The 115,343-nt window shown below is 66.5% G+C and carries 62 protein-coding genes, 2 tRNA genes and 16 pseudogenes (1 of these 80 running past the window's edge); 50 read left to right on the top strand and 30 right to left on the bottom strand.

Annotated elements, in window-relative coordinates; translation table 11 throughout:
- The 5 genes in view from G6N15_RS00365 to mbtG are tightly spaced (at most 19 nt apart) and all read left to right on the top strand, a layout consistent with a single transcriptional unit that may run on beyond the window.
- Positions 1 to 863, top strand: partial view of a beta-ketoacyl [acyl carrier protein] synthase domain-containing protein gene (locus G6N15_RS00365; protein ID WP_083084493.1) — the 3' portion only. The gene continues 454 nt to the left of window position 1, outside the view; the window shows 863 of its 1,317 coding nt (coding positions 455-1,317); the start codon falls outside the window, past its left edge; it ends in the stop codon at positions 861 to 863.
- On the top strand, positions 863 to 3,859 hold the full coding sequence (gene mbtD / locus G6N15_RS00360) for a mycobactin polyketide synthase MbtD (protein WP_083084496.1): 2,997 nt from the start codon (positions 863 to 865) through the stop codon (positions 3,857 to 3,859). Before G6N15_RS00365 ends, mbtD begins: the two co-directional genes overlap by 1 nt.
- On the top strand, positions 3,852 to 10,325 hold the full coding sequence (locus G6N15_RS00355) for a non-ribosomal peptide synthetase (protein ID WP_083084499.1): 6,474 nt from the start codon (positions 3,852 to 3,854) through the stop codon (positions 10,323 to 10,325). Before mbtD ends, G6N15_RS00355 begins: the two co-directional genes overlap by 8 nt.
- Positions 10,322 to 14,914, top strand: coding sequence for a non-ribosomal peptide synthetase (locus G6N15_RS00350; protein ID WP_232070316.1), 4,593 nt, complete (start codon positions 10,322 to 10,324; stop codon positions 14,912 to 14,914). The genes G6N15_RS00355 and G6N15_RS00350 overlap by 4 nt, the downstream gene beginning before the upstream one ends.
- Positions 14,915 to 14,933: 19 nt before the next feature.
- On the top strand, positions 14,934 to 16,235 hold the full coding sequence (mbtG, locus tag G6N15_RS00345) for an NADPH-dependent L-lysine N(6)-monooxygenase MbtG (RefSeq protein WP_083084504.1): 1,302 nt from the start codon (positions 14,934 to 14,936) through the stop codon (positions 16,233 to 16,235).
- Between the two features lie 41 nt (positions 16,236 to 16,276).
- On the opposite strand, the gene G6N15_RS00340 is transcribed toward mbtG, so the two are convergent.
- Positions 16,277 to 16,771, bottom strand: coding sequence for a hypothetical protein (locus tag G6N15_RS00340; protein WP_083084506.1), 495 nt, complete (start codon positions 16,769 to 16,771; stop codon positions 16,277 to 16,279).
- Positions 16,772 to 16,987: 216 nt separating this feature from the next.
- Between G6N15_RS00340 and G6N15_RS00335 the strand changes: the two genes are divergently transcribed.
- The gene (locus G6N15_RS00335) at positions 16,988 to 17,512 is read left to right on the top strand and encodes a hypothetical protein (protein ID WP_083084509.1); all 525 of its coding nucleotides are present in this window, start codon (positions 16,988 to 16,990) and stop codon (positions 17,510 to 17,512) included.
- Here G6N15_RS00335 and G6N15_RS00330 read toward each other — a convergent pair.
- The 3 genes from G6N15_RS00330 to G6N15_RS00320 all read right to left on the bottom strand — a co-directional run bounded on the left by G6N15_RS00330 (position 17,509) and on the right by G6N15_RS00320 (position 19,357).
- A complete protein-coding gene (locus G6N15_RS00330) occupies positions 17,509 to 18,384 on the bottom strand; it encodes a sigma-70 family RNA polymerase sigma factor (RefSeq protein WP_083084628.1) in 876 nt (291 codons plus the stop codon). The genes G6N15_RS00335 and G6N15_RS00330 overlap by 4 nt on opposite strands.
- Positions 18,381 to 18,977, bottom strand: a complete 597-nt coding sequence (locus G6N15_RS00325; protein WP_083084511.1) for a carboxymuconolactone decarboxylase family protein — start codon at positions 18,975 to 18,977, stop codon at positions 18,381 to 18,383. The genes G6N15_RS00330 and G6N15_RS00325 overlap by 4 nt, the downstream gene beginning before the upstream one ends.
- Before the next feature lie 65 nt (positions 18,978 to 19,042).
- Complete coding sequence (locus tag G6N15_RS00320; RefSeq protein WP_083084514.1) at positions 19,043 to 19,357, bottom strand: type II toxin-antitoxin system VapB family antitoxin; 315 nt, start codon at positions 19,355 to 19,357, stop codon at positions 19,043 to 19,045.
- Between the two features lie 158 nt (positions 19,358 to 19,515).
- Between G6N15_RS00320 and hrcA the strand changes: the two genes are divergently transcribed.
- From hrcA to era, 9 genes are all read left to right on the top strand, one after another.
- The gene (gene hrcA, locus G6N15_RS00315; protein ID WP_083084516.1) at positions 19,516 to 20,547 is read left to right on the top strand and encodes a heat-inducible transcriptional repressor HrcA; all 1,032 of its coding nucleotides are present in this window, start codon (positions 19,516 to 19,518) and stop codon (positions 20,545 to 20,547) included.
- A gap of 72 nt (positions 20,548 to 20,619) precedes the next feature.
- Positions 20,620 to 21,783: a molecular chaperone DnaJ gene (gene dnaJ, locus G6N15_RS00310; protein ID WP_083084519.1), complete on the top strand. Its 1,164-nt coding sequence runs from the start codon at positions 20,620 to 20,622 to the stop codon at positions 21,781 to 21,783.
- Positions 21,784 to 21,799: 16 nt separating this feature from the next.
- Positions 21,800 to 22,591, top strand: a complete 792-nt coding sequence (locus tag G6N15_RS00305) for a 16S rRNA (uracil(1498)-N(3))-methyltransferase (protein WP_083084521.1) — start codon at positions 21,800 to 21,802, stop codon at positions 22,589 to 22,591.
- Between the two features lie 105 nt (positions 22,592 to 22,696).
- Positions 22,697 to 23,221 carry a nuclear transport factor 2 family protein gene (locus G6N15_RS00300; RefSeq protein WP_083084523.1) on the top strand — a complete coding sequence of 175 codons (525 nt, stop codon included), beginning with the start codon at positions 22,697 to 22,699 and terminating at the stop codon, positions 23,219 to 23,221.
- Positions 23,222 to 23,324: 103 nt separating this feature from the next.
- Positions 23,325 to 24,365, top strand: a complete 1,041-nt coding sequence (locus tag G6N15_RS00295; RefSeq protein WP_083084525.1) for a PhoH family protein — start codon at positions 23,325 to 23,327, stop codon at positions 24,363 to 24,365.
- 11 nt (positions 24,366 to 24,376) lie between these two features.
- Positions 24,377 to 24,913 carry an rRNA maturation RNase YbeY gene (gene ybeY / locus G6N15_RS00290; protein ID WP_083084527.1) on the top strand — a complete coding sequence of 179 codons (537 nt, stop codon included), beginning with the start codon at positions 24,377 to 24,379 and terminating at the stop codon, positions 24,911 to 24,913.
- Complete coding sequence (locus tag G6N15_RS00285) at positions 24,910 to 26,217, top strand: hemolysin family protein (RefSeq protein ID WP_083084529.1); 1,308 nt, start codon at positions 24,910 to 24,912, stop codon at positions 26,215 to 26,217. The genes ybeY and G6N15_RS00285 overlap by 4 nt, the downstream gene beginning before the upstream one ends.
- A 39-nt stretch (positions 26,218 to 26,256) precedes the next feature.
- On the top strand, positions 26,257 to 26,583 hold the full coding sequence (locus G6N15_RS00280; protein WP_083084531.1) for a cytidine deaminase: 327 nt from the start codon (positions 26,257 to 26,259) through the stop codon (positions 26,581 to 26,583).
- Positions 26,584 to 26,597: 14 nt separating this feature from the next.
- A complete protein-coding gene (gene era / locus G6N15_RS00275) occupies positions 26,598 to 27,509 on the top strand; it encodes a GTPase Era (protein WP_083084631.1) in 912 nt (303 codons plus the stop codon).
- Between the two features lie 19 nt (positions 27,510 to 27,528).
- Here the strand turns inward: era and G6N15_RS00270 are convergent, their stop codons facing one another.
- Positions 27,529 to 28,980 carry an amidase gene (locus tag G6N15_RS00270; protein WP_083084533.1) on the bottom strand — a complete coding sequence of 484 codons (1,452 nt, stop codon included), beginning with the start codon at positions 28,978 to 28,980 and terminating at the stop codon, positions 27,529 to 27,531.
- Positions 28,981 to 29,053: 73 nt separating this feature from the next.
- Between G6N15_RS00270 and recO the strand changes: the two genes are divergently transcribed.
- The 3 genes from recO to G6N15_RS00255 are packed head-to-tail and all read left to right on the top strand — an operon-like array spanning position 29,054 to position 31,162.
- Positions 29,054 to 29,884: a DNA repair protein RecO gene (gene recO / locus G6N15_RS00265; RefSeq protein ID WP_083084636.1), complete on the top strand. Its 831-nt coding sequence runs from the start codon at positions 29,054 to 29,056 to the stop codon at positions 29,882 to 29,884.
- Positions 29,844 to 30,746, top strand: a complete 903-nt coding sequence (locus G6N15_RS00260) for a decaprenyl diphosphate synthase (RefSeq protein ID WP_083084633.1) — start codon at positions 29,844 to 29,846, stop codon at positions 30,744 to 30,746. Before recO ends, G6N15_RS00260 begins: the two co-directional genes overlap by 41 nt.
- Positions 30,746 to 31,162: a hypothetical protein gene (locus G6N15_RS00255; protein WP_163747876.1), complete on the top strand. Its 417-nt coding sequence runs from the start codon at positions 30,746 to 30,748 to the stop codon at positions 31,160 to 31,162. The genes G6N15_RS00260 and G6N15_RS00255 overlap by 1 nt, the downstream gene beginning before the upstream one ends.
- 137 nt (positions 31,163 to 31,299) lie before the next feature.
- On the opposite strand, the gene G6N15_RS00250 is transcribed toward G6N15_RS00255, so the two are convergent.
- Positions 31,300 to 31,689 (bottom strand): Fur family transcriptional regulator, encoded by a 390-nt coding sequence (locus G6N15_RS00250; protein ID WP_083084537.1) that lies wholly within the window; start codon positions 31,687 to 31,689, stop codon positions 31,300 to 31,302.
- A complete protein-coding gene (locus G6N15_RS00245; protein WP_232070514.1) occupies positions 31,686 to 32,042 on the bottom strand; it encodes an ArsR/SmtB family transcription factor in 357 nt (118 codons plus the stop codon). Before G6N15_RS00245 ends, G6N15_RS00250 begins: the two co-directional genes overlap by 4 nt.
- Positions 32,043 to 32,239: 197 nt before the next feature.
- On the opposite strand from G6N15_RS00245, the gene G6N15_RS00240 reads away from it, so the two are divergent.
- Positions 32,240 to 33,631, top strand: coding sequence for a glycine--tRNA ligase (locus G6N15_RS00240; RefSeq protein WP_083084543.1), 1,392 nt, complete (start codon positions 32,240 to 32,242; stop codon positions 33,629 to 33,631).
- A gap of 6 nt (positions 33,632 to 33,637) precedes the next feature.
- Here G6N15_RS00240 and G6N15_RS00235 read toward each other — a convergent pair whose 3' ends face one another.
- Positions 33,638 to 35,632: a TPM domain-containing protein gene (locus G6N15_RS00235; RefSeq protein WP_163747874.1), complete on the bottom strand. Its 1,995-nt coding sequence runs from the start codon at positions 35,630 to 35,632 to the stop codon at positions 33,638 to 33,640.
- Positions 35,633 to 35,686: 54 nt separating this feature from the next.
- Between G6N15_RS00235 and G6N15_RS00230 the strand changes: the two genes are divergently transcribed.
- Positions 35,687 to 36,934 carry a deoxyguanosinetriphosphate triphosphohydrolase gene (locus tag G6N15_RS00230; protein WP_139798072.1) on the top strand — a complete coding sequence of 416 codons (1,248 nt, stop codon included), beginning with the start codon at positions 35,687 to 35,689 and terminating at the stop codon, positions 36,932 to 36,934.
- Between the two features lie 20 nt (positions 36,935 to 36,954).
- Here G6N15_RS00230 and G6N15_RS00225 read toward each other — a convergent pair whose 3' ends face one another.
- Entirely contained in the window at positions 36,955 to 37,236 is a 282-nt protein-coding gene (locus tag G6N15_RS00225; protein WP_083090112.1) for an ANTAR domain-containing protein, read from the bottom strand.
- Positions 37,237 to 37,373: 137 nt separating this feature from the next.
- On the bottom strand, positions 37,374 to 37,976 hold the full coding sequence (gene sodC / locus G6N15_RS00220) for a superoxide dismutase[Cu-Zn] (RefSeq protein WP_083090113.1): 603 nt from the start codon (positions 37,974 to 37,976) through the stop codon (positions 37,374 to 37,376).
- Positions 37,977 to 38,048: 72 nt separating this feature from the next.
- Here sodC and dnaG point away from each other — a divergent pair, with 72 nt between their 5' ends.
- Positions 38,049 to 39,953 carry a DNA primase gene (gene dnaG, locus G6N15_RS00215; protein WP_083090114.1) on the top strand — a complete coding sequence of 635 codons (1,905 nt, stop codon included), beginning with the start codon at positions 38,049 to 38,051 and terminating at the stop codon, positions 39,951 to 39,953.
- 5 nt (positions 39,954 to 39,958) lie between these two features.
- Here dnaG and G6N15_RS00210 read toward each other — a convergent pair whose 3' ends face one another.
- Complete coding sequence (locus G6N15_RS00210; protein ID WP_083090115.1) at positions 39,959 to 40,207, bottom strand: hypothetical protein; 249 nt, start codon at positions 40,205 to 40,207, stop codon at positions 39,959 to 39,961.
- A 144-nt stretch (positions 40,208 to 40,351) separates the two neighbouring features.
- Between G6N15_RS00210 and G6N15_RS00205 the strand changes: the two genes are divergently transcribed.
- Positions 40,352 to 40,424: transfer RNA gene (locus G6N15_RS00205), tRNA-Asn, on the top strand.
- Positions 40,425 to 40,745: 321 nt separating this feature from the next.
- A pseudogene (locus G6N15_RS00200) lies at positions 40,746 to 42,031 on the top strand (IS110 family RNA-guided transposase).
- Positions 42,032 to 42,139: 108 nt separating this feature from the next.
- Here G6N15_RS00200 and G6N15_RS00195 read toward each other — a convergent pair.
- Positions 42,140 to 44,080, bottom strand: a complete 1,941-nt coding sequence (locus tag G6N15_RS00195; protein WP_083090116.1) for an acyl-CoA dehydrogenase family protein — start codon at positions 44,078 to 44,080, stop codon at positions 42,140 to 42,142.
- An 82-nt stretch (positions 44,081 to 44,162) separates the two neighbouring features.
- Between G6N15_RS00195 and G6N15_RS00190 the strand changes: the two genes are divergently transcribed.
- The gene (locus G6N15_RS00190; RefSeq protein WP_083090120.1) at positions 44,163 to 44,882 is read left to right on the top strand and encodes a VIT1/CCC1 transporter family protein; all 720 of its coding nucleotides are present in this window, start codon (positions 44,163 to 44,165) and stop codon (positions 44,880 to 44,882) included.
- A complete protein-coding gene (locus G6N15_RS00185; protein WP_083090117.1) occupies positions 44,882 to 45,994 on the top strand; it encodes an esterase-like activity of phytase family protein in 1,113 nt (370 codons plus the stop codon). Before G6N15_RS00190 ends, G6N15_RS00185 begins: the two co-directional genes overlap by 1 nt.
- 18 nt (positions 45,995 to 46,012) lie before the next feature.
- Here G6N15_RS00185 and G6N15_RS00180 read toward each other — a convergent pair whose 3' ends face one another.
- Both G6N15_RS00180 and G6N15_RS22995 read right to left on the bottom strand, forming a co-directional pair.
- Entirely contained in the window at positions 46,013 to 46,261 is a 249-nt protein-coding gene (locus G6N15_RS00180; protein WP_083090118.1) for a hypothetical protein, read from the bottom strand.
- 94 nt (positions 46,262 to 46,355) lie between these two features.
- The gene (locus G6N15_RS22995; protein ID WP_169922543.1) at positions 46,356 to 48,035 is read right to left on the bottom strand and encodes an ATP-binding cassette domain-containing protein; all 1,680 of its coding nucleotides are present in this window, start codon (positions 48,033 to 48,035) and stop codon (positions 46,356 to 46,358) included.
- Between the two features lie 269 nt (positions 48,036 to 48,304).
- Between G6N15_RS22995 and G6N15_RS22990 the strand changes: the two genes are divergently transcribed.
- Positions 48,305 to 48,949 (top strand): hypothetical protein, encoded by a 645-nt coding sequence (locus G6N15_RS22990; protein WP_232070315.1) that lies wholly within the window; start codon positions 48,305 to 48,307, stop codon positions 48,947 to 48,949.
- Between the two features lie 49 nt (positions 48,950 to 48,998).
- Here G6N15_RS22990 and G6N15_RS23675 read toward each other — a convergent pair.
- Both G6N15_RS23675 and G6N15_RS00170 read right to left on the bottom strand, forming a co-directional pair.
- Positions 48,999 to 49,214, bottom strand: a pseudogene (locus tag G6N15_RS23675) (hypothetical protein); the annotation flags it as partial.
- A 112-nt stretch (positions 49,215 to 49,326) separates the two neighbouring features.
- Positions 49,327 to 49,824: a MarR family winged helix-turn-helix transcriptional regulator gene (locus G6N15_RS00170; protein ID WP_083088985.1), complete on the bottom strand. Its 498-nt coding sequence runs from the start codon at positions 49,822 to 49,824 to the stop codon at positions 49,327 to 49,329.
- Between the two features lie 382 nt (positions 49,825 to 50,206).
- Here G6N15_RS00170 and G6N15_RS00165 point away from each other — a divergent pair, with 382 nt between their 5' ends.
- Positions 50,207 to 52,246 carry a DUF2232 domain-containing protein gene (locus G6N15_RS00165; RefSeq protein ID WP_083088984.1) on the top strand — a complete coding sequence of 680 codons (2,040 nt, stop codon included), beginning with the start codon at positions 50,207 to 50,209 and terminating at the stop codon, positions 52,244 to 52,246.
- Positions 52,243 to 53,085: an energy-coupling factor transporter transmembrane component T family protein gene (locus G6N15_RS00160; protein ID WP_083088983.1), complete on the top strand. Its 843-nt coding sequence runs from the start codon at positions 52,243 to 52,245 to the stop codon at positions 53,083 to 53,085. The genes G6N15_RS00165 and G6N15_RS00160 overlap by 4 nt, the downstream gene beginning before the upstream one ends.
- A 13-nt stretch (positions 53,086 to 53,098) precedes the next feature.
- Here the strand turns inward: G6N15_RS00160 and G6N15_RS00155 are convergent, their stop codons facing one another.
- From G6N15_RS00155 to G6N15_RS00145, 3 genes are read right to left on the bottom strand one after another with little or no spacing between them, the layout of a single operon-like run.
- Positions 53,099 to 54,424 (bottom strand): ABC transporter substrate-binding protein, encoded by a 1,326-nt coding sequence (locus G6N15_RS00155; protein ID WP_083088982.1) that lies wholly within the window; start codon positions 54,422 to 54,424, stop codon positions 53,099 to 53,101.
- On the bottom strand, positions 54,421 to 55,248 hold the full coding sequence (locus G6N15_RS00150; RefSeq protein ID WP_083088981.1) for a carbohydrate ABC transporter permease: 828 nt from the start codon (positions 55,246 to 55,248) through the stop codon (positions 54,421 to 54,423). The genes G6N15_RS00155 and G6N15_RS00150 overlap by 4 nt, the downstream gene beginning before the upstream one ends.
- Positions 55,235 to 56,107, bottom strand: coding sequence for a carbohydrate ABC transporter permease (locus G6N15_RS00145; RefSeq protein ID WP_139797936.1), 873 nt, complete (start codon positions 56,105 to 56,107; stop codon positions 55,235 to 55,237). Before G6N15_RS00145 ends, G6N15_RS00150 begins: the two co-directional genes overlap by 14 nt.
- Before the next feature lie 63 nt (positions 56,108 to 56,170).
- Between G6N15_RS00145 and G6N15_RS00140 the strand changes: the two genes are divergently transcribed.
- From G6N15_RS00140 to G6N15_RS22675, 3 genes are all read left to right on the top strand, one after another.
- On the top strand, positions 56,171 to 57,688 hold the full coding sequence (locus G6N15_RS00140) for a TldD/PmbA family protein (protein WP_083088979.1): 1,518 nt from the start codon (positions 56,171 to 56,173) through the stop codon (positions 57,686 to 57,688).
- The gene (locus G6N15_RS00135; RefSeq protein ID WP_083088978.1) at positions 57,685 to 59,046 is read left to right on the top strand and encodes a TldD/PmbA family protein; all 1,362 of its coding nucleotides are present in this window, start codon (positions 57,685 to 57,687) and stop codon (positions 59,044 to 59,046) included. Before G6N15_RS00140 ends, G6N15_RS00135 begins: the two co-directional genes overlap by 4 nt.
- A gap of 313 nt (positions 59,047 to 59,359) precedes the next feature.
- Positions 59,360 to 59,536 carry a hypothetical protein gene (locus G6N15_RS22675; protein WP_169922533.1) on the top strand — a complete coding sequence of 59 codons (177 nt, stop codon included), beginning with the start codon at positions 59,360 to 59,362 and terminating at the stop codon, positions 59,534 to 59,536.
- A 382-nt stretch (positions 59,537 to 59,918) separates the two neighbouring features.
- Here the strand turns inward: G6N15_RS22675 and G6N15_RS00130 are convergent, their stop codons facing one another.
- Positions 59,919 to 62,984, bottom strand: coding sequence for an MMPL family transporter (locus G6N15_RS00130; RefSeq protein ID WP_083088977.1), 3,066 nt, complete (start codon positions 62,982 to 62,984; stop codon positions 59,919 to 59,921).
- 125 nt (positions 62,985 to 63,109) lie between these two features.
- Here G6N15_RS00130 and G6N15_RS22985 point away from each other — a divergent pair.
- Positions 63,110 to 63,583: pseudogene (locus tag G6N15_RS22985) on the top strand (serine aminopeptidase domain-containing protein); the annotation flags it as partial.
- A 118-nt stretch (positions 63,584 to 63,701) separates the two neighbouring features.
- Here G6N15_RS22985 and G6N15_RS00125 read toward each other — a convergent pair.
- The 3 genes and pseudogenes from G6N15_RS00125 to G6N15_RS00115 form a co-directional block, all read right to left on the bottom strand.
- Positions 63,702 to 63,988, bottom strand: a pseudogene (locus tag G6N15_RS00125) (MFS transporter); the annotation flags it as partial.
- Between the two features lie 157 nt (positions 63,989 to 64,145).
- Positions 64,146 to 64,805 carry a TetR/AcrR family transcriptional regulator gene (locus G6N15_RS00120; protein ID WP_083088976.1) on the bottom strand — a complete coding sequence of 220 codons (660 nt, stop codon included), beginning with the start codon at positions 64,803 to 64,805 and terminating at the stop codon, positions 64,146 to 64,148.
- Between the two features lie 105 nt (positions 64,806 to 64,910).
- Positions 64,911 to 65,171 (bottom strand): annotated as a pseudogene (locus G6N15_RS00115) (DUF6188 family protein); the annotation flags it as partial.
- A gap of 91 nt (positions 65,172 to 65,262) precedes the next feature.
- Between G6N15_RS00115 and G6N15_RS00110 the strand changes: the two are divergent.
- Positions 65,263 to 65,568 carry a PadR family transcriptional regulator gene (locus tag G6N15_RS00110; RefSeq protein ID WP_083088974.1) on the top strand — a complete coding sequence of 102 codons (306 nt, stop codon included), beginning with the start codon at positions 65,263 to 65,265 and terminating at the stop codon, positions 65,566 to 65,568.
- A gap of 31 nt (positions 65,569 to 65,599) precedes the next feature.
- Here G6N15_RS00110 and G6N15_RS00105 read toward each other — a convergent pair whose 3' ends face one another.
- On the bottom strand, positions 65,600 to 66,082 hold the full coding sequence (locus tag G6N15_RS00105; protein WP_083088973.1) for a DoxX family protein: 483 nt from the start codon (positions 66,080 to 66,082) through the stop codon (positions 65,600 to 65,602).
- Positions 66,083 to 66,101: 19 nt separating this feature from the next.
- A complete protein-coding gene (locus G6N15_RS00100) occupies positions 66,102 to 67,454 on the bottom strand; it encodes an APC family permease (RefSeq protein WP_264019279.1) in 1,353 nt (450 codons plus the stop codon).
- Between the two features lie 394 nt (positions 67,455 to 67,848).
- On the opposite strand from G6N15_RS00100, the gene G6N15_RS00095 reads away from it, so the two are divergent.
- Positions 67,849 to 68,067 (top strand): hypothetical protein, encoded by a 219-nt coding sequence (locus G6N15_RS00095; RefSeq protein ID WP_083088972.1) that lies wholly within the window; start codon positions 67,849 to 67,851, stop codon positions 68,065 to 68,067.
- A 139-nt stretch (positions 68,068 to 68,206) separates the two neighbouring features.
- Here the strand turns inward: G6N15_RS00095 and G6N15_RS00090 are convergent, their stop codons facing one another.
- Complete coding sequence (locus G6N15_RS00090) at positions 68,207 to 68,359, bottom strand: hypothetical protein (protein WP_163747868.1); 153 nt, start codon at positions 68,357 to 68,359, stop codon at positions 68,207 to 68,209.
- A gap of 242 nt (positions 68,360 to 68,601) precedes the next feature.
- Here G6N15_RS00090 and G6N15_RS00085 point away from each other — a divergent pair, with 242 nt between their 5' ends.
- From G6N15_RS00085 to G6N15_RS00075, 3 genes are all read left to right on the top strand, one after another.
- A complete protein-coding gene (locus G6N15_RS00085) occupies positions 68,602 to 69,270 on the top strand; it encodes a hemerythrin domain-containing protein (protein ID WP_197910677.1) in 669 nt (222 codons plus the stop codon).
- Positions 69,271 to 69,512: 242 nt separating this feature from the next.
- A complete protein-coding gene (locus G6N15_RS00080; RefSeq protein ID WP_083088970.1) occupies positions 69,513 to 69,917 on the top strand; it encodes an ArsR/SmtB family transcription factor in 405 nt (134 codons plus the stop codon).
- On the top strand, positions 69,914 to 71,056 hold the full coding sequence (locus tag G6N15_RS00075) for a cation diffusion facilitator family transporter (RefSeq protein WP_083088969.1): 1,143 nt from the start codon (positions 69,914 to 69,916) through the stop codon (positions 71,054 to 71,056). The genes G6N15_RS00080 and G6N15_RS00075 overlap by 4 nt, the downstream gene beginning before the upstream one ends.
- Before the next feature lie 35 nt (positions 71,057 to 71,091).
- Here G6N15_RS00075 and G6N15_RS00070 read toward each other — a convergent pair.
- Positions 71,092 to 71,298: pseudogene (locus G6N15_RS00070) on the bottom strand (transposase); the annotation flags it as partial.
- Between the two features lies 1 nt (position 71,299).
- Here G6N15_RS00070 and G6N15_RS00065 point away from each other — a divergent pair.
- Positions 71,300 to 71,630, top strand: a pseudogene (locus G6N15_RS00065) (tyrosine-type recombinase/integrase); the annotation flags it as partial.
- A 5-nt stretch (positions 71,631 to 71,635) separates the two neighbouring features.
- Positions 71,636 to 71,709 (top strand) — tRNA-Ile (locus G6N15_RS00060).
- A gap of 153 nt (positions 71,710 to 71,862) precedes the next feature.
- Here the strand turns inward: G6N15_RS00060 and G6N15_RS00055 are convergent.
- Entirely contained in the window at positions 71,863 to 72,564 is a 702-nt protein-coding gene (locus G6N15_RS00055) for a Type 1 glutamine amidotransferase-like domain-containing protein (protein ID WP_232070314.1), read from the bottom strand.
- A 764-nt stretch (positions 72,565 to 73,328) separates the two neighbouring features.
- Here G6N15_RS00055 and G6N15_RS00050 point away from each other — a divergent pair.
- The 7 genes and pseudogenes from G6N15_RS00050 to G6N15_RS00030 all read left to right on the top strand — a co-directional run bounded on the left by G6N15_RS00050 (position 73,329) and on the right by G6N15_RS00030 (position 110,735).
- Positions 73,329 to 95,957 carry a non-ribosomal peptide synthetase gene (locus G6N15_RS00050; protein WP_163747867.1) on the top strand — a complete coding sequence of 7,543 codons (22,629 nt, stop codon included), beginning with the start codon at positions 73,329 to 73,331 and terminating at the stop codon, positions 95,955 to 95,957.
- A gap of 103 nt (positions 95,958 to 96,060) precedes the next feature.
- Positions 96,061 to 96,585: pseudogene (locus tag G6N15_RS23670) on the top strand (AMP-binding enzyme); the annotation flags it as partial.
- Positions 96,586 to 96,711: 126 nt separating this feature from the next.
- Positions 96,712 to 99,324, top strand: a pseudogene (locus G6N15_RS23665) (condensation domain-containing protein); the annotation flags it as partial.
- A pseudogene (locus G6N15_RS23660) lies at positions 99,304 to 102,471 on the top strand (amino acid adenylation domain-containing protein); the annotation flags it as partial. The pseudogenes G6N15_RS23665 and G6N15_RS23660, both read left to right, overlap by 21 nt.
- Positions 102,472 to 108,721: pseudogene (locus tag G6N15_RS23655) on the top strand (amino acid adenylation domain-containing protein); the annotation flags it as partial.
- Positions 108,713 to 109,417, top strand: a pseudogene (locus tag G6N15_RS23905) (thioesterase domain-containing protein); the annotation flags it as partial. The pseudogenes G6N15_RS23655 and G6N15_RS23905, both read left to right, overlap by 9 nt.
- A 189-nt stretch (positions 109,418 to 109,606) precedes the next feature.
- Positions 109,607 to 110,735, top strand: a pseudogene (locus G6N15_RS00030) (pyridoxal phosphate-dependent aminotransferase).
- On the opposite strand, the gene G6N15_RS00025 reads toward G6N15_RS00030, so the two are convergent.
- Positions 110,736 to 111,998 (bottom strand): cytochrome P450, encoded by a 1,263-nt coding sequence (locus G6N15_RS00025; RefSeq protein WP_163747866.1) that lies wholly within the window; start codon positions 111,996 to 111,998, stop codon positions 110,736 to 110,738. It lies immediately after the preceding pseudogene.
- A gap of 28 nt (positions 111,999 to 112,026) precedes the next feature.
- Positions 112,027 to 112,994, bottom strand: a pseudogene (locus G6N15_RS00020) (aldo/keto reductase).
- A gap of 18 nt (positions 112,995 to 113,012) precedes the next feature.
- Here G6N15_RS00020 and G6N15_RS00015 point away from each other — a divergent pair.
- From G6N15_RS00015 to G6N15_RS00005, 4 genes and pseudogenes are all read left to right on the top strand, one after another.
- Positions 113,013 to 113,660, top strand: a complete 648-nt coding sequence (locus G6N15_RS00015) for an SDR family oxidoreductase (RefSeq protein WP_232070313.1) — start codon at positions 113,013 to 113,015, stop codon at positions 113,658 to 113,660.
- Positions 113,657 to 113,869: a hypothetical protein gene (locus G6N15_RS22965; RefSeq protein WP_232070312.1), complete on the top strand. Its 213-nt coding sequence runs from the start codon at positions 113,657 to 113,659 to the stop codon at positions 113,867 to 113,869. Before G6N15_RS00015 ends, G6N15_RS22965 begins: the two co-directional genes overlap by 4 nt.
- Before the next feature lie 63 nt (positions 113,870 to 113,932).
- Positions 113,933 to 114,658, top strand: a pseudogene (locus tag G6N15_RS00010) (DUF2652 domain-containing protein).
- A gap of 87 nt (positions 114,659 to 114,745) precedes the next feature.
- A pseudogene (locus G6N15_RS00005) lies at positions 114,746 to 115,195 on the top strand (SRPBCC family protein).
- The last annotated feature ends 148 nt before the right edge of the window (positions 115,196 to 115,343 follow it).

The following is a 115,343-nucleotide window of genomic DNA, read 5'->3' as shown; positions in this document are numbered from 1 at the left end:
TGATCACCGGGACCGCGCTGAGCGTGGTGTCCGGTCGGATCGCGTACACGCTGGGCTTGGCTGGGCCGGCGATGACTGTCGACTGTTCCTGTTCTTCGGCGTTGGCTGCGTTGCACACCGCGGTGCAGTCGCTGCGGATCGGTGACTGCGACATGGCACTGACGGGCGGGGTGTGTGTGATGGGCTCGCCCGGATACTTCGTCGAGTTCTCCAAGCAGCACGCCTTGTCCGACGACGGGCACTGCCGCCCGTACAGCGCACACCCCAGCGGGACCGTTTGGGCCGAAGGCGCAGCGATGTTCGTGCTGCAACGCAAGTCGGCAGCGTTACGGGACGGTCGGCGCATTGTGGCCGAGATCCGGGCCAGCGCGGTGAACCAAGATGGTCGAAGCACGGGGCTCAGCGCTCCCAGCGCCGTGGCGCAGACCCAACTGTTTCGGCGTGCGATTGCGCAGGCCGGACTTCGGGCTGAGAACGTCGCGATGGTCGAGGGACACGGCACCGGCACTCAGATCGGCGATCGCGTCGAGTTGCAGTCGCTGTCACGGACTTACGGCGACACCGAACCGGGTAAGGGCGCGTTGCTGGGATCCGTGAAGTCGAACGTAGGACACTCGCAGGCCGCCGCAGGCGGCCTGGGCCTGGCCAAAGTTCTGGTATCCGCCGAACACGGAGCTGTCCCGGCCACCCTGCACGCGGACGAACCTAGTCGCGAAATCGACTGGGACAGGCAAGGATTGCGTCTGGCACGGAAGCTGACGCCGTGGCCCGCGGTGGACGGGCAGCGGCTTGCCGGCGTGTCGGCATTCGGGATCAGCGGCACCAATGCGCACGTGATCGTGTCGGTACCGGCGGTGACGTGATGTCAGTCCATTCACTTCCCGACGGCCGCATCCCGGTGCTGCTCAGTGCGCACGACGAAGAGTTGGTTGCACGCGATGCGGCGGCGGTCCTCGAGTACCTGGATCGCGAACCCAGCGTGGCGGCGGTCGCCGCCACCTTGCTCCGGATTCGGCGAGTACGCCGGCACCGCGCGGTGATTCGCGCGGCCGACCGCGCCGAGTTGGCGGCTGGGCTCAGGGCCTTGGCTGACGGCCACGAGCACCCGCTGGTGGCCACGTCGTCGTTGACCGACCGTCCGCGGGTCGCGTTCGTCTGTCCGGGCCAGGGCAACCAGTGGCCGTCGATGGGCGCCGAGGCCTATCGCCAGTTGCCGGCCTACCGCGCCGAGGCCGACAATTGCGCGGCGGCGTTCGTGGCGGCCGGGCACCCGTCGCCGCTGCCGTATCTGGTCGACGGCACTGCACGCCATTGGTCGCAAACCGAAATCCAGGGAGCGCAGTTCACCCACTGCGTCAGCTTGGCGCAGGTGTGGCGGTCCTACGGAATTCTGCCCGCTATCACGGTGGGACACAGTTTGGGTGAGGTTGCCGCGGCCTACGGGGCCGGTGCCATGACGTTGGCTGACGCCGTTGCGGTTGTCGCCGCCCGCGCTACGGTCGTGGATCGCCTGGCCGGGCCGTACGGCATGGCAGTGGTAGGTGTGGCGGTCGACGAGGCGAAGCGGCTGATCAGCGAAACGGCGGGGTGGCTGGAAATCTCCGCCGTCAACGCACCGTCGTCGACCGTGGTTTCCGGAGACCGTGGCGCCGTCGAGGGTCTCGTTCGGTTGGCTGAGCAGACGGGGATCTTTGCGCGCGCAATCGATGTCGACTATCCGGGGCACACCAGTGCGCTGGAACCGCTGCGAGGCGTGTTCGAGGAGCTGCTGCCCAGGTCGGCGTTTCTGGATGCGCCGGTGCAGTTCGTCAGCTCAGCGTGCGGCAAGGTGGTCGGCACCGACATCGAGTTCGGCGACTACTGGTGTGCAAACCTATGTCGCACCGTCCGATTCGACCAGTCCGTGGCCGTAGCCGCGGAACACGGGGCTAATGCGTTCGTCGAATTGTCTGCGCACCCGTCGCTGCTGTCCTCGCTCGCCGATCTGGTCAAGGACGAGTCGGCCGTGATCGTCGGCTCGGGACGCCGCGACCAGCCTGTTGCCGAGCAGCTGTCTGCGAATCTCGCGGCAATGGCGGTAGCCGACCGCGGCTACCGGTGGGTCGACGTGGCCGGCGTCGACGGCCATTCGCCGTTGCCGGGATTCCCGAACGCCCCGATGAAGGCGGTACACCTGTGGGCCAGGCGGGAACCGCTGCCGTCGGCCCCGGGCTCGGTGGTCACCGTTGCCGACGAGGAATGGCACCCATATGCGCTGTCTCGTGCGAGCCACGACGGTCCGCGCAGGATTGCGATTGTCGAGCCCGCGTTCGCCGAGACTCCGTTGCCGCAGCGGCTCGTCGAAGCGATTGCCGCACATCCTGATTGTGAGCTGACGGATCCCGACGAGGCGGAGATCGCTGTGGTGATTGCTCCCGCTCTGATGGATCCCGACGCGACGGTTGCCGTGACCCACATGGTTTGCCAGCCTCATCCGACGTTGCCGCGCTATGCGGGCCTCGTCGGGCCGCGGTGTCGCAGCGTCTGGTTGGTCACGGCCGGTGCCGAGCAGGTCGCAGCCGGGGATCCGGCCGGGCTGCCGGCGCAAGCGGCATTGGCCGCCATGCACCGCAGCGTCGGGTTCGAGTTTCCGGATCAACGCTTCGCCCATGTTGACCTGCCGTGCTGGGAAATCAGCCCCGACATCGCGCCGGCATCCGTCGATGTGCTACTCGGCGATGCCCTCGAGGTGGCTGTGCGAGACAGTGGCTGCTATGTCCGGACGCTGCGCGAACGTGACGCATCCGAGCGACCTCTGGATGCAGCCGCGCTGGACAACGTAGTGATCACCGGCGGCAACGGAGTCATCGGCCGCCACTATGCGCGGTATTGCATCGAACACGGCGCCCGCAGTGTAACCCTGTTGAGCCGCAAGGGCGTAAGCTCCGACGAGCTTGACCGCCTGGCCGGCGAGCACGCCGTCGCACTCCACACCCCGATCTGCGACGTCACCAACCCGAAGGTGCTGTCCGCTGTCGCCGCGGAATACGCCGGGGACGGCGCGTCGTTGCTGGTCCACGCCGCCGGGACGGCCACGTTCGCTCCGCACGATCGTCTCACCGGCGCAGACCTGGAAACGGTGTTCGGCGCGAAAGTCATTGGGCTGGCTCGGATGGTGCAGCAGTGGCCGCTGCGCGAAAACGCCCGAATTCTGCTGTGCTCGTCGGTGTCTGGGCTATGGGGCGGCTACGGGCATGCCGCATATGCGGCGGCCAACCGGATGCTGGACGTGCTCGCCGGCCAGTTGCGGGCCAAGGGCCTGGACTGCACGGCCATCCGGTGGGGACTGTGGCAGGGCACGACGATCGGCGGTCCCGGCGAGATCGCCCGCATCGAGCGATCGGGCTTGGTCGCAATAAATCCCGACGCGGCGATCGTTGCAAGCCTGCGCGACGACCGGGGAGATCCGCTGATCCTGGCCGCGGACTTCGACCGGTTGCAGGTGTTCTTCGAAACTAACAGCATGCCAACCTCATTCACTGCCGCGAGCAGCAAAGCACAGCCGGTACCCGAGAGCAACGCTACCGCGGGCCGACCGGTCGACGAGGTGGTGCGCACCGAACTGGCTGCGGCGCTGAGCGTCTCGGATGCTGGATCGGTCGACCTGGGTGTGGCATTGGTCGACCTCGGTATCGACTCGCTGCTCGCGCTCGATCTGCGCAAGCGGCTGCGTCGTCTCACCGGTTGCTCGGTTCCATTGGCCAGACTGCTGGGCGGCATCACCGGCAGCGAGTTGGTCGAAGCTCTGCGGCAACCCGCACCGCCGCCACCGAGAGCCGAAGTGACGAGAGCGGAAAGGGTTGACTCGACGCGTGACTGACACCGATACCCGGCTCGGCGAGCAGCGCCTGGAGTTGCTGCGCCGCAAGCTTGCCGCACAAGGCCTGCTCTCCACTGGGGACTCATCCGACGGACAGCTTGACATGTCCGACGGCCAGCGCCGGATGTGGTTCGTGCAGTCGATCGACCCAACCGGCGCGCTGCTCAGCGTGTGCCTGTCCTACCGCGTCACCGGGGCCGTGGACGTGGCGAGGTTGCATCAAGCGCTGGACGCGGTGGCCGAGCGCCACCCGCTGCTGCGCACCACCTACCACACTGGTGACGACGGCGAGCCGTATCTAGTCCTCAACGACGACTTGCGGCCCGGCTGGGCGCTGCACGATCTGTCCGGGCTTGCCGAACAAGCGCAACGGTTGCGGCTGGAAGTGCTGGCGCAGCGGGAGTTTCGCCGTCCGTTCGACTTGACCACGGAGGCCCCACTGCGCATCACCGTGGTGCGGCTGGGTCCCGATGAGCTGATGCTGCTGCTGACCGCTCACCACATCGCGTGGGACGACGGATCGTGGGCGCCGTTCTTCGCCGACCTGACACGCGCCTACACCGACCCCCACGCGCTGGCCGGTCCGCTGCCGGCACCCCGCGACAGCGGCGGGTATCTCGACGAGGATCTCGCGTACTGGCGCTCGCTGATCTCGGATTTGCCTGAGCCGCTCGAACTTCCCGGGCCGAACGGGTCAGCTGTGCCGACTAACTGGCGTTCGCAGCGCGCCACGGCCCGCCTGTCGCCGGCAACCATCGGCCGTGCGACGGAGCTGGCCCGTGAAAGCGGTGCTACTCCCTACATGGTGCTGCTCGCCGCCTTCGCCGGGCTGGTGCACCGCTACACGCATGCCACCGATTTCTTGATTGCGGCCCCGGTGCTGAACCGCGGCGCCGGAACCGAGGATGTCATCGGGTATTTCGGCAACACGGTGGTGTTGCGGGCGCAGCCGCAGGCGCAGCAGACATTTCGTGAGCTGTTGGAGCAGACGCGCGAGACGGCGGTGGGCGCGTTCGCGCACCAGCGGGTCAACCTCGACTGGCTGGTGCGCGAATCCAACCCCGACCGCCGCCACGGCGCCGACCGAATGACCCGGGTCGGCTTCGGCATGCGGGAAGCCGACAACCCCGGCTTCTGCCCACCCGGGGTGCGATGCGAGCGCGGCGAGCTTCGCAGCCAGCTGACCCAGCTTCCACTGAATTTCATGATCGAAGTCGCCGACGACGGCGCCCTGGTCGAGGCCGAGTACCTGGTCGAGGTGCTTGACACCGCCCTGGCGCACCAAATGCTCGAGCACTACATCGTTCTGCTCGACAGCGCGCTGGCCAACCCCGACGCTCCGCTGTGGCGGCTACCGATGCTCGGCGACGCCGACGCCGACTGGCTGCGCCGCCTCTCGACTGGGGAAGCGTTCACCACAGCTCCGACAACGTTGCCCGCGTTGGTTTCCGAGCGAGCCGCGATGACCCCCGATGCCGTCGCCGTGGTGTACGAAGGCCGCCACTACAGCTACCGCGAGATCAACGAAGAAGCAAACCGGGTGGCGCATTGGCTGATCGACCAGGGCATCGGCACCGAGGACCGCGTCGCGGTGCTGCTCGACAAGTCACCGGAGCTGGTCACCACCGCGCTCGGTGTCCTCAAAGCCGGTGCGGTGTACCTGCCAATAGACCCGACGTATCCCGACGACCGGCTCTCGTTCATCCTCGGCGACGCCGACGCAAAACTCGTTCTGCGCGAACCGGTCACGGATTTGCTGCGCTACTCGCCGGGCAATCCCACCGAGCTGGTGCGACCGCTTGGCCCCGACAACACTGCCTACCTGATCTATACCTCCGGTTCCACGGGATTGCCCAAGGGCGTTCCGGTGCCGCACGCGCCGATCGCCGAGTATTTCGTCTGGTTCGGCGAGGAGTACCAGGTCGACGAGAGCGAGCGCCTGCTGCAGGTGGCTTCGCCCAGCTTCGACGTGTCGATCGGTGAAATCTTCGGCACGCTGATTTGCGGTGCCCGCCTGGTGATCCCGCGGCCAGACGGCCTGCGCGACATTGGCTACCTGACCGACCTGCTGCACCGCGAAGGCATCACCTCGATGCACTTCGTGCCCTCGTTGCTGGGGCTGTTCCTGTCACTGCCCGGCGTCAACCAATGGCGCACACTGCGCCGGGTGCCGATCGGCGGCGAGGCGCTGCCCGGCGAGATCGCCGACAAGTTCCACGCCACCTTCGACGCGTCGCTGTACAACTTCTACGGACCCACCGAGACCGTCGTCAACGCCACCAGCTATCCGGTCGAGGGCGCGCAAGGTACGCGGATCGTGCCGATCGGCCGACCCAAGATCAACACCCAGGTGCACCTGCTCGACGGTGCGCTGCAACCGGTGCCGCCTGGGGTTATCGGCGAAATCTACATCGGCGGAAGCCATGTCGCACACGGCTATCACCGCCGACCGACGCTCACGGCGGAACGCTTCGTCGCCGACCCATTCAATCCGGGGGGCCGGCTGTACCGCTCCGGGGACCTGGCCCGGCGCAACGCCGACGGCGATATCGAGTTCGTCGGCCGCGCCGACGAACAGGTCAAGATCCGCGGTTTCCGCATCGAGCTCGGTGAGGTGGCCGCGGCGATCTCAGTCGACCCCAGCGTCGGGCAGGCCGTCGTCGTCGCCGCGGATCTGCCGCAGCTGGGCAAGAGCTTGGTCGGCTACCTCACCCCGGCCGACGGCGCCGGCCCGGACACCGTCGACGTCGAGCGCGTCCGCACCCGGGTGGCCGCCGCGCTGCCCGATTACATGACGCCGGCCGCCTATGTGGTGCTCGACGCAATCCCGATCACCACCCACGGCAAGATCGATCGAGATGCTTTGCCTCAACCGCAGATCACCGCGTCAGTCGAATACCGTGAGCCGACCACCGCGACCGAACGCCGCGTCGCCCAGCAGTTCAGCCGGCTCCTGGGCCGCGACCGTATCGGCGTCGATGACTCGTTCTTCGACCTCGGCGGGCATTCACTGCTGGCGACCAAACTCGTTGCGGCGATCCGGTCCGAATGCGGCGTGGAGTTGGGCATCCGCGACGTCTTCGAACTCGCGACGGTCGCCCGGCTGGCCGAACGTGTCGAGGAAGTGCAGTCCGGTGGCGCCAACCTCGAGCGGCCGAAGTTGGTTGCCACCAGCCACGACGGGCCGCTGCCGCTGTCGGCCTCCCAGCTGCGAACATGGTTCGCCTACCAGATCGAAGGCCCCACCGAGGTCAACAACGTTCCCTACGCCGTGCGGATGAGCGGTCCATGTGACGTCGACGCCCTGGTCGCGGCGGTCAGCGACCTCGTGGCACGCCACGAAATACTTCGCACCACCTACACCGAAATCGACGGTGTGCCATATCAGGTGGCCAACGCCGCGGCCGAGGTGCCGGTGCGACAGGCGACGGGCGTAGGGGAGCAGTGGCTGCAGGCCGAGCTCGACGCCGAGCGTCGGTACCGCTTCGAACTTGACCGCGAGTGGCCGATTCGGGTTGCGCTGTTGCACACCGACTCACAGACCAATCCGGAGCATGTGCTGTCGTTGGTGGTGCACCATATCGCCATCGACCACTGGTCGGGCGGAGTACTGTTCGCCGACTTGCTCACCGCCTACCGGGCGCGCCGCGCCGGCCAAAAGCCGTCGTGGGCACCGCTACCGGTGCAGTACGGCGACTACGCGGCGTGGCAAGGCGCGCTGCTGGACGACGACCAGCCCACTGCCCGCGCACAACGCGAGTACTGGACGCGGCAACTGGAAGCGCTACCCGAGGACACCGGGCTGCGGTCGGACTTTCCGCGCCCTCCGGTACCAAGCGGCGTCGGGGACTGCGTCGAATTCGGCATCGACAAGCACACCCGCGCCAAGCTCGCCGAGCTGAGCCGCGAGCTGGGCATCACCGAGTTCATGCTGTTGCAGTCAGCCGTCGCGGTGGTGCTGCACAAAACCGGCGGCGGCGTCGCTATTCCATTGGGTACACCGATCGCTAACCGCGCCGAACCCGAACTTGACCAATTAGTCGGCTTTTTCGTCAACATCTTGGTGCTGCGCAATGACTTGGCCGGAAACCCGAGCCTGGGTGAGGTGCTCCGACGGGCGCGGGAAACGGCGCTGGGTGCCTACGCTCATCAGGACTTGCCGTTCGATCGGGTGGTGGATGCCGTCAGCCCGGTGCGTTCGCTGTCGCGCAATCCGCTGTTCCAGGTGGTGGTGCATGTCCGAGACCAGCTGCCCGCCGAGCGGGTCATCGACACCGGCCCCGCCGGCAACGCGGTATTCACCTTGCTGGAGCCGACATTCGACATCGCGCACGCCGATTTGAGCGTCAACTTCTTCGGCACGGATGCGGGATACAACGGAAACATCATTTACCGAACCGAGCTGTATCGTCGGGCCACCATTGAACGGTTCGCCGACTGGCTCACGAAGGTCGTCCAGGCGTTCGCCGATGACGTCGATGCGACGTTACGCGACGTGCAGTTGATCGACGCCGCCGAATGCGAGCGCATACTGACCGACTGGAGCCGCGGCGGCCAGCCGCCGGTCGACCGACCACTGACCATTCCCGAATTGCTCGAGCCGACCCGGGCATTCGACGCCGAGCGCATCGCGTTGCGCTGCGGAGACGACCAGATCGATTTCCCTGCGTTGCATCGCCGGTCGGACAACTTCGCCTATCTGCTTGCCGATCACGGGGTCGGGCCAGGATCGTTGGTCGGCCTGTCCACCAGGCGCGGCATCGACATGGTGGTTGCGCTGGTGGGCATCATGAAGGCTGGCGCCGGATTCTTTCCGCTTGATCCCGCCTACCCGTTGGCACGCAAGCAATTCATGCTCGACGACGTCGACCCCCAGCTGGTTGTCGTGACCACCGAAGCGGTCGACAGCATGCCGGATGCTCCCGGGGTGTCAATGATTTCGCTCGACGATCCCGCCGTGCAGGCCGCAATGGATGCGGGAACGCCGCGGCGCCGGCTGCCGCTGCCGCACCCTGAAGATCCGATGTACCTGGTGTTCACCTCCGGATCGACCGGCAAGCCCAAGGGCGTCGTGGGCACCCACCGGGCGATGACAACCCGGCTGAACTGGCAGTTGTGGCACTACCCGGTACACGGCAACGACGTTCGGCTGGCACAGGCGTCCATGACGTTCCTCGAAGGCTGCATGGAGACCCTGGCCGGGCTGGCCGCGGGCGCCACCACGATCCTGGCCAACGATGACGCGCACCGCGACTCCGAAGCGCTGGCCACTCTGATCCGCCGGCACGCGATAGCACAGGTGACCGCCGTGCCCAGCCTGGTCTCCACCCTGGTCGACGAATGGCCTGACACACTGCGGTCGCTGACCCGGCTGGTGTGCGGCGGCGAGCCGATGACGGTGTCACTGCAGGAGCGCTTGCTCGCTACGTGCGGCGGGCCCGACGGCCCCGAACTGCTGAACAACTTCGGCGCCACCGAAACCTCGGGTGCGTTGGTACGCGGGCCGCTGAGCCCGCCGGTGCCGATTCTCGGTAAGCCACAACCGGATTCGCAGGTCTATGTGCTGGACGACGGCCTCAAGCCGGTGCCGGTCGGCGTGGTCGGTGAGCTGTACTACGCCGGCGGCCAGCTGGTCCGCGGGTATTGGAAGCGGCCGGGCCTGACCGCATCCCGGTTTGTGGCCAACCCATATGCCGGCGAACCGGGCGCACGGTTCTACCGCAGCGGTGACCGGGCCCGATGGACCCAAGACGGCCGCTTGGAGTTCGTCGGGCGCACCGACCACCAGGTGAAGGTGCGGGGCTTTCGGGTCGAGCTCGGGGAGGTCGAGGCCGCGCTGAAATCGGCAGACGGTGTGGCGGCTGCGGCCGCGCGCACCTGGGACGTCGAGGGCAGCACCACGTTGGCCGGCTATGTCGTGCCGCACCAGCCACTCGCCGACGAAGCCGAAAAATCGGTATTTGCAGCACAAGTGCGCGCACATGTCGTATCGAGGCTGCCCGGCTACGAGGTGCCCTCGTCGATCACAGTGCTCGACGCGATGCCCAAGACCGAATCGGGCAAGCTGAACCGGCCCGCGTTGCCGAAGCCGGCGGTCAGCACGACCGGCCGTAGCGAACCACCACGCACTGAGACGGAATCCGCGATCGCCAAGGTCTTCGCCGAAGTGCTGTCGACCACCGACGTCGGGCGATTCGACGAGTTTTTCGCCCTGGGCGGGGACAGCATCTTGTCGGTGCAGCTGGCGGCGCGGGCGCGCGCCGCCGGCCTGCGGGTCAGCCCCCGCATGGTGTTCGAGAACCCGACGGTGCAGCAGCTGGCCGCCGCGGTCGATGCTGCGGGTGCAGCGGAACCCGAAAGGGAAGAGGTCGATGCCCGGTTCGAGCCGATGAGCGCATCGGGGTTGTCGGCGGAAGATCTCGCGGCCGTGACGTCCGCGTGGGCATCGAGGGGCGACGAGCCGTGACCGCCACCCACGCGCAAACGGGCGCCGCGGAAATCGAAGACGTCCTGGCGCTGAGCCCGCTGCAGCAAGGGTTCTTCTCGTTGGCCACGCTCGCCGGCGACGGCGTCGACCTGTACACGATGCAGTTCGTCGCCGACATCGACGGCCCACTCGACGTGGCCCGGCTGCGCCGCAGCGCCGAGGCGATGCTGGCGCGCCACCCCAATCTGCGGGCATCGTTCTGGGACCGCGATCTTCCTCACCCCGTGCAGATCGTCCCCGCCGAGGTGACGCTGCCGTGGCGTGAGTGCAGCGCTGACGCAAGCGAATTCGAAACGATCGCGGAAGCCGAGCGGCTGACCAACTTCGACCTCGCCGAGGGTCCGCTGATGCGGTGTCTGCTGCTGCACACCTCTGCGGCCACCGGCCAGGGGTTCCGGCTGATCCTCACCGTTCACCACATCCTGATGGATGCGTGGTCGTTGTCGGTGTTCTTCCGCGAGCTCATCGCGGTTTATCAGTGCGGCGGCGATGCAGGTGGGCTGCCGTCGGCACGGCCGTACCGCGACTACATCGGATGGCTTGCTCGCCAAGACGTTTCGGCGACCATCCAGCGCTGGACCGACTATGTCGCGCCGTTGCGAAGCGCGACGATGCTGGCGGAGACCAGCCACTCCCGGGTCGGCATGGCGATTCCGCAGCGCACCGCGCTCTCGCTGGACCGTGCGGCCACGACACGGTTGACCGACTGGACGCGGGAGCATGGCCTGACCCTGAACACCGCGCTGCAGTTTGCCTGGGCGGTGGTGTTGGGCCGGCTGACCGACCGCCGTGACGTTGCTTTCGGCACCGTCGTGTCGGGCCGCCCGCAAGATCTGGCCGGTGTTGAGACGATGGTCGGGCTGTTCATCAACACCGTTCCCGTGGTGGTGGAATTGGGCTCGCAGGCAACGGTTCTGGAGCAATGCCGGACGCTGCAACAGCAGAGCGCCGCTATGCGCGATCTCGGGTTCGTCGGGCTGTCGCAACTGCAGCGCGCCACCGGGCGCGGAGCGTTGTTCGACACGCTGCTGGTTTTCGAAAACGTCGCGATCGGACCGACCGCCGAAACCGTCGTCAGCGACGACGGGGTGCGGTTCCGGCCGGTGGGCGCAGAAAGCCTGGCGCACTACCCGCTGACCGTCGTCAGCTGCAAGCCCGAGGATGAGTTGATGGTGATGCTCGAGGAGGTGCCGGAGGCTTTACCACATCTGTCCGTCGCGGACCACGGCGAACGGATACTCAGCGTGCTGCGCCAGCTGCCGCATGCCGGCGGTCTTGGCGTCGACCGTCTCGACGTGCTGCTGCCTACCGAGCGGGCGCGGCTGGCCGCGCCCGCCGTTGAAACACCCCGCGCCGCATCGACCTCCGTCGCCGCCGCGTTCCGTCGCCAGGCCGACGCCACACCCGACGCCGTGGCGCTGTCCTCACAAGACGGCGCGCTGAGCTATGCGGAGCTCAGTGACGCCGCTGCGCGTTTGGCCCGAGTGTTGGCCCGTCGCGGCGTGGGGCCGGAAGCCCGTGTCGCCCTTGCCGTTCCGCGCTCGCCCACCTCGGTGGTCGCGATCCTGGCCGTGCTGCAGGCCGGCGCCGCGTACGTACCTGTCGACCTCGACTTGCCGTCCAACCGGATTGAGTCGATCCTGCGGCAGTCGGCACCGCGGCTCACCCTCACCGTCAGCCAGAGCACGCCGCGCATCAGCCGATACACGCACACAGGCGAGCTGCTGGTGCTCGACGATCCCGCCGTCGCCGCCGAGATCGCCGACCAAGACAACGGCCCGCCGCCCGAGCGGGCACACCCGGACAACGCCGCCTACGTCATCTTCACGTCGGGTTCGACCGGAGAACCCAAAGGCGTCATCGGCACCCATCGGGCCCTGCTGTCCTACTTCGCCGACCACCGCGAACGCATATACCGGCCCGCCGCAAAGGCTTTGGGCCGCCCACTGCGCATCGCCCACGCGTGGTCGCTGAGCTTCGACGCGTCGTGGCAGCCGCTGGTCGGGCTGCTCGACGGCCACGCCGTGCACCTTTTCACCAGCGAGGAGATGCGCGACGCCGCCCGGCTGGTGGACGGCATCGACCGCTGGGCCATCGACATGATCGACACCTCGCCGTCGATGTTCGCCCAGCTGGCCGCGGCCGGGCTGCTGGAGGCGCAGGCAGCCGACCGTCCGGGGCGGCCACGGCTGACCGTGCTCGCGCTGGGCGGGGAGGCCATTGCCGCCGACGACTGGACCCGACTGCGGGCGCTGCCGCACTGCGCGGTGTACAACTGCTACGGCCCCACCGAGACCACCGTCGAGGCGGTAGTGGCCGATGTCGCCGATTCACCGATGGTCAGCATCGGCACAGCGGTGCGCGGCATGCGCACCTATGTGCTCGACTCGGCATTGCGCCCCGTTCCCGACGGTGCCGCCGGAGAGCTGTATCTCGCCGGGAACCAGCTCACCCGTGGCTATCTCCGGCGGGCGGCAGCGACGGCGGCGGCGTTCGTCGCAGACCCGTATCGCACCGGCGAGCGGATGTATCGCACCGGCGATCTGGTGCGCCGGCTGCCGTCAGGGCAGTTGGCCTACCTCGGGCGCGGCGACGACCAGGTGAAGGTGCGCGGCTACCGCATCGAGATCGCCGAGGTGGTGGCCGCGCTGTCGGCGCACCCGGACGTGGCCAGCGCGGCAGTGGTGCCGGTGCGCACCGCCACCGGCACCCGCTTGATCGGGTTCGTGACCGGGCGCGCCGGTGCTGCCCCGGACGTTTCGGCGGTGCGCGCCGCGGCCGCGCAGCGGCTACCCGCCTACATGGTGCCGGCGCGCATCGCGGCAGTGGACGCCATGCCGTTGACCCCGCACGGAAAGCTCGACACCGAAGCGCTGCTCGCCAAGGCCGACGATGCGCCGGAGTCGGGGGCGGCGCCGCGCACCGACACCGAACGGATGCTGGCGGCCGTGTTGACCGAGGTGTTCGACGGCGCCGCCCCCGGTGTGCAGCAGGACCTCTTCGAGCTCGGCATGGACAGCATCGTCGCGATTTCGCTGGCCAACAAGACCCGCCACCTCGGTGTCACACCGCGAATGGTGCTGGCCAACCCGACGATCGAATTGCTCGCCGCCGCAGTCGATGCCGGCCAGTGCGCGCCTCGCGCCGAGACGTCCGATGATCCCGACCGGTTCGGTGAAGTCACTCCGCTTCCGATCGTGTCGTGGATGTACGAGTACGGCAACTTCCGTCGGTTCGTCCAGGCGCCGCTGTTAGCGCTGCCACCGAATATCGATGGAGCGCAACTGGAATCGCTGATGCAGGCGGTACTGGACCGCCACGACATGCTGCGAGCCCGGCTGGAGGTACTCGACGGCGGCTACCGCCTGACCACTAGGCGGCGCGGTGTGGTGCGGGCCGCCGAGATCCTCACCCGGGTGCGTGGACCGGTCGACGACACGCTCAACGCGCACGCCCACGCGGTGATCGACCGCATCGACCCGTTCGCCGGTGTCATGGTCCAGGCGCTGTGGTGCGACGACCTCGACGGCGGCTGCCTGCTTCTGGTCATGCACCACTTGGCCACCGACGCGGTGTCGTGGTTTGTGCTCATGGCGGGTTTGGCGGCCGGCTGGGAACAGCTGTGTAACGGCGAAACCCCGGCTCTGCCAGGCGAACACACCACCTATCGCGAGTTCGCCCGCCTGCTGGACCAGCGGGGCCGACACCCGGAAGTCGCGGCGCAACGCGACTACTGGCTGGCGCAGCTGAGGGAGCCGGACCCCGCGCTGGGCTCGCGGATGCCCGACCCGCGCCGTGACACCTGGTCGTCGTTACGGCTGACCACGGCCCGCAGCGAGCCCGCCGACACCCAGCTGATGCTGGACAAGACCGCCTCGGCCGGTGCGGCCACCGGTGTGCGCGAATTCCTGCTGGCCGCACTATCGATGACGCTGACGTCGTGGCGGCTCCGCCGCGGCGACCCGCTGGCCGACGGAGTGGTGGTGGCGCTGGAGGGCCACGGACGCGAAGACGAGCTCTTGGAAAACGGGGCTCCGGGAGGCGCAGTGGACACGTCGAACACTGCAGGATGGTTCACCACTGTCTTCCCCGTCCGGCTTGGCTACCCCGGGCGCCCGGTCGATCTCGACACTGCACGCCGCGACCCTGCCGCCGCTCGGGAGCTGGTAAGCGCGGTCGCCGAACGCATTGCGGCGGTTCCCAACAACGGGCTCGACTACGGACTGCTGCGCTACCAGCGCCGTGACCCCGAACTGGCCGCGGCACCGCACCCGCAGGTGCAGTTCAACTACGTCGGCCGGCTCGACCTCAGCCCGCAGCCGCAAGGAGCCGCGCCGTGGACGCTGGTCACCGACCCCGCCCGGCACGCGTGGCTGTCACGCGCCCCCGAACCGGACCTGCCGCTGCGCTACACCTTCGACGTGGTGCCCGTGGTGCATCCCGCTCCGGGGGGCCCGCAGCTGGTGACGAGCTGGCGCTGGAGCGACCAGCTGACCACCGAAGACGAGGCCGACCAATTGGCGGCGCTGTGGTGCGACGCAGTGGCGACGCTGGCCGGTGCGCTATGAGCCCAACAGGAGAGGCGATATGACCACGCTTGCGGTGCTGGGCGCAGGAGCCAAGGCGGTAGCGGTCGCCGCCAAAGCATCGGCTTTGCGCGACATGGGAATTCGACCGCCTGAGGTGGTTGCCGTCGAACGCACCGAGGTCGCCGCCAACTGGCAGGCCAGTGGCGGCTGGACCGACGGCGCGCAACGGCTTGGCACCAGCCCGGAAAAAGACGTCGGCTTCCCGTACCGGTCGTCGTTGGTGCCCCGCCGCAACGCCGAGCTCGACGAGCAGATGACGCGCTACAGCTGGCAGTCGTATCTGATCGCCACCGGACAGTTCGCGGCGTGGATCGACCGCGGCCGGCCCGCGCCTACCCACCGGCGCTGGGGTCAGTACCTGCGCTGGGTAGCCGAGCAAGTCGGCATGACGGTCGTCGAGGGCGAGGTCGAACGGCTCGGCCTCGACGGCGAGCGCTGGGCGGTGCGCACCCACGAAACCACGGTGCACGCCGACGCTTTGATGATCACCGGGCCGGGCCAAGCCGAAAAATCGCTATTGCCCGGCAATCCGCGAGTGCTCTCGATCGCGCAGTTTTGGCACCGCGCTGCCGGACCGGATCGCATCTGCGCCGAGCGGGTGGCGGTGATCGGTGGTGGCGAGACTGCCGCGTCGATCCTCAACGAGCTTTTCCGGCACCGGGTTTCGACGATCACCGTGATCTCGCCGCAGGTGACGCTGTTCACGCGCGGCGAAGGGTTCTTCGAGAACTCGCTGTTCTCCGACCCGACCGACTGGGGCCTGCTGACGCTTCGGGAACGCCGCGACGCGGTGGCCCGCACCGACCGCGGGGTGTTCTCGGCGAGCGTGCAGGAGGCGCTGCTGGCCGACGACCGGATCCGGCACCTGCGGGGGCGGGTTGCGCACGCGGTAGGCCGCGAGGGGCAGATCCGGTTGACCCTGAGCACCGACCGAGGCTCCGAAAACCTTGAAACCGTGCACGGTTTCGATCTGGTCGTCGACGGATCCGGCGCCGACCCGCTGTGGTTTTTGACGCTGTTCAGCCAGGACGCGCTTGATCTGCTCGAACTCGGCATGAGTGGACCGCTGACCGGGGAAAGCCTCGAAGAAGCGATCGGATATGACCTCTCCGTCACCGGCGTCACCCCAAAGCTGTTCCTGCCCAACCTCGCCGGGCTCAACCAAGGTCCCGGCTTCCCAAACCTCAGCTGCCTGGGACTCCTGTCGGACCGGGTGCTCGGTGCCATGGTCGCCGCCCAGCGCAGCCCGTCCCACCAACTCTCGGCCAAAAGGCGGGATGAGCACCAATCCCTTCGGTGACGACTACGGCCGAAGAGTCTGCGCGAGGCGGTAGACGCAGGCTAGACCGCCGACGCCGCCTGCAGCAGCGACATCGCCGAGCTGCGCGAGAGCACCCAGCCGCCCTGGTTCACGAACGTGACGTTCTGGGTGACCGGCGCGGTGAGCTTGGGGCCCGAGACAGCCACGTCGGCCGTGGCCGAGCCGGCGCCGGCGGGCTGGATATTCGAGACGTTGAACGACAACGGCAGCTGGCCGCGCTTGGCCGCCTTTTGCAGAGCGTGGTCGGCCATGTGAGCTTCAGTGGGGCTGATGCCGCCTTCGACAAGTCCGCCCTTGTTCGCAAACGGAACGTTGGGATTGGCCAAGCTGGTCAGGACGGTGGACAACTGGTCGGCGGTGGGCAGGGTAGCGGTTTGATCCTGCGGCAGAGGTGCGCCGAAGACGACAGGCTGCACCGGAGACGGCACGGTGGATACAAGGCCGCTCAGTCCTGCGGCTGCGGCGCCGATTGCGGCTACCGCCGCCATACCGGAGGCCAGTGTTTTCACGGTCATTGCTGTCCTTTCGATCGCCACGATGTCGATGTGGTAGCAGTTGTGATTGTTGATCCTGATACTGGTGTTTCGTATGGCTGGCCGGTCGTGTTACACGCGGGCCGCCGACCAGCGGCGATGTAACGCAACAGAGGGGAGTTACGACAAAACGGTCAGCACCGAGCACGTGAACTGCACAATGACACCAACGCGTACGTCCGAATCGAAAGGACCGCCATGACCGTAAAACCCATCGTCACAGGTGTTGCAGCCGTCGCCGCAATCGCAGCCGCAGCAGCGGGCGCGACTTCCCTCGCCTCCAGTGGCGCTGCCACCGCCCAGCCGCAGCCCGTTGTCTTCAGCGCACCGCTGCCGGACCAGCCGCCGCCACCGGCGCCGCCGGCACCCGGCCTGCCGACCCCGGACCAGTTGGCCACCCTCTGCAACCAGGTCACTGATCCCGGTGTGTCCTACACGACCAAGAACAATCTGGTTCAAGGCGGCATCCCGCCAAACGAGGGCCACGACGCCGACCACAAACTGCGCCAGGCGTACCGAGCCGGGTATTTCCCTGAAAACTTCAACGTGACGAACATCCAGCAAGCCGGTCCGAACGTCACCGCCGACGTGACCACCACGGGGCCGAAGCTCGCGGCACCGGTCACGCAGAACTACACGTTCGTCAACGACGGCGGCAACTGGATGATGGCGCACGACTCCGCAGTCGCTTTGATCCAGACGGCCACTGCCGGAACCGGCTAGCCGCCCACAGCGCCGAGCTCGATCGTGGCCAGGCGCGCCGGATCGGCGAGCACGTCGATCGCGGCGATTCGTCCGTCGCGCACGACAAAGCCCATTACCGCGGCCGGCCGCCCGGCCACGAACACCACCGCGCCGGCTGCACCGTTGACCGTGGCAGGCCGCACTTCGCGCTCCGGTGCGGCATAACCTCGCGCCAGCCCGGCCACCGCCGACGCGCCCCGCACCGCGCGGACCGCGCCTGGGCCGAAGTCCCCGTGCAACGCCACGTCTGGGTGCAGGACGGAGATCAGGCGGTCGAAGTCGCCGGCGTGCCCGGCCGCGAAGAACGCGTCGACGACCTCCCGTTGAGCAGCCAGGTCAGCGTCGGGAACGGGGGCCGCATCCTGGATCCGCCGGCGTGCCCGGCTGGCGAGCTTGCGGGTGGCCTCCGGCGACCGCTCCACGGTCGGCGCTATCTGCTCGAAGGGCAGGGCGAACACGTCGTGCAGCACGAACGCCAGCCGCTCGGCCGGCGGCAGGGTGTCGAGCACGACGAACAACGCCAGCCCGACCGCGTCGGCCAGCATCGCCCGGTGTTCGGGGTCGAATTCCCCGACCGCGTCCACAATCGGGTCGGGTACCTGCGGGACCAGCTCTTCGCCGCGGCGAACGCGCCGGGCACGCAAGGCGTTCAGGCAGATCCGCGCCACCACGGTGGTCAGCCAGGCGTCGAGGTTCGCGATGTCCTCAACGCCCGCTTGATCGCGGTTCAGACGCAGCCACGCTTCCTGCACCGCATCCTCGGCGTCCTGCAGCGACCCGAGCATTCGGTACGCAAGAGCGCTCAGGTGCGGGCGCGCCGCCTCGAACCGCGCCGTGAGAGTGTCGGTCACCGGCCGTCGGCGTCGGGCAGCGCGCACACCATGCCCTCGGAGAATCCCGATGACCCGATACCGAGCGCCAGGTTGAACCGGGCCCGCAGATTCTCCAGCGCGATGACGTGGGTGAGCTCGACGAGCGCCGCGGTGCTGAAATGCCGGCGCAGCGCATCGAACATCTCGTCGCTCACCTCGACCGGTGTGCGGCTCATCGCCGATGCGTACTCGAGCACCAGCTTGTCCACGTCGGAGAAGCATGCCGCGGTGCGGTATGTCGGCAGCGCAAGCAATTCCTCGTCGCTCAGCCCCCACCGGCGTGCGATCTGGGAACCGAGGTCAATGCAGTATTCGCAGCGAACTGTTGTCGCGGCCTTCAGTTCGGCCAATGCTCGATGCCGCAGGTCGAGCAGATCCAGTTTCGCGACTGCCTGCTCGAGTTTGCCGTAACCGCTCAACAACTTCGGGATGTGGGCATACATGCGCAGCGGTTCGAGCATGGTCTCGGTTTCGCGGCCCGCCATCTTGGCCAACTGGCGCCTGGTGAAGAAGAAGACGATCTTCGTGGTGAGTCCCGCCTCGCGGTCGGAAACTCCGTTAAGTCGTGGCATGGCTTACCTCCTTGACGGTGGTCTTACCTACCTCGACACTTGACGGCGCCCGAACGTGACCGCTGCTAAGCCTGCTGGCCCAGCGGCATGTCCAAATCCAGTAGCCGCGCATGCAGCACAGTGCGATTGCGCAGTGCCGCACGCACGGCCCGGTGCAGACCGTCTTCGAGGTAGACGATGCCCTTCCACTTGACCGCGTGCGGAAACAAGTCGCCGTAGAAGGTGGAGTCTTCCGATAGCAGCCGGTCCAACGCCAGAACCGTTGTGGTAGTGACCAATTCGTCAAGCCGTATTTGCCGGGGCGGTATTCGTGACCAGTCCCGATAGGACAGGCCATGGTCGGGGTACGGCTTGCCTTCCCGCACACCTTTGAAGATCATTTCGCTGCGTCGCCCCGGCTCGACGTGCGCATGGTCTACAAGGCTAGCGCGCCGACAATGCAGACTGAAAACGGCTGAGGGATGGGGTGCGCGCTCCTGATCACCGTGAAGGCAGTGATGCTGCCCGTAAAATAGAGCCGATCAGGAGGGTAATCGTGATGGGAAGTGCCGACGATCGTCGCTTTGAGGTGCTGCGCGCCATCGTCGCCGACTTCGTCGCCACCAAGGAACCGATCGGCTCGAAGGCCTTGCTGGAGCGGCACAACCTAGGCGTGTCCAGCGCTACCGTCCGCAACGACATGGCTGTGCTGGAGGCCGAAGGCTACATCACACAGCCGCACACCAGCTCGGGACGCGTACCGACCGAAAAGGGATACCGCGAATTCGTCGACCGGCTCGATGGTGTCAAGCCGCTGTCCGCCGCCGAGCGTCGCGCCATCCAGAAATTTTTGGAGTCCGGTGTCGACCTGGACGACGTGCTGCGCCGCGCGGTGCGGCTGCTGGCGCAGCTCACCCGCCAGGTAGCGGTCGTGCAGTATCCGACGCTGTCGACGTCGACCGTGCGGCACCTGGAAGTGATCGCGCTGACGCCGGCTCGGCTGTTGATGGTCGTGATCACCGACACCGGGCGGGTCGACCAGCGCATCGTCGAACTAGGCGATGTCATCGACGAGCACCAGCTCTCGCAGTTGCGCGACATGCTCTGCCATGCCCTGGAAGGCAAAAAGCTCACCGCGGCATCGGCCGCCGTCGCGGAATTGGCCGAAGGCTTGGACGGTGCCGGCGGGCTGGGCGACGCCGTCGGCCGGGCAGCAACCGTACTGGTGGAATCGCTGGTTGAGCACAACGAAGAACGGTTGGTGATGGGTGGCACCGCTAACCTGACCCGCAACACCGCCGACTTCGGTGGGTCGTTGCGCTCGATCCTCGAAGCACTCGAGGAACAGGTTGTGGTGCTGCGCCTGCTTGCCGCGCAGCAGGAAGCCGGCAAGGTGACCGTGCGCATCGGTCATGAGAACGAGGCCGAAGAAATGGCGGCTGCGTCGGTGGTGTCGACCGCCTATGGCACCCAGGACACCATCTACGGGGGAATGGGCGTGCTGGGTCCGACCCGAATGGACTATCCGGGAACTATCGCTAGCGTGGCTGCGGTTGCTATGTACATCGGCGAAGTGCTGGGTGCTCGATGACCGCGCACCCGCTGCAGAACTTCTGGACAGCCGCCTAAAGGCGGCCCGAGAGCGGCTTGGGAAAGGTTAGGCGTGGCACGCGATTATTACGGTCTGCTCGGCGTGAGCAAAAACGCCAGCGATACGGAGATTAAACGCGCCTATCGCAAGCTGGCGCGCGAACTGCATCCCGACGTCAACCCGGACGAAGAAGCGCAGGCGAAATTCAAAGAAATCAGCATGGCCTACGAGGTGCTGTCTGACCCGGAGAAGCGTCGCATCGTCGACATGGGCGGAGACCCACTGGAGAGCGCCGGGATGTCGGCCAACGGCTTCCCAGGCTTCGGTGGTCTCGGTGACGTGTTCGAAGCGTTCTTCGGTGGTGGCTTCGGCAGCGGCTTCGGCGCGGGTTCGGGATCTCGTGGTCCGGTGGGACGAGTCCGGCCGGGCTCGGACTCGCTGCTGCGGATGCGCATGGACCTCGAAGAGTGCGCAACCGGCGTCACAAAGCAGGTCACCGTCGACACCGCGGTGTTGTGCGACCGCTGCCACGGCCGCGGCACCAACGGCAACTCCGGTCCTGTGCGCTGCGACACCTGCGGCGGTCGCGGGGAAGTCCAGTCAGTCCAGCGGTCGCTGCTGGGCCAGGTGATGACGTCACGGCCGTGCCCGACCTGCCGCGGAGTCGGTGAGGTCATCCTCGACCCCTGCTATCAGTGCGGCGGTGACGGCCGTGTGCGGGCGCGTCGCGAGATCACCGTCAAGATTCCCGCCGGTGTCGGCAACGGGATGCGGGTGCGTCTGGCGGCCCAGGGTGAAGTGGGTCCCGGCGGTGGCCCGGCCGGCGACCTGTACGTCGAGGTGCACGAACAACCTCACGACATCTTCCTGCGCGACGGCGACCACCTGCACTGCACGATCGGGGTCCCGATGGTCGACGCGGCACTGGGCACCACAGTCACGATCGACGACATTCTCGACGGCCCCACCGAGGTCGCTATCCCGGCCGGTACCCAGCCGGGTTCGACGATCACGCTGAGCGGTCACGGAATGCCGCACCTTCGCTCCGGCACTCGCGGCGACCTGCAAGTGCATGTCGAGGTGGTCGTGCCGACGCATCTGGACAAACGCGACGCCGAACTGCTGCGTGAGCTCAAAAGCCGTCGCAGCCGCGACGTGCCCGAAGTCCGGTCCGCCCACGGCAACGCCGGCGGCGGCCTGTTCAGCCGGCTGCGTGAAACCTTCACCGGCCGCTAGTCGGTAGGCGCCGCACGTGGTGGCGACCTTGTTCTACGTCGACGCGCTGCCCGACACCGGCGCGGTGGCCGTCGTCTCCGGTGACGAGGGATTTCATGCCGCTACGGTGCGCCGGATCCGTCCCGGTGAACACCTCGTGCTCGGCGACGGTGCGGGTAGCCAGGCCGGCTGCGTGGTGGAGGAGACCAGCCGCGACGGGTTGCGAGCCCGGGTCCTGAACCGGTGGACCGTAGCGCCCGCGAAGCCGCCGGTGACGGTGGTGCAGGCGCTGCCCAAATCGGAGCGTTCGGAATTGGCGATCGAGCTGGCCACCGAGGCGGGCGCTGACGCGTTCCTGGCATGGCAGGCGGCGCGCTGTGTGGCCCGCTGGGACGGCGCGCGTGTCGACAAAGGTCTGCGCCGGTGGCGCGCCGCCGCCCGCTCGGCTGCCCGCCAATCCCGCCGGGCGTATATCCCGCCGGTCGAAGGGGTGGCCTCCACCGCGGCGCTCATCCAGCGAATTCGCGACGAGGTGGCCGCAGGTGCGACAGTGCTGGCGCTGCACGAGTCCGCCGCCTCTGCGCTGACCGATGTTTCGCTGGCACAGGCGAATTCGTTGATGCTCGTGGTCGGTCCCGAGGGCGGCATCGCCGACGACGAGATCGCCGCGTTGACGAAGGCGGGCGCGGCCGCGGTGCGGCTGGGTCCGAGCGTGCTGCGAACGTCGAGCGCGGCCGCCGTCGCGTTGGGAGCCTTAGGTGTGCTGACACCGAGGTGGGACCAACCCGGCGAGGATGGGCGAGCTGACTCGCGGCGAAATCGACGGTAGCGCAGCCAAGTTGCCGTTTTTCGGCGCTGACGTCAATCTCGGCGAATTCTGTTCCGTCTGAGAGGCGGGCGTGCCACTCTCGAACCGATGGTTAAGGGAGTGCCCATGAGCAATGACACATACGATTTGAGCGCAATTTTCGACGAGCACGTTGCTCACGAGTTCGTGGCCAAGGATGTGGCCGCGACTATGGCGACGATGACTGCGGACGCCTTCGTCAATCACGTTCCCACCATGGCGGGCGGCGTCGGCATCGACGAGCTGACGGACTTCTACGACAAGTACTTCATCGGCCATTGGCCCGCAGACACGACGATCATCCCGGTGTGCCGCACGGTGGGCACCGATCGCGTCGTCGACGAGATGATCATGTCGTTCACCCATGACGTCCCGGTGCCGGCATTTCTGCCGAACGTGGCACCGACCGGGCGCACGGTGCTGCTGCCGGTGGTCGTTGTCATGGGCATCGACAAGGGCAAAGTCGCCTACGAGCGGATCTACTGGGACCAGGCGTCGCTGCTGGTCCAGATTGGTCTGCTCGACGAGACACAGCTGCCCATTACCGGTGCTGTCCAGGCGCACAAGGTGCTCGACAAAGATCTGCCCGCCAATACGCTGCTGCGGCGCTGATCGCGGCGAGCTGCTGAACATTGGGGTGTGACGGTGCTCGGCGGTAGACTGGCAGACCGATACATCGACCACAAAAACGCAGAAAGCAGGCATAAGGCACCACGTGACGCCCCGCGAGACCAACGCTGCTGACCCGGCCTCGTCTCAGGTTCGCAGCAGCATCGACGTTCCGCCCGACCTCGTCGTGGGCCTGCTGGGTTCGGCTGACGAGAACCTGCGCGCACTCGAACGCACATTGGCCGCGGATCTGCATGCGCGCGGCAACGCCATCACCCTCACCGGTGAGCCAGCCGACGTTGCGCTCGCCGAACGGGTGATCGCCGAACTTGTCACGATCGTGGCCAGCGGCCAGCCACTGACACCGGAAGCGGTGCGCCACAGTGTGGGGATACTGGTCGGCACCGGCAACGAGTCACCGGCTGAGGTGCTCACCCTGGATATCTTGTCCCGGCGCGGCAAGACAATTCGGCCCAAGACACTCAACCAGAAGCACTATGTCGACGCAATCGACGCGAACACCATCGTGTTCGGGATCGGCCCAGCCGGCACCGGCAAAACGTATCTGGCGATGGCCAAGGCGGTCAACGCGCTACAGAGCAAAGAGGTCACCCGCATCATCTTGACGCGGCCCGCCGTGGAAGCTGGTGAGCGCCTTGGCTTCTTGCCGGGCACCCTGAGCGAGAAGATCGACCCGTACTTACGGCCGCTGTACGACGCGCTCTACGACATGATGGATCCCGAGCTGATCCCGAAGCTGATGAGCGCCGGGGTGATTGAGGTAGCGCCGCTCGCCTATATGCGTGGAAGAACCCTGAACGACGCCTTCATCATCCTCGACGAGGCGCAGAACACCACGCCCGAGCAGATGAAGATGTTCCTCACTCGGCTGGGTTTCGGCTCGAAAGTCGTTGTCACCGGCGACATTACGCAGATCGACCTGCCGGGAGGCGCCACCTCGGGGCTGCGGGCTGCAGTAGAAATCTTGGAGGGCATCGACGACATTCACATCTCGTACCTCACCAGTGCCGACGTGGTCCGCCATCGGCTGGTGTCCGAAATCGTCGACGCCTACGCCAAATACGAGGAACCCGGCCTGATGAACCGAGCCGCGCGGCGCGCGTCGGGCGTGCGTCATCGCCAGTAGCTGGTGAAGCCATGAGCATCGAGGTATCCAACGAGTCGGGCATCGACGTCTCGGAAGCCGAACTGGTCAGCGTGGCCCGGTTCGTCCTCGACAAGATGGACGTCAACCCATCCGCCGAGCTGTCGATGGTGCTGCTGGACACCGCCTCGATGGCCGACCTGCACATGCGGTGGATGGACCTGCCCGGCCCGACCGACGTGATGAGCTTCCCCATGGACGAGCTCGAGCCGGGAGGACGCCCCGACGCGCCCGAGCCTGGACCCGGCATGCTCGGCGATATCGTGCTGTGCCCCGAATTCGCCGCCGAGCAGGCCGCTGGGGCCGGTCATTCGCTGGGTCACGAGCTGGCGCTGCTGACGATCCATGGTGTGCTGCATCTGCTGGGCTACGACCATGCCGAGCCCGACGAAGAAAAAGAAATGTTCACCCTGCAGCAACGCCTGCTCGAAGAATGGGTGGCCGATCAGGTTGAGGCCTACCATCAGGACCGTCAACTCGAGCGCGACCGCCGGCTGCTGGACAAGTCCAGGTATTTCGACGAACCGTGAATGAGCTTGCTCCGCTGCTCGGCGCGATCGTATTGATTGGTCTGGGTGGGTCGTTCGCCGCTATCGACGCCGCGATCAGCACCGTGTCGGTGGCCCGCGTCCACGAACTGGTGCGCGACGAGCGCACCGGCGCGGTGCGGCTGGCCAAGGTGATGAGAGATCGGCCGAGCTACATCAATCTTGTTGTGCTGCTGCGGATCGTCTGCGAGATCACCGCGACCGCGCTGCTGGTGGTCTTTTTCGTGCATAATCTCAGCCTGGACTGGGGGCTGTTCGCCGCCGCCGCGATCATGGTGGCGACCAGCTTCATCGTCATCGGCGTCGGTCCACGCACCTTGGGCCGCCAGCACGCGTATTCGATCGCGTTGGCATCGGCCTTTCCGCTGCAAGTGATTTCGTGGCTACTGATGCCGATCAGCCGGCTGCTGGTGCTACTGGGTAATGCGCTGACTCCTGGCCGCGGGTTTCGCAACGGACCGTTTGCCTCGGAGATCGAGTTGCGTGAAGTCGTCGACTTGGCCCAGCAGCGCGGCGTCGTCGCTGCCGACGAGCGCAAGATGATCGAGTCTGTCTTCGAACTCGGCGACACACCGGCCCGCGAAGTGATGGTGCCGCGCACGGAGATGATCTGGATTGAAAGCGACAAATCGGCTCGCCAAGCGATCACGCTGGCCGTGCGCAGCGGCCACTCGCGGATTCCCGTGGTCGGTGAGAACGTCGACGACATTGTCGGCGTCGTGTATCTGAAAGACCTTGTCAGGCAGACCTATTACTCCGCTAACGGCAGCCGCGACACCACCGTCGCTGCGGTGATGCGCCCGGCAGTGTTCGTGCCGGACTCCAAGCCGCTGGACGCGCTGCTGCGGGAGATGCAGCGGACGCGCAACCACATGGCGCTGCTGGTCGACGAGTACGGGGCGATCGCCGGGCTGGTGACGATCGAGGACGTGCTCGAGGAAATCGTCGGCGAAATCGCCGACGAATACGACGACGCCGAAACCGCACCCGTAGAAGACTTGGGTGGCAACCGGTTTCGAGTCTCGGCGCGGCTGCCGATCGAGGACCTCGGGGAGCTGTACGGTGTCGAGTTCGAGGAGGATCTCGACGTCGACACGGTCGGCGGTCTGCTGGCCCTGGAGCTGGGCCGGGTCCCGCTGCCTGGCGCCGAGGTGGTGTCCCACGGGTTACGGATGCACGCCGAGGGCGGCCCAGCCCCTCGCGGGCGGCTGCGGATCGGTACGGTCTTGCTGAGCCGCGCCGGCGACGATGCAGAGCGCAGCGATGAGGAGGAGCGGCGCGCATGATTCTTGCGGACACCGACGGCCAGCACGGTAGGGAGGCCAATGGCGATGGCTGAGCAGCTCGACACCGAGGACGCCAAGTTGGTGACGCTGGCGCGCGCGGCAATGGCCCGCGTCGAAGCGGGCAGCGGTGCCGCAGTCCGCGACCTCGACGGCCGCACCTACGCCGGTGCGCCGGTTGGCTTGTCGGCGCTGCAGCTGACTGCGCTGCAGTCCGCGGTCGCTGCGGCGGTTTCCAGTGGCGCGACCGGTTTGGAGGCCGCCGTGCTGGTGGGCGGCTCCGCTGACGACGCCGGCATCGCCGCGGTGCGCGAACTGTCACCGACGGCGGTGGTGATCGTCACCGACCGTGCTGGTGCCGTGGTGTGAGCGCGCCGGGCCCGGTGACTGAATTCCGCTCGGGATTCGTGTGTTTCGTTGGCCGGCCGAACACCGGCAAGTCGACGCTGATGAACAGGCTGGTCGGCTCGAAGGTAGCGATCACCTCGACGCGGCCGCAGACCACCCGGCACACCATTCGCGGCATCGTACATCGAGAAAACTTCCAGATCGTCCTGGTCGACACCCCTGGACTGCACCGGCCCCGCACACTTCTGGGCAAGCGGCTCAACGACCTGGTCCGCAACACCTATGCCGAAGTCGACGCCATCGGGTTGTGCATTCCCGCCGACGAGGCAATCGGCCCGGGGGACAGGTGGATTCTTCAGCAGATCCGCTCCGTTGCGCCCAGAACCACGCTCATCGTCGTCGTCACCAAGGTCGACAAAGTCCCCAAAGACAAGGTGGCCGCGCAACTGGCCGCGGTCGGCGAGTTCGTCGGTACGCCCGACGGCAGCCAAACCGAGATCGTCCCGGTGTCCGCGGTTACCGGCGAGCAGATCGACGTGCTGATTGACGTGCTGGCCGCTGCGCTGCCGCCGGGGCCGGCGTACTACCCCGACGGGGAGCTGACCGACGAGCCGGAAGAGGTTCTGATGGCCGAGTTCATCCGGGAAGCCGCCTTGGAGGGCTTGGGCGACGAGTTGCCGCATTCGTTGGCGGTGGCGATCGACGAAGTCACCCCGCGCGAAGGCCGCGACGACCTGATCGACGTGCACGCCCTGCTGTATGTCGAACGCGAAAGCCAGAAGGGCATCGTCATCGGCAAAGGCGGGGCCCGGCTTCGGGAAGTCGGCACCGCCGCGCGCGGCCAGATCGAGAAGCTGCTGGGCACCAAGGTTTATCTCGACCTGCGTGTCAAGGTCGCCAAAAACTGGCAGCGCGACCCCAAACAGCTTGGCCGCCTTGGCTTTTGAGCCGTGGTTGCCGGTGGGCTTAGCGCAGCGCTATCGGCGGTGTATCGGTGCCGGTGTTCCACCATGCCTGCGGCTGCTTGGCGGGCCAGCCGATGACTGCCTCGAGTTCGGCGGCAAGCGACACCAGCAACGGCTCGCTGTTGGCCGGCCCCATCAGCTGTACACCGATCGGCAGGCCGTCGGAGGTGAAGCCGGCTGGGACGTTGATCGACGGCCAGCCCAGTACGTTCCACGGCCACGTCACCGGGCATGCCTTGATCATGACGCGGTCGGTGGCCAAGCCGCCCAGCGTATCGAACGCGTGCACCGGCGGCGGTGGCTGCGCGGTGGTCGGCGCCAGCACCACGTCGACGATGTCGAAGATCGAGCCGACTCGACGCTGGTCGGCGGCTTCGTGGGCGCGCGCACGGCGCAGCACCGACCCGGAGAGCAGCCGGCCCATCTGCATGTTGGACAGCGTGCGACGGTCGAACTCGACGCCGTCGCCGAGCCGCTCAGCCCAGTCGAGCAGCCCGGCGGTGGAGCGCGCCAGGAAATTCCGCGACAACCGCAGGCCGTAATCCGGGTTGCCGGCCACCACGGTGTGACCCAGCAGTTTGAGTTGCTCGGCCACCGCGTCCAGCGCTGCGCGGATCTCCGGGTGCAGCGTGGCCCGAAACGCGGTGAATGGGAAGCGGGTTGACACCGCGATCTTCAGCGGGCCTGGCGCGACGCCGATGTATTGGGACACCTTGACTGGAGGTGGTTTGTGCAGGTCGCCCTCGACGTTGCCGGAGACGGCGTCGAGCACCAGCGCCGCGTCCTCTACGGTGCGCGCCAGCACGCCGTTGACCGTGATGCCGTTGAACGCCTCCGGCAGCGGCCAGGTCGATATCCGGCCGCGCTGCGGCTTGATACCCACCAGGTGCGTCCACGCCGCGGGGATGCGGATGCTGCCAGCCCCGTCCGAGCCGATCGCGGCGGCGACCAGGCCGGCCGCGACCGCGGCCGCGCTGCCGCCCGACGATCCGCCGGGTGTGTGCTTACGTGACCACGGGTTGCGGGTGTGCCCGAATGCGGGTCCGCTGGTGAACGGCCATTGGCCGAGCTCACAGGTGTTCGTTTTGCCGACGATCACCGCGCCCGCCGCCTTGAGCCTGCGCACCACCTCCGAATCGGCGGCGGCCGGCGCAACGTACCCAGACGCGCCGAAAGCCGTTGGCACTCCGGCGATATCGACGTCATCCTTGACCGCGATCGGGACGCCCAGCAGCGGCGCCTGATCGCCGGCGGCGCGGCGCCGGTCGGCCTCGGCGGCATCGGCCAGCGCCGACTCGGTGAGCACCACCCGGAACGCGTTGAGCGTGGACTGGCTGAGGTCGATGGCGTGCAGTGAGCGGCGTACCAGCTCGTCCGACGTCACCTCATGGCTGGCCAGCTGGTAGAGCTGATCGGACAGGGTGGGGAAGCGAAGGAAAGACGCGTGTGCCATCGCCGACCAGAGTATCGGCGCGTCATTCCGGCCATGTTCCAGCGATGTCTCAGCACGATGCCAAACTGGGATGATGCGGCTATATCGGGACCGGGCGGTGGTGCTGCGCCAGCACAAGCTCGGCGAAGCCGACCGGATCATCACCCTGCTGACCCGCGACCATGGGCTGGTGCGCGCGGTGGCCAAGGGTGTGCGCCGCACCCGCAGCAAGTTCGGCGCGCGCCTGGAGCCGTTCTCCCATATCGACGTGCAGCTGTACCCGGGCCGCAACCTGGACATCATCACCCAGGTGGTCGCGATCGACGCGTTCGCCACCGACATCGTCAGCGACTACGGCCGCTACACCTGCGCATGCGCGATGCTCGAAACCGCCGAACGTCTCGCCGGTGAGGAGCGGGCGCCGGCCACGGCGCTGCACCGGCTCACAGTCGGGGCGCTGCGGGCGGTGGCCGACGGGCAGCGGCCACGCGAGCTACTGCTGGACGCCTACCTGCTGCGTGCCATGGGGATCGCCGGATGGGCGCCGGCGTTGACCGAGTGCGCCCGCTGCGCCACGCCCGGTCCGCATCGGGCGTTTCACATCGCCGCCGGCGGCAGCGTCTGCCCGCACTGCCGCCCAGCCGGTTCCACCACGCCGCCGCTCGGGGTGCTGGAGTTGATGTCGGCGCTGCGCGACGGTGACTGGGAGGCGGCGCTGGGCGCGCCGCAATCGCACCGCAACCACGTCAGCGGGTTGGTGGCCGCCCACCTGCAATGGCATCTCGAACGTCAACTGCGAACGTTGCCGCTGGTGGAGCGAATGGACCGGGTCGACCGTGCGGTCGCCGCCCATCGCATCTCGCTGGTCAGGCAGGATGTGGCCCATGGTGAGGAACCTGGGCGGCGGCTCAGTGCGGAAGGCTGAGCGCGGCTTTCCGCAGCTGCCTCCCGCGCCGGCCGACTACCCGACCTTCCCGGACAAGTCGACGTGGCCGGTCGTTTTCCCGGAGCTGCCGCCGTCACCCGGTGGCGGCCCGCGTCGGCCACCGCAACATCCGTCGAAAGCGGTCCCGCCCCGAATTCCCGCCGCGCAGCTACCAACTCACGTCGCCATCGTGATGGACGGCAACGGCCGCTGGGCCACGCAGCGCGGACTGCCCCGCGTCGAGGGCCACAAGATGGGCGAGGCGGTGGTCATTGATATTGCCTGTGGCGCAATCGAACTCGGCATCAAATGGCTGAGCCTGTTCGCTTTTTCCACCGAGAACTGGAAGCGGTCAGCCGAGGAGGTCCGCTTCTTGATGGGCTTCAACCGCGATGTGGTGCGCCGCCGCCGGGAAAGCCTGAAGGCGCTCGGTGTGCGGATACGATGGGTCGGTTCACGGCCACGGTTGTGGCGCAGCGTGATCAAAGAGCTCGAGATCGCCGAGCAGATGACCGCCGGCAACGACGTCATCACCGTGAACTACTGCGTGAACTACGGCGGCCGGGCCGAAATCACCGAAGCAGCAAGGGCAATCGCACGGGAGGCGGCTGCCGGAAAACTCAATCCCGAGCGGATCACCGAGGTGACGATCGCCCGTCACCTGCACCGGCCCGACATTCCGGATGTGGACTTACTGCTGCGCACCTCGGGTGAGCAGCGGTCGAGCAATTTCATGTTGTGGCAGGCGGCATACGCCGAATACATTTTCCAAGACAAGCTGTGGCCCGACTATGACCGCCGCGACCTGTGGGCGGCGTGCGAGGAATACGCGTCGCGGCATCGACGATTCGGGAGCGCCTGATGCCCTCACTGCAGGAGCGGCTGACGGCGGTGCTGGCCGAGGTGCTGCCGGTCGAAAAAGAACCCGACGGCGCACTGACCATCCGTCATCTCGGCACGTTGGCGTCGCTGCGGGTGGTGACCGTCGTCGAGGACCTCGATCTGGTGTCGCTCACCCAGGTGTTGGCCTGGGATCTTCCGTTGAACAAGAAGATTCGCGACCGGGTGGCCGAGCAGGCGAACGGCGTCCAGTTGGGCGCAGTGGCCGTGGTGGAAAAGGTCGGCGAGGCGACCGCGAAGCGCAACTCGGCTAAAACCGCCGACGTGATGCTGCGGTACAACTTCCCCGGCGCCGGGCTGACCGACGACGCCCTGCGCACGCTGATCCTGATGGTGCTCGACACCGGCGCGGAGATACGGCGCGCGCTGACGGCGTAGAGCTCGACGCGTCGAGGGAGGGGACGGTCTTTGTGCCCGCCTCGTGAGCGATTAGCCAGGCTAGAAATCGCTATGAGGTGGGCACCACTGGGGTGTCCTGGCCGGGCGTGGAAGTTTTGTGCGGCCAGCAGATGCGTCTACTGGCACTCCGCGCACGTACCGAAGATCTCGATGGTGTGGCTGGGCTCGGAAAAGCCATGTTCGGCCGCTACTTCCGCGGCCCACGCCTCGACCTCGCGATCGCCGACCTCGACGGTGGAGCCGCAGCTGCGGCACACCAGATGGTGATGATGGTCCGTCGAGCACCGGCGGTAGACGGATTCACCGGTGTCGTTGCGCAGCGTGTCCAGCATTCCCGCCGCCGCCATCGACTGCAACGTGCGGTAGACGGTGGTCAGGCCGATGTTTTCGCCGCGGCGGCGCAACTCGTCGTGCAGTTCCTGGGCCGAGCGAAACTCGTCGAGGGTTTCCAGCAGCGTGGCGATGGCCGCCCGCTGGCGGGTGGAGCGAACGCCCGATCCGGTCACGGGCGCTCCTCACCGGCGTGGGCGACCGCATCGATGACAATGTGCGCCAGGTGGTGGTCGGCCAGTCGGTAGAGGACTTCGCGGCCTGACCGCTCACCGGCGACCACGCCGGCAGCCTTGAGAATCTTCAGGTGCTGGCTCACCAGCGGTTGCGGTACGCCCAGCGCGTCGACCAGCTCGTGCACGCATCGCTGCGACTCGCGCAGTTGCAGCACGATCGCGATGCGCACCGGTGCAGCCAGCGCGCGCAGCAGCTCACCGGCGGCGTCCAGGATTTCCCGCGGCGGCGGCGTTGGGAACGCCGAGAACCCGTGCTCGTGCTCGTCCGCCAGCTCAGAGCCGACAGCCGCCATTGACGGGCCGTCGGCTACTGGTGACGTTGACGAGGACATGAGTCATTACCTTCAAGCAGGGCGGTTGGGAATCGCTGTCGGCTGACTTCCACTGTCACATGCACGATGACGCATGTCAAAGATCGCGGCGCCGGTCGTTACGATGACTGGTGCTCGCGGCTCACGGCCATCCGCGTTCATCCCCACCCGAGACAGGAGTGCACCAGCCCGTGGCGTCCGTCATCGACACCGTGGCGAACCTCGCCAAACGCCGCGGCTTGGTGTACCCGTGCGGCGAAATCTACGGCGGCGTCAAGTCGGCGTGGGACTACGGGCCGCTAGGCGTGGAGCTCAAGGAAAACATCAAGCGGCAGTGGTGGCGCTCGGTGGTCACCGGCCGCGACGACGTCGTCGGCCTGGACTCCTCGATCATCCTGCCCCGGGAGGTGTGGGTCGCCTCCGGGCATGTCGAGGTGTTCCACGATCCGCTGGTGGAGTCGCTGATCACCCATAAGCGCTACCGAGCCGACCACCTCATCGAGGCCTACGAGCAAAAGCACGGCCATCCGCCGCCGAACGGTCTGGCCGACATCCGCGATCCCGACACCGGCGAGCCCGGCCAGTGGACGGAGCCGCGCGAGTTCAACATGATGCTCAAGACCTATCTCGGGCCGATCGAGACCGAGGAGGGACTGCACTACCTGCGGCCGGAAACCGCGCAGGGCATCTTCATCAACTTCGCCAACGTGGTGACCACCGCGCGCCGCAAGCCACCGTTCGGAATCGCCCAGACAGGCAAGAGTTTTCGCAACGAGATCACACCCGGCAACTTTATCTTCCGCACCCGCGAGTTCGAGCAGATGGAGATGGAGTTCTTCGTCGAGCCGTCCACCGCGCCGGAATGGCACCAGTATTGGATTGACACCCGGCTGCAGTGGTACATCGACCTGGGTATCAAACCCGACAACCTACGGTTGTGGGAGCATCCCAAAGACAAGCTGTCTCACTATTCGGCACGCACCGTCGACATCGAGTACAAGTTCGGCTTCCCCGGCAACCCGTGGGGCGAGCTGGAAGGTGTCGCCAACCGCACCGACTTCGACTTATCAACGCACTCAAAGCATTCCGGTGTCGATCTGTCGTTCTACGACAACGTCACCGATACCCGGTACGTCCCGTATGTGATCGAACCGGCGGCCGGGCTGACGCGGTCGTTCATGGCGTTTTTGGTCGACGCCTACAGCGAGGACGAGGCGCCAAATGCCAAAGGCGGCATGGACAAGCGCACGGTGCTGCGGCTGGATCCGCGGCTGGCGCCGGTCAAGGCCGCAGTGTTGCCGCTGTCGCGGCACGCCGACTTGAGCCCCAAGGCCCGTGACCTGGCCGCGGAATTGCGCAAATGCTGGAATGTCGAGTTCGACGACGCCGGCGCCATTGGTCGGCGCTACCGGCGCCAGGATGAAATCGGCACTCCGTTCTGCGTGACGGTGGATTTCGACACGCTCGACGACCAGGCGGTCACCGTGCGCGAACGAGACACCATGGCGCAGGAAAGGATCGCGATCGACGCGGTCGCCGACTACCTGGCGCCCCGGCTGCGCTCCTGTTAGGGCGGCTCAGAACCGTCCGCCCCCGCCCATGAACCCGCCGTCGGAGGGTCCCGAACCGCCGAACGAGGTCGGGCTCCAGCCGCCGTCCCAGCCGCCACCGAAACCGCCGAAGCCGCCGCGCATCGCGCCGCCCAGCAGGTCGCCGATGATGAGCCCGCCCATCATCGCGCCCATACCGCTGCCACCGCCGTAGCGGCCGACGTAAGTGCGCTGCGCAGCCTCGACGTCGGCGTTGGCCAGCGCCTGGGCGTCGGCGGCCAGTGTCGCGGCGGTGTTGGCGTGGGCGATCGCGTCGGCCACGTTGGTGGTCCGCTTATCCAGGGCCGCTTGCAGGTGCCGGCTCGCCTCGGCGAGCCGGGTACGCGCCTCCGGACCGATGCTGCCCCGGCGGGTGTCGACGTAGTCGGAGACCGCGCGCACCCGCGACTGCGCGGTGAACAACGCCTGTTCCAGGGTGCGGTTGAGCCGCTCTGCGCTGGCCTGCTCCTCGGCGATCGTGGCCAGCAGCCGGTCCAGGTCCGCGTGCGCTTTGCTCAACTGGGTGAACGTGCCCAGGGGATCGGTAGAGCCGCTGCTGCGCGCGGCGTCGACGGCCGTGACCGCCGCGTCACGCGCAGCGGCCAGCGCACCGGCATGCGGAGCGTCCGCTTTGTGCAGGTAGGTGTTGGCTTGCTCGATACCCGCTTGCACGTCGGCGATCATCGACGGCAGCTGTTCCACAGCGCGGTGGATGTCGCTGGAGGCGTTGTCGATGGCATCGAGCAGCGCACGGGCCTGGGCGAGCGCCGATTCGGCGGCACGCACCGCGTCGACCAAAGCGCTCTGCTGCCCACTTACCGGTCGGGTCGCCAATTCGCGTGCCCGGCTGACGGTTTGTTCGGCGAACGCCACCCGCTCCTTGGCGGCCGCGACATTGCCCGACACCGAAGTCAATGCGGCAGCGTCGAATTCGTTGTGCAACTCGGCCAGCCGCTGTTCTGCCGGCGCCAGCCGGGCGGTGAGCTCGACAACCTGCTGGGTCAGCCCGTCCAGCCGCGCCGGCGCGTTGATCACCAAGTCCCGCAACTGCTCGAACGCCTGTCGCTGCGATTCGAGTTCGCGGTCGGCCCGCGCCGCCGACACGATCACATTGGTCAGCAGCTGACGACGCTGCTCGGGCGTCTCAGGTATCGCGTCGTCGAGTTGCTGTCGGACGTTGAATGCTTGTGTCAGCGCGGCTTTGGCGTTGTTGACCGCGCGGGTGAACGGCTCGGTTCGCTCTTGGCCGAACTCCTCGATCGCCAATGCCAGTTCGTTGGCGCTGGTGCGCACCGCGTTGTCGACTTCAACCACCTTCGACCGCGACAAGTCGTCGAGCACGTCCAGCGGAAGCGCGGCAAGCGTATCGGGATCAGTGGGGTCAGCCCGCCGCGCCGCGGCTAACGCGGCGGCGTGCCGGCGCCTGCGCCGGTAGCGCATGACGACCACCAAAACGAGCACCCCGATGGCGATGACGCCCAACGCGATCAGCAGCGGCGCCCACGCCGACGAACCTGGCGGTCGGTCAAGCCCATTGGCCGCGGCCACCGCGGCGCCGCTCCAGTCGCTACGATGCAGGGCGGGTTCGATCTGGCTGCGCCGCAGATCGTCGACCTGACCCGAGGTGACGCTCTTCACCGTCGACGGCACGAGAAACCCATAGGAGCGGTCGACGGTGGCCACCGCCAGCAACGCGTCGTAGTCTCCGAGATCACTTTCGCTGCGGGTGCTCTGCGCCCAGCTCACCGCGCCTTGCCCGGAGAACGTGTCGACGTAGACCACCCACAGCCGGATGTGGCGATCGGTGTACAGCTTGTTCACCGCCGCCTCGACGGCGCCGCGTCCCGCGCCGGTCAGTGCGCCCGCGTCGTCGGTGACGTAGTCGGATAACCGGAACGGCGGTTGCGCGGCGGCCACCGGTGCCAACAGCAGTGCCGTTGCCAAAATGGCCAGGATCACGCCGAGCAGGCGAGGTATGCGCATGCTCGCCAATGTAGCCACGCGGTACGCCGCATGGCTTTGGCAGACTGGCGCTCAATGAATCAGCAGGAGCCCTACGACGATTTCGACCGCCGGCGGCGGGTGCCCGAAGCGCCCAAGACCGCGGGCCTGCCCGGCACCCAAGGCCAGCACCGCACCGATTTCGCGCGCGACCGCGCCCGGGTGTTGCACAGCGCCGCGCTTCGTCGGCTGGCGGACAAGACCCAGGTCGTCGGGCCCCGGGAAAGCGACACCCCGCGCACCCGGCTGACCCACTCGCTGGAAGTGGCCCAGATCGGCCGCGGCATGGCGATCGGGCTGGACTGCGACCCCGACCTCGTCGACCTCGGGGGCTTGGCGCACGATATCGGGCATCCGCCATACGGCCACAACGGCGAACAGGCGCTCGACGAGGTCGCAGCAGACTGCGGCGGTTTTGAGGGCAATGCCCAAAACTTCCGCATCCTCACCAGCTTGGAGCCCAAAGTCCTTGATTCCCAAGGAAATAGCGCCGGGCTGAACCTGACCCGCGCGGCCCTGGATGCGGTGACCAAATATCCGTGGGCGCGTCCCGAGGGCCGCGGCAAGTTCGGTTTTTACGACGAGGACCGCGACGCCGCCGCCTGGGTGCGTGAGGGCGCACCGCCGATGCGGGCGTGTCTGGAGGCGCAGGTGATGGACTGGGCCGACGACGTCGCGTATTCGGTGCACGACGTCGAGGACGGTGTCGTGTCCGGACGCATCGACCTGCGGGTGCTGGCCGACGATGACGCCGCCGCGGCGCTGGCAGCGTTGGGTGAGTCCGCGTACCCGCGGCTGAGCGCCGACGACTTGGCGGCCGGAGCGCAGCGGCTGTCGGGGCTTCCGGTGGTCGCCGCGGTCGGTAAGTATGACGCCACGCTCGCGGCCGCGGTGGCGCTCAAGCGGCTGACCAGCGAGCTGGTGGGCCGGTTCGCCTCGGCGGCGATCGCGGCCACCCGAGCCGCCGCCGGATCTGGGCCGTTGGCGCGGTATGCGGCCGATCTGCAGGTGCCCGACTTGGTGCGCGCCGAGGTCGCGGTGCTGAAAACTCTGGCGCTGCAGTTCATCATGTCCGATCCGCGACACCTCGACATGCAGGCCTGCCAGCGCGAACGCATCCATCGGGTGGCGCAGTGGTTGCTCGCCGGCGCCCCCGGAACGCTGGACCCGATCTTTGTCCCGGCGTTCAACACCGCCGCCGACGACCGTGCCCGCTTGCGGGTCATCGTCGACCAGATCGCCTCCTACACCGAAGGACGACTGGAGCGGATCGAGGCCGCATAGCACTCGCGACCCCGGGGGCTTCACACGGCAGATTCGGCGAAAAGCTGACCCCATTCGTAAGATGCGGCCGATTGCGCGCCGCGCAACGAATCCGGGGAATGCCTGCGCCCACCAGCGAGGTGGACCAATGCCCATGCCATCGTGCACACCGGAATCCGGTGACGTTGTGCCGCGCCGTGAAGCTCATGAAACGCGGCCTCCGAACTGCACCGGCGGAGACCCATCAAGATGCCGCCGGCGGTGTCGAGAATGCGCCGACCGTGTACGTCGAGTGAGATCTGGGCGGGAACCCAGTCCGTCATGCGGTTACCTCCTGTGGTGCCATACCGATGCGCTCGCCCGCATGAGCGCACTTGGCAATGGTTTGCGCCGGTTCTCCGTTACGCCACAGCCCGGCTGATATCGGTATGCACTCGTGACCGCTGCTATATCTGGGCGGCTATCCCGTGCCGATGACTCCGCACGCCATCCGCTTTTCGGCGTCCGGAGTGTGATCGGCGCCGTGCAGCACCAGCGCCGTCTTGTTGCCGGCCAACAGGTCGTCGCGGGTAAACGCGTCGCTGGTGGTCACCAGCAGCGCCGCACCGTCCTTCCGGACCTGCAGCGCGGGCAGGTCCCCGCTTGCGGGCTCGCCGGTATGGCCGGGCGCCTGGTAGTGCTCGCCGGCGGAGAGAAAATCGCCGGAAGGGCCGCCGGTGGGAGCCACGGAGTTGGGTTCGCACTTTCCGACCGAGTGGACGTGCATCATGTGGAAACCCGGCGTGAGGATGCCCGTGGCGACGGTCTTCACGGTGACGGTGGCATAGCCGTTGGCGAACTCGAAGGTGGCCGTGGCGACGGGCCGGCCGTCAGCCGTTTTCAGTTGCGCAGTCAGCTTTTCCGCGCCCGCTGTCGAGCTGGTAGGCGAAGCCGTCGGCGAACCGCTGCGGATGGCTGGGGTGGTGCCCGGCTCACTGCTGGGGTGCTGGTTAGGACTGCAGGCAGCCACGGAGACGACGGGCAGGGACAGCAACATGGCGGCAATGGTGGCGGGCTTGATCATGGATCGACCCTAATCGGCACGGCTACGGTCAGGACGGGCCGCATCGTCGTTTGGCCGCTCTACACTATGCCGATGGCCGGCCGTATCTCCGATCGCGATATCGCCGCCATCCGGGAGCGCGTCCGCATCGACGAGGTCGTCAGCGACTACGTCCAGCTGCGCCGCGCCGGCGCCGACTCGCTCAAGGGCCTGTGCCCGTTCCACGACGAGAAATCACCGTCGTTTCATGTGCGCCCCAACCATGGGCACTTCCACTGCTTCGGCTGCGGGGAAGGCGGCGACGTCTACGCCTTTGTGCAAAAGATCGAGCATGTCACCTTCGTGGAGGCGGTCGAGCTGCTGGCCGACCGGATCGGCTACACGATCACCTACACCGGCGCGGCGACCAGCGTGCAGCGCGACCGCGGCACCCGAAGCCGGCTCGTGGCCGCCAACGCCGCCGCTGTGGCGTTCTACGCCGACGCGCTGGAATCCGACGAAGCAGGTCCGGCCCGCCAGTACTTGCAGGAACGGAACTTCGACGCCGACGCCGCCCGCCACTTCGGCTGCGGGTTTGCGCCGTCGGGATGGGATTCGCTGACAAAGTACTTGCTGCGCAAGGGTTTCGACTTCAAGGAGCTGGAAGCTGCCGGCTTATCGCGGCAAGGGCGTCGTGGCCCGATCGACCGGTTTCACCGGCGGCTGCTGTGGCCGATCCGCACCGCGGCCGGTGAGGTGATCGGTTTCGGGGCGCGGCGGCTGTTCGACGACGATCCCATCGAGGCCAAGTACGTCAACACCCCGGAGACGCTCCTGTACAAGAAGTCGTCGGCGCTGTTCGGTATCGACTTGGCCAAGCGCGACATCGCCAAGGGTCATCAGGCTGTCGTGGTCGAGGGCTACACCGACGTGATGGCGATGCATCTGGCCGGGGTCACCACTGCGGTCGCGTCGTGCGGCACCGCGTTCGGCGACGAGCACCTGGCGATGCTGCGCCGATTGATGATGGACGACAAGTTCTTTCGCGGTGAACTGATCTATGTGTTCGACGGCGACGAGGCCGGCCGGGCGGCAGCACTCAAGGCGTTCGCCGGTGAGCAGCACCTGGCGGGCCAGTCGTTCGTCGCGGTGGCCGCCGAAGGCATGGATCCCTGCGATCTGCGGCTGGCACACGGCGACGCCGCACTGCGGGACTTAGTGGCGCGGCGAACGCCGTTGTTCGAGTTCGCGATTCGCTCAGCGCTGGCCGAGATGGATTTGGACAGCGCCGAGGGCAGGGTGGCCGCGCTGCGCCGCTGTGTGCCGATGGTCGCGCAGATCAAGGACCCCACCCTGCGCGACGAGTACGCGCGCCAACTCGCCGGCTGGGTCGGCTGGGACGACGTCGCCCAGGTGATCGGCCGGGTGCGTGAGGAGGCCAAGAGCGCCACGACGCACAGCCGGCCACACCGTGCGGCCCCGCCACGCGGCGACACCGGCGCCGCAGAGCCCGCTGCCCTGCGTCCCGATCCGCGGGAACCCACGCTGTGGCCCCAGCGCGAGGCGCTGAAGTCGGCGTTGCAGTATCCGGCGTTGGCCGGCCCGGTGTTCGATTCGCTGCCGGTCGAGAGCTTCACGCATCCGGGCTACGCTGCCGTGCGTGCCGCCATCGACGCCGCCGGGGGCACCGGCGCCGGTATCACGGGCGGCGAGTGGATCGACGCGGTGCGGCGGCAGACGGCGTCGGCAGCGGTCGCCGGGCTGGTCAGCGAGCTGGGCGTGGAGGCCATCCGGGTCGACGACGACAACAAGCTGCCCCGCTACATCGGCGGGGTGCTGGCCCGCCTGCAGGAGGTGTGGGTCGGCCGGCAGATCGCCGAGGTGAAGTCAAAGCTGCAGCGCATGTCACCGGTCGAACAGGGCGACGAGTACCACGCCCTGTTCGGCGACCTGGTGGCGATGGAGGCTTACCGGCGCAGCCTGCTCGAGCAGGCCAGCGGCGACGATCTCACCGCCTGACGTGCCTAGGTCGCGTTCTCCCGCCGCTGCGGCCGCAGAACGCTGGTAGTGGTGTCGATCTCCGTCAACGTCACCATCCTGGGGTCGGGGGAGACCCGGTTCGCGAGCTTGCGCCGGCCCCCCTCGATCATCGACTTGAGGGCGGGGCTGCCGATGACGGCGCGGTAGGTGCCGATGATCTGCTCGTAGCGACGGCGCCCGGCTTTCGCGCCCAGCACATACCCCAGTCCCAGCACAACGGCATACCGGATCAAAACGGTTCCTCCCCACGACAGTGCGGTCGGCTCCATCCTGCCTCACGCGCCGGGCTGTCGCTCGCCGCGGCCCTGATCCCGTCTGGTTGGGCACCGGTGCGTCAGTAAGCTAGAGTCATCCCCCGATCCGCGTGGATCGGGCAGTCCCCTGTAGCTCAATTGGCAGAGCGTTCGGCTGTTAACCGAAGGGTTGCTGGTTCGAGTCCAGCCGGGGGAGCTCAATACCCGCGAGCAGCTGCCAGGGGGGCTTCGCCCCGCGGTGGAAGATGAAAATTAGCACTGGCCGTTCGGCTGGGTGGGTGGTTGCTTCGCGGGCCGGTGCGGGTTGACGCTTTAGGGGTGTTTCGGTGACCCCGTTGCGTCTGTGTTGCCGGTGAGCACGGCGAGCAGCTTGGTGGCTGGAGGGCACCCCCTGGTGGTTGTGCGGGGGCGGTGGATTGTTGCCTGTGAGCACGTGAGTGAGACTCCTGTTTTGTTTTCGCCCTCTCCGAAACACGCTCCACCACAAGATATCTGGACGGAAAGGGTGTGATCGGCCATGGAGGTGATCCATCCGCGGTGCGCGGGCATTGATGTGTCGAAGAAAGACGCGAAGGTCTGCGTTCGGGTTCAGGGCCGAGGGCGGCGTGGCACGTCGACAACGGTCAGTACGTGGGGGTCGACCACCGGCGAGATCCTGGCGTTACGCGAGCATCTGCTCGCTGAGCGGGTCTCCTGTGTGGTGATCGAATCCACCTCCGATTACTGGAAGCCGTTTTACTACCTACTCGAAGGCCAGCTGAACGTGATGCTGGTCAATGCCAAGGCGGCGCGCAATGTGCCCGGGCGCAAGACCGATGTCTCGGATGCGGCGTGGCTGGCCGATCTGGGCGCCCACGGGCTGCTGCGCGCCTCGTTTGTGCCGCCGGAGCCGATTCGGGTGTTACGCGATCTGACCCGGGCTCGCACCACCATCACCCGGGCGCGCACCAAAGAGATTCAGCGGCTGGAGAAGCTGCTCGAAGACACCGGAATCAAACTCTCCGCGGTGGCCTCCAACATCGTCGGAGTCTCCGGGCGGGCAATGCTAGAAGCGCTGATCGCCGGCCAACGCGATTCGGTGGTCCTCGCTGATCTGGCCAAACAACGGATGCGTCAAAAGATCCCAGCGCTCACCGAGGCGCTGCGCGGACGGTTCACCGAGCATCACGCCTTTATGGTGCGGTTGTATTTGGATCGCATCGATGCCCACACCGCCGATATCGCCCGCCTGGATGCACGCATCGAGGAGGCGATCGCTCCCTTTCGACCCATCCGGGAGTTGCTGATGAGCATCCCGGGCTGGTCGCGGCTGGTGGCCGATGTGTTCATCGCCGAAACCGGTGCGGACATGAGCGTATTTCCCACCGCCGCGCACCTGGCGTCGTGGGCCGGGTGGTGCCGGGCTGCGACGAGTCAGCAGGCCGGGTCAAATCGGGCGCCACCCGCCCGGGCAACCGTCACCTTAAAGCCGCGCTCGGCGTGGCAGCCCTGTCGGCCGCTCGCACCAAAGACACCTACTACAGCATCCGCTACCGGCGCATCGCCGGCCGGCGCCGGGCCGCCCAATCGCGCAGAGACAAAACCGCCGGTATGTCGATCGCCGGCCAGATCGCCCTAGTCTCCATCGAACACAAGATGCTCACCGACGCCTGGAACATGCTGACCAACGGCGCCTTCTACCGCGATCCCGGCCCCGACTACTACACCCGACACCAGCCCGGCAAAGCCAAGGCACGAGCCATCAAGCAATTGGAGAGCCTGGGATACAAAGTCACCCTCGAGCCACCCACCCAAGCCGCCTAACACCTAATGCCAGCGACTCATCAGCAAGGGGTCGCCTCATTTTCGAGTGAGCCGCAAAAGCCCCTTCTTCTCGGCGTGTCACGGGACTTTTGCGTCTGTTCGCCAGAGTTAGTTCGGCAGGTTCTCCGGGTGCAGCATCTCGGCGTAGCGCAGCGGTTCCGGGATCCCGAAGCCGTCGACCAGCGTCTGGGCATACGGTCGCAGCGCCCGGCACCGGTCGTTGATGCCGCGGGTGACCGCCTTGGCCCGGTCGGTGGACAGGAACCGGTGCTCGATGTACCAGGCCTTGTCGTCCTCGATTACCGACAGCGCATACAGGTCGCACACCAAGTCGAGCACGTGGCGGGCTTCTTCGTCCTCACACGAGTCGATGCCGGCGACGAAGGCTTCTAGGACCACCCGGTCGACGTGCGCGCTGGCGGCGTGCAGCACGTGATCCTGCACCGCGTTGAACGCGTCGAACTCCGACATCTCGTTGGACTTGCCCTGTAGCCGGCGGGCGACCGACGACAGCAGATACTCCTCGCGGTCCTCGAACATCTTGACCTGGGTGCCGCGGTTGAACAAACTGCCCTCTTCCTCGCTGTCCTGGCGGGCGTCGACGACGGTTTGGATGATGGCCTCGGCCGCAGTGCGTTTCAGCACCCGGGTACCGACCGTGTTGGCTGCGAAGCGAACCCACTCGACGGGGCTCATACTGCGAATGTCGTCGGCGTAGGCGGTCAGCAGCTCCTTGGCCACCAACTGGGTCAGCACGTGGTTGTCGCCCTCGAAGGTGGTGAACACGTCGGTGTCGGCGCGCAGCGCGATCAGCCGGTTCTCGGCCATGTAGCCCGCCCCGCCGCAGGCTTCCCTGGCTTCCTGAATCGCTCGGGTGGCATGCCAGGTGTTGGCCGCCTTCAGCCCGGCCGCGCGGGAGGCCAGCTCGCGCTGCTCCTCGGCGTCCGGTTCGTCGGCCGTTTGGATGTCGTGGCACTTGCCGACCAGCTCGTTCTGCGCGAACTGCAACGCGTATGAGCGTGCGATCAGCGGCAGCAGCCGGCGCTGGTGCACCAGGTAGTCCATGAGCAGCACTTCACGCTCGTCGCCGGGTGCGCTGAACTGCCTGCGCTGCAAGGCATATCGGGTGGCGATGTCCAGGGCGACGCGAGCCGCCGCGCCCGCGCTGCCGCCCACTGTGATCCGTCCGCGCACCAGCGTGTCAAGCATGGTGAAAAACCTGCGGTTGGGGTTCTCGATCGGCGAACTGTAGGTGCCGTCCGGGGCGACGTCGCCGTATTTGTTCAGCAGGTTCTGCCGCGGGACGCGGACGTGGTCGAACACAATGCGACCGTTGTCGACGCCCGGCAGGCCGCCCTTGTACAGGCAGTCTGAGGTCGTCACCCCAGGTAGATCGTTGCCGTCGGCGTCTCGGATCGGAACGATGAAGCAGTGCACGCCGTGGTTGACCGGCGCACCGTTCTCCGTGGTGATCAGCTGCGCGAATACCGCTGCGACCCTGGCGGTTTCGGCTGCTCCACCGATGTAATCCTTGCGCGCGGTGGGCGTAGGGGAGTCGATGACGAATTCCTCGGTCGCGGGGTCGTAGGTCGCGGTCGTCTCCAGCGACTGCACGTCGCTGCCGTGGCCGGTCTCCGTCATCGCAAAACAGCCGCGCAGCTCGAGGTTGATGATCTTTTGCACGTACGTCCGGTGGTGGTGCTCGGTGCCCAGGTTTTCCACAGCGCCGCCGAACAGGCCCCACTGCACTCCGGCCTTGACCATCAGCGACAAATCCGACATGGCCAGCATCTCGATCTGCGTGATCGCCGCACCGAGGTCACCAGTGCCGCCATGATCCTTCTTGAAGGCGTCTTCGGCTGCGCCCGCAGCCGCCATGATCTTCATTTGTTCGGCCACCTTGGTGCGGGCGATCACGGTGTTGGGCGTGTAGTGCGGCCGGAAAATTTCGTCTGAGAGCCGCAGCCGCATCTCGTTTTTCGCGTCGCGCCAACGCCCATCGAGCGTGTTGCGCAGATGTTCGGCAATGTTTGTCGGATGTGACGCCATACCCGACGGTAACCCGCCGCTGTCGGCGCGTGGGCAGGAGTCGGTGATGTCCACCGAGCCCGGCGTCGGCTTAGATAGCGCCATGCCCATCCCAGCCTCTGATCCGCAACGGCCCTACGACGTCGGTCACCGCCATCCCGATGTGAGCGGGGGCTGGCTGCGTGCCGCCGCGTTCGGCGCCATGGACGGGTTGGTGAGCAACACCGGCCTCATCGCGGGCGTGGCCGCCGGCGGCGACGCGCACACTGTGCTGCTGAGCGGGATCGCCGGTCTGCTGGCGGGCGCGTTTTCCATGGCGCTGGGCGAGTACACATCGGTCACCACCGCCAACGAGCAGGTCCGCTCCGAAGCCCACGTGGAACGCCGCGCTTTGCGGGTGCGTCCCGAAGCCGAACGGGCCGAGCTGGTCGACATGCTTGTCGAGATGGGGATGACGGAGCAGACCGCGCAGGTCGCCACCGCCGAAATCCATCGGGACGAGAACCGCGCTGTGAACTTCCATCTGGTGCAGGAGATCGGCCTGGATCCCAGCGAGTTGCCGTCGGCCCGGGTGGCGGCCGCCTCGTCGTTCGCGATGTTCGCGATCGGCGCGGTGATTCCGCTGATCCCGTACTTGGCCGGCTACGGGTCGCTGTGGTCGGGGCTGGTATGCGGTGGGATCGGCTTGCTGATCGCCGGCGGTCTGGCCGCCCGGTTCACCCGTAAACCGGTGTGGTGGTCCGCATCCCGGCAGCTGCTTTTCGGAGCCGTGGCGATCGCGGCCACCTACCTTGTCGGTTTGCTCATCGCGACCGTGACGTGATGCGGGCCGTGAGTCGGCTGCTGGTGGTGTGCTGCCTGTGGCTGGCCGGATGCGCCACGTCCAGCACACCGGCGCCCCCGCCGTCACTGCACTACATCGGTCAGGCGCAGGTTGTGCATGCCGCGAGGTTCCGCGACACGGTCATCGGCGGCGTGTCGGCGATCAGCTACGACCCCAAGCGTCAGGTGTACTACGTGATCAGCGACGACCGCTCGGCCGTCAACCCAGCGCGCTTTTACACCGTGCGACTGTCCTTGTCGGACAAGGGAATCAGTGACGTTACCTTCACCGACGTCGACCTGCTGCTAGACGAGTCAGGCCATCCGTTTCGGCCGCTGTCGCTGCAAACGTCCCCGCCGACAGTTCCGCCCGATCCGGAAGGGATCGCCTTCGATTCGCTGCGGCAGCGGCTGTATTGGTCGTCGGAGGGCGAGCGGATCACCGACACCCCCGGTAAGCCGGTGCTGCTCGACCCGTGGATTCGCATCGCCGCGCTGGGCGGCGGCTACTTGGGCCAGTTCCAACTGCCGCCGGGGCTTGCCATGTCGGCGAATGACGCTGGGCCGCGTCGTAATTCCGCGTTGGAGGGGCTGACGCTCACACCCGATGGGCGGTTTGTGTTCGCCGCGATGGAGGAACCGGGCTACAACGACGGTGATCCGCCAGACCGCGAGCACGGCGCGTTGACTCGCATTACCAAATTCGACGTCGACACTCGGACACCGGTGGCGCAATACGCCTATCCGTTGGAGCGGGCACCCGGCTTCGATGCGTCCAACGGTGTCTCGGATCTGGTCGCGCTGTCGGATACAGCGTTTCTCGTGGTGGAACGTTCCGGCGGCGGACACCCGACGATCCGGGTTTTTCGCGCCGAGATCGGCGAGGCGACCGACGTGCTTCCCGTGCCGTCGATGGTCAATCGGCCCCTGCGCCCGATGACCAAATCACTGGCCGTCGACATGTCCGCTACCCGCGGGCTTTCGCCGCTGGACAACATCGAAGGCATCACGCTTGGTCCGAAGCTGGCTGACGGCCGCCAATCGGTGGTGTTGGTCAGCGACGACAATTTTTCGGCCGCACAGGTCACCCAGTTTTTGTTGTTTTCGATGTAGCGGAATCGACCGCGAAACCTATTCAGCGACCAGCTGGTCGCTGTCGACGAACACGAGGTTCCCACCGTCGAGCATCACGGCCCATCGTCGGGCGGGATCGGCGATGTGGTATTTCCCGACATCGACAGCTTGCCCAGCCGATTCGCCGAAATCCTCGACGACAATCCCGCGGTCCTCTTGGTCCGTGCCCGGGTATACGCGTACCCGCGAATTCACGGCCAGTTGGCCCTCGCCGTTGTCGGCGGCCTTTTCCGCTTTGCGCTTCATCAATACCCCCACCTACGCCCCCAACTCAATTGCTGGGTCAGACTATCTGGGGTATACATCTACGCCAAATCATTGTCGGGTTTTGGCAATTATCTCATTGCTGCGGCGCCGGCTCGACTTTTTTCGGCGGGGCCGGTGGACGCAGTTGCCACCACACCAAGCTTGTGGCCACTGCTCCCAAGACCAGCAGCATCGCCATGTCGAACAGCCACCGGCCAGCTGAATGCGCCCAGAGTGCGTCGTAGTCGGCCAGCGGAGCGATCGAGTGCAAGTCGACGGTGGAAGCTGAAGCCGCGAATCCCCACCGGGACGGGAACAACCACGAGACCTGCGCAACGCCGTCCCTGTCAGCCAGCGGGAACATCGCGCCGCAGAACATCAGTGACAGCAGGATCACCAGCACACCGATCGGCAGGATCAGCTGCTTGTAGCGGGCCACCCACGACAACACCAAACCCACGATCACCGAGACGATCGCCGTGGCCGTGACGCTCACGTACAGCTCGAAGGGGGCGCTGCCCAATACGACCGCGCCGCGTGTGGGTGCGCCTTTGCCGACCATCACGATGATGGTGAGGAAAGCCGTTTGCGCCGCGACGACCGCGCTGCAGACCAGAATTTTCGCGGCCAGATACGCCCATGTCGACAGCCCCAGGTATTGCTCGCGCCGGAAGATGTTGCGTTCGATGATCAGGTCGCGGATCGTCAGCGCCACCCCCATGCACACTGCCGCGACGGTGAGCACCGTCAGGACTTCAACGGGTTCGTCTGGGCCGGTGCCGTATGGGTCCGCCGGGCCCAGGCCGGTGTCGCCAGGCGCGACCAGCGCCAGCGCACCGAAGAAGAGCGGCAGGATGGTCAGAAAAATCGCGTAGCGCTGATCGCCGAAAATGAGCCAGGCCTGCCGACGAGCAGCGACAGCGATCTGACGGCCCAGGTTGAGGCGGGCGGGACGGCCGAGAGGCGCTGCCGGCCGTGGCACGGCTGCGACCGGCCGGCGTTCCAGGAAAGCCTGATGCGCGCCGTCGGGATCGGCGTTGACCAACTCGAGGATTCGCGACCAGTCGCTGGTGCCCATCGCCGCGTCGATCTCGTCCGGCGGCCCGGCGAACGCGGTGGTGCCGGCCGACGTCAGCAGCACAACCTGGTCGCAGGACCCCAGGTGACTCGACGACGTCGTCGCCAGCACCACAATCTGGCCGGAATCGGCGAGGCGGCGCAGCGTCGCGATCATCTGTCGTTCCTGCGCCGGGTCGAGCCCGGCGGTCGGTTCATCAAGAACCAGAAGCGGCGGCCGGGTAAGCAATTCCATTGCCAGCGTTGCGCGTCGACGTTGTTCGTCGGAGAGGTGGCCGACTTGCAGCGTGCGCTGCGCGGTCAACCCCAGCTCGCCCAGAACCTCGTTCACTGCCCGCCGACGCTCGTCAGCCGAGGTGCCCGGCGGTAGCCGTAGTTCGGCCGCATAGCGCAACGCTTGTTCGACGGTGAGCGCAGCGTGTATCAGGTCGCCGCGCGGCACCATCCCGACGTACCGGCGCATGTACTCGGCGTGTACGTCGTGCCCGTCCAACAAGACCTGCCCGACGCTGGGCTGCACCGCCCCGCCGAGCATGCCGACCAGCGCGGACAGGGCCGCGCCGGTCGGCCCGACAACCGCGGTCAGCGTGCCGCGGGTGGCGGTGAACGATACATCGTCGAGGAGTCGGCGCCCATCGGTGTCCAGCCCCAATTGATGGGCGCGCAGTTCGCGGGCGCGTGGTGCTTGACGGGACATCGGCGCTTCCTCGGCCGTCGACGCTGCTTCGGCCGCTGGCGCTCCCTCGGCCACCCTCTCGCCAGCCGGCAGGCGGGTGGTCGCCGCTTCCTCATGTGGCCGGGCCGCGGGGCGGGGAAGCATCTGCACCGCACCGCCAACCGGTTCCGCGAAACCTTGCCTTTCATGCTCACCTGCCTGCGGGGAGGGCGGCGTAGCTTTGTCGGCTTCCGGCTCGGAGGCAGTCGACTGCATTTCCGTGGTCGGCGAGCGCATTTCAGGACCGGGGGTTGTCTGCTCTGGCGGGGCTGGCGGGAGCACGGCGGGCGCGAGGGGCTGCTGGTCGGCCGGCGGGGGTGGAGTGGGACGGTCTTCCGGCTGGTCAAGTGGGCCCGTCGGATGCGCGGGCGGTGGTGGGGGAGGTCCGGAAGGGCCAGCCGGCGGCGACGTGGCGGGTTGGGCCGGCACTGGACGCGTCGGCAGCTCCGAAGGCGGCCCGGGTCGCGGCGAGGGTCTTTCCGGCGGGGGCGTCGAGCCGGGTGCAGATCCGGGCGGCACCGATCCTGGTGGTGCCGATCCACTGGGCGGCTCGTCGCGAGGCGGCTTACTTTCCTGCGGCGGTGGGATTCGGACCGGCCGCGTCGGTGTCTGAGAGGGCGGCTGGTCCGGCGGCTTGGGAGGTCTGTGTTGCGGCGGCGGAACGGGCGGCCGCATCGGCCGGGCGCCCGGGCCGGGCGGCGGCTGCCGCCAACCTGGCGGGGGAGGGGGCGGTCTGTGCTGAGCTTGCTGGGCGGGCTGACGACTCGCCGCCGTCGGCGGAGGCGCTGGCCGCGCGGGGCCGCGGGGTGCAGTCTTTGGCGGCCCGCCGGGCGCCTGCGCCGAGGCGCCCACCCGAAAAAGCAGTCGAGGCCCGTGCTGGGGATCGCCGACAGTGATGGTCTGGCCGTCGCGGATGTTGACCGTCGGCATCCGCGTGCCCTCGACGTAGATGCCGTGGCGGCTCTGGTCGACTGCCACCCAGTGGTGCCCAGTGAACCGCAACACGAGGTGGACGGGCTCGGTCCAGCGGCCGCCTCGATCATCGAGGCGGACGTCAGAACGGCTATCGTGGCCGACCGTGATATCGCGGCCCGGCCCAAACGTGTAACTCGTGGATCCAACCCAAACGGTCAACGGGGAAGCGAACGCCTCGCTCCGCATGGGCCGCCACCTTTCATCACCGGTCACATCGTGCCGATTGATGGTTGTCTACCCGTCTGCACAATTATCTATCCAACGGCGCGCTGCACACGCCGCGGGCACCGGCGGGTTCTTATGGCGTGATGCTGGGCTTTGGCGGCGGTTCCGAATCGTCGAGGAGTCGGCGCAGCACGGCCACGGCCTCGGTCAATACCTGGCGGTCGGCGGACCCGAGACGAGCCAACTGCGGCTCGATCGCAGATCCACGGTCGGCTCGGACGCGGCTGAGAGTGCGCAGACCAGCAGGAGTAATGCGGATACGCACCGCCCTGGCGTCCCGCGGGTCGACCGTGCGGGTGACCAAGCCTGCGTCCTCCAACCGGCGCACTTGCGTCGTCATCGTCGGCTGCGAGCAGTGGTCCATGGCAGCCAGGTCGCAAATGCGCGCTTCACCGTGCGCCTCGATGGTTGACAGCAGTCGGGCCTGCGCAACCGGCAACGGCAGCTGGATGCGTTGGGTGGCCAGCCGGTTCAGCCGGGCAACCGCCGCAAGAAGATCCGCCCCCAGGCTCGACTCGGCGCTTGCCGCGTCGCCGACCGCGGCATCGCTGGTGGGGGCGGGTGAAGGCATACTCCATGATTGCATAGCTTTGCTATGTAGATCAATCATGCCGGTGCATCGCCGGCTCGGCATCGCCCGCTGCGCCCGGCTTCGCCGCGCTTGCGATCGCCGACGGCAGTTTCCACGCGGCGACCCGCTGCGCCCGGCTTCGCCGCGCTTGCGATCGCCGACGGCAGTTTCCGCGCGGCGACCCGCTGCGCCCGGCTTCGCCGCGCTTGCGATCGCCGACGGCAGTTTCCGCGCGGCGACCCGCTGCGCCCGGCTTCGCCGCGCTTACGATCGCCGACGGCAGTTTCCGCGCGGCGACCCGCTGCGCCCGGCTTCGCCGCGCTTACGATCGCCGACGTGTGTGGGAAGGGGGAACCCATGGAGAACTGGCAGAATCAGTGCAATGACGTCGACCGGCCGGGGTAGCGCACCCGAAAAGCGGGTTCGTTCAATGCGGCCCACCGAGCTGGCACATGCAGCGGTCATGGCGGCGTTGTGCGCGGCGACCGCGATCATCGCAGTCGTGATGCCGTTCGGCGGGGCGCTCGCGCTGCTGGGCACCGTGCCGATGGGGCTGCTGGCCTACCGCTACCGCCTGCGCGTGCTGATCGCGGGGACCGTCGCCGCCGCGGTGATCGCTTTCCTGATCGCCGGCGTCGGTGGCTTTATGACGGTGGTCAACAGCGCTTATGTCGGGGGCCTGACCGGAATCGTCAAGCGTCGGCGCCGCGGCACACCCACTGTCATCGCCGCCTCGATTGTCGCCGGCACGGTTTTCGGCGCCGCACTGGTCGTGGCGTTGAGTGTGCTGGCCCGGCTGCGTCATCTGGTTTTCGACACCATCACCGCCAACGTCGACGGTATCGCGGCGGTCATGGCGCGATCCGGTCTGGACGTGCCCGCCGACCATGTCAGGCGTGTGCTCGGGCTCGTCTTGCAGCACTGGCCGTGGCTGATGCTCGGCTACGGTGTCGTCTCGATCGTGATCGTGTCGCTGATCGGTTGGTGGGCGCTGTCGCGGGTGTTGGACCGGATGCGTGGCATCCCGGACGTGCACAAGTTGGACGCCTTGACCGACAGTGGCCCCATCGCGCCGGTGCCGGTGCGGCTGGATGGCGTCCGCTTCCGCTACCCGGGCACCAATCAGGACGCCTTGCCGCCGTTGAGCCTGGAGGTGCGCGTCGGCGAACACATCGCGATCACCGGCGCCAACGGCTCGGGCAAAACCACATTGATGCTGATCCTGGCGGGCCGCGAGCCGACCTCGGGCACCGTGCAACGCCCGGGCGCCGTGGGGCTCGGCCGGATGGGCGGCACCGCTGTCGTCATGCAGCACCCGGAAAGCCAGGTCCTGGGCACCCGCGTTGCCGATGACGTGGTCTGGGGCCTACCGCCCGGCACGACGACCGACGTCGACCGGTTGCTTGACGAAGTGGGCCTCGACGGGCTGGCCGAACGTGACACCGGCAGCCTCTCCGGTGGTGAACTTCAGCGGCTCGCGTTGGCGGCGGCGCTGGCACGTGAGCCCGCGCTGCTGATCGCCGACGAGGTCACCAGCATGGTCGACCAACAAGGCCGCGACACCCTGCTTCGGATTCTGTCTGGACTGACCAAACGACACCGCACGGCACTGGTGCACATCACGCACTACGGCAACGAGGCCCAGTCCGCCGGCCGGGTGATCAACCTCAGCAATACCCGGGACAACACCGAGATGGTGGAGACGACGGCGGCGCCGGTGCCAGCCATCCCCGCCGGTGATCAAGCTGGCGCACCGGTGCTCGAAGTGACCGGCGTCGGCCACGAATACAGCAGCGGCACACCGTGGGCCAAAACCGCGCTGCGCGACGTCACCTTTGTCGTGCACCAAGGTGACGGCGTGTTGATCCACGGCGGCAACGGCTCGGGCAAGTCCACGCTGGCCTGGATCATGGCCGGGCTGACGGTGCCCACGACCGGCACATGTCTGCTCGACGGGCGCCCTACCCACGAGCAAGTGGGCGCGGTGGCGTTGTCGTTTCAAGCGGCACGCCTGCAGTTGATGCGCAGCCATGTCGACCTGGAAGTGGCGTCGGCAGCAGGGTTTTCGCCCCGCGACCACGACCGGGTGATCGCCGCGTTGGGCGCTGTCGGATTGGACGCCTCGCTGGCGAAGCGGCGCATCGACCAGCTCAGCGGCGGTCAGATGCGCCGACTGGTGCTGGCCGGGCTGCTGGCGAGGTCGCCGAGGGCGTTGATCCTCGACGAGCCGCTGGCCGGCTTGGACGCCGCCACCCAGCGGGGCCTGCTGCGGCTGCTGGTGGACCTGCGCCGCGAGCGGGACTTGACCTTAGTCGTCATTTCGCATGACTTCACCGGGCTCGAGGAGTTGTGTCCGCGCACCTTGCATCTGCGTGACGGTGTGCTGGAACCGGCGTCGACTGCCGCGGGAGGTATGTCGTGACCGCGCCCGCGTCAGCTCGTCGCCCCACCCGCCGACCCGGTCGGCCGGTTGTGCTGCTGCGGCCGGTGCCGGGGACCTCACCGATCCATGAACTGTGGGCCGGCACGAAGCTCATTGTGGTGTTCGGTATTTCGGTGCTGCTGACGTTCTACCCGGGATGGGTGTCGATCGGTTTGGTGGCTGCGATGGTGTTGGCGGCGGCCCGGATTGCCAACATCCCGCGCGGCGTGCTGCCATCGGTGCCGCTGTGGCTGTGGATCCTGATCGCCTTCGGCGGTATCACCGCCGCACTGGCCGGCGGCAGCCCGCTGATCCATGTGGGCACCATTTCGCTCGGGCTTGGCGGCCTGCTGAACTTCCTTCGGATCACCGCGTTGTCGATCGTGTTGCTCGGCTTGGGCGCTATGGTGTCGTGGACCACCAATATCGGCGAAATCGCCCCCGCAGTCGCAACATTGGGAACCCCGCTGCGGCTGCTGCGGATCCCGGTCGACGAGTGGGCAGTCGCATTGGCGCTCGCGCTGCGGGCTTTCCCGATGCTGGTCGACGAGTTCCGGGTGCTGTACGCCGCGCGTCGACTGCGGCCTCAGCAGATTCCACGCAGTCGCAGGGCACGGCGCAGACGCCGTGCGTTGGAGCTGATCGACCTGACCGCCACGGCGATCGCGGTCACGTTGCGCCGCGCCGACGAGATGGGTGATGCGATCACAGCCCGCGGCGGTATCGGGCAGATTTCAGCGGCACCGTCGCGTCCGAAACGGGCTGACTGGGTGGCGCTTTCGATCGCATCCGCTGTGTGCGGCGCCGCACTGGCAGCGGAACTGATGTTAGGCGCGTAGCGCTATCGGATCGCTAGCGCCGGGCTGCGGCGTTGGCCGCCGCTTGCGCTTTCCGCAGGGTTGCTACGACGTCGCTGCGACCCAGGAACATGTCGTCGAAATACGGTTTCAGCGCCTGATAGCCGGCCGGGAAGCCGGCACCGCCAGGCGCCGCGATGCGCGGGCCCTTCAACACCGCGAAGAACGGAGTGACGTCGACGCCTTTGGCGGTCCAGTAGTCGAAGTACACCCGCTGAGCCGAGCGCACCGCGGGAATAGCGGTACCGCGCCGGCCCAGGTATTCGTTACCCTGCCTGCTGCCCAGCCAGGCCAGCACCTGGCGCACTGCATCCGGATGTTTCGACGCCGAACTTCCAGCGGCTGCAATGCCGTTCGTGACGCTCACCCGCCCTTTCGGGCCACTGGGCAACATGGCCAGCCCCCAGCGAAAGCGGGCATGCTCAGCGACCGCCGCCAGGTTGTACGTGCCGGACTGAAACAGCGCCATCTTGCCGGCCAGAAACTGGTTGCGGCAGAAGTCACCGTTGTCGTTGGTGTCGGCCGCCGGCGGGGAGACGTGGTCGGCGTTGATCAACCCGACCAGGTAGCTGAAAGCGGCCACCGCTGCGGGATTGTCAAACGCGAACCGGTCGCCGTCCTGGAACACGCCACCGGCCGAACCGATGTAGTTCAAGTAGATGCCCTGCGGGTCGTTGGACGCGTTGTACCCCCATTGCCGAACTCGGCGGGGGTCGAAACCCGGTGTGCCAGCGTCGCGCCCGTCGGCGTCCACGGTGAGCCGGGCCAATAGCGCACGCAGCGTATCGTCACTGCCCGGGCCCCATCGCAGCGAACCCAACATGCCAGGATCGACACCCGCGGCAGCCAGCAGATCCGCGTTGTAGTACACGGCGATACCGGCGTCGGTCAACTGCGGCACCGCCCACAGCGCACCGTCACGGGTGAATTGCTCGACCACCGATGGCTCCCAGTCAGCTCCGCGAGCATCGATTTTCATCAGGCGGCCGCTGTCCGCATAGCTGGCCAGATAGGCGTTGGACAGCCAGAAGATGTCGTCGGCACTGCCGCCCGCGACATCCGTGCGCAGTGTCTCGAAGTACGTCGAGTAGGCCACCACATTGGTGCGCACCTCGATATCGGGATGGGTACGGGTGAACGCGGTGAACGATTGCCGATACGCCGCAGCGACCTGCTCGTCCCACAGTCGCACCGTCACTACCGTCTTGCCGCCACCAGGTTCATACGACCGGCCCAACAGCACCACCGTCGCAGCCAGCAACGCGGCCAGCAGCAACACCCCGGCAGCCACCAGCGTAGAAAACCTTGGCCGCCAGCTCATTTCAGGCCCTTGACAACGATCGAGCGCACGATGCGCCGCTGAAACACCACGAACAGCACAATCAACGGCACGATCGCCACCGTCGTCGCGGCCATGACCAGCGTCCACTGGGCGTTATACCGCGACTGCAATGCGGCCGTCGCCACCGTCAGCACCCGCCACTTAGCCCCGCTGGTGATCACCAGCGGCCACATGAAATTGTTCCATTGCGATACGACGGTGATCAGTGCCAGCGTGACCAGCACGGGCCGGCTCGCCGGCACAATCAGGTGCACGATCACGTCGAGGGTGTTGGCGCCGTCCAGCCGCGCAGCGTTGACCAGATCGTCCGGTATCGCGCGAAAGTACTCCCGCAGCAAGAAAATCGCGTAGGGCGAGCCGAATACGAACGGCAACACCAACGCCCAGAACGTGTTGCGCAGCCCCAGTTGGGCCATCATCAAATAGAGCGGCACCACCGTCACTGTGGCCGGTACCATCAACGTCGCGATATACACCCAGAACAACGCATCCCGGCCGGGAAATCGCAGCCGCGCGAAAGCATAGGCGGCCAGCACCGAAAAGCTCATCTGGCCAAGCAGAATCAGCGCGGTCATCAACGCGGTAACTGTCAATGCGCGGCCGAACCCAGCGCTGCCCAGATCGGCGTAGTTGCTCAGCGTGGGAGGCCGTGGCCAGGCCAGCGGGCTGGCGGTCGCGAACTGATGCGGGGAAGTGAACGATGTCACCAAGCCAAGCGCGAAGGGGGCCAATGTGATGACTGCGCCGACCGTCAGGCCGGTGTAGACAACCAAAGCTGAAGCCAGCTTTCTAGGTGAGGTCATAGCTGATCCGCCGCCGGAAGTACAGGTGCTGGACGACGGTCACGCCCACCAGGATGAGGAACAGCACCACCGCCATGACGGCGGCCCGACCGATCGCCGCCGACCCGAACGCCTCGGCATAGATGCGATGGGCTACGAGGTCGGTGCTGCCCTGCGGCCCGCCGCCGGTCAGCGCGTATACGGTGTCGAAAACCTGCGCGGCGCTGACTATTCCGGTGACCAGTACAAAGAACATCGTGGGCCGCAGCATCGGCAGCGTGATATGCCAGAACCGCTGCCAAGCGGTCGCGCCGTCAGTGCGAGCGGCGGCGTAGATCTCAGCAGGGATGGCCAGAATGCCGGCCACGAAGAACAACGCCACATAACCCACGTTGCTCCACACCACCACGGCTGACACCACCGGCAGCGCCAGACCGGGATCGGTGAGCCACTCAATGCGATGCCCCAACACGGTGCTGACCGCGCCGTCGGTGGGCGCCAGAATCCACCGCCACAACACCGCAATCGCCAGCGGCGCGCAGATCCACGGCAGCACATACAGTGTGCGGAACACCCCGCTGCCCGGCAGGCCCCGGGCCAGCAACGCCGCGGCCAGCAGCCCGAGCACCGTCTGCGTGGGCACCACGATCGCCACGAACACCAGCGTCACCAGCAGCGAGCTGCCGAACGTCCGGTCGGTCAGCACAGACCGCCAATTGTCCAGTCCGACATACTTGATCGGGCCCAGCAAGTCCCAGCGATGCAGGCTCAACCACACGACGACAAGGATCGGCAGCAGCAAGAACGCGACTACGCCGAACAGGCTGGGGGCAAGCAGCGTATAGCCCAGTGCGGTGGATCGTCGCGGCGCAGCGTCCATCGGGGCGGCTGTTCTTCCAGCTCGGGCCATGAGGGTATTAAAGCCGGTCGTTACGGTGGAGCCGTGACACACAACCGCGGGATCGATGCCGACTTTCTGGACCTTCCCCGCCACAAGCTGGCCGACGCCGCGCTCTCGGCGGCCACCGCGGCGGGCGCCACCCACGCCGACCTGCGGCTGCACCGCATCAGCACCGAGCTCATCCGGCTGCGCGACGGCGAGCTCGAGACCGCCGTCGTCAACCGCGAGGTCGGTCTGGCGGTCCGGGTCATTGTCGACGGCACATGGGGGTTTGCGTCGCACGCGGAGCTGGTGCCCGACGTCGCGGCAGACACCGCGCGCCGCGCAGTCCAGGTGGCCACCACACTGGCGGCACTGAACGCCGAGCGGGTGGAGCTGGCGCCGGAGCCGGTGTACACCGACGCCATCTGGGTGTCGAGTTACCAAATCGACCCGTTCACCGTGCCCACCGCCGACAAGATCGCCGTTCTGCAGGACTACTCAGGCCGGCTGCTGGCCGCCGACGGAGTCGATCATGTGTCGGCCGGGCTGAGCGCGGTCAAGGAGCAGACGTTTTACGCCGACACCTTCGGTTCGTCGATCACCCAGCAGCGCGTGCGCCTGATGCCCGTCCTGGAGGCTGTGACCGTCGACACCTCGACAGGGGTGTTCGATTCGATGCGCACACTTGCGCCGCCGACCGCCCGCGGCTGGGAGGTGGTCGCCGGCGACCAGGTGCGGAACTGGAGCGACGAGCTCGCGCAGATGCCGTGGCTGCTGGCCGAAAAGCTGAAGGCGCCCAGCGTGACACCCGGGCCGACCGATCTGGTGATCGATCCGAGCAACCTGTGGCTGACCATTCACGAATCCATCGGCCACGCCACGGAATACGACCGTGCCATCGGCTACGAATCCGCCTATGCAGGAACCTCGTTCGCCACGCCCGACAAGCTGGGCAGCTTGCGCTACGGTTCACCGGTGATGAACGTGACCGCCGACCGCACCGTCGAATACGGCTTGGCCAGCGTCGGTTACGACGACGAAGGGGTGGCTGCACAGAGTTGGGATCTGGTGCGCGACGGGATATTCGTCGGCTATCAGCTCGACCGGGTGTTCGCGCCGCGGCTCGGACAGCCGCGGTCCAACGGCTGCTCGTACGCGGACTCGCCGCATCACGTTCCGATCCAGCGGATGGCGAACGTGTCGCTGCAGCCGGGGCCAGAGGACGTCAGCACCGAGGACTTGATCGGCCGGGTTGAGGACGGCATCTACATCGTCGGCGACAAATCATGGTCAATCGACATGCAGCGCTACAACTTTCAGTTCACCGGGCAGCGGTTCTTCCGCATCCGCGACGGCCGCCTAGACGGACAACTGCGCGACGTCGCCTACCAAGCCACCACCACCGACTTCTGGAATTCGATGGAAGCTGTCGGCGGCCCGTCGACGTGGCGGTTGGGCGGTGCCTTCAACTGCGGCAAGGCCCAACCCGGCCAGGTGGCGCCGGTCAGCCACGGCTGCCCGGCAGCGCTGTTCCGCGGCGTCAACGTCCTCAACACCCGACGCGAGGCCGGCCGATGATCCCCGCGTCCCAACTCGTCGATCTCGCACTGGATGCCGCCCACGCCGACGAGACCATCGTGCTGGTCACCGACCGCGCGGAAGCCTCGCTGCGCTGGGCGAACAACTCGATGACCACGAACGGAGTATCGACCAGCCGCAACACCACGGTGATTTCCATTCTGCGAGAGGGTGATACGGCACGCGTCGGGTCCTTGCGGTCGGCCGAGGTGGACCCGTCGCTGATACCCGCGCTGGTGACCGCATCGGTGGAGGCGGCCCGAGCGGCGCCGAAGGCCCGCGATGCCGCACCCCTGCTCACGGGCGGCGGTGTGCCCGACGATTGGGACGCTCCGGTGTCGGGCACCGGTGCTGAGGTGTTCGCCGGGGTCGCGGGCCCGTTGAGCCGAGGATTTCGCGGTGCTGATCAGCTGTACGGGTTTGCCCATCACGTGGTGGAGACGACGTTCTTGGCCTCTTCGACCGGGCTTCGTCGCCGCTATACCCAGCCCACTGGTTCGGTGGAGATCAACGCCAAACGCGGCGCAGCAAGCGCGTGGACCGGTGTCGGCACACCCGATTTCGCCGACGTGCCAACGGATTTATTGCTCGATCAGCTCTCGACACGGCTGGGCTGGGCCGGGCGCACCGTCGAATTGCCCGCCGGTCGCTATGAGACGATCATGCCGCCGGCGACGGTGGCCGACATCATGATCTACCTGCAGTGGTCGATGAGCGGCCGGGGCGCCCAAGAAGGCCGGACCGCCTTCTCGGCGCCCGGTGGCGGCACCCGGGTAGGCCAGCGGCTCACGGATCTGCCGCTGACCCTCTACTCCGATCCCTTGGGTCCGGGCCTGGAATGTTCGCCGTTCGTCGCCGCCAGCGCATCGTCGGAGACGGTGTCCGTGTTCGACAACGGAATGAATATCGAACGGGTCGACTGGATCCGCGACGGGGCGATCAACGCGCTGGCCTACCCGCGCGCCGCCGCCGCCGAGTTCGACGCCCCGGTCGCGGTCGCGGCTGACAACCTGTTAATGACCGGCGGCTCAGCCGATCTGCCCGACATGATCGCGGCCACCGAGCGTGGGCTGTTGCTCACGACGCTGTGGTACATCCGCGAAGTCGACCCGACCACGTTGCTCTTGACGGGGCTGACCCGTGACGGCGTGTACCTGGTGGAAGACGGGGAAGTGACCGCTGCTGTCAACAACTTCCGGTTCAACGAGAGCCCACTGGATCTCTTGCGACGGGCCACCGAGGCGGGCGTCAGCGAACTGACGCTGCCGCGGGAATGGGGTGATTGGGCTACTCGGGCGGCGATGCCGTCGTTGCGGATACCGGACTTTCACATGTCGTCGGTAAGCCAGGCGCAATAGTCCCTTAAATTCTTCGAGAATTCTTGGCCGCCAACCGGCCGCCACAAGGTGGCGCCGCGGTATACAGATGCCGTCATCTGGTCGCCCGACGCACGGACCCGGACGTGGCCGTAGGGTATACGCAACGCCCGCAACGTGATTGCCCTGTCCGCCGCACTGATACTCCGGGCGCGAAGGCAGGGCCCACCGATGGTGGAGCTACGCAATCCCCAGGCGGCGTTGAGTTCACGCCATGCGCGCTCTGGGGGCGCGTGCGACCATTAGCCCGCGCGGGTCGCAATCGCAAGACCCCCGGACGCACGACGGAAGGACTATGTCAGCAAAGCAAGCGCAGCACGAGGCCGCCGAGGCGCTGTTCGGCGCCATCATCGCCCTGCTGGACAAGCATGAGCACGCCCACACCCTGAGCGAAGAAATTGTCGAGGAGCTGGCTCGTGCGTATGCAGCGGTATCAACGAATGTCCCGGAGCAGGACCGACTGGGGCCGTAGCGGCGAGGTGGTCCTGCGGTATCTATGGGGGCGCATCGGGCATACGCAGCAGAGGAGCGCTAATAGCCTTAAGTGACAAATATTTCGCGTGGTGGATAGCTTTCGGTGAGGTCGTCGCTGTCGCATTGGGCGCCGACATATCAAGCGGTCATCGCGGTATCCAGACCGGCCCCTCCCATATGCCCCACGCCTGATGACCGGGATCCCTTCCGACCGAAGGTGCCCCCTGCGGCTGCGGCGGCGGCGGAGGCACGTCGGCCGGCGCGAACGGCGGCGCATATGCCGGAGGGGGATATTGGGCGTCGCAAGTTCGGCACACGGCACTCGGCACCAACGTGAACGAGAATTCGAAATGCCGCCAGGCACGTCGAGGCGGCTAGGCCTAATGGTTTCTAGGGCCGCGGCTGCGTTGGGGCCACCAGCTGGCTTCGCGGAGCAGGGTGGCGATGGCGGGGACGGTAAGTGTGCGCACGATGAAGGTGTCAAGTAGTAGTCCGCAACCGACGATGAATCCGGCTTGGATCATGATTGCGATTGAGCCGAAGGTGAGTCCGAACATGCTGGCAGCGAAGATCACTCCAGCGGAGGTGATGACGGAGCCGGTGCTGGCGACTGTCCGCAGGACGCCGACGCGGATGTTGCGGGCGGATTCTTCGCGGAGCCGGGACACCAGCAACATGTTGTAATCGGCGCCGACGGCCACCAGAACGATGAACGCGAGCAGCGGGACCGGCCAAGCGATCTGGTAGCCAAGCGCGTATTGGAAGAGCAGTGTGCCGATGCCCAGTGCGGCGCCGTAATTGAGCACGACAGTGCCCAATAGATAGAGCGGGGCGAGGATGGCTCGCAGCAGCAGGATCAAAATGACGCCGACGATGGCGAGGGTGGCGACGGCAAGCTGGCGGAAATCCGCTGACTGGAGGCGCTGGATGTCGGAGTTCACGGCTGGGAATCCAGCCATCGAGGCCGTGGCGGCAGCCAGCGAGGTGTTGGGGCGGGCCGCGTTCGCGACCTCGGTGATTTTGTGGGCCAATGTCATGGCGTCACCGGTGTAGGGATCGTATTGCGATTCGATCGCGAACCGCGCCGTTTTGCCGTCGGCCGAAAGGAATTGGCGCGCCATGTCGCTGAATTGGCGATTCTCGAATGCGTTGGCGGGCAGGTAGAAACCACTTGCTGCGTCGTCGCCGGCGCTGGCACGGCCGGAATTTTGCAGCTGGGTGGCCAGTTGGCTCATCCCGGAGAGCAGTTGGATGTTGCTGTCGGCCAGGGTGTGCACTCCGGTGGCGAGCGCTTGCGCTCCGGAGGCCAGTTGACTGATTCCGGTTTGGAGTCGGCGGATGTTTCCGGCCAGGTCGGTGGGTGCGCCGGTGGCGCCGAACGCGTTCTCGAAGGAGGTGATGACGTTTTGGAGCTCGTTGAGTGTGCCGGCCACGGTGGTGTTCTGATTGAATTGGTCACCGAGGCCGGCGATCTGCTCGAAGAAGCCGCCGTTGCGTAACGCGACAAGTACCTGGATTTCGTCGCGGATCGCCGCGCACTGGGGTGTGGTCGCGCACCATGGTGTGGTATCTAGGGCGGCCGCCAGGGGATCGATGGCGGTGATCGCCGCTGCGGCTTGGTCGGCAAGCAGTCGTAGCCCGGGCCCGGATTGCAGGGCTTGATCGACGGTGGGTGCCGCGGCGTCGAGTTGTTGCAGCAGCGGCCGAAAGCGCTGCACTTGTGGTCCGGCGGACTGGGCCTGGGTCAGCAGCCCGCTCAGCGGGGTAAGCGCTGTCCTGATGGCGTGGTCGAGTCGGGCCAGGCCATTGGCGAGTTGGTCTGCGCCGTTGGTCAGTTTGGTGAGGTCACCTTTGCGGGCTTCGCCGTCGGCGACCGTGCCCGCGATCTTGTCGCCCATCTGCCGGTTCTGCCAGGACAGTTGGGCTTGATCGAGGCGCTGCCCGGTGGGCCGGGTGACGCCGATAACCTTGGTGACGCCGGGTATCTGCGAGACTCGGGCGGCCATTTCGTCGAGATCGGCCAGGCCTTTGCCGGTGCGCATGTCTGTCGGAGATGTGACAACCAGATATTCGGTGACGGCGATGTCCTTGCGGAAGTGCGTGTCCAGCAGTCGGTAACCCTCGTTGCTGCCGGTGGTCGACGGCTGCCCCTTCCGATCGTCGTAGCTGACCCGCATCGTCAGTCCAAGAGCACCCAGGGCCAGCAGGATCGCCAAACTGGCCGCTAGCAAGGGTACCGGGCGGCGCACCACCGCCACCGCGACGCGGTTCCAGTAGCGGCGGGTCAGGTCGCGTCTGGGTTCACCGATGCCTCGTTTGGCGGCCAGCGCCAGCACCGGAGGAAGCAACGTCACCGTGGCCAAAAACCCGACGAAAACCGCGACCGCGCACGCCGGACCCAAAGCGGCGAACACGCTCAACCGTGCGAAAACCATGGCCAGGAAGGCAAAAGCGACGGTGGCAGCCGAAGCAAGAATCACCCGCCCGATGGTGGCGGTCGCGTGAATCACGGCACGATCTGCGGCAACACCTTGCTTTCGCTGCTCGTGATAACGGCTGATCAAAAACACCGAATAGTCGGTGCCGGCGCCAAGCAGTATCGCGCTCATGAACGCGATGGTGAACTGGGAAACCGGCATACCCAATTCCCCCAACGCTGAGAGCACTCCCCGCCCCACGGCCAGGCTCACACCGATGACCAGCAGCGGCAGCAGCGCGGTAAACACCGAGCGATACACCACCAGCAGGATCACAGCGATCAGGCCCGCCGTGGCCGCCGAGATGATAACCAAATCCTTTTCGGCGGCGGCGATTTGGTCGCTGAACGTTGCCGGAGGGCCGGTCACGCGCACAATCGTCGAGGAGCCGCGGAACGCTTGGGCAGCGGTGTCGCGCACCGCTTGCACCGACTCGGTCGCGGTGGGATCCCCCAGTGTGCCCGCTATGCCGACCGGCAGATACCACGCTTTGCCGTCCGGGCTGACCGCTTGAGAGGCCGTCGCGGGATCAGCCAAGAGATCCTTCACTAGCAGGACATGCTTGGTGTCGGCTCGCAGCCCCGACAGCATCGCCTGGTAACGCTGACGTACCGGCGGAGTCAGCCCGCCCGGGTCCTCCATCGCGACGAACACCATCGTCTTGGACCCCTGCTCGCCGAACGCCGCGCCCATCTTGTCCAAGGTCTGAAACGACGGAACATCACGCGGGATCAGATCGACCGATTGTTGTCTGACCACGGTTTCCAACTGCGGGAACGCCACCGCCAAGACGCCGGCAACCAGGATCCACGCACCGATGACCAGCACCTTGTGCCCGACCGTGAATCCTGCCAGCGCGGCCAGCCGGTCGCTGTACGCACTTCTACGCGCCGCGTGCCCGGTGAGCGGGTCTGGAGCTGTCCGGCGCAAGGTAGCGGCGCGGGTCGGGCCAGGGTCGCTGTCGTCCATTCCGCCTCCGCTAGCACAACGAGACTAGTAGTATCGCAACGCTACCAACGGTACCTTATGGTCGCGAGTTTCTGCCCGGCTGCTCAAGGCGCACCACGCGCGTCCGGAAGACCCGGGGAAGCCCCATGAGGCTTGTCCAGGACCGCACCCCCACCAGAGACGGCATCCCCGGGCTGCCGACTGCTACGCCCACGATTCTGATCGGCCCGTGGTGCTCTGCTGGACGGCGGCGGTCAGAACTGTCACGCCTCGACCACCCCGGCCCGCCGACTCCACGCCCACGGCTACACCGTCGTGGCTACGACACCCGCGGCCACGGTGACAGCGACTGGGACCCCAGCGGGCAATACGACGTTGAGGGCTCGCGCCGCCCGACCTGTGGGGCGCCGTCGTCCTGGTCGACACCACCCCGCGCATGAAGTTCGACGGAGCCCGTCGTGTCGTTCATGGGGTCTCACCGCGACGGGTTCGCCTCGCTCGACGATGCTGCCGACGTCATCGGCGCCTACCCGCACCGTCGCCGATCCGACAATTTCCCCGGCCTGCGCAAGGTGCTGCGACGGCGCCGCGACGGCCGGTGGGTCTGGCGGTGGGATCCGCATTCATCACCTCTAAGCTCGAATCACTTCACCTCGGCGGTTAGGCGGCTGGCCATAAGCAGCCCGGCGGCGATCACCAGCAAGCCGGACATGGCCAGCAGTCGAAGGCCGAACCGCGTGGCACCAGCGATGCCGCGGAAAACGCCGCCAACCCCCGATGAGCACGGCGCGGCGGCCGTAACGGTCACCGACCGCGCCCGCGGGCAACACCAGGCACGCCACCGCCAGCGTGTAGCCGTCGATGACCCACGTCAGCTGGCTCTGGGTGGTTCCGGTCTCGGCGGCGATGTCCGACAACGACGTGCAGAGCGCGGCCATCGACCCGATGACGAGTGTCACCCCCAGGCGCGACACCGTCAACGTCCATTTCTGAACGCGATAGCCTCGGCATCGGTCGGGACGCATCGGTCAACGACACAGCACTCCCATACACCGGTACGAACAGTTTCGCTACGCTACTGTGAGTAGCTTAGGTGAACGGTGGCTGGCGCGGGCCGCGGATTGCTGTTGCCTAACCACGCGGACGAGCCAGGTGCGCGCCTGCGATGGCGTCGGGCTGCGGTCAGGCGGGCCCTGCGCCCTTGATGCGGTGGGCAGCCAGGAAGTCGTCGACGATGCGGACCCGGTCCTGTGCGGTGATGGTTTTCATGCCGCTGAGTTTGGCGAAAACGATCGGCCCCACCAGTTGAATGATGGCCAGCGTATTGTCGACGTCGTCGAGTGAGGCGCTTGCCTCTGGGCTGGCTAGCAGCTCGTCAAAGGGTTGTCGGTACTGCTCGATGACGCGGGCGCTGAGACCCGCCAACGGCTTACGCCGGTCGCTGTCGGGATCGCCGGGCCCCAGTGCCAGCCAAGTCAATGCGGTCAAATGCAGCGGCGCCTCATCGATCAGCGTGGCCTGCCGGTTGAGCAGCTCAATCAATCGATCGCGCACCTCGCCTGTGGCTGGTGGCGGGGTGACCTGGGGCAGTAGGCGCTCAAACGCGGCCGCGACCAGATGCGTGGTGCTCCCGAAGTGCCGATACAGCGTGGTGCGCGCGACCTTCGATAGCCGCGTGACCGCGTCCACGGTGACCGCTTCCACGCCGCCGCTCATCAACAGGGACGTGGCGGCATCCAGCAGCCGCGCCCGCGACCGGATTAGGCGCGGATCGAGATCGTCGTCATCGACGGGGTCGTCTGACCCGAGGGCTGGCGGGTCGGCCGGATCGATTGCGGCCATCGATGAAGTTGCTCCTGGCTAACGGCTTCCGGTCTCCCGGGGAAACGCCATGACAATGCTACACGCAGTAGCGTTAGGGATATCTGTGCCTCTGACCGCGGCGCATCATTGCCCCGACAAAGCGACGTCACCACGCGTTGTGCACGCATCGTGACGGATGAAGTGCACCCCGCCGTGCGTCAGGCAAGCCATGTAACCGTGGTTTTTGCCGTACAAATCCCACGCGGCGAGCTGGCCATCACCTGCAACATCGATCTGATGGCCAGTAGAAAATCGCAAGTGCAGGTTGCCGTGCTCATCGGAGCCGGCCTGACTGCACCTCGCTCCCGCGATATCGAGCAGCGGACGCAGACCGACGGGCACGTCTCTAGGATCGAGCGGCCGTCACGGCAGTGCAAAGCGGATAAGATCGGGTACCGATATCGGCTTTGTCACTGTTTGAGGGGGAGTTGCAGGGATGCGTGAGTTTCAGCGGGGGGCGGTGCGGTTGCATATCTTGCACCACGCTTCTGGACAGGAAATACATGGTGCATGGGTCACCAAAGAGCTCGCCCGTCACGGCTACGACATCAGCCCCGGCACGCTGTATCCGACATTGCACCGGTTGGAGTCTGAGGGGTTGCTCACTTCTGAGCAGCGAGTGGTCGATGGCCGGATCCGCCGCGTGTACCGTGCTACGCCGGCGGGCAAACGGGCTCTGCGCCAAGACCGCAAGGCGTTGGAAGAGCTGGCTCGTGAGTTACTTGATGGCCGAATCGGCTAGCAGTTTGCAGCCTCGGGGTCGCGGGTGGTCGTTAGCGGGTCGGCGGGTTCGCGGATGGTATGCGAGCGTCGATCGACAAGGCGCCCGCGCCGACGATGAGAAGAAACAGGCTGCCGCATAGCTGGGCCAGGTCGACGCGGGATTCGTGAATACAGTCCCACCAGCCGCGTTCTGTCCGGAACAGCGCAGCCTGCCCCCACAGGATGGGCGTCTTGGTGATCAGCAGCGCGCCGAGCATGTCGATGATCATCGGGATGGCGGCCAGCCGCGTGAGCAGCCCGGCCAGAATGAGGATGCCGCAGGCGATTTCGAAGACACCGTCGAGAGGTGCGAAGAAGCCAGGCGCGGGAATGCCGATTTTTTCAAAGCGGCCGGTCCCAAGAGTCTCGGGCCGCAGAAACTTCAAAATTCCTTCGCAGGCGAAGACCACCCCGACATAGAGCCGGATGAGCAGTACCGCGGCCGATGCGTCGGTCGCGGTCAGCCGGGTGAGCCAGGAGCTGTGTTGGGCCATAGTGCTTGCCTTTCGGTTCTCACACGCCGTGTCCGCGACGGCTAGCTGTATCGCTCGGCTTGATAGCCGCTTCCGAGCTGTGAGGGGCTGTCGCCGGATTCGCGCGACGTCGTCGGCGCACAGTCCAGATACGCCGCAGTCCATAGGCCATGATGCCGACACCTAGGACGGCGGCCCCCGAGGTCATCGCGGTGAGCGGCAGCGTGAACGCCAAGACCACGCATCCAATGGCTCCGAGTACCGGAATCGGGCGTGCTGGGCGGCGCTGATCGGGGTCCAGCGTCAAGGCCGACGCGTTGGCGATTGCGTAATAGATCAATACCCCGAAGGAGGAAAAGCCGATCGCGCTGCGCACATCGGCGGTAGCCGCCAGTACGGCCGCTACCATGCCGATTAGCAGCTCAGCACGATGGGGCACTTGGGATTTCGGATGAACAGCGGCCAACAGGCGGGGCAGGTGCCGCTCTCGCGCCATGGCCAGCGTCGTTCGCGACACCCCCAAGAGCATCGCCAGTAGCGAACCCAGCGCCGCGACCGCCGCGCCGACCCGCACCACGGGCACTAGCCATGCCATCCCCGCGACGCGCACCGTCTCCGATAACGGTGCGACCGCCTCGGCGAGCCGCCGCGGTCCCAAAACCGCCAGTGCCACCAGCGCGATGATCCCGTATACGGCCAGGGTGATGCCCAGTGCGAGTGGAACCGCGCGGGGGATGGTGCGGGCCGGGTCGCGGACTTCCTCACCGAGCGTGGCGATGCGCGCGTATCCGGCGAACGCAAAGAACAAGAGCCCGCCCGCCTGCAGCACCCCCACTAAAGAGGTGCCTGCCAGGTCTAATCGGGCCACCGTTGCGGCACCGGAACTGAACGCCGCGATGACCACGGCGATCAGCACCGCTAGCACGAAGGCCACGATGGCGCGGGTCAGCCATGCCGATTTTTGCACCCCGGCGTAGTTGACTGCCGTCAGCGCAATCACGGCCGCTGCGGCGATCGTATGGGCCTGTGCCGGCCACACATAAGAGCCAACCGTGAGGGCCATCGCCGCACACGAGGCGGTCTTGCCCACCACGAACCCCCACCCGGCCAGATAGCCCCAAAACTCGCCCAGCCGCACCCGCCCATATAGGTAGGTGCCGCCGGACGCCGGATACAACGCCGCCAGCCGCGCCGAGGAGCTCGCGTTGCAGTAGGCGACCACGGCCGCCACCGCCAGCCCGATCAACAGCCCTGATCCCGCTGCGTGGGCGGCCGGTCCTAATGCGGCGAAAATTCCTGCCCCGATCATCGATCCCAGCCCGATCACCACCGCGTCGAACAACCCCAGCCGCCGCGACAATTGCGAGCCGGCGCCCAACGACCGATCACTCACAGCCGACTCCTTCACCTCTGTGCGGCAGCGCCGCCATGAACGCGATTCGATATCGACCACCGATGCTTGATCAGCCCGACGCTCCAGATGCAGGCACCCGAGTACCAGCATCAGCCCGTGCGGCCAAATCCACCGATGGTGACCGCCTGCCGATCACTGCACCACTATCGCATACCGATATCGAGCAGCACTATCGCACGCCGATATCGAATGGTAGATTGAACATCACACCGATCTTCCCAACCAAAAGCTGGTCGGCCTCCGCTATCGCCGCGGGGCGTTGGGCGGAGATACCACCACCCGGGTTTTGCGGGGCGGCCGGGAATTCACACAACCACATCTTGACGTGATGGCCAGCGCCAGCACGACGACATCTTGAGAGGGAGATTTTGCGATGATCATTGACGACCACGATTCGCCGGACCCGCGGGTGCACACCGCCTTGTTGGCCGACACATTGGGTGAGCTGTTCGATCATTTGCGCGGTGATATCGACAAGGTCAGCGAGCCGCGCGCACAGGCGCTGTTCGAGACCGCCGCGGAGGTGATCTCCGGTCTGCGTACCGCGTTCATCCATTACGGCGAACAGAAGGAGAAGGCCTGGACCGGCTGAGCCGTGCCGCCGCTGCCACGTTGGGTCACCCGTCTGCTACGCACCGCGCCGGCTACAGCCGTATTAACAGCCAAGATGCTGCCGCTTCGGCGGGGCCAAAGCGGCGGAAATGTCGGCACGATCATTGAGCCCGGCCCGATCACCATCGCGTCGGTGATGCCGAGCCGGCGTCCCAGCGGGCGGTGCCCGGTAGTGATCGTTCCGCCTCTGGGCGAATGACCTCGTGGGCGAGGGCAACGAGCTCCGCGCGCTCAGTGTCCAGCACCGCCTGCCCCGCGTCCAGTGATCTCATAAACCCGACGATCGCATCTGTCGCTATCCGATATCGGATTACGATATGCTCGGTTGGCGGCGCTAACCACCCGTCCATAGCCCAAATTTCAAATGATGGGCCACGCTCGAGTTCCGGGGGCGGCGATTAGTCGGACGCTGTTACGGCGACGATGGTTGATTGCCACGAAGGGAGAGCGGATGCCCGTGAATCGCACATGCGATCGCTTGCTCGACCGCCGTCTGTTCGTTGCGGGATTGGGCGTGGCCGGCGTCGGTGCCTGGACGTCGGCGTGCGCCGGCGGCTGCGGGGATAAGGACTCCCAGGCTCACGAACAGCAAGAACAGCAAGAGGTAACCCCGAGTGAGGATCTCATGCGCGAGCACGGCGTACTCAAGCGTGTCCTGCTCGTCTACGACGAGGCGGTGCGCCGCATCGATGCGCGGGAGGATCTTCCTCCGGACACGGTCGCCGACAGTGCAGATATCATTCGCACGTTCATCGAGGATTATCACGAGAAGCTGGAAGAGGACTCTCTGTTCCCCCGGTTCGAGAAAGCCGGGAAGCTCACCCATCTGACCAAGGTCCTTCGCGAGCAGCACCAAGCGGGACGGCGAGTGACCGATCGGATTCGGCACCTTGCCACAGCGCAAACAATTCAGACACCCGAATTCGCGGTTGAGCTCCGCACATTGCTCCAGCAGTTCACGCGCATGTACGCACCGCACGAGGCGCGCGAGGACACAGTTTTGTTCCCCGCGCTTCGCACGATCGTCTCCGGTGAGGAATACGCCGCACTCGGCGAGGACTTCGAAAAGAAGGAACACCAACTGTTCGGCGACGATGGATTCGAAAAGATCGTCGATCGCGTCGCCGGAATCGAGAACAGGCTCGGCATCTACGACCTCGCGCAGTTCACCCCGAAGACCTAGCAGGCGTTGCCAATTGGCCTTTCACGAGGCCATGCTTGCCCTCGCGCTGGTCCTACATCGCTAGCACCGCGAACCGAGGGTGTCGGGAGTGTCTGAACAAGTGGATCTGACCTTGGCTGACACGCCGCGTATTGCCACCGACCGTTCGGGTCACCCCCGAGCGATGCAGCGGGCACGATGGCTGAGCACGACCCCGAGGTATCACGACAATGGCGCCTGACTTAGTGATCTAATATATACGTATGAATGCAGGTAGCGTCTCGTCGCAGCGGCGCATCGATGAGGAGCAGGTTGCGTTGATCGTTGAGGTATTCCGCATGTTGGCCGATCCCACGCGGGTGCAGGTGTTGTGCGCGTTGGCCGATGGGGAGTTGTCGGTGACCGAGTTGGCTGAGCACGTGAGCAAACCGGCGCCATCGGTGTCGCAGCATTTGGCCAAGCTACGCATGGCCCGGCTGGTGCGCACCCGCCGGTCCGGAACCACCATCTTTTACAGCCTCGAAAACGAGCACGTCCGCCAGTTGGTGACCGATGCGGTGTCCAATGCCGAGCACGCCGGGCCGGGCATCCCGGCCCATCACCGCGCCGACACGAGCGTGCGTCCGCTCACCGGCGGCAACGCGAGACGCAAGGCCAGTGCGCGATGAGCCATGAACGAGTAACACATCAGGGTGGCCACACCCACAGTCATGGCCACCACCAGGACGACTGCCACGACCAGGGCCATGAGCATCCGCGAGGTCTGCGAGGGGTAGTCAAGGAAATCTTTGCTCCGCACAGCCACGACGCGTCCGACAGCGTGGACAATGCGTTGCAATCCAGTGCGATCGGGGTCCGTGCGGTCAAGATCAGCCTGATCGCTTTAGGTATCACCGCGCTGCTGCAGGTGGCCATCGTAGTCATCTCCGGATCGGTGGCCTTGGCCGCCGACACCGTCCACAACTTCTCGGATGCCCTGACCGCAGTACCGTTGTGGGTGGCGTTCTCACTGGGTACCCGCGGCGCGACCCGGCGCTTCACCTATGGTTTCGGGCGGGTCGAAGACCTCGCCGGGTTGTTTGTAGTCGCGATGATCACCATGTCGTCGATCGTCGCTGGCTATGAATCGGTGCGGCGTTTGATCCACCCCGTCGCGATCCAGAACCTGGGATGGGTAGCCGTCGCCGGGCTGGTCGGGTTCCTCGGCAACGAGCTGGTTGCCCTGTATCGGATCCGGGTGGGGCGCCGAATCGGATCGGCCGCCCTGGTCGCCGACGGTTTGCACGCCCGCACCGACGGGTTCACCTCACTGGCGGTTCTGGTTGGCGCTGGCGGTGTGGCTCTGGGATTTCCGCTGGCCGACCCGATCGTTGGGCTGCTGATCACCATCGCGCTCTTGGCGGTGCTGTGGACCGCGGTGCGCGAGGTGTTCGGCCGGCTGATGGATGGTGTCGATCCCCGACTCATCGATGCCGCCGAAACCACACTGGCAGCACACCCGAGGGTAACCGCGGTGCGTAGTGTGCGGATGCGCTGGATCGGTCACCGCCTGCATGCCGACGCTGAGTTGGACATCGAGCCGGACACCAGCCTGGCCGATGCGCACGAGATCGCGCACACCGCCGAACATGAGCTAACCCACGCCGTGTCCAAACTCAGCACGGCCCTCATCCACGCTTACCCGGCACACCCCAATACCGCTGACCAGCACTACCAAAGCGACAACGACGAGAAGGAATTGAGGAATCAGGTGAGCGCAGGGCGAGGGAATTGCGTGAACATCGAACACCTCGAAGCGGATCTCTAGAGTTCAAGCCCATAATCGAGGCACTGGGCTTGGCCGATGATGGCACCGCGGTCGGAGGAGATGCCAAGGACGTCGGTGCGGCGCCGGATCTCTTTGTTGAGTCGCTCGTCGGCATTGTTGGACCAGTTGGCGCCAAATTTGTTTGGCAGTTTATCGCTTAGGGCATCGAAGACTCGATCGTATTGGGCTACAAGGGATTCAGCGTCTGGCTGGTGAAAGATGGAGTGCAGCAGGGTGCGCACCGTGTTTCCGAGTCATCGTGGCGGGCACCTGCCCATTGAGGAGTATCGGCGAGCGTTCGACAAAGCATGCGCGGCAGGAGGCATTATCGACCTAGTACCGCAGAGGCTGAGGGACACCACGGCATCGCTGGCGATCATTGCGGGCGCTAATGTCAAAGTTGTGCAGCGGCTTCTAGGACACGCCACAGCGGCCATGACGCTCGATCGATACGGCCACCTGCTTAGCGACGACCTGGCAAGCGTGGCGGATGCCCTGGGTAAAGCCATCGAAAGCACCGCGGTATTCCGAAGCAGACCCATCAGCGCCAGAGGACATATCCGCAGCTAGTTAGCACAAGGGGCGGTAGCTCAGTCGGTTAGAGCCGCGGACTCATAATCCGTTGGTCGCGGGTTCGAGTCCCGCCCGCCCCACGTCAGAGGTGTATGGCTTTGGCTGATGCTTGACGGTTCGGCTTCGGGTGACGCCTGACAATGTTTCCGTTGATGGTTGACAATTACTTCGGCTGATCTTCGGCGCCACTTACGCGGCTGGCGAGCCACCGCGCCGAGCGCATACCTCAACAGTTAGTCGTCGGCGCACAACAGTGAATGGATGACGCGAGTGTCCTCGAACCGGAATTCGTGCGCCGGACGGCGCAGGGGTTCGAAAGTGCTATCCGCGTGCATGATGACTCCGCCGCCCGCGGGGATTCCGAGCCCGACGGCCGCACCTTCCAGCGAACGAATCGCGCGCGACAGCCGCGCCCAGTCGCCACCCTCGTCGTGGGTATCGATAACCACGGGCACGAGCTTGAACATCTCGAGCAGCTCTGTCCCGCGGGATTCGGGTGCCTCGACGATTCCATATCGCCCGAGCTGGACCGCGCCGGCGGAAACGCCCACTAGAACTGCACCTTGGCCATATCGGCCCTCGATCACGTCCTTCATGCCGGTGGTCTCGAATGTGGTCCAGCCAAGACGCACATCGCCACCCGCGAGCACAATCAGCGGGGCGCTCTCCAGGAAGACGCGGTCGTCTGGGCCGAACGACGAATCGATCATGCGACGGTTGGTGATTCCAATCGCATCCATCGCTGCCTCGAAGATGTCGTAAAACTCCGGGCGATCCCCATTGGACGCACCGATGTAGGCCGCGCTAAGTGGTGTGTCCGGACCCAGTCCATCGAGGGCGGCCTCTAGGAGCAGTCGGTCCTGCTGCTTCCAGAACAGCAGTTGACTGTCCGCCAGCAGATACAACGGTTGGAATTGTGGCACCGTCTCAGTCACCCGTCGTCACGCCAGCACGCTTCTCGGGGCATGGTGTCACCCTATCCGCGAACCGCCCACCGTCACCGGAGGATCAACGCCCCCACCGCAGTATTAGCGCGGAATACCTTGTGTGCCCCTAGTTTTAACGGCCAGGCAACCAGTTAGCAATTGTCCGATGAGTAGATTGTTGTTACGGCACCCCACGCTCCCCGGGCTCCGCAGTCCGCCCCCGGGCATGACACCCCGTGTGGACCAACGCATAGTGCATCGACGCTGCGCGTGCCCTTGCGTTGGCGGGCGGGTCCGCACGGGAAAGCGAAAGGCGCGTCCCCCCGGTGTGTTGTCGGCGGGGTATAGCGGGACTCAGCCTCTCGAGGTAAGGAGAGTGTTGAATTCGCCGACGTGAACGACTAACCTTTAAACCTTAAGAAGCGGCTCATTTTTCCCTTGCTTCTCTCTTTTCTCTCCTTTCTCACTTGTGCGACATATGACAAATAGCTTTGTCCCACATACGGCAAATAGCCGTCACGTAAAGTCAACAGCAGATTAACTCGCGTGATCATCAGCATCAATCAGCTTCCGATCTTGAACCCGACTGGGTAGGGTCATGTCGAGCAGGACGTTTCATTACGAAGGGCAGCGCCGCCAGACCCTCGGGCCATTCGCCTGCGTTGACGGTTATTCGCACTGATATACGTCCGACAGTTTGCGTTGAGAAGTCAACGTAGGGCCAGGCGATGAACACATGAAATCTGCTTCCGCTTGGCGGGGGGAGGACTTCGATGGTCGCTGAACGGGTTTTTCCGCTGACGCGTGTACAGCTGGAGATATGGCTTGCACAGCAAACGGGTGGCTTCGACGCAGATTGGCACATCACTACACTTGGTGTAATCCATGGGGCGGTTGAGCCTGGTGTGCTAGAACAGGCGATCCGGCATGTGGTGGGGGAGGCCGAGCCCGTCAGGACCACGTTTTTCGAGTTGGATGGCCAGGTTTTCCAACGGGTCATTGACGATCCAGAAGTTGAGCTCCCGTTTTATGATCTCAGGCACTTACAGAATGCCGTGCAGGAGGCTCACCGGCTCGCGGAATTGATCCGACGCACGCCGATGCCACCCACTGGACCGCTGTTTAAGTTCGCATTATTTCAAACGCGGAAAGACGAATTCTACTGGTTATTGTGCTTTCACCATCTGATTGTCGACGGATTCAGCACGGTGCTTTTTGCCAATCGAGTCGCCACGATTTATTCTGCGTTAGTATCTGGCGCGCCTGTACCGCCGGCCTTTTTTGGCTCGGTGCAGGATCTGATTGACTACGAGACACAATACGAATCGTCCAACGATTACGCCGACGACTTAGCGTATTGGAGTGCGAATCTCCCACCGGAAATTGCGCCATATTATGGCCTGACGCAAACGGTGGACGGGCAGGATCCATTCTCCGTCTCCGAGCCTGTTCGATTAGACACTTCCGTCCTTGCTCAGGTCCACGCGTTGTCTGACGTGCTGAAAATGCGCCGGTCCTCCGTCATCACCGCGGCGTGTGCGCTGCTGGTGCGTGAATGGTGTGGCGAAGGCTCACAGGTGGCTCTCGATTTTCCCGTCAGCCGGCGAACAAGCGCCGAGTCGGCAACGTTTCCCGGCATGCTGTCCGGGATTGTCCCGTTGGTGTTGACGGTTTCGCCGGAGTGTTCAGTCGCAGCTTTCTGCGAACAAGTCGACACGCGGATACGGGAGGCGTTGACGCATCAAAAGTTTCCTGTGCAAGCACTTGAGCGCAAAGCCCAGCGTCGCATCCCGGGGCAGGCCACCGGCCGGGTGAGCGTCAATTTCATCCCGTCGATAACAGCTCTGCCTTTTGCTAACGCGGCCGCATCCGGGGTGGTTACTGGTTTTGGGCGCGTGGACCACTTCGGATTGTTTTTCCTGAGCGCTGATGGGCAGCTCTCGCTGAGCATGGCCGGTGCAGGGCAGCCACTGCCCAACTTTGACGTCTCCGATTTAGTCCGGCGGTTGCAGCGGGTGCTGGCGGCGATGGCCGCGGATCCGAGGCGGCGGTTGTCGTCGCTCGATGCGCTGGACGAGATTGAGCACGCCCGGTTGCAGGGATGGGGTAATCGGGCGGCGTTGACGCAGCGGCCGCTATCGGTGTCGGTGCCGGAGTTGTTCGCCGCCCAGGTGGCCCGGGCCCCGGAGGCGGTGGCGATCAGCGGCGCCGGACGGTCGTGGACGTACCGCGAACTCGACGAGGCATCGAACCGGCTGGCGCATCTGTTGGCCGGTTACGGCGTGGGCCCCGGCGCGTATGTGGCGTTGCTGATGGAGCGCTCGGCCGAGGCGATCGTCGCCATACTGGCGGTGCTCAAGGCGGGGGCGGCCTATGTGCCGCTGGATCCGGGGCATCCGGATGCCCGCATCGAGTTCGTGCTCGCCGACGCTGCCCCGGTCGCCGCGATCAGCACCGCGCAGCTGGCCCCCCGCCTGGAGGGCTATGGCCTGAGCGTCATCGATGTCGATGACCCGCTCCTCGATGGCCAACCCAAGGGGCCGTTGCCGGGGCCGGGTGCTGATGATGGGGCCCACGTGATTTACACCTCGGGTACGACGGGAGTGCCTAAGGGTGTGGCGATTAGCCACCGCAATGTGGCGTACCTGGTGGAGTCGTTGACGGCGGGGCTGCCGCCGACTCAGGTGTGGACGCAGTGCCATCCGTATGCGTTCGACTTCTCGGTATGGGAGATCTGGGGGGCGTTGCTGTGTGGCGGCCGATTGGTGGTGGTGGCCGAATCGGTGACCGCCTCGCCGGCCGATTTTCACGCCCTACTGCTCGACGAGCACGTGACGGTGCTGACCCAGACCCCCTCGGCAGTGGGAATGCTCTGGCCGGAGGGGTTGGCGTCGGTGGCACTGCTGGTGGGTGGGGAGGCCTGCCCGGGTGAGGTTGTGGATCGCTGGGCGCCGGGCCGGGTGATGGTCAACGCGTACGGGCCCAGTGAGACCACGGTGTATGCGGCGATGAGCGCGCCGCTGATCGCAGGGTCGGGGACCCCGCCCATTGGGTCGCCGGTGGCGGGGGCGGCGTTGTTTGTGCTCGACGGCTGGCTGCGCGCGGTGCCGGTCGGGATGGTCGGGGAGCTGTATATCGCCGGCGGCGGGGTGGCCTACGGGTATGTGGGTCGGGCCGCGTTGAGCGGGTCGCGGTTTGTGGCCTGCCCGTTCGCCGGATCCGGGGCACCGGGAACACGCATGTATCGCAGCGGGGATTTGGTGCGCTGGCGGGCCGACGGGCAGCTCGAGTATGTGGGCCGTGCCGATGAGCAGGTCAAGATTCGCGGGTATCGCATCGAACTCGGCGAAGTCCAGGCGGCGCTGGCCGGCTGCGACGGCGTCGAGCAGGCCGTGGTGATCGCCCGCGAGGACCATCCGGGCGACAAACGCCTGATCGGCTACATCACCGGTACCGCCGACCCGGCTACTATCCGCGCCGCACTGAGCGAGCGGTTGCCGGGCTACATGGTGCCCGCCGCGGTGGTGGCACTTGATGCGCTTCCGTTGACCCCCAACGGCAAACTCGATACCCGCGCCCTTCCGGCACCGAAGTACGCCGCCGCCGAGCATCGCGCCCCCGACAACCCGATCGAGGAGATCCTCGCTGGGCTCTACGCCGATGTGCTCGGGGCTGAAAGCGTCGGCGTCGACGACTCCTTCTTCGACCTCGGCGGCGACAGCATCTCGGCCATGCGCCTCGCCGCGGCCATCAACACCACCCTCGACGCCGACCTATCGGTCCCCGCCGTGTTCGACGCACCCACGGTTGCTCAGTTGGCTTCCCGTGTCGCCGGCGATGCCGGTCAGCTGCCGCGGTTGGTGGCCCGTGAGCGGCCTGATGTGGTTCCCCTGTCGTTTGCCCAGCAGCGCTTGTGGTTCATCGACCAATTCCAAGGGCCCTCTTCGGTTTACAACATCGCGGCGGCATTGCGGTTAGCCGGCACGCTAGACCACGACGCGCTTCATGCGGCGCTGGCTGACGTGGTGGCCCGTCACGAGAGCCTGCGTACCGTGTTCCCCTCAGTTGAGGGAACGCCCCACCAGGTGGTAATCCCTGTCGAGCAGGCGGATCTCGGCTGGGAGATCGTCGATGCCACCGGCTGGCCGGCGAGCCGGTTGGAGGAGGCTGTTAACGCAGCAGCCCGCTACACCTTTGCTCTTGCCACCGAAATACCTTTGCACGCAAGGCTTTTCCGCATCGCTGAGGACCAACATGTGTTGGTGATCGTGGTGCACCATATCGCCGCGGATGGCTGGTCGATCAAGCCGCTGGCCACTGATCTTGGGTTGGCCTATGCCAGCCGGTGCGCGGGCGGGGCTCCCGAATGGGCCGATTTGGCGGTGCAGTACGCCGATTACACGCTGTGGCAACGCGCGCAGTTCGGTGATCTCGACGACAGCGACAGCCGCATCGCCGGGCAGCTAGCCTACTGGGAGGACGCGCTGGCCGGAATGCCGGAGCGCCTTGAGCTGCCCACCGACCGGCCCTACCCACCGATCGCTGATTACCGCGGCGCCAGTGTGACGGTGCAGTGGCCGGCCAAGCTGCAGCAGCGGGTGCGCGCAATAGCTCGTCAGCACAACGCGACCGACTTCATGTTGGTCCAAGCGGCGCTCGCGGTGCTGCTATCTGAGCTCAGCGCCAGCACCGAGGTGGCGGTGGGCGTTCCGATCGCCGGCCGCCGGGATCCCGCGCTGGATGAGTTGGTCGGGTTCTTCGTCAACACGTTGGTGCTCCGCGTCGATCTGGCCGGGGACCCCACTGTCACCGAGCTGCTGGCCCAGGTGCGGCGTCGCAGTCTCGCCGCCTACGACCACCAAGACGTGCCCTTCGAGGTGTTGGTGGAGCGACTCAATCCGACCCGCTCGCTCACCCACCACCCCCTAATCCAGGTCATGTTGGCCTGGCAAAACTTCCCTGGCCACACCAGCGACCCCGCCGCCGGGCTGAGTCTGGCCGATCTGGAGGTCACGCCTCTGCCGCTCGACATCCAAACCGCCCGTATGGATTTGGTGCTTTCCCTGGCCGAGCAGTGGAGTGAGGCCGGTGAGCCCGCCGGGATCGGCGGGACGGTCGAGTTTCGTACCGATGTGTTCGATGCGGCCAGCATCGAAGCGCTGATCGGGCGGTTGCACCGGGTGTTACTCGCGATCACCGATGACCCGGCGCGCCGGCTGTCGTCGGTCGATCTGCTCGACGAACCCGAGCACGCCCGACTCGATCAGATCGGTAACCGCGCGGCATTAACCGAGCCCCCACCCACGCCGGTGTCGATCCCGGACGTGTTCGCCGCGTGGGTGGCCGAGACGCCGGATGCGGTGGCGTTGGTATGCGGTGAGCGTTCGTGGACCTACCGCGAGCTTGACAAAACCGCCAACCGGTTGGCGCACCTGTTGGCCGCTCACGGTGTGGGCCCGGAAGAGTGTGTGGCACTGCTGTTTTCGCGTTCAGCCGAGGCGATCGTGGCAATGCTGGCGGTGTCGAAGGCGGGGGCGGCGTATCTGCCCGTCGACCCAGCGCTGCCGGCGGCCCGGATCGCGGTCATTCTCAAGGACGCCGTACCGATCGCCGCGGTCACCACCACCGCGCTGGCCAGCCGGCTCGACGGGTGCGACTTGCTGGTCATCGATGTCGATGACCCCGCTCTTGAGAGCCAACCGAGTACGGCACTACCAGGGCCCAACCCGGACACTATCTCTCACATCATCTACACATCGGGTACTACGGGAGTGCCCAAAGGCGTAGCCGTCGCGCACCGCAACGTGACTCAGCTGTTCGACGTACTGGACATCGGACTGCCAGCGGCGGGGGTGTGGTCGCAGTGGCATTCCTACGGCTTCGACGTCTCGGTGTTCGAGATCTGGGGTGCACTGTTGCGCGGTGGGCGGTTGGTGATGGTGCCCGAATCGGTGGCCCGCTCACCGGAAGACTTTCGCGCCTTACTGATCCGTGAACACGTCAACGTCTTGAACCAGACCCCGTCGGCGTTGGGGGTGTTGCCGACGCGGGGTTTGGATTCGGTGGCCCTGCTGGTGGGCGGTGAACCGTGTCCTATCGAGGTGGTAGATCGGTGGGCGCCCGGGCGGGTGATGATCAATGCCTACGGCCCGAGCGAGACGTGGTACACGGCGCTGAGTGCGCCGCTGACAGCCGGGTCGGGCGTGCCGCCGATCGGCTCGCCGGTGCCGGGCGCGGCGTTGTTTGTGCTGGATCGGTTGTTGCGCCCCGTGCCGGGCGGTGTGGTCGGCGAGTTGTACGTGTCCGGTCGAGTGGTGAACTGCGGGTATTGGCGTCGGCCCGCGCTGACGGCATCGCGGTTTGTGGCCTGTCCGTTCGGCGGAGTCGAGGCGCCGGGAACACGCATGTACCGCACCGGGGATCTCGTGCGCTGGCGTGCCGATGGACAGCTGGAGTATGTGGGGCGCGCCGACGGGCAGGTCAAGATCCGCGGCTATCGCATCGAGCTCGGCGAAGTCCAGACCGCCCTGATGGGGCTGGACGGGGTGGAGCAGGCGACGGTGATCGCTCGCGAGGACCGCCCCGGCGACAAGCGCCTGGTGGGCTATGTGACCGGGGCGGCAGACCCGGCGGGGCTCCGTGCCGCGCTGGGCGAGCGGCTGCCGTCCTACATGGTCCCGGCGGCAGTCTTGGTGTTGGAGGCACTACCGCTGACCGTCAACGGCAAACTGGACACCCGAGCCTTACCGGCACCGGAATACACCGCTGACGAGTACCGGGCCCCGGGCAGTCCCGTGGAGGAGATCCTCGCCGGCATTTACGCCCACGTGCTCGGTGTCGAGCGCGTCGGTGTCGACGACTCGTTCTTCGACTTGGGCGGGGATTCACTGTCGGCGATGCGCCTGATCGCGGCAATCAACACCGGCCTGGATGCTGACCTTTCGGTGCGTGCGGTGTTCGAAGCGCCCACGGTGGCCCAGTTGGCGCCGCGCATCGGTGTGGGTGCTAGTGCGCTGCCGCGGTTGGTGGCGGCTGATCGGCCAACGGTGATTCCGTTGTCGTTTGCCCAGAGCCGGTTATGGTTCATCGAGCAATTGCAGGGGGCCTCACCGGTTTACAACCTCGCGGCGGCGTTGCGGTTGCACGGGCGCCTTGATGTCGAGGCGTTGGGTGCGGCGCTGGTCGACGTAGTGGGCCGTCACGAGAGCCTGCGCACACTGGTGGCGGCGCCCGAAGGCATCCCCCGGCAGGTGGTAATCCCTGTTGGGCAAGCCGATTTCGGGTGGGAGGTTGTCGACGCCACCGGATGGTCGGCCAGCCGGGTGGATGAGGCCGTCAACGCGGCCGCACGCTACACATTCGATCTGGCCACCGAGATCCCTTTACAAGCAAGCCTTTTCGCTGTCACCGATGACCAACACGTGCTGGTAGCCGTGGTGCACCATATCGCCGCCGACGGCTGGTCGATCACCCCGCTGCTGCGTGATCTCGAGGCGGCCTATGCCAGCCGGTGCGCGGGGCAAGCCCCCGACTGGGCGCCATTGGCGGCGCAGTATGTCGACTACACGCTCTGGCAGCGCGCGCTGCTGGGTGATCTCGACGACGTCGGTAGCCCGATCGGCACGCAGCTGGCCTACTGGGAGCAGGCCCTGGCCGGGATGCCTGAACGGCTGCAGCTACCCACTGATCGGCCCTACCCGCCGGTTGCCGATCAGCGGGGAGCCAGCGTGGCCCTGGAGTGGCCGGCCGAGTTGCAGCAACAAATCGCGCGGACGGCTCGCGAGCACAATTCCACCAGCTTCATGGTGGTGCAGGCCGCGCTGACGCTGTTGCTGTCGAAGCTGAGCGCGAATCACGATGTGGCGGTGGGTTTTCCGATTTCCGGGCGCCGCGACCCCGCGCTCGATGAGCTGGTCGGCTGCTTCGTCAACACCCTGGTGCTGCGGGTCGAAGTTGCCGGGAACGCCACTGTCGCTGAGTTGTTGGCTGAGGTGCGAGCCCGCAGCCTGACCGCCTACGAGCATCAAGACGTGCCGTTCGAGGTACTGGTCGAGCGGCTCAACCCGGTTCGCAGCTTGTCGCATCATCCGCTGGTGCAGGTGGCTTTGGCATGGCAGAACGGCGAGCCCGCCAAGCCGGCTTTGCGTGACCTCGACGTCACACCACTGCCAGTCGAAACCAACGCGGCGCGAATGGATTTAGTGTTCTCTCTGGCTGAGCGCTGGAGCGAAGCCGGTGAGGCCGCCGGGATCGGCGGTCACGTGGAGTTCCGCACCGACGTGTTTGACGCCGCCAGCATCGAGGCGCTCGTCGAGCGGCTGCGGCGGGTGCTGACGGCCCTCATCGGCGATCCCACCAGACGGTTGTCGTCGGTGGATCTGCTCGACGAGGTCGAGCATGTCCGGCTGGGTGAGGTCGGCAACCGCGCCGCGTTGACGCAGCCGTCGACAGGAGTGTCGGTTCCGGGGTTGTTCGCCGCGCATGTGGTGCGCACCCCGGACGCGGTGGCACTGTGCTGCCAAGGGCGCCGCATGACCTATCGCGAGCTCGACGAGACCGCTAACCGACTGGCGCACTTGTTGGCTGAGCAGGGCGCCGGCCCCGGGCAGTGTGTGGCACTGCTGTTTTCGCGGTCGGTCGAGGCGGTCGTGGCGATTCTGGCAGTGCTCAAATCCGGAGCGGCTTATCTACCCATCGACCCGGGGCTGCCGATTGACCGCATCCGGTTCCTGGTGCGCGATGCCGGGCCGATCGCCGCCGTCAGCAGGGCTGATCTGGCCGACCGCCTCGACGGCCATGAGTTGGCGGTCGTCGACGTGAACGACCCGCGCATAACCGGCTACCCGAGCGCGGGACTACCCGAGCCGGACCCCGACGACATCGCTTACGTGATCTATACCTCGGGCACCACCGGGGTGCCCAAAGGTGTTGCGCTCACTCACCGCAACGTCACTCAGCTGCTGGGCTCGCTGGACGCGGGTCTGCCGGCGGCGGGCGTGTGGGCGCATAGTCACTCGTTGGCCTTCGACGTCTCAGTGTGGGAAATCTTCGGTGCCCTTTTGCGTGGCGGGCGGCTGGTGGTGGTGTCTGACGAGATCGTCCGCGCCCCAGACGACTTCCACGACGTGCTCGTTGGCGAACGGGTCAGCGTGCTGACCCAGACCCCGTCCGCGGTGCGGGTGTTGCGACCTGAAGGGTTGGAGTCGGTGGCTTTGGTGATGGCCGGCGAGGCCTGCCCGGCTGAGGTGGTTGAGCAGTGGGCGCCGGGGCGGGTGATGGTCAATGCCTATGGCCCTACCGAAACCACGATGTGCGTGGCGATCAGCGCGCCGCTCACACCGGAGTCGGGGAGCCCGCCGATCGGGTCGCCGGTCGCGGGGGCGGCATTGTTTGTGCTGGACGGCTGGTTGCGCCCGGTGCCGGCCGGAGTGGTCGGCGAGTTGTATGTGGCCGGTGCCGGGGTGGCATGTGGCTATGGGCGCAGAGCGGGGCTGACCGCGTCGCGGTTTGTGGCGTGCCCATTGGCCGGGTCGGAAGCGCCGGGAGCGCGCATGTATCGCACCGGGGATCTGGTGCGCTGGCGCGCCGACGGGCAGCTGGACTACCTGGGCCGCGCCGATGAGCAGGTCAAGATCCGCGGGTATCGCATCGAACTTGGCGAAGTCCAGGCGGCCCTGACCGAATGCGATGGGGTAGAGCAGGCGGTCGTGGTCGCCCGCGATGAACGCGCCGGTGACAAGCGCCTGGTCGGCTATGTCACCGGCAGCGCCGATCCCGCCGAGATACCGGAGAAGCTGGCCCAGCGGCTGCCGGCCTACATGGTCCCGGCCGCGGTGATGGCAATCGACGCAATACCGTTGACAGCCAACGGGAAACTCGACACCCGCGCCCTACCGGCGCCCGAATACACCGACTCTGGCCGGTACCGGGGCCCGACCAACGCGGTCGAAGAGGTCTTGGCGGGCATCTACGCCGAGGTGCTCGGGCTCGAGCGGGTCGGGATCGACGACTCCTTCTTCGACCTAGGTGGCGACAGCATTTCGTCGATGCAGGTGGTGGCCAAGGCCCGTGCGGCCGCGCTGGTGTGTCGCCCGCGTGATGTGTTCGTCGAGCAGACCGTGGCCCGGCTGACCCGGGTGGCTGCGGCCGATGGTGCGGACAGCGTCGTGGACGAGGGGGTTGGCTCGGTGCCAACGACCCCAATCATTCGCTGGCTGAACAGCGTTGACGGCCCGGTGGAGCAGTTCAACCAGGCGATGCTACTGCAGGCCCCGGCTGGCGCGACCGAAGCCGATGTGCGAGTGCTGTTGCAGGCGTTGCTGGTTCGGCATGCCATGTTGCGGGCGCGCGTCGACCACGACGGCGACGGGGGCTGGTCGGTGACCGTGCCCGAGGCGGGTTCGATGGATGCACACGCCTGCCTACACACCGTCGACGTGCTCGGCGACGAGGACCTGATCGCGGCGCGGTCGCGGCTGGATCCGCCGGCAGGGGTGATGCTCAGCGCGCTATGGGTTTGCACCACCGGACAACTGGCGGTGATCGTTCACCATCTGGCCGTCGATGCGGTGTCGTGGCGGATCCTCGTGGAGGATCTCAACACCGCTTGGGCCCAGCACCGGGCTGGCCAGCCGGTGGCGTTGCCGGCGTGGGGCACGTCGTTCGCGCGGTGGGCCTCGCTGCTGACTGACTACGCGCATCGGCCCGAGGTGGTGGAGCAGGCCGATGCCTGGAAGCAGCTGGCCGGGACGTGGGCCGCGCTGCCGGCGGTGCAACCCGACGGCGACACCTATGAAAGCGCCGGGCATTTGTCAGTGTCGCTGGAGGCCCAGACCACCACGATGCTGCTCGGTGAGGTGCCTGCGGCGTTTCACACTGGGACACACGAGATCCTGCTGATCGGGTTGGCCTTGGCGGCGGCACAGTATGTGGGGAACGGCACCGCGCCGATCGGCATCGACGTGGAGAGCCACGGTCGTCACGAGGAGCTGAGCCCGGACCTGGATTTGTCGCACACCGTGGGCTGGTTCACCGCCAAGTACCCCGTTGCGTTGACGGTCGGCCGGTTGGACTGGGCGCAGGTGATCGCCGGTGAGGCGTCGCTCGGGGCGGTGATCAAGAAAGCCAAAGAGCAGCTACGCGCCCTTCCTGACGCCCTGACCTACGGCGTGCTGCGGTATCTGAATCCCGAGGTGGATCTGGCGGTATCAGATCCGCCGATCGGCTTCAACTACCTGGGACGGACCGGTGCATCCGCCGGCGATGGATGGCAAGTGGTCCAGGACGCCTGGCGACTGACGCGTGTGGCCGCGGCGATACCAATGCCGCTGGCGCACACCGTGGAAGTCAGTGCCGGCGCCCTGGACACCGACACCGGTGCGCAGCTTTATGCGGAGTGGACGTGGGCACCCTCGGCGCTGGATCACGCCGCGGTCAGCGAACTGAGCCGGTTGTGGACGGAGGCTCTGGCCGGCATCTGCGCGCATGTGCGCCGCGGCGGGGGCGGGCTGACGCCGTCAGATATCGCGCCAGCGCGGTTGAGCCAGCAAGAAATCGACGAGCTCGCGCGGCAATACGAAATCGCCGATGTGTTGCCGCTGACCCCCTTGCAGCAAGGGCTGCTCTTTCACGCCGGCAGCGCCCAAGGCGGCGACGACGACGTGTATGCGGTGCAGCTGCAGATCACGTTGAGCGGCCCGCTTGACAGCCGTCGGCTGCGCGATGCGGTGCAGAACGTCGTCAACCGGCATCCCAACCTGATGGCCCGGTTCTGCGGCCAGTTCGACGAACCGGTGCAGATCGTCCCCGCCGATCCGGTAGTGCCGTGGCGCTACGCCGAGCTGGACCGTGGCGACCCCGAGGACCAGATTGAGCAGCTGTGCGAAGCCGAGCGCGCCACCGTCAGCGATCTCGGCAACCAGCCGGCCTTCCGGGCGGCGCTGATCCGCACCGCCCCAGACCGGCACCGGTTCGTGCTCACGAACCACCACATCGTGCTCGACGGCTGGTCATTGCCAATTCTGCTGCGCGAGATATTCGCCAGTTACAACGGCCAACGCTTGCCCGCGCCGACGTCGTATCGAACATTTCTCACCTGGCTGGCCGACCGTGACGTCGATGCCGCGCGCGCTGCTTGGCGCGAGGCGCTCGCCGGCTTTGACACTCCTACACTGGTCGGCCCGCCGAATCAGTCGGTGCGAGTCCGAGGCGCCGAATCCTATTGGCTCTCCGCGCAAACCACGCATGCGATAAGCGATTTGGCCAGGTCGTGCCACACCACCGTCAACACGGTGTTGCAGGCCGCCTTTGCGCAGCTGCTGTGCTGGCTGACCGGTCAGCATGATGTCGCTTTCGGCGCAGCCGTCTCGGGTCGGCCCGCCGACGTGGCCGGTGCGGAATCGATGGTGGGACTGTTGATCAACACGGTGGCGGTGCGAGCGCGCATCGGCACGACCACCACTACCACGGACCTGCTCAACCAGCTGCAGCGCTCCCACAACGACACACTCGAGCATCAGCACTTAGCGCTCAACGAGATTCATCGCATTACCGGCCAAGACAAAATTTTCGACACCGTTCTGGCCTACGAGAACTATCCTTTGGACGCTGCCGCGTTGGCCGGCGACAGCGATCTGGCAGTCACGGAGTTCACCATCCGCGAATGCACCCATTACCCGCTGACGGTGCAAGCTGTGCCCGGCCGCGAACTCGGCCTCCGTGTGCGATACGACACCGATGTTTTCGACGCAGCCCGCGTCCACGACCTGATCCGTTGCCTTGAGCGGATTTTGGCGGCCATGGCCGCCGACCCTAGCCGACGGTTGTCGTCGGTGGATGTGCTCGATGCGGCTGAACACGTCCGGCTGGATGAGGTCGGCAACCGGACCGTGTTGACCCGCCCGGCGACGACGCAGGCGTCGGTTCCGGACTTGTTCGCCGCCCAAGTGGCGCGCACCCCCGAGGCGGTGGCGGTCAGCTGCCAAGGCCGCTCGATGACCTATGCCGAGCTCGAGGCGGCGGCGAACCGGGTGGCCCACGCGCTGTGCGCCCGCGGCGCGGACCCCGGACAGTCTGTGGCGCTGATGTTTTCGCGGTCGGCCGAGGCGATCGTGGCGATCCTGGCGGTGCTCAAGAGCGGCGCGGCCTATCTCCCGATCGACCCGGCGCTGCCGGTAGAGCGGATCGGGTTCATGCTTGCCGACGCCGCGCCGGTCATCGCGATCACCACCGCTGACCTCGCCGACCGGCTCGAGGGACATGGGCTTCCGGTCATCGACATCGACGACCCCGCTATTGATCTGCATCCGAGCACCGCTCCGCCGATGCCTGCGCCCGATGACATCGCCCACATCATCTACACCTCGGGCACGACCGGTGTGCCCAAGGGGGTCGCGGTCACCCACCACAACGTCACACAGCTTTTCGACTCCCTGGACGCCGGCGTGCAGCTGGCGCCGGGTCAGGTATGGACGCAGTACCACTCCTATGCGTTCGACTTCTCGGTGTGGGAGATCTGGGGCGCGCTCCTGCACGGTGGACGGCTGGTGGTGGTGCCCGCGTCGGTGGCGCGCTCACCGGAGGACTTGCGCGCCTTGCTGATTCGTGAGCAGGCCAGCGTGCTCACCCAAACCCCGTCGGCGGTGGCAGTGCTCTCGCCTAAGGGGTTGGAATCGGCGTTGGTGATCGGCGCTGAGCCCTGCCCGGCCGAGCTGGTTGACAAGTGGGCGCCCGGGCGGGTGATGGTCAACGTATACGGCCCGACCGAGACGACGATGTGGGCGTCCAAGAGCGCGCCCCTGGCCGCAGGTTCGGGGTCGCCGCCGATCGGCTCGCCGGTGTCGGGAGCGGCCTTCTTCGTGCTGGACGGCTGGTTGCGCCGCGTGCCGGCCGGCGTGGTCGGAGAGTTGTACATCGCCGGTCGCGGGGTCGGCTGCGGGTATTGGCGCCGGGCGGGTCTGACTGCTTCCCGGTTTGTGGCATGTCCGTTCGAGGGCGCCGGAGCACGCATGTATCGCACCGGGGATCTCGTGCGCTGGCGCGCCGACGGGCAGCTGGACTACCTGGGCCGCGGCGACGAGCAGGTCAAGATCCGCGGCTATCGCATCGAGCTCGGCGAGAGCCGAGCTGCCCTAGCGGGTTTGGACGGGGTCGAGCAGGCGGCGGTGATCGCCCGGGAGGACCGCCCAGGTGACAAGCGCCTCGTCGGTTATGTGACCGGGACAGCCGACCCCGCCCTTATACGCGCCCAGCTGGCCGACCGGCTCCCGGGCTACATGGTCCCGGCGGCGGTGGTGGTGTTGGAGGCGCTGCCGTTGACGGTCAACGGCAAACTTGACACCCGGGCACTCCCGGCACCGGAGTACACCGGTGTTGATCGGTATCGGGCCCCCGGCAACGCAGTCGAGGAGATCCTGGCCGGCATCTACGCCCACGTGTTGGATGTCGAGCGCGTCGGGGTCGACGATTCATTCTTCGATCTCGGCGGGGACAGCATCTCGGCGATGCGCCTGATCGCCGAGATCAGCACCGCCTTTGATGCGGGGCTTTCGGTGCGCACCGTGTTCGAGGCGCCGACGGTTGCCCAATTGGCACCGCGTATCGGTGCGGAGGCCGATCCGCTGCCACGGCTGGTGCCGGTTGAGCGGCCCGCGCTGGTTCCGTTGTCGTTCGCCCAACAGCGATTGTGGTTCTTAGACCAGTTCCAAGGGCCGTCACCGACCTACAACGTGGCGGTGGCGCTGAAGCTACTCGGACGGCTCGACGGCGAAGCCCTCGGCTCGGCGTTGGCCGATGTGGTGGCCCGCCACGAGAGCCTGCGCACAGTGTTTCCCACGATAGACGGAACCCCCCGGCAGATGGTTACGCCCGTGGACCGGGCCAACTTCGGTTGGGACGTCGTCGATGCCGCCGGCTGGCCGGCGAGCCGGCTGGACGAGGCCGTGAACGCGGCAGCCCGCTACACGTTCGATCTGCAAACCGAGATCCCCTTGCGAGCACGGCTTTTCCATGTCGCCGATGACGAACACGTGCTGGTTCTCGTGGTGCACCACATCGCCGCTGACGGTTGGTCGATCACCCTGCTGGCGCGTGATCTAGGGGTTGCCTATGCCAGCCGGTGTGCCGGGAACACTCCCGAGTGGCCCGAGCTGCCGGTGCAGTATGTCGACTACACGCTATGGCAGCGCGCCCAGTTCGGTGATCTCGACGACAGCCGCAGCCGGATCGCCGCACAGCTGGCCTACTGGGAGCAGGCCCTGGCAGGCATGCCAGATCGGCTGGCGCTGCCGACCGATCGGCCCTATCCACCGCTCGCCGATCAGCGCGGCGCACGGATGGCGGTCGAGTGGCCGGCGGAGCTGCAACAGCGCATCGCGCGAGTGGCCCGCGAGCACAACGCAAGCAGCTTCATGGTGATCCAGGCCGGCCTGGCGGTGTTGCTAGCCAAGCTCAGCGCGAGTCGCGATGTGGCCGTGGGGTTCCCGATCGCCGGGCGCCGCGACCCAGCACTCGACGAGCTCGTAGGCTGCTTCGTCAACACCTTAGTGCTGCGGGTCGATCTTGGCGGAAACCCCAGCTTTGCCGAGCTGCTGGCTCAGGTGCGGGCGCGCAGCCTGGCCGCCTACGAGCACCAAGACATGCCCTTCGAGGTGTTGGTGGAGCGGCTCAACCCCACCCGAAGCCTGAACCATCACCCCCTTATCCAGGTGGTGCTGGCCCTGCAGAACTTCCCCGGACAGCACAGTGACCCCGCCGCCGCACTCGCATTGGGAGATGTGCACGTCACGCCGCTGCCGGTCGACACCGAAACGGCCCGAATGGATTTGGTGTTCAACCTGACGGAACGCTGGAGCCGGGCCGGGGAACCGGCCGGAATCGGCGGAGCGGTGGAATTTCGTACCGACGTGTTCGACGCTTCCAGCATCCACGCGCTGATCGAGCGGTTCGAGCGGGTTTTGGTGGCGATCACCGCCGAGTCCACAACGCAGTTGTCGTCGGTAGATCCGCTCGATGCCGCCGAGCATGCCCGCCTGGATCGGTGGGGCAACCGCGCGGCGTTGACCCGGCCGACAAGCACGCCGGTGTCGATTTCGGAACTATTTGCTGCGCACGTGGCCCGGATACCGGACGCCGTGGCGATCAGCGGCCAAGGCCGCCCAATGACCTACCGCCAACTCGATGACGCATCGAGTCGCTTGGCGCACTTGCTGATTGCGCAGGGCGCGGGCCCCGGACAGTCTGTGGCGCTGCTGTTGTCGCGGTCGGTCGAAGCGGTCGTGGCGATCTTGGCGGTGCTCAAAGCCCGAGCGGCGTATCTGCCGATCGACCCCGGTCTGCCGGCGGCCCGCATCGGCTTCATGGTGGCCGACGCCGCGCCGACCGTCGCAATCAGCATCCCCGACCTGGCCGACCAGCTCGACGGATACGACCTGACCGTCGTCAACATCGACGACCCAGCTGTTGACGCCCAACCGAATACAGCGCTGCCGGCGCCCGCACCCGACGACATCGCCTACCTGATCTACACCTCCGGTACCACCGGTGTCCCCAAGGGAGTCGCGGTTAGCCACCGCAACGTAACTCAGCTGTTGGGATCTCTGGACGCCGGTCTGCCGCCGGCGGGGGTGTGGTCGCACAGTCACTCCTTGACATTCGACGTGTCGGTGTGGGAGATCTTCGGCCCGTTGCTGCGGGGCGGGCGACTGGTGGTGGTGCCCGAGTCGGTAAGGCGCTCCGCGGACGACTTCCACGCCATGCTGGTCGCCGAACAGGCCAGTGTGCTCACCCAGACGCCATCCGCGGTGAATGTCCTTTCACCGCAGGGACTGGAGTCGACGGCGTTGGTGATGGCCGGTGAGGCCTGCCCGCCCGAGGTGGTGGATCGCTGGGCTTCCGGGCGGGTGATGGTCAACGCCTACGGCCCGACCGAGACCACGATGTGTGTGGCAATCAGTGCGCCGCTGACGCCCGGATCGGGGTCACCGCCGATCGGCTCGCCGTTGCCGGGGACGGCATTGTTCGTGCTCGACGGCTGGCTGCAGCCGGTGGCGGCAGGGGTAGTCGGGGAGTTGTATGTGGCCGGCGCCGGGCTGGCGTATGGCTACGTGGGCCGCGCCGGTTTGACCGGATTGCGGTTTGTGGCTTGTCCTTTCGGCGAGACTGGAGCGCCTGGACAACGGATGTATCGCACCGGGGATCTGGTGCGTTGGCGTGCCGATGGGCAGTTGGACTATGTCGGTCGCGCCGACGAGCAGGTCAAGGTCCGCGGCTATCGCATCGAGTTGACCGAGGTGCGTGCGGCGTTGGCGGGCTGCGACGGGGTGCAGCAGGCGGTGGTGATTGCCCGCGAGGACCGCCCCGGCGAAAAGCGGCTGGTGGGCTATATCACCGGCACGGCGGACCCGGCCGCACTACGCCGGAAGCTCGCCGAGCGGCTACCGGAATACATGGTTCCGGCCGCGGTGGTGCCGTTGGAAACCATGCCGCTGACACCCAACGGCAAACTCGACACCCGCGCTCTACCAGCGCCAGAACAGACTGCGGCCGGCTATCGAGCCCCGGCCAACCCTGTGGAAGAGATCGTGGCCGGCATCTACGCCCAAGTATTCGGACTCGAGCGCGTCGGGGCCGACGACTCGTTTACCGACCTGGGTGGGGATTCGCTGTCGGCGATGCGGGTGGTCTCCGCGATCAACGCCACCCTGAATGCCGACCTTTCGGTGCGCACGGTGTTCGAGGCTCCCACGGTGGCCCAGTTGGCCTCCCGCATCGGCGTCGACGAGGGTCGGTCCAAGCCATTGGTGGCGGTCGAGCGTCCCGCGGTGATCCCGTTGTCCTTCGCCCAACAGCGGCTGTGGTTCATCGACCAATTACAAGGCCCCTCACCGGTTTACAACATCGCGGTGGCGTTGCGGCTACGCGGCCAGCTCGACGCCGACGCTCTGCGCGCGGCGCTGGCCGACGTGGTGGGCCGCCACGAAAGCCTGCGCACGGTATTCCCCACGGTTGCCGGAACGCCACAGCAGGTGGTGATCCCTCGGCAGCGAGCCGACTTCACGTGCGACGTCGTTGACGCTTCCGGCTGGTCGGAAGACCGGCTGAAAGAGGCCATCGGTGCCGCGGCGTGCTACCCGTTTGATCTGGCTACTGAGATCCCCTTGCGGGCAATGCTGTTCCGTGTCTACGACGACGAACACGTGCTGTTAGCCGTGGTGCACCATATCGCCGCCGACGGCTGGTCGATCACCCCGCTGGTGCGTGATCTGGGTGTGGCTTATGCCAGCCGCTGCGCTGGCCAGGCTCCGGACTGGCCCGAATTACCGTTGCAATACGTCGATTACACGCTGTGGCAGCGGGCGCAACTCGGTGACCTCGACGACGCCGACAGTCCGATCGCGGCGCAGCTGGCCTACTGGCAGGATGTCCTGGCCGGGATGCCCGACCGACTTGAACTTCCCACCGATCGGCCGTATCCGCCGGTGGCTGATCAACATGGCGCCAGTGTGGAGGTGGACTGGCCGGCCGAGCTGCAGCAGCAGGTGGCGCGGATAGCTCGCGAGTACAAGGCGACCGGTTTCATGGTGGTCCAGGCCGCGCTGGCGGTGTTGTTGTCCGAGCTCAGCGCGAGCCGCGAGGTGGCCATCGGGTTCCCGATCGCCGGGCGTGGCGCCCCGGGGCTCGATGAGCTGGTCGGGTTTTTCGTCAACACCCTGGTGCTGCGCGTAGATCTGGCCGGAAATCCCAGTGTTGCCGAGCTCATCGCCCAGGTGCGTCGCCGCAGCCTGGCCGCCCACGAGCACCAAGACGTTCCCTTCGAGGTGCTCGTCGATCGGCTCAACCCCACCCGAAGCCTCGGCCACCACCCGCTCGTCCAGGTGTTGCTGGCCTGGCAAAACCTTCCGTGGCAACAGGAACACGAGGGCGCGGACTTGGCTTTGGGTGGGCTGGAGGTCACGCCGATGCCGGTGGACACCCAAACGGCCCGCATGGATCTCACGTTCTCCCTGGCCGAACATTGGAGCAGCGACGGCGAGCCCGCCGGGATCAGGGGGATGGTGGAGTTCCGCACCGACGTATTCGATGCGGCCAGCATTGAAACACTGATCGAGCGGTTCCGTCGGGTGCTGGTGGCGATGGCCGCCGATCCGGCGGGGTCGTTGTCGTCGGTGGATCTGCTCGAGGAGTCTGAGCGCGCCCAGCTGGATGACTGGGGTAACCGGGCGGTGTTGACCGCGCTGGCGACGGGGATGTCGGTTCCGGCTTCGTTTGCGGTCCAGGTGGCCCGCACGCCCGAGGCGGTAGCGATCGGCTGCGGTGAGCTGTCGTTGACCTATCGCGAGCTCGACGATGCGTCGAACAGGCTGGCGCACTTGCTGTCTGGCCACGGAGCGGGGCCGGGCGGCTGCGTGGCGCTGTTGTTGCCGCGGTCGGCCGAGGCGATCGTGGCGATCCTCGCAGTGCTGAAGACGGGGGCAGCGTATCTGCCGATGGACCCGGCGCTGCCCGCGGCCCGAATCGAGTTCATGGTCGATGATGCCGCGCCGGTCGCCGCCGTCAGCACCGCCGGACTGGCCGGGCGGCTCGATGGGTTCGGTGTGGTGGTCGTCGACGTCAACGACCCGGCCGTTCACGCCCAACCCAGCACCCCGCTGCCGGCGCCCGCACCCGACGACATCGCCCACATCATCTACACCTCGGGCACGACTGGCGTGCCCAAAGGCGTTGCGGTCACTCACCACAACGTGACCCAGCTGTTCGACGCGCTCGACATCGGGTTGCAGCTCGGCCCGGAACTGGCGTGGACCCAGTTCCACTCCTATGCCTTCGACTTCTCGGTATGGGAGATCTGGGGTGCGCTGTTGCACGGGGGCCGACTGGTAGTGGTGCCCGAATTGGTGGCGCGCTCGCCGGTGGATTTCCACGACTTGCTGGTTAGCGAGCGGGTCGACGTGTTGACCCAGACCCCGACGGCGGTGGGCATGCTGTCGCCCGAGGGATTGGATGCGGCGGCATTGGTGATCGGCGCCGAGCCGTGCCCAGCGGACTTCGTGGATCGGTGGGCGCCGGGGCGGGTGATGGTCAATGTCTACGGCCCGACCGAGACGACGATGTGGGCGTCGAAGAGTGAGCCGCTGAGGCCGGGATCCGGTGCGCCGCCGATCGGTTCGCCGGTGGCCGGTGCGGCGTTCTTTGTGCTGGATGACTGGTTGCGGCTGGTGCCGGCCGGCGTGGTCGGGGAGTTGTACCTAGCTGGTCGCGGCGTGGGTTGCGGGTATTGGCGGCGGCCGGGTCTGACTGGATCGCGATTTGTGGCGTGCCCGTTCGCCGCCGCGGGAACGGCCGGAATACGCATGTATCGCACCGGGGATCTGGTGCGGTGGCGCGCTGACGGGCAGCTGGACTATCTGGGCCGCGCCGACGAGCAGGTCAAGATCCGCGGGTATCGCATCGAGCTCGGGGAAGTGCGTGCCGCCCTGGCTGGTGTGGATGGGGTCGAGCAGGCGGCGGTGATCGCCCACGAGGACCGTGCCGGCGACAAACGGCTGGTGGGCTATATCACCGGTACCGCCGACCCGGTCGCCGCGCGAGCCGCACTGGCCGAGCGGTTGCCGGCCTACATGGTGCCGACCGCGATAATCGTGCTCGATGCGCTGCCGTTGACCCCCAACGGCAAACTCGACAAGCGCGCGCTGCCGGCACCGGACTACGGCGACGCCGAGCGGTATCGCGCCCCGCACAGTGCGGTCGAGGAGATCCTGGCCGGGATCTATGCCCAGGTGCTTGGTGTTGAGCGGGTCGGCGTCGAGGATTCGTTCTTCGACCTTGGCGGGGACAGCATTTCGGCGATGCGGCTGATCGCCGAAATCAACACCAGCCTAGAGGCGGGCCTCTCGGTGCGCACGGTGTTCGAGGCGCCCACCGTCACCCAGCTGGCGGCGCACCTCAGCGAAAGCACCGATCGTCTGCCCCAGTTGGCACCGGTTGAGCGGCCGGCGGCGATTCCGTTGTCGTTTGCCCAGAACCGGTTGTGGATCCTGGATCAGTTGCAGGGGCCCTCGCCGGTGTACAACATGGCGGCCGCTTTGCGGCTGAGCGGCAAGCTCGATCCCGATGCGTTGGTTGCCGCGCTGGCCGACGTTGTGGGCCGCCACGAAAGCCTGCGCACGCTGTTTGTGGCGGTCGACGGAATGCCCCAGCAGGTGATCATCCCGGCGGAACAAGCCGATTTCGGTTGGCAAACAATCGATGCCACCGGCTGGCCGGCGACCCGCCTCGGTGAGGCCATCGATGAGGTGGCCACTCACACGTTTGACCTGGCCACCGAGATCCCAGTGCTGGCAACGCTTTTCCGCCTCGGCGCTGATGAGCACGTGTTGGTGATCGTGGTGCACCATATAGCCGCCGACGGCTGGTCGATCACTCCGTTGATGCGTGATCTCGGTGTCGCCTATGCCAGCCAGTGCGAGGGGCGGGCGCCCGACTGGGCGCCGTTGCCCGTGCAGTATGCCGACTACACGCTGTGGCAACGCGCCCAATTCGGTGAACTGGACGATCCGGGTAGTCCCATCGCGGCGCAGCTGGAGTTTTGGGTGCAGACCCTGGCCGGGATGCCCGAGCGCCTGCAGTTGCCCACCGATCGGCCCTACCCGCGGATCGCGGATCACCGCGGCGCCACTGTCGCGTTGGACTGGCAGACAGGGTTGCAGCAGCAGGTTGCCCGGATCGCTCGCCAGCACAACGCGACCAGTTTCATGGTGGTGCAGGCCGCGCTTGCGGTGCTGCTGGCCAAGCTCAGCGCCAGTCGCGATGTGGCGGTTGGGTTCCCGATCGCCGGGCGCCGCGACCCCATGCTCGATGAGCTGGTCGGATTTTTCGTCAACACGCTGGTGCTGCGGGTGGATCTGGCTGGCGATCCCAGTGTCGGCGAGCTGCTGGCTCAAGTGCGGGCCCGCAGCCTGGCCGCCTACGAGCACCAGGACGTGCCCTTCGAAGTCCTGGTCGAGCGGCTCAACCCCAGCCGCTCGCTCGCCCACCACCCGCTGGTGCAAGTGGCGTTGGGCTGGCAGAACCTGCCGTGGCAGCAGAACGGTCTGGCCGCCGAAGTGAGCCTGGCTGATCTGGAAGTCGCACCGATGCCGGTGAAGGCGCAGACCGCCCGCATGGATGTGGTGTTCCACCTAGCCGAACGATGGACCGAGACCGGCGAGCCGGCGGGCATCGGCGGGGAAGTGGAATTCCGCACCGATGTGTTTGATGCGGCCAGTGTTGAGATGTTGGTCGAGCGGCTCCAGCGCATGTTGGTGGCGATGACCGACGATCCGACGCGAGCACTCTCGTCGCTGGATCTGCTCGATGAGTCTGAGCGGGCGCGTTTGGATGCGGTCGGTAACCGGGCGGTGTTGAGTGCACCGGCGGCCACGCCGGTGTCGGTTCCGGTGTTGTTTGGTGAGTGGGTGGTGGGTGCGCCGGGGGCGGTGGCGGTCAGCTCCGAGGGCTACTCGTTGACTTACCGTGAGCTTGATGAGGCGTCGAACCGGTTGGCGCACATGCTTGTTGGGCAGGGCGCGGGGCTGGGGCAGTGTGTGGGGCTGTTGGTGTCGCGTTCGGTCGAGGCGGTCGTGGCGATGCTGGCGGTGCTCAAGAGCGGGGCGGCCTATGTGCCGATCGACCCGGGTCTGCCGGCGGCCCGGCTGGGGTTTGTGCTGTCGGATGCCGCGCCGGTAGCGGTGATCACCAACGCTGAGTTGGCCGGCCGGCTCGATGGGCACGAGGTGGCCGTCGTCGACATCGATGACCCGGCCATCGATGCGCAACCCGGTACGGCACTGCCGGCGCCGGGTGCGGAGGCGATCGCGTATGTGATCTACACCTCGGGCACGACCGGGGTGCCCAAAGTGGCGGTCACTCACGGCAATGTGACGCAGTTGTTGGGGTCGTTGGATGCGGGCCTGCCGGTGGCGGGGGTGTGGTCGCAGTGTCATTCGTTGGCGTTTGACGTTTCGGTGTGGGAGATCTTTGGTGCGCTGCTGCGCGGTGGCCGGGTGGTGGTGGTGCCCGATGCGGTGGTCGGTGCGCCAGATGAGTTGCACGCCTTGCTGGTTGACCAGCGTGTGGATGTGCTGACTCAGACGCCGTCGGCGGTGGCGATGTTGGCGGCTGAGGGTTTGGAGTCGACGGCGTTGGTGATGGCCGGTGAGGCCTGCCCGGCTGAGGTGGTGGATCGCTGGGCGGCGAATCGGGTGATGGTCAACGCCTATGGGCCGACCGAGACCACGATGTGTGGCGATCAGTGCACCGTTGACCCCCGGGTCGGGGACCCCGCCGATCGGTTCTCCGGTGGCCGGGGCGGCGTTGTTCGTGCTCGATGGGTGGTTGCGTGCGGTGCCCGCGGGTGTGGTCGGTGAGTTGTATGTGGCCGGTGCCGGGGTGGCGTGCGGGTATGCGGGCCGCGCTGCGTTGACGGCGTCGCGGTTTGTGGCGTGTCCGTTCGGCGGTGCGGGAACACGGATGTATCGGACCGGGGATGTGGTGCGCTGGCGTGCCGATGGGCAGCTCGATTATTTGGGCCGTGCTGATGAGCAGGTCAAGATCCGCGGCTATCGCATCGAGCTCGGCGAAATCCAAGCCGCCCTAGCGGCGTGCGAGGGTGTGGCGCAGGCGGTGGTGATCGCCCGCGAAGACCGCCCCGGCGACAAGCGCCTGATCGGCTACATCACCGGCGCCGCCGATCCGGCCGAGCTTCGCGCCGCGCTGGCCGAGCGGCTGCCGGCGCACATGGTGCCGGCCGCGGTGGTGGTGCTCGAGGCGTGGCCGTTGACCCCCAACGGCAAGCTCGACACCCGCGCCCTGCCGGCACCGGAATACCTCGCCGGCCGGTATCGCGCCCCCACCAACGCGGTCGAAGAAATGCTGGCCGGCATCTACGCCCAAGTACTCGGAGTCGACCGCGTCGGCATCGACGACTCCTTCTTCGACCTCGGCGGCGACAGCATCTCAGCCATGCAAGTCGTGGCGCGCGCGCGTGCTGCGGGTCTGGTATGTCGGCCGCGCGATGTGTTCGTCGAGCAGACCGTGGCTCGGTTGGCCCGGGTGGTCGAGACATCCGGCGCTGGTGGCCCGATCGACGAGGGTGTGGGCGAGGTGAGCGCCACCCCAATCATGTGCTGGCTGAACAGCATTGACGGTCCGGTCGACCAGTTCAACCAGACCGTGCTGGTGCAGGCCCCGGCGGGAGGTACCCAGGCCGACGCGGTGGTGTTGTTGCAGGCGTTGCTGGATCGGCACGCCATGCTGCGCGCACGCGTGAACGACGACGGCGACGGGCGCTGGACCCTGACTGTGCAAGAGCCGGGGTCCGTCCAAGCCGCTAACTGCCTGCATACCGTCGATACGTTGTCCGACGAGGCGCTGATACGGGCGCGCTCGCGGCTCAACCCGGCCGCCGGGGTGATCCTCAGCGCGTTGTGGGTGGACTCGACACGCCAGCTGGCGTTGATCATTCACCACCTGGCCATCGACGCGGTGTCGTGGCAGATCGTGCTCGAGGACCTCAACCTTGCCTGGACTCAACACCGGGCCGGCCAGCCAGTGGCGTTGCCCGCGTGGGGAACGTCGTTTGCGCGGTGGGCAGAAGTGCTGAGCGAGCACTCGCACGCACCCGAGGTGGTGGAGCAGGCGGATGCTTGGAAGCGGGTGGCGGCAGCATCGACGACGTTGCCCGCGGTGCAGCCCGAATCAGACACCTATGAAAGCGCCGGCCATATGCCGGTTTCACTGGATACCGAAAATACCGGAATCCTTCTTGGTGAGGCGTCGGCGGCCTTCCACACCGGGGCGCACGAGATCTTGTTGATCGCATTGGGTTTGGCGGTCGCGCAGTTCGCTGGCGACGGCAGCGCGCCAATCGGCATCGACGTCGAAGGGCATGGCCGCCACGAGGAACTGAGACCCGACATCGACTTGTCGCGCACCGTGGGCTGGTTCACCACCAAATACCCAGTGGCATTGAGGATCGGCGCGCTGGACTGGACGAAGGTAACCGCCGGCGACGGCGAACTCGGGGCGCTGATCAAGAACGCCAAAGAGAAGCTTCGAGCCCTGCCACACCCGCTCACCTACGGTCTGCTGCGTTACCTGAACGCCGACATCAATCTCGCAGAGCCGGATCCGCCCATCGGTTTCAACTACCTGGGACGCCTAGGGTCTGCCGGCGACACGACCGGCCAGGGATGGCAGCTCTCCCAAGGAAGCGTTTCGGTGTCCAGTGTGGCCGCGGCGATACCAATGCCCTTGGCGCACACCGTCGAACTCAACGTCGGCACCGTCGACACCGAGGCGGGACCCCAGCTATACGGCGAGTGGACCTGGGCACCGTCGGCACTGGATGACGCCGCCGTCAGCGAACTCAGCCGCTTGTGGTTGCAGGCACTGACCGGTATCTGCGCGCATGTGCGCGCCGGTGGAGGCGGGCTGACACCCTCGGATATCGCACCGGCCCGGTTGAGCCAGCAGCAGATCGACGAACTGCAGCAGCAATACCAGGTCGCCGATGTCCTGCCGCTGACGCCGCTGCAACAGGGACTGCTCTTCCACGCCAACAGCGCTCAAGGCAGCGACGACGATCTATACGCGGTGCAAATCGATTTCACCGTGACAGGGCCCCTCGACGAGCATCGCCTGCGCGATGCGGTGCACGCAGTAGGCAACCGCCACCCACACCTGGTGGCCCGATTCTGCGACCGGTTCGACGAACCCGTGCAGATCATTCCCGCCGAACCCATCGTCCCATGGCGCTATGTCGAGCCCGACGGCGGCGACGTCGAAGACCAGGTCCGGCAGGTATGCGCCGACGAACGCGCCGCTGTCTGCGATCTGACCCATCAGCCGGCGTTTCGGGCGGCGTTGATCCGCACCGCCTCCGACCGCCACCGGTTCGTATTGACCAATCACCACATCGCGATGGATGGCTGGTCGATGCCGATCTTGCTGGGCGAGATATTCGCCGGCTATTACGGTCAGCAACTGCCCGCACCAGTCCCGTACCGCCGGTTTGTTACCTGGCTGGCCGCTCGTGACCATGATGCGGCACAAGCGGTTTGGCGCGAGGTGCTCGCCGGCTTCGAGACCCCGACACTGGTCGGTCCGCCGGATCGGCTAGGGGGCGGCGCCCGCGGCGTCGAATCGTTCCGGGTGTCCCCGGCCATCACGCGGGCCGTTAACGAGTTGGCGCGCTCGTGCCACACCACCGTCAACATCGTTCTGCAGGCCGCGTGGGCACAGCTGCTGATGTGGCTGACCGGTCAGCACGACGTCGCCTTCGGCACGCCGGTTTCGGGCCGGCCACCCGACCTGGCAGGCGCGGACTCGATGGTGGGCCTTTTCATCAACACCGTGCCGGTGTGCGCGCGCATCACCGCGTCGACCACCACCGCAGACCTACTCGACCAGCTGCAAAACTCGAGCAACGACACGCTCGAGCATCAACACTTGGCGCTCAACGAGATTAACCGTGCCACCGGTCATGGGCAGTTGTTCGACACCGTATTCGCCTACGAGAACTATCCGATAGACACCGCTGCGTTGACGGGCGACCACAGCCTGGCTATCACCGAAATCCGCAGCCGCGAATACAACCACTACCCGCTGACAATGCAAGCCACGCCCGGAAAAGAACTGGGCTTCCGCTTCGAATACGACACCGATGTGTTCGACGCGGCGACCGTCCAGACACTCACCGAGCGGCTCCAGCGCATGTTGGTGGCGATGACCGACGATCCGACGCGAGCACTCTCGTCGCTGGATCTGCTCGATGAGTCTGAGCGGGCGCGTTTGGATGCGGTCGGTAACCGGGCGGTGTTGAGTGCACCGGCGGCCACGCCGGTGTCGGTTCCGGTGTTGTTTGGTGAGTGGGTGGTGGGTGCGCCGGGGGCGGTGGCGGTCAGCTCCGAGGGCTACTCGTTGACTTACCGTGAGCTTGATGAGGCGTCGAACCGGTTGGCGCACATGCTTGTTAGGCAGGGCGCGGGGCTGGGGCAGTGTGTGGGGCTGTTGGTGTCGCGTTCGGTCGAGGCGGTCGTGGCGATGCTGGCGGTGCTCAAGAGCGGGGCGGCCTATGTGCCGATCGACCCGGGTCTGCCGGCGGCCCGGCTGGGGTTTGTGCTGTCGGATGCCGCGCCGGTAGCGGTGATCACCAACGCTGAGTTGGCCGGCCGGCTCGATGGGCACGAGGTGGCCGTCGTCGACATCGATGACCCGGCCATCGATGCGCAACCCGGTACGGCACTGCCGGCGCCGGGTGCGGAGGCGATCGCGTATGTGATCTACACCTCGGGCACGACCGGGGTGCCCAAGGGGGTGGCGGTCACTCACGGCAATGTGACGCAGTTGTTGGGGTCGTTGGATGCGGGCCTGCCGGTGGCGGGGGTGTGGTCGCAGTGTCATTCGTTGGCGTTTGACGTTTCGGTGTGGGAGATCTTTGGTGCGCTGCTGCGCGGTGGCCGGGTGGTGGTGGTGCCCGATGCGGTGGTCGGTGCGCCAGATGAGTTGCACGCCTTGCTGGTTGACCAGCGTGTGGATGTGCTGACTCAGACGCCGTCGGCGGTGGCGATGTTGGCGGCTGAGGGTTTGGAGTCGACGGCGTTGGTGATGGCCGGTGAGGCCTGCCCGGCTGAGGTGGTGGATCGCTGGGCGGCGAATCGGGTGATGGTCAACGCCTATGGGCCGACCGAGACCACGATGTGTGTGGCGATCAGTGCACCGTTGACCCCCGGGTCGGGGACCCCGCCGATCGGTTCTCCGGTGGCCGGGGCGGCGTTGTTCGTGCTCGATGGGTGGTTGCGTGCGGTGCCCGCGGGTGTGGTCGGTGAGTTGTATGTGGCCGGTGCCGGGGTGGCGTGCGGGTATGCGGGCCGCGCTGCGTTGACGGCGTCGCGGTTTGTGGCGTGTCCGTTCGGCGGTGCGGGAACACGGATGTATCGGACCGGGGATGTGGTGCGCTGGCGTGCCGATGGGCAGCTCGATTATTTGGGCCGTGCTGATGAGCAGGTCAAGATCCGCGGCTATCGCATCGAGCTCGGCGAAATCCAAGCCGCCCTAGCGGCGTGCGAGTGTGGCGCAGGCGGTGGTGATCGCCCGCGAAGACCGCCCGGCGACAAGCGCCTGATCGGCTACATCACCGGCGCCGCCGATCCGGCCGAGCTTCGCGCCGCGCTGGCCGAGCGGCTGCCGGCGCACATGGTGCCGGCCGCGGTGGTGGTGCTCGAGGCGTGGCCGTTGACCCCCAACGGCAAGCTCGACACCCGCGCCCTGCCGGCACCGGAATACCTCGCCGGCCGGTATCGCGCCCCCACCAACGCGGTCGAAGAAATGCTGGCCGGCATCTACGCCCAAGTACTCGGAGTCGACCGCGTCGGCATCGACGACTCCTTCTTCGACCTCGGCGGCGACAGCATCTCAGCCATGCGTCTGGTCGCCGCAATCAACACCGGCCTGGATGCCGCCGTTTCGGTGCGCGCCGTGTTTGAGGCACCGACGGTGGCCCAGTTGGCGCCCCGGATCCGTAGCGGTGCCGGCCAGCTGGAGCCACTGACGCCGCGACCACGGCCGGCAGTGGTGCCATTGTCGTTCGCCCAGCAGCGGCTGTGGTTCATCGACCAATTGCAAGGCCCCTCACCGGTTTACAACATGTCCGCCGCGTTGCGGCTGCACGGCCACCTGGATGCCGACGCGCTGGGCCAAGCGCTGGCCGATGTGGTCGGTCGCCACGAGAGCCTGCGCACGACCTTTGCGGCGCCCGACGGGATACCCCGGCAGCTCGTGGTGCCCGCCGGACAAACCGACTTCGGCTGGCAGGTCATCGATGCCAGCGGGTGGCCGCCAAGCCGGCTGGATGAGGCCGTCAACGCGATGGTTGGCTACCGGTTCGAGCTGGAAGCCGAAATCCCCGTCCAGGCGAGGCTTTTCCGCTTAACCGATGACGAACACGTGCTGGTCGCTGTGGTGCACCACATCGCCGCCGACGGGTGGTCGATCACCCCGCTGCTGCGGGATCTGGGAGTGGCCTATAGCAGCCGGTGCGCACGACAGGCTCCCGGCTGGGCGCCGCTGGCAGTGCAGTACATCGACTACACCCTGTGGCAGCGCGAAATCCTCGGCGACCTGACGGATAACCAGGGCCCCATCGCCGAGCAGCTGGCCTATTGGGAAGACGCTCTGGTCGGGATGCCCGAGCGGCTGCAACTTCCCACCGATCGGCCCTACCCGCTGGTTGCCGACCAGCGCGGCGCCAGTGTCGCGGTCAACTGGCCGACCGCAGTGCAGCAGCAGGTTGCTCGCGTGGCCCGTCAACACAATGCGACCAGCTTCATGGTGATCCAGGCTGCGCTGGCCCTCCTGCTGTCCAAGCTCAGCGCCAGCAACGATGTGGCCGTTGGCTTCCCGATCGCCGGGCGCCGTGATCCGGCGCTCGACGAATTGGTCGGATTCTTCGTCAACACCCTGGTGCTGCGGGTCGACCTGGGCGGTGATCCCAGCTTCGACGAGCTGCTGGCCCAGACGCGTGCCCGCAGCCTGGCCGCCTACGAGCACCAAGACGTGCCCTTCGAGGTACTGGTGGAGCGGCTCAACCCCACCCGAAGCCTGACCCATTCCCCGCTGGTTCAGGTCATGCTGGCGTGGCAGAACTTCCCCTGGCAGCACAATGATTCCGCCACGGGACTGGCCCTAGGCGGACTCGAGGCAACACCGGTACCGGTGGACACGCGCACCGCCCGCATGGACCTGACGTTTTCGCTGACCGAACGATGGACCGAGGCCGGTGAGCCCGCCGGAATCGGCGGGGCGGTCGAATTTCGCACCGACATGTTCGACGCGGCCAGCATCGAATCACTCCTCGATCGGTTCGAGCGGGTGGTGCTCACCATGACCGCCGATCCCACCCAACGGCTTTCGTCGATGGATCTGCTCGATCCCGCCGAGCGCATCCATCTCGACGAGCTCGGCAACCGCGCGACGCTGACGCGCCCTGAACCACCTGCGGTCTCAATTCCGGTGTTGTTCGCCGAGCGGGTGGCGAGCACCCCCGAAGCGGTGGCGATCCGCCACGACGGCCGCTCGATGACCTACCGGGAGCTCGACGAGGCCTCTAACCGGTTGGCGCACTTGCTCACTGACCAGGGTGCCGCTCCGGGACAGTGCACGGCATTGCTGCTGGAGCGCTCAGCGCAGGCGATCGTGGCGATGCTGGCGGTGCTGAAGACCGGGGCAGCGTACCTGGCCATCGATCCGGTGCTGCCGGCCGCGCGGATCGACTTCATGGTCACCGATGCCGCGCCCGTCGTCGCCATCACCACTGCCGGCCTGCGTGAGCGACTGGCCGCACACGACCTCGCGATCGTCGATGTCAACGATCCCGCGATCCAAAGCCAACCAAGCACGGCAATGGCCGCGGCCCCGATGACATCGCTTACGTCATCTACACCTCGGGCACCACCGGGGTGCCCAAGGGGGTAGCGGTCACCCACCACAGCATGGCGCATCTGGCTGAGTCGCTGCCAGCCCATCTGTCGGCGGAACAAGTGTGGACGCAATGTCATTCGTACGCTTTCGACTTCTCGGTCTGGGAGGTCTGGGCTGCGCTGCTCGGTGGCGGGCGGCTGGTGGTCGTGCCCGAGTCGGTGGCAGGTTCACCGGACGACTTCCACGACGTGCTGGTTGCCGAACAGGTCAGCGTGCTCACCCAGACGCCGTCCGCGGTGAAAGCGCTGTCACCCGACGGGCTGGGCCCGGTGGCCTTGCTGCTCGGTGGTGAGGCCTGCCCTGCCGAGCTGGTGGACCGGTGGGCGCCCGGGCGGGTAGTCGTCAACGCCTACGGCCCCACGGAAGCGACCGTGTACGCGTCGATGAGCGCGCCGTTGACACCCGGCTCGGGAGTGCCGCCGATCGGTTCGCCGGTGGCAGGGTCGGCGTTGTTCGTGCTGGACGGCTGGCTCCGGCCAGTACCGCCTGGAGTAATCGGCGAGTTGTACGTGGCCGGCCGCGGGGTGGCCTACGGCTATGTGCGCCGGTCCGGGCTGACCGGATCGCGGTTTGTGGCGTGTCCGTTCGGCGGTGCGGGAACACGGATGTATCGGACCGGGGATGTGGTGCGCTGGCGTGCCGATGGGCAGCTCGATTATTTGGGCCGTGCTGATGAGCAGGTCAAGATCCGCGGTTACCGCATCGAGCTCGGCGAAATCCAAGCCGCCCTAACCGGTTTGGACGGTGTCGAGCAGGCAGTGGTGATCGCCCGCGAAGACCGCCCCGGTGACAAGCGCCTGGTCGGCTACATCACCGGCACCGCCGACCCGAACGCAATACGCACCAAGCTTGCCGACCGGCTGCCGCCCTACATGATCCCCGCCGCGGTGATGGCACTCGACAGTTTGCCGTTGACGGTCAACGGAAAACTCGACACCCGCGCGCTGCCGGCACCCGAATACTCCGCGGGCCGCTATCGGGCACCGACCAATGCGGTCGAAGAGATCCTAGCCGCCATCTACGCCGAGGTGCTCGGGCTCGAGCGCGTCGGCGTCGACGACTCCTTCTTCGACCTTGGCGGGGACAGCATTTCGTCGATGCAGGTGGTGGCACGTGCGCGTGCAGCCGGCCTGGCGTGTCGTCCGCGCGAGGTCTTTGTGGAGCAGACCGTGGCCCGGCTGGCCCGAGTGGCCGCGGTGGCGGACGGTGAGGCCGGCGTGGTCGACGAAGGTGTGGGCGAGGTACCTGCGACCCCAATCATGCGCTGGTTGAACAGCATTGACGGCCCGCTGGAGCAGTTCAACCAGACGATGCTGCTGCAAGCCCCCGCGGATGCCGGCGAGGCCGACGTGATGACGCTGTTGCAGGCCTTGCTGGATCGGCACGCCATGCTGCGGGCGCGCGCCGACGACGACGGAGCGGGCGGCTGGCTGTTGACAGTGCCCGAGCCGGGATCGGTCGATGCGCGTGCTTGCCTGCACGCCGTCGACATGTTGTCTGACGAGGCGCTGATACAGGCGCGGTCGCGGCTGAATCCGGTTGACGGGGCGATGCTCAGCGCGCTGTGGGTGCGCTCGACAAGCCAGCTGGCGTTGATCATTCACCACTTGGCCTTCGATGCGGTGTCGTGGCGGGTGTTGTTGGAAGACCTCAATACCGCCTGGGCCCAGCACCGGGCCGGTGAGCCCGTGGCGTTACCGGCGTGGGGGACGTCGTTCGCCCGCTGGGCCTCGCTTTTGACGGAGTATGCGCACCGCCCCGAAATCGTGGCGCAGGCCGAAGCCTGGAAGCAGGTTGCTGCGGCCTCGACCGCGCTGCCGGCCGGGCAACCCGAACTGGACACCTATGCAAGCGCCGGGCATTTGACGGTGTCGCTGGACGCCGAGACCACCCGGATCCTGCTCGACGAGGTGGCGGCGGCGTTTCACGCTGGGCTGCACGAGATCTTGTTGATCGGATTCGCTTTGGCCGTCGCCGAATTCGTGGGCAACGGCAGCGCGCCGATCGGCATCGACGTGGAGGGTCACGGCCGCCACGAAGAACTGGGCCCCGACATCGACTTGTCGCACACCGTGGGCTGGTTCACCATCAAACACCCGGTTGCTTTGACGGTCGGCCGGCTGAACTGGGCGCAGGTAGCGGGCGGCGAGGACGCACTGGGGGCGTTGGTCAAGGACGCCAAAGAACAGCTTCGCTGCCTGCCCGACGGTCTGACCTATGGCGTGCTGCGGTATTTGAACCCCGACGTGCATCTGTCGGTGTCCGATCCGGTGATCGGGTTCAACTACCTGGGACGGATGGGCGGCGCGGCCGCCGAGGCGGTTGGCGAAGGCTGGCGTATTTCCCAGGACAACGTGTCGGTAGCGGCGGCGGCCGCAGCGGTACCGATGCCGTTGGCGCACACCGTGGAACTCAACGCCGGGACCGTCGAGACCGAGGCCGGCACGCGACTGTATGCCGATTGGACGTGGGCGCAGTCGGTGCTCGACGAAGCGCAAATCAGCCGGTTGAGCCGGTCATGGTTCGCCGCCTTGGCCGGAATCTGCGCGCATGTGCGAGCCGGTGGCGGCGGGTTGACGCCGTCGGACATCGTCCCGGCCCGGCTCGGGCAACGCGAGATCGACCAATTGCAGCAGCAATACCAGATCGCCGATGTGTTGCCGCTGACCCGCTGCAGCAGGGACTGCTCTATCACGCGGACAGCGCCCAGGGCAGCGACGACATCTACGCAGTGCAACTGGCGATCACGTTGAGCGGCCGGCTCGACCCACATCGCCTGCGCGATGCGCTGCACACCGTGATCGACCGGCACCCCAACCTGGTGGCCCGGTTCTGCGGCCAGTTCGAGGAACCGGTGCAGATCATTCCCCCCGAACCCTCGGTGCCGTGGCGCTATGTCGAGCTGGACGGCGTCGATGCCGAAGACCAGGTTCAGCAGATCTGCGCCGCTGAACGCGCCGCCGTCTGCGATTTGGCCCACCAGGCGGCATTTCGGGCTGCGTTGGTCCGCGTCGCGCGGGGCCGGCACCGGCTTGTCCTGACCAATCACCACATCGTGCTCGACGGCTGGTCGATGCCGATCCTGCTGGGAGATCTTCGCCGCTTATTACGGGCAGCAACTGCCCGCGGCCGTTCCGTACCGTCGCTTTGTTACCTGGCTGGCCGATCGCGACCTGGTTGCCGCGCAAGAGGTTTGGCGCAAGGTGCTGGCCGGCTTCGACACCCCGACATTGGTGGGCCCTCGAAATCGGTTGGCCCTCGGCGCCCGCGGCGCGGAGTCGTTCCGGTGCCTGCCGCCACCACGAGCGCCGTCAGCGAGCTGGCCCGCTCGTGCCACACCACCGTCAACACCGTGCTGCAGGCCGCGTTCGCGCAGGTTCTGACGTGGCTGACCGGTCAGCATGATGTCGCGTTCGGGACGGCGGTCTCAGACCGGCCGGCAGAGGTGGTCGGCGCGGAGTCCATGGTCGGTCTGTTGATCAACACGGTGCCGGTGCGGGCGCGCATCACAGCGACAACCACCACCGCAGAACTGCTGGCCCAGCTGCAAAGCACCAACAACGACACACTCGAGCATCAGCACTTGGCGCTCAACGAGATTCACCGCATCAGCGGCCACGGGCAACTGTTCGACACTCTTTTCGCCTACGAAAACTACCCGCTGGACACCGCCGGGCTGGCCAGTGCCGACGAGCTGGCCGTCACCGAGTTCGCCGTCCGCGAATACAACCACTACCCGCTGACCGTGCAAGCCACGCCAGGGCACGAACTCAGCATTCGTCTCGAGTACGACACCGACGTGTTCGACGCGGTACGCATCGACTCCCTCACCCAGCGGATGCAGCGGGTGTTGGTGGCGATGACTGCGGATCCGACGCAGGCATTGTCATCTGTCGATCTGCTCGACGACAGCGAGCGGGCCCAGTTGGGTGTACTGGGTAACTGGGCCGCCTTGACGGAGCCCGCCGCGGCGTTGTCGGTTGTGGTGTTGTTCGGCGCGCAGGTGGGGCGTACCCCGGATGCGGTGGCGGTCGGGTGGCGGGGCCGCTCGATGACCTATCGGCAGCTTGATGAGGCGTCGAATCGGTTGGCGCATCAGCTCGTTGCCCGCGGCGCGGGGCCGGGAGATTCTGTGGCGCTGCTGTTTGCGCGCTCAGTGGAAGCGGTGGTGTCGATCCTGGCGGTGCTCAAGACCGGGGCGGCCTATGTGCCGGTCGATCCGGTGTTGCCCGCCGAGCGGATCGGGTTCGTGCTCTCCGATGCTGCGCCGATCGCCGCACTGACCACCGCTGCGTTGGCCGATCGGGTGAACGGGCATGGCTTGCCGGTCATCACAGTCGATGACCCTGCTGTTGACAGCCAGCCCAGCACGGCGTTGTCGGTGCCCGACCCCGACGGCATCGCGCACATCATCTACACGTCGGGCACCACGGGCGTGCCCAAGGGAGTGGCAATCAGTCACCGCAACCTGGCGCATCTCGTCAACTCGTTGACGGCTGGGCTGCCGCCGGAACAGGTGTGGACCCAGTGTCATTCGTACGCGTTCGATTTCTCGGTGTGGGAGATATGGGGTGCGCTACTGCATGGTGGGCGGCTCGTCGTGGTGCCCGAGGAGGTGACCGGCTCCCCGCAGGAGTTCCACGAGGCGCTGGTCGCCGAACAGGTCAGCGTGTTGACCCAGACCCCGTCGGCGGTGGCGGCACTCTCGGCGCAGGGGTTGGGCTCGGTCGCGTTGCTCGTCGGTGGTGAGGCCTGTCCAGCTGAAGTGGTGGATCGGTGGGCGCCGGGACGGGTGATGGTCAACGCCTACGGGCCAACGGAAATCACGGTGTATGCGGCGATGAGCGCACCATTGACCGCTGGCTCGGGGCCGGTGCCGATTGGGTCGCCGGTGACCGGGTCGGCGTTGTTTGTGCTCGATGCCTGGTTGCATCCGGTGCCGCCCGGGGTGGTCGGGGAGTTGTACGTCGCCGGCGCCGGGGTGGCGTACGGCTATGTGGGCCGGTCCAGTTTGACGGGGTCGCGGTTTGTGGCCTGCCCCTTCGCCGGGGCCGGAGCGCCCGGAACACGGATGTATCGGACCGGGGACCTGGTGTGCTGGCGCGCCGATGGGCAGCTCGATTATGTCGGCCGCGCCGACGAGCAGGTCAAGATTCGTGGCTACCGCATCGAACTGTCCGAGGTCCAGGCGGCACTGGCAAGCATCGACGATGTGGAACAGGCGGCGGTGATCGCCCGCGAGGATCGCCCCGGCGACAAGCGGCTGGTCGGCTACATCACCGGGTCGGCCGACCCGACGGGCATCCGCCGAAAGCTCGCTGATCGGCTCCCGGAGTACATGATCCCGGCCGCGGTGGTGGCCCTCGACGCATTGCAGTTGACGCCCAACGGCAAACTCGATACCCGCGCCCTGCCCCCACCGGAATACAGCGGGGAGTATCGCGCCCCGACCAACGCCGTCGAAGAGATGTTGGCGGGCATCTACGCCGAAACGCTGGGCGTGGAACGCGTCGGCATCGACGACTCCTTCTTCGACCTGGGCGGCGACAGCATTTCAGCCATGCGCCTGATCGCCGCCACCAACACCGCACTGGGTACCAGTGTTTCGGTGCCCACCGTGTTCGAGGCGCCCACGGTCAGGAGTTTGGCTCAGCGGCTGCAAACAGATATCGCCTCCGGGCCAGAAGTCGCTCCGGTTCAGACTCTGAAGAGCGGCACCGGCGTTCCTCTGTTCTGTATTCACCCGGCGGCCGGCGTAAGTTGGCCCTACCGGGCTCTCGGCACTCACCTGGACTGCCCGATCATCGGAATTCAGCAAGCCCCGCAGCCCAATGAGCCTGAACCTCAGTCGATTCGGGAGATGGCGAAAAACTACGCCGACCGAATCGAGGAGACTTATCCGACCGGGCCGTATCACCTGCTCGGCTGGTCGTTCGGCGGTGTTGTCGCCCATGAAGTCGCCGTCGAGCTGCAGCGTCGCGGACACTTGAGCACACGCCTTGTCCTTCTCGATGCTCAACCCGCTCTCGACAGCAGCGTCAGCACGTCAAACCAGGCTTTAGACGAGACGCACCTGTTGGAAGAAGTCTTGCGGTTCTACGACGTCAGCATTCCCGAACAGGATGAGCCGCTCACGTACGAACAGGTCGAAGAACTCCTTCGCGGGCGAGAAGCCGTCGACCTTCGTCACTACAAGCGGCTTCTGAAGCTGCTTGTGCACAACCTCAATACAAATGTCGCGCTGTATCGAGCCCATGAACCCCGGGTTTTCGGCGGCAACCTCACGATAGTTGCGGCCGTACGGGATTTGAGCGACCGCAGTTCGTCTCTGCTGAACAGTTGGCGGCCATATGTCGGCGGCAACATCACCGTGCACCCGATCGACTGCACGCACCAAGAACTGCTGACGGCCGAATCGGCCGGAATGTACGGCAAGCAACTTCAACAGTCGTTGGTGCCCGCGGTCGTTGACGGCGAGCGCCCGGCCACCGGGGCGGTGTCGCGACTGCAACGGTATGCAGCCCCGGTGTTCAACGACATGTCGGCGCTGGCCGCGCGTGTCGGCGCGATCGATCTCGGCATCGGATATCCCGACGAGGACGGGCCGCCCGCAATGCTGAAGGCCGCCCAAGAGGCGATCGCCGGGGGTCGCAACCAGTACCCACCCGGGATGGGCATCGCGGCGCTGCGGCAGGCCATCGCTGCCCAGCGGAAGCGGCACTTCGGCATCGAATACGACCCGGACACTGAGGTATTGGTGACGGTCGGGGCCACCGAGGCCATCGCGTCGGCAGTGCTAGGCCTGGTCGAGCCGGGCTCGGAGGTACTGATGGTCGAGCCGTTCTACGACTCGTACTCGCCGGTGGTGGCGATGGCCGGTGCGCGGCGCGTGCTCGTGCAGCTGGTGCCCGACGGGCGCGGCTTCGCCCTCGACGTCGACGCGATGCGGCGCGCGGTGACACCGCGAACCAGGGCGTTGATCGTCAACTCACCGCATAACCCCACGGGCATGGTGCTGACCGCGGACGAAGTCGAGGCCATTGCACAGATCGCAGTGGACGCCGACCTGTTGGTCATCAGCGACGAGGTCTATGAGCACCTGGCGTACTCGCCCCAGCATCGCCACTTGCCGCTGGCCGGCGTCGACGGCATGGCCGAGCGCACGGTCACCGTCTCGAGCGCGTCGAAGGCGTTCAACTGCACCGGGTGGAGAATAGGATGGGCCTGCGGCCCAGCCAGACTCATCGGCGGATTGAGGGCCGCCAAACAGCACCTGAGCTACGTCGGCAGCGCGCCGTTTGAGCCCGCGGTGGCGTTGGCATTGAACACGGGCGACGACTGGGTCGGTATGCGCCGAAAGCTACTGCGGGCCAGACGGGACCGGCTGACGACAGCCTTGACCGAGATCGGCTTCGACGTGCACCACAGCGCCGGCACCTACTTCCTGTGTGCGGACCCGCGTCCGTTGGGTTACGACGACAGCACGGCCTTCTGCGCGGCGATGTCGGACAAGGTGGGCGTGGTTGCGATGCCGATGTCGGATTACTGCGACCCGGCAGCCGAACATGCCGCGGCGTGGAATCACCTGGTGCGCTTTAATTTCGCGAAGCGCGACGACACTCGACGAGGCAATCAGGCGACTTGCAGCGCTCCGCAACGGGCACTAGCTACTGCCGGGCGGGCGCGACGGTCACTTCGGCGACCTCTTGGCCGTGCAGGAAGTTCGAGTGCCGGAGGTCCTCGCGGCCGGTCACAGCGATCGAAGCGACGTTGCGCGTCAAAACCATTAGCAGACAGCGTAATTCGAGGCGGGCCAACACCGCGCCGACGCAGTAGTGCGGACCGCCGCCGAAGGACAGATGTGGGTTGGGTTGGCGGTCCAGCACGAAATGCTCCCCGTCGGGGAAGACCGCTTCGTCACGGTTGGCGGACGGTATCCACAGCACGACTCGGTCGCCTGAGCGAATCTGGGCGTCGCCCAGGGATATCTCGGCGGTGGCGGTCCGCAGCACGTGGCCCGGGGGTGACGTCCACCGCAGGATCTCTTCCACAGCGGAGTTGAGGAGCTCCGGATGCTCGCGCAGCCGCTGCCAGCAATCGGGATCCTGGGCGAAAGCCACCATCGCGCCCGATACCGCGAGTGGAGTCGTTTCCAGCCCGCCGGTGAGCATGCCGTCGCAGTTGAGCAAGATCTCGTCGTCGGTGAGCGTGCGGCCGTCAACGGTTGTCTGCGAGAGCGCGGTGACGAAGTCGTCCTGTGGACGAGCCCGACGCTGTGCAAGCAGCTCGTCGAGGTACATGAATAGTTCCCCGTGGGCTTCGGCGGCGTCCTGCGCAACGTTGGTGGCGTAGGCGGCGTCGATCAGTCTGCCCAGTTTCGCCCAGTCCGCCTGCGGTATTCCCAGCACTCGTGCCAGCACTTGGCGGGCTACTACGGCGCCGAGATCTTTGACGGCGTCAAACGAGCCACCGCCGGCAATCAGCTCGCCAAGCAGGTGCTCGATGTCGTCCTCGATGGCGGAATGCATTCGGTCAATTGCCGAACTCGACAGCCACGCCGAGTGCGCGGCGCGCAATCTGCGATGACTGGCACCGTCGGTCACGACCAGCATCCTTCCCGAAGCCAATGCAACCGCCCGGGCATTTGCCCAGACGCATCCGCAGCCCGAGCCCGACGCGAACTGCCGAGGGTTTTGCAGCACTTCGCGTGCCAGGCCGTGGCTGGTAACCGACCAGAACCCGCCGTAGGCGGCCGATTCCGTCCACGCAACCGGATGCTCGCGGCGCGCCGCCCGCCACATGTCAAATCGATTGGGCGCGGCGTGAAAAGCAGGATCGGCCGGGTCGGTAGCTGTTGCGTCAGGCGCCCAAACCGGCGACCGCCCGTTCAACCGGCCGGACGGGTAGTCGGACACACCTTGCTGATTCACCCGAACGCCCTCTACTCAAACGGTCTGATCAGCGACGCAACACCCTCTCGTGGACCATATCGGTAAGGAATCGCCTGGCCGGGACTGGTCGGAACGCACGCGCCGCGTCGGTGAGCGCGTCGCGGGCCGCGGCGCTCAGCTCGATATCGGCGGCGGCCACGTTGAACTCGAGTTGCTCGACGCTGGACGCCCCCGGAATGGCCACGACGCCCGGCAGGCTGATCAGCCAGGCCAGCGCCACCTGTGCCGGCTTCGCGTCGACCTCGCGCCGACGTCGCGCAACGTCTGCAGCAGCGGCTCGATGCGACGCAGGTTTTCCGTGCCGAAAAGCGGGTTGACGGCGCGGACGCCACCGGGCCGGTTCTCGACGCCGTACTTGCCGCCCAGGCCCTGCGCCAATGGGCTGTAGGCGATCACGATGCGGTTCTCGCGCTGCGCGAACGGGACCAGGTCGTCGAGCGCCTGGGGATGGGCGAGCGAGAAATGCACCTGGTTGCTGATGACCGGACGCCCGAGCGCGGCGTCGGCCTTCTGCCAACGTGACAGCGAATAGTTCGACACGCCAGCCGCGCCGATGACGCCGCTGTCCAGCAGTTCGCGCATCCCGGGCATGATCACCGAATCGGGGACTACCGGGTTGGGCTGGTGGACCTGGTAGAGCGGGATGCGATCGAGCCGCAGCCGCCGCGCACTGGCGCGGGCACGTTGCTTGACCACGGGAGGAAACGGCGCGACCGGCATGATCTTGCTGGCCACCGCAACGTCGGCGCGCTTGTCACCGAGTGCTTCGCCGAGGATCCGTTCGCTTTTCCCGAGTCCGTAGATCTCGGCGGTATCGAACAGCGTCACCCCCAAGGCGAGGGCGCGCTGAACGATGTCACGGGCCGCGCCGGAGGCATAACTGTCCCCGTAGCCCCATTCGAACGATCCGAACTGCCACGTGCCCAGCCCGATCCGGCTGACTTTCCCGACTCCGTCGACGTCCAGGTATTTCATATGCCCCACCGTACTGACATGGCCAGCACGCCCGACGCGAATGTCCACCCGACGGCCGATACGCTGTGCCTGCAGCGGCTCGTTACAGGAGAGGGCGGAAATGTCACGGACGGTGGTGATCGGCGCCTCGAGCGGGCTCGGGCGCTGCATCGGGGTCGGGCTTGCAGCGAGGTGATCAGGTCGCGCTTCTCGCCCGGCGCCGAGAGCGCATCGAAGCGGCGGCGAAAGATGCCGGACACGGCGCTCGCCATCGAATGCGACGTCACCGACGAGGCGTCGTGCCGGTCGGCGGTCACCGCGGCCGCCGATGCGCTCGGCGGCATCGACAACCTCGTCTACACGCCCGCCATCGGGCCGCTCGTCCGCATGGTCGATACCGACGCCGAAACCTGGCGGCGCATCTTCGACACCAACGTCATAGGCGCGGCGCTGGCCACTGCCGCGGCCGTGCCGCACTTGACGGCCTCGGCAGGCAAGGCGGTCTATCTTTCTTCTGACGCAGGCAGTTTCGGGCCGCCGTGGCCGGGCCTGGGCGCATATGGCGTCAGCAAGGCAGCGCTGGAGCGACTCGTCGAGGCATGGCGGGCCGAGCACCCGACATCGGCTTCACCTGCCTCATCGTCGGGGAATGCCCCGGCGGCGAGGGTGACGGCCAAACGGGAATGAGCAGCGGCTGGGATCTCGAGTTGGCCAAACAGGCGTACCCGCTTTGGTTGTCGCGCGGCTGCATGCCCGGCAAGTTGATGCCCGTCGAGGACCTCATCGACGTTGTGCATACGATCTTGCGCACCGATGCTTCGACGTCGATGCCGCTCGTGGTTGCCCGAGGCGCACCGGCCAGCCCGGCGGCGTTTCTGGATTCCGGTCAGGCGTAGCCGCGGGCAATCGACCGGTTTCCGCAGCAACAACGCCGATCGGGCCAGTACACTGCGGAATCCATGGCCATCCGGCGCGCCGTACTCCTCATTGCCGACATCGGCGGCTACACGCGCTACATGCATTGGAATCGGATGCATTTAGCCCATGCACAGCTGACTGGCAGCGCTGCTTGAAGCGGTCATCGACGCCGCCAAAGGCCCTGCTGGCGAAGCTGGAAGGCGACGCAGCGTTCTTCTGGGCACCGGACGGCGACGCCAAAGTGCTTGTCTGCGACGGGCTCTCTCCGATGCGCCAGGCGTTCCTTACATGTCGCGAGGTGATGAAAAGACGATGCCTGTGACTGCGCCAGCTGCGCACAGCTGGACAACCTGTCACTCAAGTTCGTCGCCCACGAGGGCGAGGTGGCAGAGCAACGGGTGAAGCGCCGCGCCGAGCTCGCCGGCATCGACGTCATCCTGGTGCACCGCATGCTGAAAAACCAAGTACCGGTACCGGAATACGTGCTGATGACCGACCCGGTGGCGCAATGCCTCGACGAGTCGGTGCGCCAGCTCTGCAAGCCGCTGATTCACCACTTCCCGGACATCGGCCAAACGCCGACCCACTACATCGACCTGGCCACGTCCGAGATTCCACCGACTGTGCCTGAGCGCAGCACATCTGCCCGGCTGGCAGCCAAGCTCAAGTTCGAGTTGAGTGCACTGCCGTTCGTACTGGGCATCAAGAAACCCGCCGCGGGCTTCCGCAACCTGGGCCGTGGCAGCACCGAAATGACGCCGGCATGAAATGGCCTTCGGCGTCGCCTGCCTGCGCGGGTAGGTGGGTTTAGGATGTCCCTTGGAAGCGGGGGCTATTGCGAGGCAGGAGATTTCATGGTCGAGCTTCACGTCGAGCGCACGATTGCCGCATCCCCAGAACAGGTCTTCGACTGGCTGGCCGACCCACGCAGTTTGACTGCTGCGCCGCTGGTTCTCAAGGCCGGTTGGGCGCAGGGCGTGTCAGGGCCGGCGTCGGCGCGCTGCGGGAGGTGCACGGAGTCGGCACCTGGTTCCGCGAAGAGATCACGGCCTTCGATCGGCCGCGTAGCTACGCGTATCTGATCGTCCGCTCATTTCCCCCGTTCAATCACGAGGGCGGCACATTGACGTTCACCCCGTCGGGCGATGGGACCCACGTCGACTGGCGAAGCAACTACACCCATCCGCCGCGCGGGAGGCGCATTGCTGGAGGCAATCACGCGTCGGTTGCTGCGCTCGAGCTTCCTGGCGATCCTGGCCGCCTGCGCCAAGGCGCTTGAGAGCCAACAGCGATCTCAGCAGTGATACCGGTAGACGAGCGGGCTCATCTGAAACCATTCCGCCCCAACACGGTTGGCTTTGCGGACCAACCGACCGCGTTGGGTGATGGAAGTCGCGCACGTGCCCACGCAAGGAAATAGGCTTATCGGCTGGAATGCTCCGCTCGACGTGA

Origin of the sequence: Mycobacterium noviomagense, assembly GCF_010731635.1 — a bacterium.
Lineage (GTDB): Bacteria > Actinomycetota > Actinomycetes > Mycobacteriales > Mycobacteriaceae > Mycobacterium > Mycobacterium noviomagense.
This window is presented reverse-complemented; position numbering and strand designations above follow the sequence as displayed.

Bases quoted from the DNA above. Each gene is read 5' to 3' on its own strand.
- mbtD (WP_083084496.1), top strand. From the start codon at position 863: ATGTCAGTCCATTCACTTCCCGACGGCCGCATCCCGGTGCTGCTCAGT.
- mbtG (WP_083084504.1), top strand. From the start codon at position 14,934: ATGACCACGCTTGCGGTGCTGGGCGCAGGAGCCAAGGCGGTAGCGGTC.
- G6N15_RS00340 (WP_083084506.1), bottom strand. From the start codon at position 16,771: ATGACCGTGAAAACACTGGCCTCCGGTATGGCGGCGGTAGCCGCAATC.
- G6N15_RS00335 (WP_083084509.1), top strand. From the start codon at position 16,988: ATGACCGTAAAACCCATCGTCACAGGTGTTGCAGCCGTCGCCGCAATC.
- G6N15_RS00325 (WP_083084511.1), bottom strand. From the start codon at position 18,977: ATGCCACGACTTAACGGAGTTTCCGACCGCGAGGCGGGACTCACCACG.
- G6N15_RS00320 (WP_083084514.1), bottom strand. From the start codon at position 19,357: ATGATCTTCAAAGGTGTGCGGGAAGGCAAGCCGTACCCCGACCATGGC.
- hrcA (WP_083084516.1), top strand. From the start codon at position 19,516: ATGGGAAGTGCCGACGATCGTCGCTTTGAGGTGCTGCGCGCCATCGTC.
- G6N15_RS00300 (WP_083084523.1), top strand. From the start codon at position 22,697: ATGAGCAATGACACATACGATTTGAGCGCAATTTTCGACGAGCACGTT.
- ybeY (WP_083084527.1), top strand. From the start codon at position 24,377: ATGAGCATCGAGGTATCCAACGAGTCGGGCATCGACGTCTCGGAAGCC.
- G6N15_RS00280 (WP_083084531.1), top strand. From the start codon at position 26,257: ATGGCGATGGCTGAGCAGCTCGACACCGAGGACGCCAAGTTGGTGACG.
- G6N15_RS00270 (WP_083084533.1), bottom strand. From the start codon at position 28,980: ATGGCACACGCGTCTTTCCTTCGCTTCCCCACCCTGTCCGATCAGCTC.
- recO (WP_083084636.1), top strand. From the start codon at position 29,054: ATGCGGCTATATCGGGACCGGGCGGTGGTGCTGCGCCAGCACAAGCTC.
- G6N15_RS00260 (WP_083084633.1), top strand. From the start codon at position 29,844: ATGGTGAGGAACCTGGGCGGCGGCTCAGTGCGGAAGGCTGAGCGCGGC.
- G6N15_RS00255 (WP_163747876.1), top strand. From the start codon at position 30,746: ATGCCCTCACTGCAGGAGCGGCTGACGGCGGTGCTGGCCGAGGTGCTG.
- G6N15_RS00245 (WP_232070514.1), bottom strand. From the start codon at position 32,042: ATGGCGGCTGTCGGCTCTGAGCTGGCGGACGAGCACGAGCACGGGTTC.
- G6N15_RS00235 (WP_163747874.1), bottom strand. From the start codon at position 35,632: ATGCGCATACCTCGCCTGCTCGGCGTGATCCTGGCCATTTTGGCAACG.
- G6N15_RS00230 (WP_139798072.1), top strand. From the start codon at position 35,687: ATGAATCAGCAGGAGCCCTACGACGATTTCGACCGCCGGCGGCGGGTG.
- G6N15_RS00225 (WP_083090112.1), bottom strand. From the start codon at position 37,236: ATGACGGACTGGGTTCCCGCCCAGATCTCACTCGACGTACACGGTCGG.
- sodC (WP_083090113.1), bottom strand. From the start codon at position 37,976: ATGATCAAGCCCGCCACCATTGCCGCCATGTTGCTGTCCCTGCCCGTC.
- dnaG (WP_083090114.1), top strand. From the start codon at position 38,049: ATGGCCGGCCGTATCTCCGATCGCGATATCGCCGCCATCCGGGAGCGC.
- G6N15_RS00195 (WP_083090116.1), bottom strand. From the start codon at position 44,080: ATGGCGTCACATCCGACAAACATTGCCGAACATCTGCGCAACACGCTC.
- G6N15_RS00190 (WP_083090120.1), top strand. From the start codon at position 44,163: ATGCCCATCCCAGCCTCTGATCCGCAACGGCCCTACGACGTCGGTCAC.
- G6N15_RS00185 (WP_083090117.1), top strand. From the start codon at position 44,882: ATGCGGGCCGTGAGTCGGCTGCTGGTGGTGTGCTGCCTGTGGCTGGCC.
- G6N15_RS00180 (WP_083090118.1), bottom strand. From the start codon at position 46,261: ATGAAGCGCAAAGCGGAAAAGGCCGCCGACAACGGCGAGGGCCAACTG.
- G6N15_RS22995 (WP_169922543.1), bottom strand. From the start codon at position 48,035: ATGTCCCGTCAAGCACCACGCGCCCGCGAACTGCGCGCCCATCAATTG.
- G6N15_RS00170 (WP_083088985.1), bottom strand. From the start codon at position 49,824: ATGCCTTCACCCGCCCCCACCAGCGATGCCGCGGTCGGCGACGCGGCA.
- G6N15_RS00165 (WP_083088984.1), top strand. From the start codon at position 50,207: ATGACGTCGACCGGCCGGGGTAGCGCACCCGAAAAGCGGGTTCGTTCA.
- G6N15_RS00155 (WP_083088982.1), bottom strand. From the start codon at position 54,424: ATGAGCTGGCGGCCAAGGTTTTCTACGCTGGTGGCTGCCGGGGTGTTG.
- G6N15_RS00150 (WP_083088981.1), bottom strand. From the start codon at position 55,248: ATGACCTCACCTAGAAAGCTGGCTTCAGCTTTGGTTGTCTACACCGGC.
- G6N15_RS00145 (WP_139797936.1), bottom strand. From the start codon at position 56,107: ATGGACGCTGCGCCGCGACGATCCACCGCACTGGGCTATACGCTGCTT.
- G6N15_RS00135 (WP_083088978.1), top strand. From the start codon at position 57,685: ATGATCCCCGCGTCCCAACTCGTCGATCTCGCACTGGATGCCGCCCAC.
- G6N15_RS22675 (WP_169922533.1), top strand. From the start codon at position 59,360: ATGTCAGCAAAGCAAGCGCAGCACGAGGCCGCCGAGGCGCTGTTCGGC.
- G6N15_RS00130 (WP_083088977.1), bottom strand. From the start codon at position 62,984: ATGGACGACAGCGACCCTGGCCCGACCCGCGCCGCTACCTTGCGCCGG.
- G6N15_RS00120 (WP_083088976.1), bottom strand. From the start codon at position 64,805: ATGGCCGCAATCGATCCGGCCGACCCGCCAGCCCTCGGGTCAGACGAC.
- G6N15_RS00110 (WP_083088974.1), top strand. From the start codon at position 65,263: ATGCGTGAGTTTCAGCGGGGGGCGGTGCGGTTGCATATCTTGCACCAC.
- G6N15_RS00105 (WP_083088973.1), bottom strand. From the start codon at position 66,082: ATGGCCCAACACAGCTCCTGGCTCACCCGGCTGACCGCGACCGACGCA.
- G6N15_RS00095 (WP_083088972.1), top strand. From the start codon at position 67,849: ATGATCATTGACGACCACGATTCGCCGGACCCGCGGGTGCACACCGCC.
- G6N15_RS00090 (WP_163747868.1), bottom strand. From the start codon at position 68,359: ATGAGATCACTGGACGCGGGGCAGGCGGTGCTGGACACTGAGCGCGCG.
- G6N15_RS00080 (WP_083088970.1), top strand. From the start codon at position 69,513: ATGAATGCAGGTAGCGTCTCGTCGCAGCGGCGCATCGATGAGGAGCAG.
- G6N15_RS00075 (WP_083088969.1), top strand. From the start codon at position 69,914: ATGAGCCATGAACGAGTAACACATCAGGGTGGCCACACCCACAGTCAT.
- G6N15_RS00050 (WP_163747867.1), top strand. From the start codon at position 73,329: ATGGTCGCTGAACGGGTTTTTCCGCTGACGCGTGTACAGCTGGAGATA.
- G6N15_RS00015 (WP_232070313.1), top strand. From the start codon at position 113,013: ATGGCCAGCACGCCCGACGCGAATGTCCACCCGACGGCCGATACGCTG.
- G6N15_RS22965 (WP_232070312.1), top strand. From the start codon at position 113,657: ATGAGCAGCGGCTGGGATCTCGAGTTGGCCAAACAGGCGTACCCGCTT.